Annotated in this window: 104 protein-coding genes and 2 pseudogenes (2 of these 106 only partly in view); 67 read left to right on the plus strand and 39 right to left on the minus strand. The window is 53.9% G+C overall.

Translation table 11 applies throughout. The features are described from left to right. The 8 genes from HV314_RS01290 to HV314_RS01325 form a co-directional block, all read left to right on the plus strand. Positions 1-1,048 carry the 3' portion of an FAD-binding oxidoreductase gene (locus HV314_RS01290; protein ID WP_181547153.1) on the plus strand. 512 nt of this gene lie to the left of the window's left edge, so the window shows 1,048 of its 1,560 coding nt (coding positions 513-1,560); its start codon lies off the left edge, out of view; its stop codon occupies positions 1,046-1,048. Then, positions 1,045-1,620, plus strand: a complete 576-nt coding sequence (locus HV314_RS01295) for a glycerol-3-phosphate responsive antiterminator (RefSeq protein WP_080859316.1) — start codon at positions 1,045-1,047, stop codon at positions 1,618-1,620. The genes HV314_RS01290 and HV314_RS01295 overlap by 4 nt, the downstream gene beginning before the upstream one ends. A gap of 17 nt (positions 1,621-1,637) precedes the next feature. Beyond that, positions 1,638-1,952 (plus strand): putative quinol monooxygenase, encoded by a 315-nt coding sequence (locus tag HV314_RS01300; protein ID WP_080859317.1) that lies wholly within the window; start codon positions 1,638-1,640, stop codon positions 1,950-1,952. A gap of 32 nt (positions 1,953-1,984) precedes the next feature. Beyond that, entirely contained in the window at positions 1,985-3,151 is a 1,167-nt protein-coding gene (locus HV314_RS01305) for an iron-containing alcohol dehydrogenase (RefSeq protein WP_103766965.1), read from the plus strand. Positions 3,152-3,302: 151 nt separating this feature from the next. Next, the gene (locus HV314_RS01310; RefSeq protein WP_181547155.1) at positions 3,303-3,443 is read left to right on the plus strand and encodes a hypothetical protein; all 141 of its coding nucleotides are present in this window, start codon (positions 3,303-3,305) and stop codon (positions 3,441-3,443) included. A 59-nt stretch (positions 3,444-3,502) separates the two neighbouring features. After that, positions 3,503-4,570 (plus strand): HlyD family secretion protein, encoded by a 1,068-nt coding sequence (locus tag HV314_RS01315; RefSeq protein ID WP_046274495.1) that lies wholly within the window; start codon positions 3,503-3,505, stop codon positions 4,568-4,570. Then, complete coding sequence (rbbA, locus tag HV314_RS01320; RefSeq protein WP_046274496.1) at positions 4,567-7,314, plus strand: ribosome-associated ATPase/putative transporter RbbA; 2,748 nt, start codon at positions 4,567-4,569, stop codon at positions 7,312-7,314. The genes HV314_RS01315 and rbbA overlap by 4 nt, the downstream gene beginning before the upstream one ends. Beyond that, positions 7,314-8,438, plus strand: coding sequence for an ABC transporter permease (locus HV314_RS01325; protein ID WP_181547157.1), 1,125 nt, complete (start codon positions 7,314-7,316; stop codon positions 8,436-8,438). The genes rbbA and HV314_RS01325 overlap by 1 nt, the downstream gene beginning before the upstream one ends. A gap of 79 nt (positions 8,439-8,517) precedes the next feature. Here the strand turns inward: HV314_RS01325 and nikR are convergent, their stop codons facing one another. Both nikR and HV314_RS01335 read right to left on the minus strand, forming a co-directional pair. Beyond that, positions 8,518-8,919: a nickel-responsive transcriptional regulator NikR gene (gene nikR, locus HV314_RS01330; RefSeq protein ID WP_005121550.1), complete on the minus strand. Its 402-nt coding sequence runs from the start codon at positions 8,917-8,919 to the stop codon at positions 8,518-8,520. A gap of 91 nt (positions 8,920-9,010) precedes the next feature. Then, positions 9,011-9,871 (minus strand): LysR family transcriptional regulator, encoded by an 861-nt coding sequence (locus HV314_RS01335; RefSeq protein WP_181547159.1) that lies wholly within the window; start codon positions 9,869-9,871, stop codon positions 9,011-9,013. A 99-nt stretch (positions 9,872-9,970) separates the two neighbouring features. Between HV314_RS01335 and HV314_RS01340 the strand changes: the two genes are divergently transcribed. Beyond that, positions 9,971-10,477, plus strand: coding sequence for a phenolic acid decarboxylase (locus tag HV314_RS01340; RefSeq protein ID WP_019078109.1), 507 nt, complete (start codon positions 9,971-9,973; stop codon positions 10,475-10,477). On the opposite strand, the gene acpT is transcribed toward HV314_RS01340, so the two are convergent. Both acpT and HV314_RS01350 read right to left on the minus strand, forming a co-directional pair. Further along, complete coding sequence (gene acpT / locus HV314_RS01345) at positions 10,469-11,059, minus strand: 4'-phosphopantetheinyl transferase AcpT (protein ID WP_047358186.1); 591 nt, start codon at positions 11,057-11,059, stop codon at positions 10,469-10,471. The genes HV314_RS01340 and acpT overlap by 9 nt on opposite strands. Before the next feature lie 62 nt (positions 11,060-11,121). Beyond that, on the minus strand, positions 11,122-12,171 hold the full coding sequence (locus HV314_RS01350) for an AI-2E family transporter (RefSeq protein ID WP_047358185.1): 1,050 nt from the start codon (positions 12,169-12,171) through the stop codon (positions 11,122-11,124). Positions 12,172-12,304: 133 nt separating this feature from the next. Between HV314_RS01350 and HV314_RS01355 the strand changes: the two genes are divergently transcribed. After that, positions 12,305-13,522 (plus strand): MFS transporter, encoded by a 1,218-nt coding sequence (locus tag HV314_RS01355; protein WP_047358184.1) that lies wholly within the window; start codon positions 12,305-12,307, stop codon positions 13,520-13,522. Positions 13,523-13,525: 3 nt separating this feature from the next. Here HV314_RS01355 and HV314_RS01360 read toward each other — a convergent pair whose 3' ends face one another. After that, positions 13,526-14,083 (minus strand): DcrB family lipoprotein, encoded by a 558-nt coding sequence (locus HV314_RS01360; protein WP_094761343.1) that lies wholly within the window; start codon positions 14,081-14,083, stop codon positions 13,526-13,528. Between the two features lie 72 nt (positions 14,084-14,155). Next, the gene (locus tag HV314_RS01365) at positions 14,156-14,821 is read right to left on the minus strand and encodes a 7-cyano-7-deazaguanine/7-aminomethyl-7-deazaguanine transporter (protein WP_019078120.1); all 666 of its coding nucleotides are present in this window, start codon (positions 14,819-14,821) and stop codon (positions 14,156-14,158) included. A 168-nt stretch (positions 14,822-14,989) separates the two neighbouring features. Here HV314_RS01365 and tusA point away from each other — a divergent pair, with 168 nt between their 5' ends. Next, the gene (tusA, locus tag HV314_RS01370) at positions 14,990-15,235 is read left to right on the plus strand and encodes a sulfurtransferase TusA (RefSeq protein ID WP_003827551.1); all 246 of its coding nucleotides are present in this window, start codon (positions 14,990-14,992) and stop codon (positions 15,233-15,235) included. A gap of 46 nt (positions 15,236-15,281) precedes the next feature. On the opposite strand, the gene zntA is transcribed toward tusA, so the two are convergent. Further along, the gene (zntA, locus tag HV314_RS01375; protein ID WP_181547161.1) at positions 15,282-17,480 is read right to left on the minus strand and encodes a Zn(II)/Cd(II)/Pb(II) translocating P-type ATPase ZntA; all 2,199 of its coding nucleotides are present in this window, start codon (positions 17,478-17,480) and stop codon (positions 15,282-15,284) included. A 74-nt stretch (positions 17,481-17,554) separates the two neighbouring features. After that, on the minus strand, positions 17,555-18,181 hold the full coding sequence (locus HV314_RS01380; RefSeq protein ID WP_016154844.1) for a lysoplasmalogenase: 627 nt from the start codon (positions 18,179-18,181) through the stop codon (positions 17,555-17,557). A 141-nt stretch (positions 18,182-18,322) separates the two neighbouring features. On the opposite strand from HV314_RS01380, the gene HV314_RS01385 reads away from it, so the two are divergent. Next, a complete protein-coding gene (locus tag HV314_RS01385; RefSeq protein WP_016154843.1) occupies positions 18,323-18,697 on the plus strand; it encodes a DUF2500 domain-containing protein in 375 nt (124 codons plus the stop codon). 84 nt (positions 18,698-18,781) lie between these two features. Here the strand turns inward: HV314_RS01385 and HV314_RS01390 are convergent, their stop codons facing one another. Further along, positions 18,782-19,057 (minus strand): DUF1145 family protein, encoded by a 276-nt coding sequence (locus HV314_RS01390; protein WP_016154842.1) that lies wholly within the window; start codon positions 19,055-19,057, stop codon positions 18,782-18,784. Next, positions 19,047-19,643 (minus strand): 16S rRNA (guanine(966)-N(2))-methyltransferase, encoded by a 597-nt coding sequence (rsmD, locus tag HV314_RS01395; RefSeq protein WP_016154841.1) that lies wholly within the window; start codon positions 19,641-19,643, stop codon positions 19,047-19,049. The genes HV314_RS01390 and rsmD overlap by 11 nt, the downstream gene beginning before the upstream one ends. A 276-nt stretch (positions 19,644-19,919) precedes the next feature. On the opposite strand from rsmD, the gene ftsY reads away from it, so the two are divergent. The 5 genes from ftsY (at position 19,920) to livJ (ending at position 25,649) form a co-directional block, all read left to right on the plus strand. Further along, positions 19,920-21,446 carry a signal recognition particle-docking protein FtsY gene (gene ftsY / locus HV314_RS01400; protein ID WP_181547163.1) on the plus strand — a complete coding sequence of 509 codons (1,527 nt, stop codon included), beginning with the start codon at positions 19,920-19,922 and terminating at the stop codon, positions 21,444-21,446. 2 nt (positions 21,447-21,448) lie between these two features. Next, positions 21,449-22,117 (plus strand): cell division ATP-binding protein FtsE, encoded by a 669-nt coding sequence (ftsE, locus tag HV314_RS01405; RefSeq protein WP_003023420.1) that lies wholly within the window; start codon positions 21,449-21,451, stop codon positions 22,115-22,117. Continuing rightward, positions 22,110-23,168 (plus strand): permease-like cell division protein FtsX, encoded by a 1,059-nt coding sequence (gene ftsX / locus HV314_RS01410; protein ID WP_016154839.1) that lies wholly within the window; start codon positions 22,110-22,112, stop codon positions 23,166-23,168. The genes ftsE and ftsX overlap by 8 nt, the downstream gene beginning before the upstream one ends. Positions 23,169-23,423: 255 nt before the next feature. Continuing rightward, positions 23,424-24,278, plus strand: a complete 855-nt coding sequence (rpoH, locus tag HV314_RS01415; RefSeq protein ID WP_005121585.1) for an RNA polymerase sigma factor RpoH — start codon at positions 23,424-23,426, stop codon at positions 24,276-24,278. A gap of 267 nt (positions 24,279-24,545) precedes the next feature. After that, a complete protein-coding gene (gene livJ, locus HV314_RS01420; protein WP_029139730.1) occupies positions 24,546-25,649 on the plus strand; it encodes a branched chain amino acid ABC transporter substrate-binding protein LivJ in 1,104 nt (367 codons plus the stop codon). Positions 25,650-25,806: 157 nt separating this feature from the next. Here the strand turns inward: livJ and panM are convergent, their stop codons facing one another. After that, a complete protein-coding gene (panM, locus tag HV314_RS01425) occupies positions 25,807-26,190 on the minus strand; it encodes an aspartate 1-decarboxylase autocleavage activator PanM (RefSeq protein ID WP_016154837.1) in 384 nt (127 codons plus the stop codon). A 424-nt stretch (positions 26,191-26,614) separates the two neighbouring features. On the opposite strand from panM, the gene livK reads away from it, so the two are divergent. From livK to ugpQ, 11 genes are all read left to right on the plus strand, one after another. After that, positions 26,615-27,724, plus strand: a complete 1,110-nt coding sequence (livK, locus tag HV314_RS01430) for a high-affinity branched-chain amino acid ABC transporter substrate-binding protein LivK (RefSeq protein ID WP_016154836.1) — start codon at positions 26,615-26,617, stop codon at positions 27,722-27,724. 61 nt (positions 27,725-27,785) lie between these two features. Further along, entirely contained in the window at positions 27,786-28,712 is a 927-nt protein-coding gene (gene livH / locus HV314_RS01435; RefSeq protein WP_003023435.1) for a high-affinity branched-chain amino acid ABC transporter permease LivH, read from the plus strand. Then, positions 28,709-29,986: a branched chain amino acid ABC transporter permease LivM gene (gene livM / locus HV314_RS01440; RefSeq protein ID WP_016154835.1), complete on the plus strand. Its 1,278-nt coding sequence runs from the start codon at positions 28,709-28,711 to the stop codon at positions 29,984-29,986. Before livH ends, livM begins: the two co-directional genes overlap by 4 nt. After that, positions 29,983-30,750: a high-affinity branched-chain amino acid ABC transporter ATP-binding protein LivG gene (gene livG / locus HV314_RS01445; protein WP_003023438.1), complete on the plus strand. Its 768-nt coding sequence runs from the start codon at positions 29,983-29,985 to the stop codon at positions 30,748-30,750. Before livM ends, livG begins: the two co-directional genes overlap by 4 nt. Before the next feature lie 17 nt (positions 30,751-30,767). Continuing rightward, positions 30,768-31,481 (plus strand): high-affinity branched-chain amino acid ABC transporter ATP-binding protein LivF, encoded by a 714-nt coding sequence (gene livF, locus HV314_RS01450; RefSeq protein ID WP_085951092.1) that lies wholly within the window; start codon positions 30,768-30,770, stop codon positions 31,479-31,481. A 101-nt stretch (positions 31,482-31,582) separates the two neighbouring features. Then, entirely contained in the window at positions 31,583-31,864 is a 282-nt protein-coding gene (locus HV314_RS01455; protein ID WP_046274511.1) for a hypothetical protein, read from the plus strand. A 248-nt stretch (positions 31,865-32,112) separates the two neighbouring features. Then, entirely contained in the window at positions 32,113-33,429 is a 1,317-nt protein-coding gene (gene ugpB, locus HV314_RS01460; protein ID WP_181547165.1) for a sn-glycerol-3-phosphate ABC transporter substrate-binding protein UgpB, read from the plus strand. Between the two features lie 112 nt (positions 33,430-33,541). After that, the gene (gene ugpA, locus HV314_RS01465; RefSeq protein WP_181547167.1) at positions 33,542-34,429 is read left to right on the plus strand and encodes a sn-glycerol-3-phosphate ABC transporter permease UgpA; all 888 of its coding nucleotides are present in this window, start codon (positions 33,542-33,544) and stop codon (positions 34,427-34,429) included. Continuing rightward, positions 34,426-35,271 (plus strand): sn-glycerol-3-phosphate ABC transporter permease UgpE, encoded by an 846-nt coding sequence (gene ugpE, locus HV314_RS01470; protein WP_181547169.1) that lies wholly within the window; start codon positions 34,426-34,428, stop codon positions 35,269-35,271. Before ugpA ends, ugpE begins: the two co-directional genes overlap by 4 nt. A gap of 2 nt (positions 35,272-35,273) precedes the next feature. Further along, a complete protein-coding gene (locus HV314_RS01475) occupies positions 35,274-36,344 on the plus strand; it encodes a sn-glycerol-3-phosphate import ATP-binding protein UgpC (protein ID WP_016154829.1) in 1,071 nt (356 codons plus the stop codon). After that, on the plus strand, positions 36,341-37,084 hold the full coding sequence (gene ugpQ, locus HV314_RS01480) for a glycerophosphodiester phosphodiesterase (protein ID WP_019078127.1): 744 nt from the start codon (positions 36,341-36,343) through the stop codon (positions 37,082-37,084). Before HV314_RS01475 ends, ugpQ begins: the two co-directional genes overlap by 4 nt. Here the strand turns inward: ugpQ and HV314_RS01485 are convergent. After that, positions 37,081-37,521: a DUF2756 family protein gene (locus HV314_RS01485; protein WP_181547171.1), complete on the minus strand. Its 441-nt coding sequence runs from the start codon at positions 37,519-37,521 to the stop codon at positions 37,081-37,083. The genes ugpQ and HV314_RS01485 overlap by 4 nt on opposite strands. A gap of 118 nt (positions 37,522-37,639) precedes the next feature. Between HV314_RS01485 and ggt the strand changes: the two genes are divergently transcribed. Beyond that, complete coding sequence (gene ggt / locus HV314_RS01490) at positions 37,640-39,385, plus strand: gamma-glutamyltransferase (RefSeq protein ID WP_181547173.1); 1,746 nt, start codon at positions 37,640-37,642, stop codon at positions 39,383-39,385. Between the two features lie 82 nt (positions 39,386-39,467). Here ggt and HV314_RS27235 read toward each other — a convergent pair. From HV314_RS27235 to yhhY, 3 genes and pseudogenes are all read right to left on the minus strand, one after another. Next, positions 39,468-39,579: pseudogene (locus HV314_RS27235) on the minus strand (hypothetical protein); the annotation flags it as partial. After that, positions 39,574-40,455: pseudogene (locus tag HV314_RS01495) on the minus strand (hypothetical protein); the annotation flags it as partial. The pseudogenes HV314_RS27235 and HV314_RS01495, both read right to left, overlap by 6 nt. Before the next feature lie 46 nt (positions 40,456-40,501). After that, the gene (gene yhhY / locus HV314_RS01500) at positions 40,502-40,990 is read right to left on the minus strand and encodes an N-acetyltransferase (RefSeq protein WP_101700390.1); all 489 of its coding nucleotides are present in this window, start codon (positions 40,988-40,990) and stop codon (positions 40,502-40,504) included. Between the two features lie 456 nt (positions 40,991-41,446). Between yhhY and HV314_RS01505 the strand changes: the two genes are divergently transcribed. The 5 genes from HV314_RS01505 (at position 41,447) to gntU (ending at position 46,533) form a co-directional block, all read left to right on the plus strand. Beyond that, positions 41,447-42,484: an oxidoreductase gene (locus tag HV314_RS01505; protein WP_181547177.1), complete on the plus strand. Its 1,038-nt coding sequence runs from the start codon at positions 41,447-41,449 to the stop codon at positions 42,482-42,484. A 123-nt stretch (positions 42,485-42,607) separates the two neighbouring features. Then, a complete protein-coding gene (yhhW, locus tag HV314_RS01510) occupies positions 42,608-43,303 on the plus strand; it encodes a quercetin 2,3-dioxygenase (RefSeq protein WP_016154822.1) in 696 nt (231 codons plus the stop codon). Between the two features lie 222 nt (positions 43,304-43,525). Beyond that, positions 43,526-44,521 carry a gluconate operon transcriptional repressor GntR gene (gene gntR / locus HV314_RS01515; protein ID WP_016154821.1) on the plus strand — a complete coding sequence of 332 codons (996 nt, stop codon included), beginning with the start codon at positions 43,526-43,528 and terminating at the stop codon, positions 44,519-44,521. 141 nt (positions 44,522-44,662) lie between these two features. Continuing rightward, positions 44,663-45,193: a gluconokinase gene (gene gntK, locus HV314_RS01520; RefSeq protein ID WP_003023475.1), complete on the plus strand. Its 531-nt coding sequence runs from the start codon at positions 44,663-44,665 to the stop codon at positions 45,191-45,193. Further along, the gene (gntU, locus tag HV314_RS01525; RefSeq protein WP_016154820.1) at positions 45,193-46,533 is read left to right on the plus strand and encodes a gluconate transporter; all 1,341 of its coding nucleotides are present in this window, start codon (positions 45,193-45,195) and stop codon (positions 46,531-46,533) included. Before gntK ends, gntU begins: the two co-directional genes overlap by 1 nt. A gap of 54 nt (positions 46,534-46,587) precedes the next feature. Here gntU and yhgN read toward each other — a convergent pair whose 3' ends face one another. After that, positions 46,588-47,181 carry an NAAT family transporter YhgN gene (yhgN, locus tag HV314_RS01530; RefSeq protein WP_003023480.1) on the minus strand — a complete coding sequence of 198 codons (594 nt, stop codon included), beginning with the start codon at positions 47,179-47,181 and terminating at the stop codon, positions 46,588-46,590. Positions 47,182-47,371: 190 nt separating this feature from the next. On the opposite strand from yhgN, the gene asd reads away from it, so the two are divergent. The 6 genes from asd (at position 47,372) to glgP (ending at position 58,211) form a co-directional block, all read left to right on the plus strand. Continuing rightward, positions 47,372-48,478: an aspartate-semialdehyde dehydrogenase gene (asd, locus tag HV314_RS01535; protein ID WP_016157652.1), complete on the plus strand. Its 1,107-nt coding sequence runs from the start codon at positions 47,372-47,374 to the stop codon at positions 48,476-48,478. A 364-nt stretch (positions 48,479-48,842) separates the two neighbouring features. Next, the gene (gene glgB / locus HV314_RS01540; protein WP_016154817.1) at positions 48,843-51,026 is read left to right on the plus strand and encodes a 1,4-alpha-glucan branching enzyme; all 2,184 of its coding nucleotides are present in this window, start codon (positions 48,843-48,845) and stop codon (positions 51,024-51,026) included. Continuing rightward, positions 51,026-53,002, plus strand: coding sequence for a glycogen debranching protein GlgX (gene glgX, locus HV314_RS01545; protein ID WP_019078135.1), 1,977 nt, complete (start codon positions 51,026-51,028; stop codon positions 53,000-53,002). The genes glgB and glgX overlap by 1 nt, the downstream gene beginning before the upstream one ends. Positions 53,003-53,015: 13 nt before the next feature. Then, a complete protein-coding gene (gene glgC, locus HV314_RS01550; RefSeq protein WP_016154815.1) occupies positions 53,016-54,311 on the plus strand; it encodes a glucose-1-phosphate adenylyltransferase in 1,296 nt (431 codons plus the stop codon). Then, positions 54,311-55,744: a glycogen synthase GlgA gene (glgA, locus tag HV314_RS01555; protein WP_016154814.1), complete on the plus strand. Its 1,434-nt coding sequence runs from the start codon at positions 54,311-54,313 to the stop codon at positions 55,742-55,744. Before glgC ends, glgA begins: the two co-directional genes overlap by 1 nt. A 19-nt stretch (positions 55,745-55,763) precedes the next feature. Continuing rightward, positions 55,764-58,211 (plus strand): glycogen phosphorylase, encoded by a 2,448-nt coding sequence (glgP, locus tag HV314_RS01560; RefSeq protein WP_016154813.1) that lies wholly within the window; start codon positions 55,764-55,766, stop codon positions 58,209-58,211. Positions 58,212-58,319: 108 nt separating this feature from the next. Here the strand turns inward: glgP and glpD are convergent, their stop codons facing one another. After that, the gene (gene glpD, locus HV314_RS01565) at positions 58,320-59,828 is read right to left on the minus strand and encodes a glycerol-3-phosphate dehydrogenase (RefSeq protein WP_115190091.1); all 1,509 of its coding nucleotides are present in this window, start codon (positions 59,826-59,828) and stop codon (positions 58,320-58,322) included. 198 nt (positions 59,829-60,026) lie between these two features. Here glpD and glpE point away from each other — a divergent pair, with 198 nt between their 5' ends. The 3 genes from glpE (at position 60,027) to HV314_RS01580 (ending at position 62,128) form a co-directional block, all read left to right on the plus strand. Next, positions 60,027-60,353 carry a thiosulfate sulfurtransferase GlpE gene (glpE, locus tag HV314_RS01570; protein ID WP_003023495.1) on the plus strand — a complete coding sequence of 109 codons (327 nt, stop codon included), beginning with the start codon at positions 60,027-60,029 and terminating at the stop codon, positions 60,351-60,353. Between the two features lie 170 nt (positions 60,354-60,523). After that, positions 60,524-61,354 (plus strand): rhomboid family intramembrane serine protease GlpG, encoded by an 831-nt coding sequence (gene glpG / locus HV314_RS01575; protein ID WP_016154811.1) that lies wholly within the window; start codon positions 60,524-60,526, stop codon positions 61,352-61,354. 15 nt (positions 61,355-61,369) lie between these two features. Continuing rightward, on the plus strand, positions 61,370-62,128 hold the full coding sequence (locus tag HV314_RS01580) for a DeoR/GlpR family transcriptional regulator (RefSeq protein ID WP_003023499.1): 759 nt from the start codon (positions 61,370-61,372) through the stop codon (positions 62,126-62,128). A gap of 41 nt (positions 62,129-62,169) precedes the next feature. On the opposite strand, the gene malT is transcribed toward HV314_RS01580, so the two are convergent. Then, the gene (malT, locus tag HV314_RS01585; RefSeq protein ID WP_181547179.1) at positions 62,170-64,875 is read right to left on the minus strand and encodes an HTH-type transcriptional regulator MalT; all 2,706 of its coding nucleotides are present in this window, start codon (positions 64,873-64,875) and stop codon (positions 62,170-62,172) included. A gap of 629 nt (positions 64,876-65,504) precedes the next feature. Here malT and malP point away from each other — a divergent pair. Together malP and malQ are read left to right on the plus strand one after the other, a co-directional pair. Continuing rightward, complete coding sequence (malP, locus tag HV314_RS01590; RefSeq protein ID WP_104652056.1) at positions 65,505-67,898, plus strand: maltodextrin phosphorylase; 2,394 nt, start codon at positions 65,505-65,507, stop codon at positions 67,896-67,898. A 9-nt stretch (positions 67,899-67,907) separates the two neighbouring features. Next, positions 67,908-69,995: a 4-alpha-glucanotransferase gene (gene malQ / locus HV314_RS01595; protein WP_181547181.1), complete on the plus strand. Its 2,088-nt coding sequence runs from the start codon at positions 67,908-67,910 to the stop codon at positions 69,993-69,995. A gap of 80 nt (positions 69,996-70,075) precedes the next feature. Here the strand turns inward: malQ and gntT are convergent, their stop codons facing one another. The 3 genes from gntT to gntX all read right to left on the minus strand — a co-directional run bounded on the left by gntT (position 70,076) and on the right by gntX (position 73,089). Beyond that, positions 70,076-71,392 carry a gluconate transporter gene (gene gntT, locus HV314_RS01600; RefSeq protein WP_003023507.1) on the minus strand — a complete coding sequence of 439 codons (1,317 nt, stop codon included), beginning with the start codon at positions 71,390-71,392 and terminating at the stop codon, positions 70,076-70,078. A gap of 379 nt (positions 71,393-71,771) precedes the next feature. After that, a complete protein-coding gene (nfuA, locus tag HV314_RS01605) occupies positions 71,772-72,347 on the minus strand; it encodes a Fe-S biogenesis protein NfuA (RefSeq protein ID WP_003023509.1) in 576 nt (191 codons plus the stop codon). A gap of 58 nt (positions 72,348-72,405) precedes the next feature. After that, on the minus strand, positions 72,406-73,089 hold the full coding sequence (gene gntX, locus HV314_RS01610) for a DNA utilization protein GntX (protein ID WP_149382082.1): 684 nt from the start codon (positions 73,087-73,089) through the stop codon (positions 72,406-72,408). Between the two features lie 37 nt (positions 73,090-73,126). Between gntX and bioH the strand changes: the two genes are divergently transcribed. Continuing rightward, entirely contained in the window at positions 73,127-73,897 is a 771-nt protein-coding gene (gene bioH / locus HV314_RS01615; RefSeq protein ID WP_016157646.1) for a pimeloyl-ACP methyl ester esterase BioH, read from the plus strand. Positions 73,898-73,941: 44 nt separating this feature from the next. On the opposite strand, the gene HV314_RS01620 is transcribed toward bioH, so the two are convergent. From HV314_RS01620 to greB, 6 genes are all read right to left on the minus strand, one after another. Beyond that, entirely contained in the window at positions 73,942-74,892 is a 951-nt protein-coding gene (locus HV314_RS01620) for an Rpn family recombination-promoting nuclease/putative transposase (protein ID WP_181547183.1), read from the minus strand. 236 nt (positions 74,893-75,128) lie between these two features. Continuing rightward, positions 75,129-75,365 (minus strand): [Fe-S]-dependent transcriptional repressor FeoC, encoded by a 237-nt coding sequence (gene feoC, locus HV314_RS01625; RefSeq protein WP_003023516.1) that lies wholly within the window; start codon positions 75,363-75,365, stop codon positions 75,129-75,131. 11 nt (positions 75,366-75,376) lie between these two features. Further along, positions 75,377-77,695, minus strand: a complete 2,319-nt coding sequence (feoB, locus tag HV314_RS01630; protein ID WP_016157644.1) for a Fe(2+) transporter permease subunit FeoB — start codon at positions 77,693-77,695, stop codon at positions 75,377-75,379. A gap of 18 nt (positions 77,696-77,713) precedes the next feature. Next, positions 77,714-77,941 carry a ferrous iron transporter A gene (gene feoA / locus HV314_RS01635; protein WP_003023519.1) on the minus strand — a complete coding sequence of 76 codons (228 nt, stop codon included), beginning with the start codon at positions 77,939-77,941 and terminating at the stop codon, positions 77,714-77,716. A gap of 430 nt (positions 77,942-78,371) precedes the next feature. Beyond that, the gene (locus tag HV314_RS01640; RefSeq protein WP_016154803.1) at positions 78,372-80,705 is read right to left on the minus strand and encodes a Tex family protein; all 2,334 of its coding nucleotides are present in this window, start codon (positions 80,703-80,705) and stop codon (positions 78,372-78,374) included. Between the two features lie 98 nt (positions 80,706-80,803). Then, complete coding sequence (greB, locus tag HV314_RS01645) at positions 80,804-81,277, minus strand: transcription elongation factor GreB (protein ID WP_016154802.1); 474 nt, start codon at positions 81,275-81,277, stop codon at positions 80,804-80,806. A 225-nt stretch (positions 81,278-81,502) separates the two neighbouring features. On the opposite strand from greB, the gene ompR reads away from it, so the two are divergent. Next, positions 81,503-82,222, plus strand: a complete 720-nt coding sequence (ompR, locus tag HV314_RS01650; RefSeq protein ID WP_001157751.1) for an osmolarity response regulator transcription factor OmpR — start codon at positions 81,503-81,505, stop codon at positions 82,220-82,222. Continuing rightward, positions 82,219-83,571 carry a two-component system sensor histidine kinase EnvZ gene (envZ, locus tag HV314_RS01655; protein WP_181547185.1) on the plus strand — a complete coding sequence of 451 codons (1,353 nt, stop codon included), beginning with the start codon at positions 82,219-82,221 and terminating at the stop codon, positions 83,569-83,571. Before ompR ends, envZ begins: the two co-directional genes overlap by 4 nt. A 74-nt stretch (positions 83,572-83,645) precedes the next feature. Here the strand turns inward: envZ and pckA are convergent, their stop codons facing one another. Continuing rightward, positions 83,646-85,268 carry a phosphoenolpyruvate carboxykinase (ATP) gene (gene pckA, locus HV314_RS01660; protein WP_016154801.1) on the minus strand — a complete coding sequence of 541 codons (1,623 nt, stop codon included), beginning with the start codon at positions 85,266-85,268 and terminating at the stop codon, positions 83,646-83,648. Between the two features lie 378 nt (positions 85,269-85,646). On the opposite strand from pckA, the gene HV314_RS01665 reads away from it, so the two are divergent. Continuing rightward, positions 85,647-87,365, plus strand: coding sequence for a DUF4153 domain-containing protein (locus tag HV314_RS01665; RefSeq protein WP_181547187.1), 1,719 nt, complete (start codon positions 85,647-85,649; stop codon positions 87,363-87,365). An 82-nt stretch (positions 87,366-87,447) separates the two neighbouring features. On the opposite strand, the gene hslO is transcribed toward HV314_RS01665, so the two are convergent. From hslO to igaA, 4 genes are all read right to left on the minus strand, one after another. Next, a complete protein-coding gene (gene hslO, locus HV314_RS01670) occupies positions 87,448-88,326 on the minus strand; it encodes an Hsp33 family molecular chaperone HslO (protein ID WP_016157640.1) in 879 nt (292 codons plus the stop codon). A 24-nt stretch (positions 88,327-88,350) separates the two neighbouring features. Beyond that, positions 88,351-88,752 carry a ribosome-associated heat shock protein Hsp15 gene (gene hslR, locus HV314_RS01675; protein WP_016157639.1) on the minus strand — a complete coding sequence of 134 codons (402 nt, stop codon included), beginning with the start codon at positions 88,750-88,752 and terminating at the stop codon, positions 88,351-88,353. A 10-nt stretch (positions 88,753-88,762) separates the two neighbouring features. Further along, a complete protein-coding gene (yrfG, locus tag HV314_RS01680) occupies positions 88,763-89,431 on the minus strand; it encodes a GMP/IMP nucleotidase (protein ID WP_016157638.1) in 669 nt (222 codons plus the stop codon). Positions 89,432-89,493: 62 nt separating this feature from the next. After that, a complete protein-coding gene (igaA, locus tag HV314_RS01685; protein ID WP_019078148.1) occupies positions 89,494-91,629 on the minus strand; it encodes an intracellular growth attenuator protein IgaA in 2,136 nt (711 codons plus the stop codon). A 322-nt stretch (positions 91,630-91,951) separates the two neighbouring features. On the opposite strand from igaA, the gene nudE reads away from it, so the two are divergent. Next, entirely contained in the window at positions 91,952-92,512 is a 561-nt protein-coding gene (nudE, locus tag HV314_RS01690; protein WP_016154795.1) for an ADP compounds hydrolase NudE, read from the plus strand. A gap of 58 nt (positions 92,513-92,570) precedes the next feature. Here the strand turns inward: nudE and mrcA are convergent, their stop codons facing one another. Continuing rightward, positions 92,571-95,123, minus strand: a complete 2,553-nt coding sequence (gene mrcA / locus HV314_RS01695) for a peptidoglycan glycosyltransferase/peptidoglycan DD-transpeptidase MrcA (protein ID WP_047415970.1) — start codon at positions 95,121-95,123, stop codon at positions 92,571-92,573. Between the two features lie 120 nt (positions 95,124-95,243). Here mrcA and HV314_RS01700 point away from each other — a divergent pair, with 120 nt between their 5' ends. The 12 genes from HV314_RS01700 to trpS all read left to right on the plus strand — a co-directional run bounded on the left by HV314_RS01700 (position 95,244) and on the right by trpS (position 105,406). Then, complete coding sequence (locus HV314_RS01700) at positions 95,244-96,023, plus strand: DNA utilization protein HofM (protein WP_080859339.1); 780 nt, start codon at positions 95,244-95,246, stop codon at positions 96,021-96,023. After that, positions 96,023-96,562 (plus strand): PilN domain-containing protein, encoded by a 540-nt coding sequence (locus HV314_RS01705; RefSeq protein ID WP_181548083.1) that lies wholly within the window; start codon positions 96,023-96,025, stop codon positions 96,560-96,562. The genes HV314_RS01700 and HV314_RS01705 overlap by 1 nt, the downstream gene beginning before the upstream one ends. Further along, positions 96,546-97,001 carry a HofO family protein gene (locus HV314_RS01710; RefSeq protein WP_181547189.1) on the plus strand — a complete coding sequence of 152 codons (456 nt, stop codon included), beginning with the start codon at positions 96,546-96,548 and terminating at the stop codon, positions 96,999-97,001. The genes HV314_RS01705 and HV314_RS01710 overlap by 17 nt, the downstream gene beginning before the upstream one ends. Further along, positions 96,991-97,404 (plus strand): HofP DNA utilization family protein, encoded by a 414-nt coding sequence (locus HV314_RS01715; RefSeq protein WP_016154790.1) that lies wholly within the window; start codon positions 96,991-96,993, stop codon positions 97,402-97,404. Before HV314_RS01710 ends, HV314_RS01715 begins: the two co-directional genes overlap by 11 nt. Beyond that, on the plus strand, positions 97,307-98,554 hold the full coding sequence (gene hofQ / locus HV314_RS01720; protein WP_016157631.1) for a DNA uptake porin HofQ: 1,248 nt from the start codon (positions 97,307-97,309) through the stop codon (positions 98,552-98,554). Before HV314_RS01715 ends, hofQ begins: the two co-directional genes overlap by 98 nt. A 404-nt stretch (positions 98,555-98,958) precedes the next feature. Beyond that, positions 98,959-99,480, plus strand: coding sequence for a shikimate kinase AroK (gene aroK, locus HV314_RS01725; RefSeq protein WP_003023552.1), 522 nt, complete (start codon positions 98,959-98,961; stop codon positions 99,478-99,480). Between the two features lie 57 nt (positions 99,481-99,537). Then, positions 99,538-100,626 carry a 3-dehydroquinate synthase gene (aroB, locus tag HV314_RS01730; RefSeq protein ID WP_016154788.1) on the plus strand — a complete coding sequence of 363 codons (1,089 nt, stop codon included), beginning with the start codon at positions 99,538-99,540 and terminating at the stop codon, positions 100,624-100,626. Between the two features lie 96 nt (positions 100,627-100,722). Continuing rightward, entirely contained in the window at positions 100,723-102,009 is a 1,287-nt protein-coding gene (damX, locus tag HV314_RS01735; protein ID WP_103766934.1) for a cell division protein DamX, read from the plus strand. 117 nt (positions 102,010-102,126) lie between these two features. Next, a complete protein-coding gene (gene dam, locus HV314_RS01740) occupies positions 102,127-102,963 on the plus strand; it encodes an adenine-specific DNA-methyltransferase (protein WP_016154786.1) in 837 nt (278 codons plus the stop codon). Positions 102,964-102,980: 17 nt separating this feature from the next. Beyond that, positions 102,981-103,658 carry a ribulose-phosphate 3-epimerase gene (gene rpe, locus HV314_RS01745; protein ID WP_003023561.1) on the plus strand — a complete coding sequence of 226 codons (678 nt, stop codon included), beginning with the start codon at positions 102,981-102,983 and terminating at the stop codon, positions 103,656-103,658. Continuing rightward, the gene (gph, locus tag HV314_RS01750) at positions 103,651-104,409 is read left to right on the plus strand and encodes a phosphoglycolate phosphatase (protein ID WP_016154785.1); all 759 of its coding nucleotides are present in this window, start codon (positions 103,651-103,653) and stop codon (positions 104,407-104,409) included. Before rpe ends, gph begins: the two co-directional genes overlap by 8 nt. Then, positions 104,402-105,406: a tryptophan--tRNA ligase gene (trpS, locus tag HV314_RS01755; RefSeq protein ID WP_016154784.1), complete on the plus strand. Its 1,005-nt coding sequence runs from the start codon at positions 104,402-104,404 to the stop codon at positions 105,404-105,406. Before gph ends, trpS begins: the two co-directional genes overlap by 8 nt. A gap of 312 nt (positions 105,407-105,718) precedes the next feature. Here the strand turns inward: trpS and HV314_RS01760 are convergent, their stop codons facing one another. The 6 genes from HV314_RS01760 to tsgA form a co-directional block, all read right to left on the minus strand. Next, positions 105,719-105,889 (minus strand): YhfL family protein, encoded by a 171-nt coding sequence (locus HV314_RS01760; RefSeq protein WP_181547191.1) that lies wholly within the window; start codon positions 105,887-105,889, stop codon positions 105,719-105,721. 311 nt (positions 105,890-106,200) lie between these two features. Beyond that, positions 106,201-107,574, minus strand: a complete 1,374-nt coding sequence (gene cysG, locus HV314_RS01765) for a siroheme synthase CysG (protein WP_181547193.1) — start codon at positions 107,572-107,574, stop codon at positions 106,201-106,203. A gap of 11 nt (positions 107,575-107,585) precedes the next feature. Continuing rightward, positions 107,586-108,395, minus strand: coding sequence for a nitrite transporter NirC (gene nirC / locus HV314_RS01770; RefSeq protein ID WP_047501468.1), 810 nt, complete (start codon positions 108,393-108,395; stop codon positions 107,586-107,588). 139 nt (positions 108,396-108,534) lie between these two features. Then, on the minus strand, positions 108,535-108,861 hold the full coding sequence (nirD, locus tag HV314_RS01775) for a nitrite reductase small subunit NirD (RefSeq protein WP_047501470.1): 327 nt from the start codon (positions 108,859-108,861) through the stop codon (positions 108,535-108,537). After that, on the minus strand, positions 108,858-111,401 hold the full coding sequence (gene nirB, locus HV314_RS01780) for an NADPH-nitrite reductase large subunit (protein ID WP_016154779.1): 2,544 nt from the start codon (positions 111,399-111,401) through the stop codon (positions 108,858-108,860). Before nirB ends, nirD begins: the two co-directional genes overlap by 4 nt. Positions 111,402-111,677: 276 nt before the next feature. After that, on the minus strand, positions 111,678-112,859 hold the full coding sequence (gene tsgA, locus HV314_RS01785) for an MFS transporter TsgA (protein WP_016154778.1): 1,182 nt from the start codon (positions 112,857-112,859) through the stop codon (positions 111,678-111,680). A gap of 264 nt (positions 112,860-113,123) precedes the next feature. Between tsgA and ppiA the strand changes: the two genes are divergently transcribed. The 5 genes from ppiA to argD form a co-directional block, all read left to right on the plus strand. Beyond that, on the plus strand, positions 113,124-113,696 hold the full coding sequence (ppiA, locus tag HV314_RS01790; RefSeq protein ID WP_003023595.1) for a peptidylprolyl isomerase A: 573 nt from the start codon (positions 113,124-113,126) through the stop codon (positions 113,694-113,696). Between the two features lie 106 nt (positions 113,697-113,802). Next, a complete protein-coding gene (locus HV314_RS01795; protein WP_016157626.1) occupies positions 113,803-113,970 on the plus strand; it encodes a YhfG family protein in 168 nt (55 codons plus the stop codon). After that, positions 113,960-114,562 carry a putative adenosine monophosphate-protein transferase Fic gene (locus HV314_RS01800; protein WP_019078159.1) on the plus strand — a complete coding sequence of 201 codons (603 nt, stop codon included), beginning with the start codon at positions 113,960-113,962 and terminating at the stop codon, positions 114,560-114,562. Before HV314_RS01795 ends, HV314_RS01800 begins: the two co-directional genes overlap by 11 nt. Before the next feature lie 31 nt (positions 114,563-114,593). Continuing rightward, a complete protein-coding gene (gene pabA / locus HV314_RS01805; protein WP_016154776.1) occupies positions 114,594-115,157 on the plus strand; it encodes an aminodeoxychorismate synthase component 2 in 564 nt (187 codons plus the stop codon). Between the two features lie 85 nt (positions 115,158-115,242). Continuing rightward, positions 115,243-115,343, plus strand: partial view of a bifunctional acetylornithine/succinyldiaminopimelate transaminase gene (gene argD / locus HV314_RS01810; protein WP_019078160.1) — the 5' end (the start) only. It continues 1,117 nt past the right edge of the window; 101 of the gene's 1,218 nt are visible here — the first part of the coding sequence; the start codon lies at positions 115,243-115,245; its stop codon lies off the right edge, out of view.

A 115,343-nucleotide genomic window follows, 5' to 3' on the forward strand; every position in this document is an offset into this window, starting at 1 on the left:
AATCATCCAAAAAGAGCACGGTATGACTATGGGCCACTGGCCGTCATCGTTTGGTATCAGTACCGTGGGCGGTTGGGTAGCCTGTCGTGGTGCGGGACAGCTTTCTACCCGCTACGGCAAAATTGAAGATATGGTTTTTGGAATGGATGTGGTGCTTGCCGATGGGCGCTTAATCACCGTTGGCGGTTATGCACGCAGTGCTATCGGGCCGGATTTACAGCAAATGTTTATTGGTTCGGAAGGCACGCTGGGCGTGATTGTGCGCGTGCGTTTGAAGCTTCATCGCCTGCCAGATTATGGCCGTGCCATCGCCTGGGGTTTTTCCAGTTTTGCCAGTGGGCTGGAGGCATGTCGCGAAATCTTACAACATGGTGCCAATCCGGCGGCACTTCGTTTGTACGATAACCTGGAAAGCGGGGTACAGTTTGGTTTGCCAGAGACCAATGTCCTGCTGATTGCGGACGAGGGAGAGCCAGAGATGGTAGACGCGGTGCTGGCTATCAGTAAGCGTGTTTGTCAGCGTAGTGGAAAGGAACTTGACGGTGAGGCGATTTTTGAGCGCTGGCTGGATACCCGGTATCTGACGGGTAAAAGCGCCGAAGGCTTTAAGAAAAGCCCCGGTCTGGTGGCGGACACGCTGGAAATGGTGGGGCGCTGGCGCGATCTCAGCGCGGTATATGATGACGTAGTGGCTGCGATTAACGCCGTGCCGGGGACGCTGGCCGGTTCAGCGCACCAGTCCCACGCCTATGTCGACGGCGCATGCCTTTACTTCTCGCTGCGTGGCGATGTGGCTGTTGAGCAACGTGGGGCGTGGTATCGTGCGGCATGGGACGCGGCAAATGCGGTGCTGATTAAACACAATACCTCCCTTAGCCATCACCATGGCGTCGGTCTGCTTCGTTCCCCCTATATGCAGGCTTCTTTAGGTGAATCGCTTTCGGTTCTGGCGGATATTAAAAAAGCGCTGGATCCGCAGAATATCCTTAACCCGGGAAAACTGGGTTTAAGCGCGGAGCTCCAATTACATCAGGCAGGTCAATCATGATAAAAAACCTTGGCGTGCTTCTGGCACGCCATCCCATCATCATGGCGATTTACGGCATTGAGCAACTGAAAACCGCGCTGTCCAGCAAAGCTGAAGTCTGCATTATTGCCAATATCGATCTGATCAAGCTCCAGCCGGTGATCGAACTGCTGTCGAAGGCGGGAAAGTACGTCATCGTGAATATCGACAGCTGTAACGGACTGTCTCAGGATAAAGGCGGCATCGATTATGTGGCTGAAACAGGGGCGATGGGGTTGCTCTCCACACGTTTGCAAACTGTACAGCGTGCGAAAAAATGCGGGCTGGTCACCATGCAGAAAATCTTCGTCACCGACCGTTCCACCTGGCTACGCAGCCTGAAAGCGGTGGAGCAAAGCGAACCTGATTATGTGCAACTGATGCCCGCGCAGATGCTGCCGTTGCTCTCGCAGGCCGATCGTAATGTGTTGCCACCGATTGTTGCGTCCGGGTTTGTCTGCAATGAGGAACATGCTCAGACGGCCCTGTTGCACGGCGCGATAGCCGTCTCAAGCAGCGACAGTGCGTTATGGGATGTGACTCTTCTACGTTAAACCACCGGGAGCCAAAAATGGAAAACACGCAGTTGTTTGTTGTTGCGCATTATTTTGCCCAACCGGCGATGGGCGACAAGGTCAACGATGCGCTTAGAATGCTGGCGGAGGCGACACGTAAAGAACCTGAAAATATCACCTATGAGTTTTTCCGTTCCACGGAAGACGGCAATCGTTTTGTGATTGTTGAGACTTATCGTTGTGCGGAAGGTCTTGAACTTCACCGACAAACGGAACATTTTCAACGTATTGGCGTTGGGATAATCACCCCGCTGCTGGAGCGTAAAGAGGTGAAAAGCTTTCACATTCCTCCTGATGAACCACATAGGTAAAAGCTGTCTTTCTTACCACAAGGAATACATCAATGAACCATGTTATGAAAGATTTTACGTTTACGACGGTAGCGGAAATCATCGTCGAATGGGCGGGAGCGGCGCGATTAGGAGAGATCCTTTCGCCGCGGTTTAGCGCGCGTCGCGTATTGCTGGTAACCGACTCCGGACTGGTCAAAGCAGGGGTTTTACCGCCCGTACTTCATAGCCTGCAAGACGCAGGGTTTAAGGTGACGGTTTATGATCGGGTGCAACCCGATCCGCATGAACGCCTCGTTCGCGAAGCCCTACAGGTAGCGCGTGACGGCAACTGCGACATGGTTATTGGCTTGGGCGGTGGCTCCTCGCTGGATGTCGCGAAGTTGGTGGCCGTATTAATCAACTCAGAACAAGACCTGCAGGAACTTTACGGGATTGGCAAGGTTATCGGTCAACGCTTGCCGCTGGTAAATATTCCCACCACGGCAGGTACGGGGTCTGAAGTTACCAATATTTCCATTTTAACGACTAATGATGACAGCAAAATGGGCATTGTCTCCCCGCAGCTGTATGGCGATTTGGTGCTACTGGATGCGCAACTGACGCTGGGGTTACCGACGGTACACACCGCTGCTGCCGGGATAGATGCGATGGTGCATGCGATAGAAGCCTATACCAGCAAACATAAAAAGAACCCGCTCTCGGATGCATTAGCACGCGAGGCGTTACGTTTAATCAGTTGCCATCTGGTGGCCGCATGTCGTGACGGGAACAACCGTGAAGCGCGAGAAAATGTTCTGCTGGGCGCGATGCTGGCAGGCCAGGCTTTCGCCAATTCCCCGGTGGCAGCAGTGCATGCGTTGGCTTATCCCCTGGGTGCACGGCATCATATTCCACATGGATTGTCGAATGCACTGATGTTGGTTCCGGTGCTGCAGTTTAACGCGTCAGCAGCGGCTCCACTTTATGGCGAACTGGCTGCCGTCATCGGGGCGCAGGTGACCGGCAACGTTGAAAACGATGCCCAGTCGTTTATTGCCGCGATGGTGAATATTATTGCGGCAACCGGCGCGCCAAACAGACTGCGTGACGTAGATGTTCCTGAAACGGGCCTGACGTTGTTGGCCCACGATGCTATGCAGCAGACTCGTTTGCTGGATAACAATCCCGTGACGCTTACTGAAGGCGATGCGTTGTGGCTTTACCAGCAGGCCTTTTAAGCACAATAGGTGTCCGGTGAATGGATTGCTGGGCACAATTTCTGGCAATCACATATCAACTACAACCGAATAGACATATTGAATCCAGGTGTTAGTATTCAATAGATAGCAGTTATGAGTATGCGTGTTTCATTTCCGGCCAGGAACGCTGATGATGACAACATTACTACCCGATTTCACAGCATTTTCGTCATTCACTTCCTGCGCGGCGCAGGTTGCCTTAACGCCTGTCCGCTCTCTGGCCATGGTTTCTTATTCCTTCTCATCCCGGATGGAATCTCCCGCTGAATAGCTATTCAGTGGGCTTTGTGACACGCATCGTTTGATAACAGGGATTACGGCGGGTCGAATATGGATAAGTTTAAGCGTCATGTGATGTGGTGGGGGGCGGGCACCCTGGTCGTGGTGGCCGCGATAGCATGGTGGATGCTCCGTCCTGCCGGAATACCGGAGGGGTTCGCAGCCAGCAACGGCAGAATTGAAGCCACCGAAGTGGATATTGCTACCAAGATTGCCGGGCGAATTGACACGATCCTTGTGTCGGAAGGGCAGTTCGTTCGTCAGGGCGAGGTGTTGGCGAAAATGGATACTCGCGTGCTGCAGGAGCAGCGGCTGGAAGCGATCGCGCAAATCAAAGAGGCCGAAAGCGCGGTGGCGGCGGCGCGAGCGCTGCTGGAACAGCGGCAAAGTGAAATGCGCGCCGCGCAGTCGGTAGTAAAACAGCGCGAGGCGGAGCTGCAGTCGGTTTCTAAACGCCACGTGCGTTCCCGTTCGCTATCCCAGCGTGGGGCCGTGTCTGAGCAACAACTGGATGACGATCGGGCCGCGGCAGAAAGCGCACGTGCGGCGCTGGAATCCGCAAAGGCGCAGGTCTCAGCGGCAAAAGCCGCAATTGAAGCCGCTCGCACCAGCATCATTCAGGCGCAAACCCGCGTAGAAGCCGCGCAGGCCACCGAACGTCGTATTGCGGCTGATATTGATGACAGTGAGCTGAAAGCCCCGCGCGATGGTCGCGTGCAGTACCGCGTTGCTGAGCCGGGTGAGGTGCTTTCTGCAGGTGGGCGCGTCCTGAATATGGTCGATCTCAGCGATGTCTACATGACGTTCTTCTTGCCTACCGAACAGGCTGGCTTACTGAAGATTGGCGGCGAAGCGCGCCTGGTGCTGGATGCCGCACCGGATCTGCGTGTTCCGGCGACCATCAGCTTTGTGGCAAGCGTCGCGCAGTTCACACCGAAAACGGTCGAAACCAGCGATGAGCGGCTGAAGCTGATGTTCCGCGTTAAAGCGCGGATCCCGCCAGAGCTGTTGCAGCAGCATCTCGAGTACGTGAAAACCGGTCTGCCGGGCATGGCGTGGGTGCGTATCGATGAAAATCGAGCCTGGCCTGACGACCTGATGGTGAGGTTGCCGCAATGACGCATCTGGCGCTGGTTCCCGTTCCTCCCGTGGCGCACCTTGACGGCGTGAGTCAGCATTACGGGAAAACGGTAGCGCTGAACAATATCACGCTGGATATCCCCGCCCGCTGTATGGTGGGGCTGATTGGCCCGGATGGCGTCGGAAAATCAAGCCTGCTGTCGCTCATCTCCGGCGCGCGAGTCATTGAACACGGTAACGTGATGGTGCTGGGCGGCGATATGCGCGACCCGAAACATCGCCGGGATGTCTGCCCGCGCATTGCCTGGATGCCGCAGGGGTTGGGGAAAAACCTGTACCACACGCTGTCGGTGTATGAGAACGTCGATTTCTTTGCCCGGCTGTTTGGCCATGACAAAGCGGAGCGCGAAGCGCGGATTACCGAGCTGCTGAACAGCACCGGACTGGCGCCGTTTCGCGATCGTCCGGCCGGGAAACTCTCGGGTGGGATGAAGCAAAAGCTGGGGCTGTGCTGCGCGTTAATCCATGACCCGGAACTGTTAATTCTCGATGAACCTACCACCGGGGTCGACCCGCTGTCCCGCGCCCAGTTCTGGGATCTGATTAACAGCATTCGCCAGCGGCAGACCAACATGAGCGTGCTGGTTGCGACCGCCTACATGGAAGAAGCCGAGCGCTTTGACTGGCTGGTGGCGATGAACGCCGGGGAGGTGCTGGCCACCGGGAGCGCGCAGCAGCTACGCGAAAAAACCAACTCCGACACGCTGGAGCAGGCGTTTATCGCGCTGTTACCCGAAGCCCAGCGCCAGGCGCATAAGCCAGTGGTGATCCCGCCGTATCACGCTGAGCAGGAAGAGATTGCCATCGAGGCGAAAGATCTGACCATGCGCTTCGGCAAGTTCGTGGCCGTTGACCACGTAAACTTTCGTATTCCGCGCGGGGAAATCTTCGGTTTTCTCGGCTCCAACGGCTGCGGTAAATCCACTACCATGAAAATGCTCACCGGGCTGCTACCCGCAAGTGAAGGTGAGGCGTGGCTGTTTGGGCAAGCGGTTGACCCGAAGAATATCGATACCCGTCGCCGGGTAGGCTATATGTCGCAGGCGTTTTCGCTCTACAGCGAGCTGACCGTACGGCAAAACCTCGAGCTACACGCGCGGTTGTTCCATATCCCCGAAGCAGAAATCCCGGGGCGGGTACAAGAAATGAGTGAGCGCTTTTCGCTGACCGATGTCGAAGACGCGTTGCCTGGCGCGCTGCCGTTGGGGATCCGTCAACGCCTGTCGCTGGCGGTGGCGGTGATCCATCGCCCGGAGATGCTCATTCTCGATGAACCAACCTCCGGGGTCGATCCGGTGGCGAGAGACATGTTCTGGCAACTGATGGTCGATCTGTCGCGTCAGGATAAAGTGACCATTTTTATCTCCACCCATTTTATGAACGAAGCGGAGCGCTGCGACCGCATGTCGCTGATGCACGCCGGAAAAGTCCTGGCCAGCGGTACGCCGCAGGAGCTGGTGAAACAGCGTGGTGCCGCCAGTCTGGAAGAAGCGTTTATCTCCTGGTTACAGGAAGCGGCAGGTCCGGCGCCGGAGGCTCAGTTACCGCCAGCCAATGTCCCGGCAGTGCATGAAAACAGTCAGCCGCCGCACCAGGGATTTAGCCTGCGGCGCTTGTTCAGCTACAGCCGCCGCGAAGCGCTGGAGCTGCGACGTGACCCGGTACGTTCAACGCTGGCGCTGATGGGCACGGTGATCCTGATGCTGATCATGGGCTACGGCATCAGCATGGATGTGGAAAACCTGCGTTTTTCGGTGCTCGATCGTGACCAGACAGTCAGCAGCCAGGCGTGGACGCTGAATCTGGCGGGATCGCGCTATTTTATCGAGCAGCCGCCGCTCACCAGTTATGACGAGCTGGACAAACGGATGCGCTCGGGCGAAGTCGCGGTAGCCATAGAGATCCCGCCAAATTTTGGCCGCGATATCGCGCGTGGAACGCCGGTGAAGATTGGCGTCTGGGTCGATGGCGCAATGCCGAGCCGTGCGGAAACGGTCAGAGGCTACGTGCAGGCGATGCATCAGACCTGGCTGCAGGATGTGATGGCGCGTCAGCCAAATACCAGCGGGCAAAACGGATTGATGACCATTGAAACTCGCTATCGTTACAACCCGGATGTGAAAAGCCTGCCAGCGATTGTTCCGGCGGTGATCCCGCTGCTGTTGATGATGATCCCCTCCATGCTCAGCGCTCTGAGCGTGGTGCGTGAGAAAGAGCTGGGGTCGATTATCAACCTGTACGTGACGCCCACTACCCGCAGCGAGTTTTTACTCGGCAAACAGTTGCCTTACATCGTGCTGGGCATGCTGAACTTCCTGCTGCTGTGCGCGCTGTCGGTGTTTGTATTCGGCGTCCCGCATAAGGGGAGTTTTTTGACCCTGACGCTGGCCGCGCTGCTGTACGTCACCATTGCCACCGGGCTGGGATTGTTAATTTCCACGTTTATGAAAAGTCAGATCGCCGCCATTTTTGGTACGGCGATTATTACGCTGATCCCGGCGACGCAGTTTTCCGGGATGATCGACCCGGTCGCCTCGCTGGAAGGGCCGGGACGGTGGATTGGCGAAATTTACCCGACCAGCCATTTTCTGACCATCGCGCGCGGGACGTTCTCTAAAGCGCTGGATCTGACCGATCTCTGGCCGCTGTTTATTCCGCTGGCGGTAGCCATTCCAGTGGTCATTGGTCTGAGCGTATTGCTGCTGAAAAAACAGGAGGGGTGATGCGCCGATTACGGAATATTTATAACCTCGGCATCAAAGAGTTACGCAGCCTGCTGGGTGACAAAGCGATGCTGACGCTGATCGTCTTCGCCTTCACGGTCTCGGTTTACTCTTCTGCGACCGTTCTGCCAGGGTCGCTGCACCTGGCGCCGATTGCCATTGCCGATATGGACCAGTCTCAGTTGTCGAATCGCATTGTGAACAGTTTTTATCGTCCGTGGTTTTTACCGCCGGAGATGATTACCGCCGATGAGATGGATGCCGGGCTGGATGCCGGGCGCTATACCTTCGCCGTGAACATTCCGCCTGATTTTCAGCGCGATGTACTGGCCGGGCGGCAGCCGGATATTCAGGTTAACGTCGATGCCACGCGGATGAGCCAGGCCTTTACCGGCAACAGCTATATCCAGAATATCATCAGTGGCGAGGTGAACAGCTTTGTGTCGCGTTACCGCGATAACAGCGAGCTGCCGGTGGCGCTGGAAATGCGTATGCGCTTTAACCCTAATCTGGAACCCGCCCGCTTTGGCGCGGTGATGGCGATTATCAACAACATCACCATGCTGGCGATTGTGCTTACCGGGTCGGCGCTGATTCGCGAGCGTGAGCACGGGACCATTGAGCACCTGCTGGTGATGCCGGTGACGCCATTTGAAATCATGATGGCAAAAATCTGGTCGATGGGGCTGGTGGTGCTGGTGGTTTCCGGTCTGTCGTTGATGCTGATGGTAAAAGGTGTGCTTGGCGTACCGATTGAAGGCTCGATACCGCTGTTTATGCTGGGAGTGGCGCTGAGCCTGTTCGCCACCACGTCAATCGGCATTTTTATGGGCACGCTGGCGCGCTCCATGCCACAACTGGGGTTGCTGATGATTCTGGTACTGCTGCCGTTACAGATGCTCTCCGGCGGCTCTACACCGCGTGAAAGCATGCCGCAGGCGGTGCAGGACATTATGCTGACGATGCCGACTACCCATTTTGTTAGCCTTGCGCAGGCGATTCTTTACCGCGGCGCAGGGTTTAACATTGTCTGGCCGCAGTTCCTGACGCTGCTGGCGATTGGCAGTTCGTTCTTCGTGATAGCGCTGCTGCGTTTCAGAAAGACGATTGGCACGATGGCGTAAATATTATTGCCGGGTGGCGGCTGCGCCTTATCCGGCCTACAAACGGGAATGAATGTAGGCCGGGCAACAAAACAAGCAATTACTCTTCTTTCGGCAGGCACTGCAGATGACCGTGGCGCACGCCGCGCTGGGAAATCACGTCATCGGCAAAATGCTGCACATCGCCCATGTCACCTTTTAGCACAGCGATTTCCAGACAGTCGTCATGGTTGATGTGCACGTGCAGCGTGGCGACTGATAAATCGTGGTGGTGATGTTGGGTGGAAACAATACGGCTCGCCAGGTCACGCTTCTCATGCTCATAAACATACGAGAGCACTGCGAATCCCTGAGTGCCGTGCTCCTGGGTGGTTTCCTGCGCCAGTGCGCCGCGCAGAATATCGCGGATCGCTTCGGAACGGTTGTTATAGCCACGGCGCTGGCTCAAGCTGTCGAGCGTTTCCAGTAAATCGTCATCGAGGGTAATGGTGACTCGTTGCATCTGCAATTAACCTTTCATGTGGCGCGTGGGCGCACAGGGAGTAAGGGGAATAGCGTATTTTGTAACACACGTCCGGCATCCGGGGAAAAGGTTAATGCTCTCGCAATAAACGCAGCAGGGTTGTTACCTGTTCATCCAGCGGCGCGAGCGTGTCTTTGACGATCAGATGCATCGGGGTGGCACGGCGAGCGCCATGGCTTAACGGCAGCGGTCGTAATAGCCCCTGCTCAAGCTGCTGCTGAATTCGCTCCTCAGGCAACCAGCCGTAACCGACCTGATACATCACCGCCTCAATCGCGGCATCAATGGTCGAGAAGGTCCAGGCATCGCGCACCGCTTGCTGCGGGTTGTCGCGATCGGCAATGCGAATCAGCGGCCACGCGCGTAACGCGTCTTCATCCAGCGGCGCATCCAGCATGCAGAGCGGGTGATCGCGGTGGGCAACGGCCACGAAGTCAATATTCATCAGCCATTCGCCGCGTCCGGTGATATCCTGGCGTCGGGTCAGGACCATCACGTCCGCATCGGCATGCGCTGCCAGTCGATCGTCAGCATTCTCCAGTACTTCGGTCAAACGTACCTGCGTCTGCGGCCACGCCTGCTGAAACTGCTTGAGGATCGCGAACAGGCGTTTGCGTGGGAAGATGCTATCTACCATGAAATCCAGCCGCGTTCGCGTGCCGTTTTGCAACGTTGCTGCCCGGGTTTCCACCCATAAAAAGGCCTTCAGTAACGGTTTGACCTGGCCCAGCAGTAGCTCCCCCGCAGGGGTTAATACCGCCCTGCGACCTTCCGGCGTCAGCAGCGTCACGCCAAGCCGCTCCTGCAGTAGCGCCAGATTGTAGCTCACCGAAGACTGGCTACGGTTGGCCTCTTCCGCAGCTTTCGCAAAGCTGCCCAGCTCCACGACTTTCTCCAGTAAGGCCCATTGCTCCAGCGTTGTCTTGTGCATAACTCATCTAAAAATTGAATGAATATGATGTAAACATAGCGTTATTCATCCAATTTTTGAAGCGGTAAGATCCTCGCATCAAGTAAGAGGAGAAAGAATATGAGCACTTTTGATAAACATGATTTGAGCGGCTTTGTCGGCAAACATCTGGTCTATACCTACGATAATGGCTGGAATTACGAGATCTACGTGAAAAACGACACCACTCTGGATTACCGTATTCACAGCGGCATTGTGGGGAATCGTTGGGTGAAGGATCAGCGGGCGTACATTGTGCGGGTTGGCGAGAGTGTTTATAAAATTTCATGGACCGAACCGACCGGGACCGACGTCAGCCTGATCGTAAATCTGGGCGACAAACTCTTTCACGGCACCATCTTTTTCCCACGCTGGGTGATTAACAATCCGCAAAAAACGGTCTGTTTCCAGAATGACCATATTCCGCTGATGATGTCATATCGCGATGCGGGGCCGGCATATCCAACTGAGGTGATTGACGAGTTTGCGACCATCACCTTCGTGCGTGACTGTGGGGCGAATAATGACAGCGTTATTGCCTGTGCGGCCAATGAATTGCCGGAAAACTTCCCGGAAAATTTACGCTAAGGCTTCCAGACGCTGCACGGCGTCGGCGGTCAGGGTAAACGGCGTGGGGGTACACACCGCCAGGCTCAGGGTATCGAGCTGGCACTGGCTGACTGAGAGTGAGGAGGTTAGCGCGGTGCTGTCGACACTGACAATTTGCCAGGCGCTGCCGCCACGCTGTTTCACGATAGCTTCTTTACGCGTCCAGATGCGCCAGAACGCCGCCAGCTGTTGCTCCGGGTGTTCGGCCTCAACTTCGGCATGTTCCCTGAGACTGAACACCGTATTTGCCAGCGTCTGCCAGTTATCGCGCGGGCGAACGACTTCAATATCACAGCCGACTTCCCCTTCGTCGCTGAGCAGCAGGGCAATATCATCACCGCTGTGGCTGAGATTGAACCACAGCGGTGTGTCGGCGGAAAAGGCCGGTTTTCCTTGCTCGCTGTAGATGATGTCCGGTAATGGCGAAAGAGTATGGGAAAGCAGCACGCGACCTGCCAGCCAGCGCGCACGACGAGCGCCTTGCGGGGCCTGCTCACGCAATGCGGCAGGCAGTGCGCCAGCGCTTAAAACAGAAACTTTCCCAAGAACGATCCGGTACATATCAGGGCTAACCTTTAGTAATAATGGGGTTGTTTACCATTCTATACATGCTGTTTGCAAGTTTATCCAGGTAATCGGGTTTTGGGCCTGCCGGGTCCCAGCAAAATTGCCAGTTTGCTACCGCCTGTGGTGGTTTCCATCCAGATTTTACACACGCTGGTTAACGGCACGGAGAGCAGCATACCTACCGGACCAAGCAGCCATCCCCACACCAACAGAGAGAGAAACACGATTAGCGTCGATAATCCCAGCCGGTGCCCCATCATGCGGGGCTCGAGGATGTTGCCAATTACCATATGCACCACCAGAAACAGCGCCCCAACCAGCACACATTCGTAAACGCCGTTGAACAGCAGCGCCTGGATCATGGGTGGAACGGCGGAAATGACCGAGCCAATGTTGGGCACGTAGTTTAGCAGGAATGCCAGCACACCCCACATCAGAGCAAACTGAATCCCCATTAGCGCCAGTCCGAGCCAGACAATGGCGCCGGTCCATAAGCTGAGCAATGTTTTCAGCGCCAGATAGTGAGATACACCTTTCAGCGCCCGATGGAGCCCCGCAATATGGATTTGGGGGTTGTTCAGCGCAAAGCGCAGCTTATAGGGGACATGACGCACCTCAAACAACATAAAGACCACCGTCATCACCAGCAGAACGACGCTGGCCATGGCACCGGAAAGACTTGTCATCAGCGTAGTTGTGAAGGTCATCAGCTTGTCGGAATCCATACGTTGCAGCATGCGCTCCGGGGACATATGCAGATTCAGAAAAGGCACCATCTCTTGCAGATACAGAACCTTGCGCGTCAGCTCCTTGTTGTATTTTGGCAGCATGGCCATGAATTCAGTAATGGATGACGCCAGAACACCGATTAACGCCGTAAGAACGATCAGCATCACCACCACGACTAACGTTATCGCGACCGGCCGACGTACACCCCGGCGAATAAACCAGGTGACCAGCGGATTCAATACAATGGCAAAAAAAAGGGCCAGCAGAAGCTGTACGATGATATCCGCCGCGGCATGAATACCCGCGAGGATCACCACCAGAGCGGCCAGTTTGAGCAGAATGTGCAAACCCGTTTTATCGGGCTGGGCGGTTGTCATGTCGTCTTCCTGTTTGCGTTTTTGCATTAAGTGTAGCGGCTGGCTTGCGACTGATATTCCTAAACTGACTACTGATTTCTGCCCGGCAACATGGTAGAAATGAAACACTGTTGTGAAAACGTGGTGATCCTCCATGCCCGAACCCGTCGCTGAACCGACGCTTAGCGGTTTACGCCTTAATCTGCGTATTGTCTCTGTGGTGATGTTTAACTTCGCCAGCTACCTGACCATTGGTCTGCCGCTCGCTGTATTGCCAGGCTATGTCCATGATGTGATGGGATTTAGCGCTTTTTGGGCAGGGCTGGTCATCAGCCTGCAATATTTCGCTACGCTGCTGAGCCGTCCACATGCCGGTCGCTATGCCGACCTGCTGGGGCCAAAGAAGATTGTGGTATTCGGACTGTGTGGCTGTTTTTTAAGTGGTCTGGGCTACTTCCTGGCGGGCTTCACGAATGGCTGGCCGCTGGCCAGCCTGCTGCTGTTATGCCTGGGGCGCGTGATTCTAGGGATCGGACAAAGCTTTGCCGGGACTGGCTCTACGCTGTGGGGGGTTGGGGTCGTTGGTTCAATGCACATCGGACGGGTGATTTCGTGGAACGGCATCGTGACCTATGGCGCGATGGCGATAGGCGCTCCGCTGGGCGTTCTGTTTTATGCCTGGGGTGGCTTACAGGGACTGGCGCTGACCGTGATGGGCGTGGCGCTGTTGGCAATACTGCTGGCGCTCCCTCGTCCGGCGGTGAAGGCCAGCAAAGGCAAACCGTTGCCGTTTCGCGCGGTGCTTGGGCGTGTCTGGTTGTACGGCATGGCGCTGGCCCTGGCCTCAGCCGGATTTGGCGTGATCGCCACTTTCATTACCCTGTTTTATGATGCCAAAGGCTGGGACGGTGCCGCTTTCGCGCTGACGCTTTTTAGCTGCACGTTTGTGGGGACCCGCTTGTTATTCCCAAATGGTATCAACCGTTTAGGTGGACTAAATGTGGCGATGATCTGCTTTAGCGTCGAGATTGTTGGGTTGCTGCTGGTGGGGATGGCTTCCATGCCGTGGATGGCGAAAAGCGGCGTCCTGCTGGCCGGTGCAGGGTTCTCGCTGGTGTTCCCGGCGCTGGGCGTGGTGGCGGTAAAAGCCGTCCCGCAGCAAAATCAGGGCGCTGCGCTGGCGACGTATACGGTGTTTATGGATTTATCACTGGGAGTTACGGGGCCGCTGGCCGGGCTGGTCATGACGTGGGCGGGCGTGCCGGTTATCTATCTGGCGGCGGCAGGGTTGGTGGCGGTGGCGTTATTGCTGACCTGGCGATTAAAAAAACGGCCTCAGGTGGTGTCACCGGAGGCCGAGTCATCGTCTTAACCGTTACTGGATAACCAGCGTGTTAATGATGTTTTCTGCGGTAGTCTGCGCTTTTTGCTGATCGTCAGCAGGCAGCGTGATTTGCAGAGTCAGCAGTTGGTTATCGACTTTACCCAACACCACGGAAGAGTAAGCGGTCTGGCCTTTGGCCGAGATGATGCTGTCTAACTGCTGCAGCGTGTGGCCTTTCAGCTCAATAGATTTATTGGTGACGACCTGCAACTGCGGGTCGCGGCTACGCTGCTGATCTTCCAGGCGTTTTGCCAGCACAGCCAGGTCTTCGTTGGTATTGTCGCCAACAATCACAATCACCGCTTTCTGGCCGGTTGCGTCAGAATAAACGTGCATATTGTTCGCCTGGGTGCCCAGTTTGCCGCTCTGATCGGTCATATCCGCTGGCAGGGAAAAACTGAGTTTACCGTCCAACAGGCTGACCGGTTGTCCGGTGGCGCTACTTTCTGCGGCAGGACCCTCTGCTGGCGCTTTTGTATCGCTATTATCACAGGCCGCAAGCCCCATAACCAGCAGGCCAATACCGACATATTTAACCAGATTGCGCATTGACTTCTTCCTTTCGATAAACGGCCATAACGGCTCATTCGTCCATCTTATCACAACTCGGAAAATGAACCTTTAACTCGTCTGCAATGCAGAGATTTCGGATTTATCTGCCAGCCTTTTCAGTAACATATTCAGCAGCACGCCGTACATCGGCAGGAAGAAAATAATGCTGATCAGCACTTTGAAGCAGTAGTCGACCAGCGCGATTTCCATCCAGTGCTCGGCCATAAAGGCATCTGGGCTGCGCCAGAAAGCGATAAAGAAGAAGGCTAACGTATCGCTGATGTTGCCAAACAGCGTCGAAGCCGTTGGCGCCAGCCACCAGCGACGGTTCTGACGTAGGCGGTTAAAGACATGCACATCCAGAATTTGACCCAACGCGTAAGCCATAAAGCTGGCGGCGGCGATACGGGCGACAAACAGATTAAAGTGCAGCAGTGCGCCGAATCCCTGCCACGATCCCATATAGAACAGTGATGAAACGACATAGGAGATCAGCAGCGCGGGGATCATTACCGCAAAGATGATACGTCGTGCCAACGGTGCGCCAAAAATACGCACGGTCAGATCGGTCGCGAGGAAAATAAACGGAAAGCTGAAAGCGCCCCATGTGGTATGGAAACCAAAAATGGAGATCGGTAGCTGCACCAGATAGTTGCTGGAGGTGATCACCAGCAGATGAAATAGCGATAGCCAAAACAACGCTTTTACGCGTTGAGATTGTGTAAACGGAGTCATATTGTGACCTTTTTGTTGGATGGGGTGAGGGAACCCAATAAAAAACCGTCGCATGATACTGCTTTAAGAGCACATTGCAATGGTTGTTTTTCACGCAATCGTTAACCTGATTGGCTTACGCCACAACAGAGCGTAAAATAACGCCGTTTTTGAATGAACGAGACTACGATGAGCGATCTGTTTACCTCTCCCGACCATACTCTTGATGCCCAAGGGCTGCGCTGCCCGGAACCCGTAATGATGGTGCGTAAAACCGTGCGCGGCATGCAGGCGGGTGAAACGCTGCTGATTGTCGCCGACGATCCGGCGACAACCCGTGACATTCCCGGCTTCTGTACCTTTATGGAGCATGAGCTGGTAGCAAAAGAGACCGACTCTCTGCCGTACCGCTATCTGGTGCGCAAAGGCCAGTAATCTCAGCCGGATGGCGCTAATGCAACTCCCGTCCGGCACAGACGCATTATCCTTTACGTAGTAACCGCAGCGCGTTAGCGGTCACCAGTACCGTCGCACCCGTATCTGCCAGCACCGCCAGCCACAGTCCGGTTATCCCGAGCAGCGTGGTGACGAGGAAAATCCCCTTCAGGCCTAGCGCAATCGCAATGTTCTGGCGAATATTGGCGTGGGTGGCGCGGGCTAACTGAATCATTTGCACCAGACCACGCAGGCGGTTGTGGGTCAGGGCGGCATCGGCGGTTTCCAGGGCGACATCGGTCCCGCTTCCCATCGCAATGCCAATGGTGGCTGCTTTCATTGCCGGAGCGTCGTTGATGCCGTCGCCGACCATCGCCAGCGGCGACTGTTGGTTAAGATGAGTAACGGCCTGTACTTTATCTTCCGGTAATAGACCCGCTTTGAATTCGAGACCCAATTCACTGGCAATAGCTGCCGCCGCTCGCGGGTTATCACCCGTCAGGATCACCCCTTTCACACCAATCTGATTAAGCTCGCTGATGGCGCTACGGGCGTCGTCGCGCAGCGTGTCCTGTAAGGCCAGCACGCCAAGAACGGCATCGCTACGCAGCACCAGCACCACCGTTTGACCCGCGCTTTCCAGCTCGCTTATCTGCCCGGCAAAAGCATCGGCAGGCTGCTTACCGGCGGCGCAAATCAGCACGCGTTCGCCGTTGACCAGTGCTTCAATGCCAGAGCCAACCAGCGCCCGCTGATTTTTTGCGACAGGGATAGTCAGTTCGCGCGTTTGGGCTTCCCGAACAATCGCCTGCGCCAGCGGGTGCGTCGCGCCTTGCTCTACTGCTGCCGCCAGCGCCAGCAGTTCTGCCTCGCCAATACCGCTTGCCGGGTGAATCGCCGTGACGCGCGGTTTACCGATGGTCAGGGTGCCGGTTTTATCAAACGCGACCTGCGTTACCCTACCCAACTGCTCCAGCGCGGCCCCGCCTTTGATTAACGCGCCACGACGCGCCGCGGCGGCAAGGCCAGAGGTAATGGCTGCGGGTGTGGAAATCACCAGCGCACATGGGCAGCCAATCAGCAGCAGCGTCAGCCCTTTATAAATCCACTCCTGCCAGGATGCGGCAAACAGCAGCGGTGGTACAAGGGTGACCAACAACGCAACCGCCATAATGGCTGGGGTGTAAATCCGGCTGAAACGGTCAATAAAGCGCTCAATGGGGGCGCGGCGTTCTTCCGCTTCTTCAATCAATTTCAGAATACGGTCAATGGCGCTGGCACCCGGTTCGGAGAGTACTTCCAGCGTTACCAGACGGTCCACGCTGGTGGCACCCGCCGGGACTTTCTCACCGGTGGCGCGCTCAACCGGTATCGATTCGCCGGTCAGGGCGCTTTCATCAAAGCTGGCAAACCCGGAGACCAGCTTGCCATCGGCAGGTAAACGCCCACCCGCGGCAACCTCGATAACATCGCCTGGCTGGAGAGTATTGATAGCAACCTCTTCGCGCTCGCCGTTACGCAGGCGCGTGGCGGTTTCCGGCTTGAGCGCCATCAGTGCGCTGACCCCTTTACGGGCGCGGCTGGCGGCCCATCCTTCCAGGCGTTCGCCAATTAAAAACAGCAGCAGCACCATGGCGGCTTCTGCCGTCGCGCCGATAAACAGTGCGCCAATGGCGGCCACGCTCATCAACGTTTCAATGGCAAAGTAGCTGCCGGTTTTCATCAGACGCAGGGCCTGACGGGCAATGGGATACAGACCTACCAGCGTGGTGGCGATAAATGCTATCTGGCCAAAGGGGTGATTGAACTGCTCCAGCCCCCAGCTAATCGCCATCATGATAATCAGCGAAATCAGCGGCAGGTTCTCTTTAAACCGCGACTCGGGGGCGGCGTCTGGCGCTTGCTCATCGCGCAGGGTATAGCCTGCCTTTTGCACTGCGCTTTCAACTTGCAGGCGGATATCGGAACCCGCGTCGACTACCAGTTTTTCGGTGGCGAACAGAACCTGGACCTGGTTGACGCCGTTGACCTGGCGGACCGCATTCTCCACTTTTCGGGCGCAGGCTGCACAGTCCATGCCTGCCACTTTCCAGGAGTAGCGGGTACCCATTACGGTACCGGATACGGGTGGTGGGGTGGAGCAACTTCCTTCGCAGCAGCAGTCGTCAGCCTTTTGTGGCGCAGGCGCTAGCTTGAAAGAAGAAAATTGTGGGGCTTTTTTGCCACTGGAATCGGGTGTCGACATGGCATCCTCCGGTTGATAATCATTTCATATTAACCGGAGGATACACTCTGGAGTCGACTCCAGAGTCAAGCGTTTTAAAGATACAACGAACGAACAATCAGGAAATGTCCGGCGAAGTAGCAGGCGGCAGCAATTGCGTTATCGGCGCGAAAGCGGCGACGGTAATGGCTACCCAGCCAGACAATGTTGCCGATGAACAGGAGTGATGCGCCCATAAAAGCCGACAGCGCCGGAGCGGTAGGGCGGAAGAACCACAGCTCACCAGCCATCCAGACCATCATCAGCGTGATACCAATAAAGGTACAGATAGCGATGCGTAGCTCTTCCAGACGTGTCCAGATCACGGCAATCAGCAACGCCCCCAGCACCACCAGCACCAACGGCAAAGGCCAGAAGAACGACAGCGTCATTTGGCTGGCGAAGTAAATGGTATACAGCAGATGCGACAGGAAGAATGCCCCCACGGCATACAAAAGGCGTTGGCGCGGTAACAGCGTCAGCGCATCGCCCAGCAGCGAGGCAAGCAGGCCAGCCAGCACCAGATAGCTGACAGCATTAAACATTGGCGCCTGCCATGCCAGCAGCGCCAGCAGGAGTAAGGTTAGGGGTTTAAAGACCCAGCGTTGCCAGGCGGGCCCACGATAGGAAGCATCCACGAACAACCATGCGGAAAGGCAGACAGCGATAAACGACCAAAGCATCTTAGTTCCTTGAATTCGTTATTTTTTCGTAAGCGGGGTGCTCACGGCTCTACTGTTCAGTGTAGAGGTCGACACTGCCAGATGACAACACCATAACAGGCAATGTATGCTTATTTCCGCATTTTCTGATGGGTTAATAATATGAGCAAACCACCACTTTTTTTCATTGTTATCATTGTCTTAATCGTTGTTGCTGCGTCGTTTCGCTTCGTTCAGCAGCGGCGTGAAAAAGCCGATAATGATACTGCGCCGTTAGTGCAAAAGCAGGTGGTGGTGAGTAACAAACGGGAAAAACCGCTTAACGATCGGCGATCCCGCCAGCAGGAAGTGAGCCCGGCGGGGACCAGCATGCGCTATGAAGTCAGTTTTAAGCCACAAAGTGGCGGCTTCGAGCAGACGTTTCGTCTGGATGCCCAGCAGTACCATGCGTTAACGGTCGGGGATAAGGGAACGCTGAGTTATAAAGGTTCGCGTTTTGTTGATTTTACAGTGAACGCTAAGGTTTCATCTGACTGATGCCGGATGGCGGCTTACGCTTTGTCCGGCCTGGAGATTTTGTCGCCCCGGCCTACTAAGCGCCGCCGGGCGAAAAGATCACAGTTACTTTTTCAACTGATCTTTAATCTTCTTCTGCCAAACCAGTAACTCAAAGACGCCGAACAGAAAAATACGGATTTTCTCTCCGCGGGTCATCTGCGGGCCATCTTTAGGCATGGTGCTTTTTAACAGCGCCAGTTGCATGCCATGCATCAGCACCATAAAAATCAGTGCGACGTTAACGAAGATGTTAAGCGGGCGTGGAAAGGGTTGGAAAATATTGAGTAGTAAAAATGCCCAGACGCACAACATCAGCAGGCGTCCCAGGTTAATCAGCATCGTGTTCTCCTCGTGCTTCACGTTGGTAAAGGCGATAGGCGACCTGTCCGGCGACTTTTTCGCGGTACAGCGACCAGTTCACCGGAACCGGCGGCAAACCGTTTTCTACTTCGCTTTCAACGTAAATATACGCTTCATTTGCCAGCCAGCCATGAGTTTCCAGAAGAGTTAATGTTTCTTCCAGTAATCCTTTGCGAAACGGCGGGTCAACAAACACCACGTTATGCGGCGTACCCGTCTGGGCCAAAAATGTCAGGGTATTGGTGTTGACGACCCGGGCATGGGGGGCTTTCAGCGTGGCGAGATTGTTTTGTAGCTGCTGTGATACCGCGCGATCCATTTCCAGAAGCGTCGCATTTGCCGCATAGCGAGAGAGGGCTTCCAGCCCCAGCGCGCCGCTGCCGGCGAAGCAGTCCAGGCAGTGAGCATCGACCATTACCGGGGCCAGCCAGTTAAATAAGGTTTCGCGTACGCGGTCGGTGGTTGGGCGCAGACCGGGACTATTCGGAACCGGGAGTTTACGGCCACGCCATTGACCGCCAATAATGCGGATCTGGCCGCTACCAGAGTGATTCGGTTTTTTCATTTCAATTATTGCTCAATCCGCTGCTGACGTGTCATTCCAGGCGGTGATGTGAGTTAAGTTAACCCGTCGCCTTTCAAGTTACCTCTTCGTTGGCTGCACTTACTCACCCGAATCACTTACTAAAAGTAAGCTCATCGGGATTCGTGCGCTTGCCGCCTTGACGTAACTCGAAATTCATTGGGTATAAGTGATAGACTATTTCATCATTTTTTTAGCTGCTATGTACATAGCGTTGACGCTGTGCCATGAAGCAACAGCGGGGGAGTGTAGTCGCAAATGGCGAAAGAGAAAAAACGTGGCTTTTTTTCCTGGCTGGGCTTTGGTCAAAAAGAGCAGGCACCGGAAAACGAGACAGAATTAAAAAGCGAAGAACAACAATCGGTTGCTGAAGAAACTACCGTCGTTGACGAACAGCCGCACGCCGAGGAAACCCGTAGCGAGGCGGAAACGGAAGCTTTTGCAGCTGAAGTTGTTGAAGTGACTGAACAGGTTGCGGAAATCGAAAAACTGCAGCCGGAAGCTGAACCTGTTGCCGAACAATCGCAGCCGGAGATTGAGCGGGTTGCTGAACCCGCTGCTGAACCCGTTGTGGAAACGCCAGCGGCGACGGTTATCGAACGCGAAGAATTGCCGCTGCCGGAAGAGGTGAAAACCGAAGAGGTTTCTGCCGAAGAGTGGCAGGCCGAAGCGGAAACCGTGGAAATCGTTGAGGCGGTTGAAGAAGAAGCCGAAAACGAACCGCACCTGACTGATGAAGAGCTGGAAGCGCAGGCGCTGGCTGCTGAGGCAGCTGAAGAAGCCGTGATGGTGGTGTCGGTAGAAGAACCTGCCGTAGAAGCACCGACAGAAGAAGAGGGAGTCCAGGAGCAGGAAAAACCAACGAAAGAAGGTTTCTTTGCGCGTCTGAAACGCAGCCTCCTGAAAACAAAAGAAAACCTTGGTTCCGGATTTATCAGTCTGTTCCGTGGTAAAAAGATCGACGATGATCTGTTTGAAGAGCTGGAAGAGCAACTGCTGATCGCCGACGTGGGCGTAGAAACGACCCGCAAGATTATTGCGAATCTGACGGAAGGTGCCAGCCGTAAGCAGCTCAAAGACGCGGAAGCGCTGTACGGCCTGCTGAAAGAAGAGATGGGCGAGATTCTGGCGAAGGTGGAAGAACCGCTGAATGTTGATGGCAAGACGCCGTTTGTTATCTTAATGGTTGGCGTCAACGGCGTGGGTAAAACCACCACTATCGGAAAGCTGGCGCGTCAGTTTGAGCAGCAGGGTAAATCGGTGATGCTGGCGGCGGGCGATACCTTCCGTGCGGCGGCGGTAGAGCAGCTGCAGGTCTGGGGTCAGCGTAACAACATCCCGGTGATTGCTCAGCATACCGGCGCGGATTCCGCGTCCGTCATCTTTGATGCTATCCAGGCGGCGAAGGCGCGTAATGTAGATGTGCTGATCGCTGATACCGCAGGGCGTTTGCAGAACAAATCGCACCTGATGGAAGAATTGAAAAAAATCGTTCGCGTCATGAAGAAGCTCGACGAAGATGCGCCGCATGAAGTTATGCTGACTATCGACGCCAGCACCGGGCAGAATGCGATAAGCCAGGCCAAACTGTTCCATGAAGCCGTGGGCTTAACCGGTATCACCCTGACTAAGCTGGACGGTACAGCGAAGGGCGGGGTCATCTTCTCGGTTGCCGATCAGTTTGGCATCCCTATCCGCTATATCGGTGTGGGCGAACGTATCGAGGATTTACGTCCGTTTAAAGCGGACGATTTTATAGAGGCACTTTTTGCCCGAGAGGATTAACAATGATTCGCTTTGAACATGTCAGCAAGGCCTATCTCGGTGGGAGACAAGCGCTGCAGGGAGTTACCTTCCATATGCAGCCTGGCGAGATGGCATTTCTGACCGGCCACTCTGGCGCGGGGAAAAGTACCCTGCTGAAGCTGATTTGTGGAATTGAACGGCCCAGCGCCGGGAAAATCTACTTCAGCGGGCATGACATCAGCCGTTTGAAAAACCGTGAAGTGCCGTTTCTGCGTCGTCAGATTGGCATGATTTTTCAGGATCACCACCTGTTGATGGACAGAACCGTGTTTGACAACGTGGCAATCCCGCTGATCATCGCGGGCGCCAGCGGGGACGATATTCGTCGTCGCGTGTCAGCGGCGCTGGATAAGGTCGGACTGTTGGACAAAGCGAAAAACTTCCCTATTCAGCTCTCCGGCGGTGAACAACAGCGCGTGGGCATCGCCCGTGCGGTAGTGAACAAACCTGCGGTATTGCTGGCGGATGAACCTACGGGGAACCTGGATGACGCGTTGTCGGAAGGGATCCTTCGCCTGTTTGAAGAGTTTAACCGCGTCGGGGTCACGGTATTAATGGCCACGCACGATATTGGCCTGATCTCCCGTCGCTCCTATCGCCAAATGGTTCTGAGCGATGGACATCTGCATGGAGGCCTGGCGCATGAATAGACGTGACGCTATTAATCAAATCAAACAGTTCGGTGGCCGACTGGATCGCTTCCGTAAATCGGGCGGCGCGCCGGGAGATGGCGGTCGTAACGCGCCAAAGCGGGCGAAAGCCGCGCCAAAGCCGAACTCGCGTAAAACCAATGTCTTTAACGAGCAGGTACGCTACGCGTTCCAGGGCGCGTTACAGGACCTGAAAAGCAAGCCACTGGCGACGTTCCTGACGGTGATGGTTATTGCCATCTCCCTGACGCTGCCAAGCGTATGCTACATGGTTTATAAGAACGTCGACCATGCGGCGAGCCAGTATTATCCTTCTCCGCAGATCACCGTTTACCTGCAAAAAACGCTGGATGATGATGCAGCGGCGCGGGTGGTTGGTCAGTTGCAGGCCGAGCAGGGCGTGGAGAAAGTGAATTACCTTTCCCGCGATGACGCGCTGGGCGAATTCCGTAACTGGTCCGGCTTTGGCGGCGCGCTGGATATGCTGGAAGAGAACCCGCTACCGGCCGTGGCGGTGGTTATCCCGAAACTGGACTTCCAGGGCACGGAGTCGCTGAACACGCTGCGCGACCGTATCGCACAAATCAACGGTATTGATGAAGTGCGCATGGATGACAGCTGGTTTGCCCGTCTGGCGGCTCTGACGGGCCTTGTCGGACGCGTCTCCGCGATGATTGGCGTGCTGATGGTAGCGGCGGTCTTCCTCGTCATCGGTAACAGTGTGCGGCTGAGTATTTTTGCGCGTCGCGATACCATTAACGTGCAGAAACTGATTGGCGCGACGGATGGGTTTATCCTGCGTCCGTTCCTCTACGGCGGTGCGCTGCTCGGTTTTTCCGGCGCATTTCTTTCACTGATTTTGTCAGAAATTTTGGTGATGCGCCTGTCGTCAGCGGTTACTGAGGTGGCGCAGGTTTTTGGAACTAAATTTGATATCAACGGCTTATCATTCGATGAATGCCTGTTATTGCTGCTGGTGTGCTCGATGATTGGCTGGGTGGCAGCCTGGCTTGCCACGGTTCAACATTTACGCCACTTTACCCCCGATTAAAAAATCTCTGGTATAATCTTTCCCTGCACTGAGTAGTTCGCTCTGCAGGGAAAGAGTCCCTGTTATCTCTTCCCAGCGTATTCATTGTGATGTCACATTTTGTGCGTAATCTATACACATTACGACATGGAACTTGTGGATAAAATCACTGTCTGATAAAAGATTGAATGATATTCTCGTTGCTCATAAGCTCTGGCATGGTTGTTGCTATTGGTTTTAGCCAACGCGTCAGATGAAAAGATTGAGAGGATTTGAATGACCAAAGAAATGCAAAATTTAGCTTTAGCCCCTGTTGGTAACCTGGAATCTTACATCCGGGCTGCGAACGCGTGGCCGATGTTGTCGGCTGACGAGGAGCGGCTACTTGCTGAAAAGCTGCATTACCAGGGCGATCTGGAAGCAGCTAAAACGCTGATCCTGTCTCACCTGCGCTTTGTTGTTCATGTTGCTCGTAATTATGCGGGCTATGGCCTGCCGCAGGCGGATCTGATTCAGGAAGGCAATATCGGCCTGATGAAAGCCGTGCGCCGTTTCAACCCGGAAGTGGGTGTGCGCCTGGTTTCTTTCGCCGTGCACTGGATCAAAGCAGAGATCCACGAATACGTTCTGCGTAACTGGCGTATCGTAAAAGTCGCGACCACCAAAGCGCAGCGTAAGCTGTTCTTTAACCTGCGTAAAACCAAGCAGCGTCTGGGTTGGTTCAATCAGGATGAAGTTGAAATGGTTGCTCGTGAGCTGGGTGTTTCCAGCAAAGACGTGCGCGAAATGGAATCCCGTATGGCGGCGCAGGACATGACGTTTGACATGTCTTCAGACGACGAGTCTGACAGCCAGCCGATGGCACCGGTTCTGTATCTGCAGGATAAATCATCTAACTTTGCCGACGGCATTGAAGAAGATAACTGGGAAGATCAGGCCGCGAACAAACTGACCCACGCAATGGAGGGTCTGGACGAGCGTAGCCAGGACATCATTCGCGCCCGTTGGCTGGACGAAGACAACAAGTCGACGTTGCAGGAACTGGCCGATCGCTACGGCGTCTCTGCTGAACGTGTTCGTCAGCTTGAAAAGAACGCCATGAAAAAACTGCGTGCGGCGATCGAAGCGTAATCTTCCGCCGACCTGGAAATGCTGATAAACCCTGGATGAAAATCCGGGGTTTTTTGTTTTTATCTCTCCCTCTCCTCTGACGTTTATGCTATTTGTCATCAGGTTGTTATCTGCATGTCAAATTTAGCTATTCCAAAATAATAAAAATCGGGTATGTTTTAGCAGAGTATGCTGCTAAAGCACGGGTGGCTATCCAATAATCGAAATAAAGTGCTGAACAACAACATCACAACACACGTAATAACCACAATAATGGGGATTGTCAGGATGAATATGAAGGGTAAAGCGTTATTGGCAGGATGTATCGCCCTGTCTTTGAGCAATATGGCGTTTGCTAAGGATATTAAAGTTGCCGTCGTCGGGGCGATGTCTGGCCCGGTAGCACAATATGGCGATCAGGAATTTACCGGCGCAGAGCAGGCAATTGCGGATATTAACGCCAAGGGCGGCGTGAAAGGTGACAAACTGGTCATGGTGAAATATGACGATGCCTGTGACCCGAAACAAGCGGTAGCGGTTGCGAACAAAGTGGTCAACGACGGGATTAAATACGTAATCGGTCACCTGTGCTCTTCTTCCACTCAGCCTGCTTCAGACATCTATGAAGACGAAGGCATTCTGATGATCACCCCAGCGGCAACGGCGCCGGAGCTGACCGCGCGCGGCTATAGCCTGGTAATGCGTACCACTGGTCTGGATTCCGATCAGGGCCCAACGGCCGCCAAATATATCGTTGAAAAAGTGAAGCCGCAGCGCATCGCGATTATTCATGATAAGCAGCAGTACGGTGAAGGCCTGGCCCGCGCGGTGCAAGATGGCCTGAAAAAGGGTAACGCCAACGTGGTGTTCTTTGACGGGATAACCGCCGGTGAAAAAGATTTCTCTACGCTGGTAGCGCGTTTGAAGAAAGAGAATATCGATTTCGTTTACTATGGCGGTTACCACCCGGAAATGGGGCAAATCCTGCGCCAGGCACGCGCCGCGGGTCTGAAAACCCAGTTTATGGGGCCAGAAGGTGTAGCGAACGTGTCGCTGTCTAACATCGCCGGTGAATCTGCAGAAGGCTTACTGGTAACGAAACCGAAGAACTACGACCAGGTTCCAGCGAACAAACCCATCGTAGATGCTATCAAAGCTAAGAAACAGGATCCGAGCGGCGCATTCGTATGGACCACCTACGCCGCGCTGCAATCTTTGCAGGCCGGTCTGAACCAGTCTGACGATCCCGCTGAAATTGCCAAATACCTGAAAGCAAACTCGGTGGAAACCGTGATGGGGCCGCTGTCCTGGGATGCTAAGGGCGACCTGAAAGGCTTCGAATTCGGCGTGTTTGACTGGCATGCTAACGGGACGGCGACAGACGCCAAGTGATTTTCCCGGCGCCTTTCGTGCCGCAGGTGTGTTGGCTGCGTTATTCAACCCCGGTCACTTACTTATGTAAGCTCCGGGGATTTTATAACTTGCCGCCTGCCTGCAACACAAAATTCTTGGGAAAATACTCGTAATACAATTGGTTGGGGGCGGTTTTCTACCGTTTCTCCCAGCCATTCTCCTGGGCCGTAAACCCTAACACCTGCATAAATGCGGCCATCACGCTGCGGTCTTCAACGCCAACGTCGGCCATCCACCACGAACTCACGTCAGGGTTTTCCCGGATCACTTCTTCGATCAAATACTGCCCGACGCCGCGACGGCGGGTGATATCGCGCACGCGCAATGAATCCAGTGCGCCTTGTGTGCCGCTCAGGGTTACCCGCACGGCACCTAACAGACGCTCGTTAAAGCGTGCGGCGTAGATCCGGTGCGTTTCATCTACGCTTAATGATGAGGCGGAATATTCCGGCCAGATTTTGCCCAGATCAATCAGGTCCTGGTCGCTAAAGTTATCTAAACGAACGATGGTCAGCTTCATTAACAGCATGTCCAAATCACAAAAGATGGAATCAGTGTACCGAAATAATTCGCCCGGATGCTTTCTCTTTTTAATGCGATTAACCAGGTTAATAGTTTTGTAACAACGACAATGACAGATTGAAACAGTAGAGATTGAAAAACAGGCAGGATAATACCCTGGAATGCAGCATTTTATTCCGCTCTTTGTGCCGTTATTTTATGCTGACAAATGCACTTTTTTTTGTTTATCTATAGTGAAAAGCAGAATATTATCTTTTCTTAATCGACTGAAAAATAGAGATTTTAGCCGTAATTTGCTTAAAAAACTGCGCTAAACCATTAACGAGACTGGTAAAAATAGTACAGTTCAAAAAAAGCACAGTCTGCTTTTTAACCACATAAATACAAAATATATACATCATCACGAATGGGGATTCAGGAAAATGAAACGGAATGCGAAAACAATCATCGCAGGGGTGATAGCTCTGGCAATGTCACACGCGGTCATGGCGGAGGATATCAAGGTCGCTGTTGTCGGGGCGATGTCAGGTCCGGTCGCGCAGTGGGGTGATATGGAATTTAATGGCGCACGTCAGGCCATTAAAGATATCAATGCCAAAGGCGGGGTCAAAGGCGACAAACTCGTTGCCGTCGAATATGACGACGCCTGCGATCCGAAACAGGCCGTTGCGGTAGCGAACAAAATCGTCAATGACGGCATTCAGTACGTTATTGGTCATCTGTGCTCATCTTCCACGCAGCCCGCATCAGATATCTATGAAGACGAAGGCATTCTGATGATTTCCCCGGGCGCGACCAACCCGGAACTGACCCAGCGCGGTTACGCACACATTATGCGTACAGCGGGCCTGGACTCCTCTCAGGGGCCGACCGCCGCGAAATACATTCTGGAGAAGGTGAAGCCGCAACGCATCGCCATCATTCACGATAAACAGCAATACGGTGAAGGCCTGGCGCGTTCAGTGCAGGAGAGCCTGAAAGCGGGCAAAGCCAATATCGTCTTCTTTGACGGGATCACTGCCGGGGAAAAAGATTTTTCTGCGCTGATCGCCCGCCTGAAAAAAGAAAATATCGATTTTGTTTATTACGGCGGCTACTACCCGGAAATGGGACAAATGCTGCGACAGGCTCGCTCCGTCGGGCTGAATACCCAGTTTATGGGACCTGAGGGTGTGGGCAATGCGTCGCTGTCTAACATTGCCGGTGATGCCGCTGAAGGCATGCTGGTGACCATGCCAAAACGCTATGACCAGGATCCGGCGAATAAAGCTATCGTCGATGCGCTCAAAGCTGACAAGAAAGATCCAACCGGACCGTACGTGTGGATCACTTATGCAGCCGTCCAGTCATTGGCGACAGCAATGGATCGCAGCGGTAGCAAAGAGCCGTTGGAGCTGGTGAAAGATCTGAAAGCACACGGGGCTGACACCGTGATTGGGCCGCTGAAATGGGACGAAAAAGGCGATTTGAAGGGATTTGAGTTTGGTGTCTTCCAGTGGCACGCGGACGGATCATCGACCGTCGCGAAGTAATAGCTGAAGACGAGTTATCCCACCGCCCGTGCAAAACGGGCGGGTTAAGAAAGGTTACCTTATGTCCGAGCAGTTCCTCTATTTCTTGCAGCAGATGTTTAACGGCGTCACGCTGGGAAGCACCTACGCGCTGATCGCCATCGGTTACACGATGGTGTACGGCATTATCGGCATGATCAACTTCGCCCACGGCGAGGTGTATATGATCGGCAGCTATGTCTCCTTTATGATCATCGCTGCGCTAATGATGATGGGTATTGATTCCAGCTGGCTACTGGTCGCGGCGGGCTTTGTCGGCGCGATTGTGATTGCCAGCGCCTACGGCTGGAGCATTGAACGCGTAGCGTATCGGCCCGTGCGCAGCTCTAAGCGCCTGATCGCGCTGATTTCCGCTATCGGGATGTCCATCTTCCTGCAAAACTACGTCAGCCTGACGGAAGGTTCGCGCGATGTGGCGCTGCCCAGCCTGTTTAACGGCCAGTGGACCGTCGGCAGTAGCGAAAACTTCTCTGCTTCCATCACCACTATGCAGTTGGTTATCTGGATTGTAACCTTCCTGGCGATGCTGGCGCTGACGCTGTTTATCCGTTACTCCCGTATGGGCCGTGCCTGCCGAGCCTGCGCGGAAGACCTGAAAATGGCCAGCCTGCTCGGCATAAATACCGATCGCGTGATTGCGCTGACCTTTGTGATTGGCGCGGCAATGGCGGCGGTAGCGGGCGTACTGCTCGGCCAGTTCTACGGCGTAATTAACCCCTATATCGGCTTTATGGCCGGGATGAAAGCCTTTACCGCGGCGGTACTGGGCGGCATCGGCAGCATTCCTGGGGCGATGATCGGCGGCCTGATTCTGGGGGTCGCGGAAGCGCTCTCCTCTGCTTATCTGAGTACCGAATACAAAGACGTGGTTTCATTCGCGCTGCTGATTCTGGTGCTGCTGGTGATGCCGACCGGTATTCTGGGTCGCCCGGAGGTAGAGAAAGTATGAAACCGATGCATTTTGCAATGGCGCTGCTCTCTGCCGCTATGTTCTTCATCCTGGCGGGCGTCTTTATGGGCGTCCAGTTGGAGCTTGACGGCACCAAACTGGTGGTGGATACCGCCGCGGATATCCGCTGGCAGTGGGTGTTTATCGGCACTGGCGTGGTCTTTCTCTTCCAACTGTTGCGTCCAGCTTTCCAGAAGGGCCTGAAGAGCGTCTCCGGACCGAAGTTTATTCTGCCGGCGATTGATGGCTCCACCGTTAAACAGAAGCTATTCCTGGTCGCGCTGTTGGTGATTGCCGTGGCGTGGCCGTTTATGGTGTCGCGCGGTACGGTTGATATTGCCACGCTGACGATGATTTATATCATCCTCGGCCTCGGCTTAAACGTGGTGGTGGGGCTTTCCGGTCTGCTGGTGCTGGGCTACGGCGGCTTCTATGCCATCGGTGCTTACACCTTCGCGCTGCTGAACCACTATTACGGACTCGGCTTCTGGACCTGTCTGCCGCTGGCGGGGTTGGTTTCCGCTGCTGCGGGCTTTATGCTCGGCTTCCCGGTACTGCGCCTGCGCGGTGACTATCTGGCGATTGTGACTTTAGGCTTCGGCGAAATCGTCCGTATCCTGCTGCTCAACAACACCGAAGTGACCGGTGGCCCGAACGGTATCAGCCAGATCCCGAAACCGACCTTTTTCGGTCTGGAGTTCAGCCGTACTGCCCGTGAAGGTGGCTGGGATACCTTCAGCAACTTCTTTAACGTGAAGTACGATCCCTCTGACCGCGTTATTTTCCTCTATCTGGTGGCGCTGCTGCTGGTGGTCTTCTCGCTGTTTGTCATCAACCGTCTGCTGCGTATGCCGTTGGGTCGTGCGTGGGAAGCGCTGCGCGAAGATGAAATTGCCTGTCGCTCGTTGGGCTTAAACCCTACGCGCATCAAGCTGACCGCTTTTACCATCAGCGCCGCGTTTGCCGGTTTTGCCGGTACGTTGTTTGCCGCGCGTCAGGGTTTTGTCAGCCCGGAATCCTTCACCTTTGCCGAGTCGGCCTTTGTGCTGGCGATTGTGGTACTGGGCGGAATGGGCTCACAGTTCGCAGTGATCCTCGCGGCCATCCTGCTGGTGGTGTCACGCGAGCTGATGCGTGATTTCAATGAATACAGCATGTTAATGCTGGGTGGTTTAATGGTACTGATGATGATCTGGCGTCCGCAGGGCTTGTTGCCGATGACCCGTCCGCAGTTGAAGCTGAAAAACGGGGAAGCAAAAGGAGAGCAGGCATGAGTCAGCCATTATTATCCGTCAACGGCCTGATGATGCGCTTCGGCGGTCTGCTGGCGGTAAACAACGTTGAACTGGAGCTGAGACCACAGGAGATCGTCTCGTTAATCGGGCCAAACGGTGCGGGAAAAACCACGGTCTTTAACTGCCTGACCGGTTTTTATAAGCCGACGGGTGGGACGATTAAGCTGCGCGACCAGCATCTGGAAGGGCTGCCGGGTCAGCAAATTGCGCGGATGGGTGTGGTGCGTACTTTCCAGCACGTGCGTCTGTTTCGCGAAATGACGGTGATTGAAAACCTGCTGGTGGCGCAACATCAGCAGCTGAAAACCGGCGTCTTCTCCGGCCTGTTGAAAACCCCGTCGTTCCGTCGCGCGCAGAGTGAAGCGTTGGATCGCGCCGCCACCTGGCTGGAGCGTATTGGTTTGCTGGAGCACGCCAACCGTCAGGCCAGTAACCTGGCCTACGGCGACCAGCGCCGTCTGGAGATTGCACGTTGCATGGTGACCCAGCCGGAAATCCTGATGCTCGACGAACCCGCCGCAGGCCTCAACCCGAAAGAGACCAAAGAGCTGGACGAGCTGATTGCTGAACTGCGTAACCATCACAACACCACTATTTTGTTGATTGAGCACGACATGAAGCTGGTGATGGGTATTTCCGACCGTATTTACGTGGTGAATCAGGGCACGCCGCTGGCGAACGGGACGCCGGAACAGATTCGTAACAACCCGGACGTGATCCGCGCCTATTTAGGTGAAGCATAATGGTGGTGACGCATAATATGGAAAAAGTCATGTTGTCCTTTGACAAAGTCAGCGCCCACTACGGCAAGATACAGGCGCTGCACGACGTCAGCTTGTATATCAATCAGGGTGAAATCGTGACGCTTATCGGCGCCAACGGCGCGGGAAAAACCACGCTGCTTGGTACGCTGTGCGGCGATCCGCGAGCGACAAGTGGGCGAATTGTCTTTGATGGTAAAGACATTACCGACTGGCAGACGGCGAAAATCATGCGCGAAGCGGTAGCGATTGTTCCGGAAGGGCGTCGCGTGTTTTCCCGCATGACGGTGGAAGAGAACCTGGCGATGGGCGGCTTCTTTGCCGAAAAGGACCAGTTTCAGGAACGCATCAAGTGGGTGTATGACCTGTTTCCCCGCCTGCATGAACGTCGAATTCAGCGTGCGGGCACGATGTCCGGCGGTGAACAGCAGATGCTGGCGATAGGCCGTGCGCTGATGAGTCAGCCGCGGCTGCTGCTGCTTGATGAGCCGTCGCTGGGTCTGGCGCCGATTATCATCCAGCAGATCTTCAACACCATCGAACAACTGCGCGAGCAGGGGATGACAATCTTCCTCGTCGAACAGAACGCTAACCAGGCGCTGAAGCTCGCCGATCGCGGCTACGTGCTGGAAAATGGTCATGTGGTGCTGGAAGACACCGGTGATGCGTTACTGGCTAACGAAGCAGTGCGCAGCGCGTATCTGGGCGGTTAACATTCTCTGAATGGACAAGGGGGCCTGATATGGCCCCTTTTTATTGCTCTATGTTATTATTGAGAATAGTTATCAATAATAAAAGTGAACATGGAGAAAGGATGATACGTTCCGGTATCTGCATGATGATTGGCGGTTTGTTTTGGACGCTTTCATCAAATACCCTGGCCTTAACACCGCCAGCGTTCGACCCGCGCGACCCTTCAATCTGGGAAGAGAAACCGGACAACTCGTTAGCCCAGTCCAGCTCGCCCTGTGAAGTGTTCACCACCTCTGTCTGCCCGGGCTGGGAAGATGAGAAATCGGATATTCAGCGCGAACGTGAGCGGCGGGAACAGCAGCGTTTACAGAATGAATATGAACGACGCTGGCGTAAAGATTAATGTTCCTTGTTGGCTGCAACAGATAACGTCATCCTGGCCGGGTAAGACATAGCGCTACCCGGCTTTGTTGTGCACCACCCCGCATTTTCCTGTCACTACGCTTTCACCGCCTTGCCATCTGTTTGTCGCCTTACTATCTTTTTTTTGTAATAAAAAAGTTATTTTTCTGTCATTCGAGCATGTCATGTTACCCCCGCGAGCATAAAACGCGTGATATCGCGCATCCGGCACAACAAGAGAGATAACCGATGATATCGTTACGACATACAGCTTTAGGACTGGCACTTAGCCTGGCGTTTGCAGGTCAGGCTCTGGCCGTCACCACTATCCCGTTCTGGCACTCAATGGAAGGTGAACTGGGTAAAGAAGTTGATTCACTGGCGCAACGTTTTAATGCCGCCAATCCCGACTATAAAATTGTTCCACAGTACAAAGGCAACTACGAGCAGAGCCTGAGCGCAGGTATTGCGGCTTTCCGTTCCGGAAACGCACCTGCGTTACTGCAGGTTTATGAAGTGGGCACGGCAACGATGATGGCCTCGAAAGCCATTAAACCGGTCTATGAAGTATTCAAAGAGGCTGGTATTAACTTCGATGAGTCTCAGTTCGTGCCGACGGTTTCCGGTTATTACACCGACTCTAAAAGCGGACACTTACTCTCCCAGCCGTTTAACAGCTCCACGCCGGTGCTGTACTACAACAAAGATGCCTTCAAAAAAGCCGGTTTAGACCCTGAGCAGCCGCCAAAAACCTGGCAGGATCTGGCGGAATACACCGCGAAGCTGAAAGCAGCAGGCATGAAGTGCGGCTACGCCAGCGGCTGGCAGGGATGGATTCAGATTGAAAACTTCAGCGCCTGGAATGGTCTGCCGGTGGCTACCAAAAACAACGGCTTTGACGGTACTGACGCGGTGCTGGAATTCAATAAACCGGAACAGGTGAAACATATTGCCCTGCTGGAAGAGTTGAACAAAAAAGGGGATTTCAGCTACTTCGGGCGTAAAGACGAGTCTACCGAGAAGTTCTATAACGGGGATTGTGCCATTACCACCGCCTCTTCCGGTTCTCTGGCTGACATCCGTCACTACGCCAAATTCAACTATGGCGTCGGCATGATGCCGTACGATGCCGATGTGAAGGGCGCGCCGCAGAACGCGATTATCGGGGGAGCCAGCCTGTGGGTGATGCAGGGTAAAGACAAAGCAACCTACGAAGGCGTGGCGCAGTTCCTCAACTTCCTGGCGAAACCTGAAATTGCTGCCGAATGGCACCAGAAGACCGGCTACCTGCCCATTACCACCGCCGCGTACGACTTGACCCGCGAGCAGGGCTTCTATGATAAGAACCCTGGGGCTGATATCGCCACCCGCCAGATGCTGAACAAGCCACCGTTGCCGTTCACCAAAGGGCTGCGTCTGGGCAACATGCCGCAGATCCGCACCATCGTAGATGAAGAACTGGAAAGCGTCTGGACCGGGAAGAAAACCCCGCAGCAGGCGCTGGATGCTGCCGTTGAGCGTGGCAATCAGTTACTGCGCCGCTTTGAGCAATCGACTAAATCGTAATGTGAAATGCCGGGTGGCGGCTGCGACTTACCCGGCCTACAAATGCGTGTAGTTTGTAGGCCGGATACGGTGTGTGCACCGCAATCTGGCACCTTCCAGGAAAAGAACCTACATGTCTTCATCCCGTCCGGTGTTCCGCTCGCGCTGGCTTCCCTATTTGCTGGTGGCCCCGCAGTTGGTTATCACCGTTATTTTCTTTATCTGGCCCGCCGGTGAAGCGCTGTGGTACTCACTACAATCCGTTGATCCGTTTGGTCTTTCTAGCCAGTTTGTCGGACTGGAAAACTTTATCGCGCTGTTTCATGACCCGTACTACCTTGATTCATTCTGGACCACCATTAAGTTCAGTACGTTAGTCACGGTAAGCGGTTTGCTGGTGTCGTTATTTTTTGCGGCGCTGGTGAATTACGTGGTACGCGGTAGCCGTTTTTACCAGACGCTGATGCTGTTGCCTTATGCCGTCGCGCCCGCCGTCGCCGCCGTATTGTGGATCTTCCTGTTTAACCCAGGGCGCGGGCTGATTACCCATTTTCTCGGTGAGTTTGGCTATGACTGGAACCATGCGCAAAACAGCGGTCAGGCGATGTTTCTGGTGGTGTTTGCGTCGGTCTGGAAGCAGATTAGTTACAACTTCCTGTTCTTCTTTGCCGCACTACAGTCTATTCCGCGGTCGCTGATTGAAGCCGCCGCGATTGATGGTGCGGGACCGGTTCGCCGCTTCTTTAAGCTGGCGCTGCCGCTGATTGCACCGGTCAGCTTCTTTCTGCTGGTGGTGAATCTGGTTTATACCTTCTTTGATACCTTCCCGGTGATCGATGCCGCCACGGCGGGTGGGCCGGTACAGGCGACCACTACGTTGATTTATAAGATCTATCGCGAAGGCTTTGTCGGGCTGGATCTCTCCGCCTCGGCCGCCCAATCGGTAGTGCTGATGTTCCTGGTCATTATTTTGACGGTGGTGCAGTTCCGCTATGTGGAAAGTAAGGTGCGTTACCAATGATTGAGAATCGTCGTGGGCTGACAATATTCAGCCATGCCATGTTGATTATGGGGATCATGGTGATCCTGTTTCCGCTGTACGTCGCGTTTGTCGCGGCGACGCTGGATAACAAAGCAGTCTTTGAAACGCCGATGACGCTGGTTCCCGGCACACAGCTGCTGGAAAACATGAAATACATCTGGGTCAACGGCGTGGGCGTCAACAGCGCGCCGTTCTGGCTGATGATGCTCAACAGTTTCATCATGGCGTTCAGTATTACAGTAGGGAAAATCACCGTCTCTATGCTCTCCGCATTCGCCATCGTCTGGTTCCGCTTTCCATTGCGTAACCTGTTCTTCTGGATGATTTTTATCACGCTGATGCTGCCGGTAGAGGTGCGTATTTTCCCGACGGTGGAAGTGATCGCCAACCTGAAAATGCTCGACAGCTATGCGGGTCTGACGCTGCCGTTAATGGCATCGGCGACTGCGACGTTCCTGTTCCGGCAGTTTTTTATGACCCTGCCGGATGAACTGGTTGAGGCGGCGCGTATTGACGGTGCGTCACCGATGCATTTTTTCCGCGATATTGTACTACCGCTGTCAAAAACCAATCTGGCGGCGCTGTTTGTGATCACCTTTATCTACGGCTGGAACCAGTATTTGTGGCCGTTGTTAATTATTACCGATGTCAATTTGGGCACTGCGGTGGCAGGTATCAAAGGCATGATTGCTACTGGTGAAGGCACCACGCAGTGGAATCAGGTAATGGCAGCCATGCTGCTGACGCTCATCCCTCCGGTAATCATCGTGTTAGCCATGCAGCGTGCCTTCGTACGTGGCCTGGTCGATAGTGAGAAATAAAAATGGCTGGTTTAAAACTACAGGCAGTAACCAAAAGCTGGGACGGCAAAACCCAGGTGATTAAACCGCTGACACTGGATGTCGCGGACGGAGAATTTATCGTGATGGTTGGCCCATCCGGCTGCGGTAAGTCAACGCTGCTACGGATGGTGGCCGGGCTTGAACGGGTGAGCGGCGGCGATATCTGGATTGATAATAAACGCGTCACCGAAATGGAGCCTAAGGATCGCGGCATTGCGATGGTCTTTCAGAACTACGCGCTCTACCCACATATGAGCGTGGAAGAAAATATGGCCTGGGGGCTGAAAATCCGCGGGATGGGCAAGGAGCATATTGCCGAACGGGTGAAAGAGGCGGCGCGTATTCTCGAGCTGGGTGAACTGCTCAAGCGTCGTCCGCGCGAGCTTTCCGGCGGTCAGCGCCAGCGTGTGGCGATGGGGCGGGCGATTGTCCGTGACCCAGCGGTATTCCTGTTTGATGAGCCGCTGTCTAACCTCGATGCCAAGCTGCGCGTACAGATGCGTCTGGAGTTACAACATCTGCATCGCCGACTGAAAACCACCTCACTGTATGTGACGCACGATCAGGTTGAAGCGATGACCCTCGCCCAGCGGGTGATGGTGATGAACAAAGGCATTGCCGAGCAGATCGGCACGCCGGTTGAGGTATATGAAAAGCCTGCCAGCCGCTTTGTGGCGAGTTTTATCGGCAGCCCGGCGATGAATCTGCTGGACGGGCGCATCAGCGCCTCGGGCACCCATTTTGAGCTGGATGACGGCATGACGTTGCCCCTCGGCAGAAGCGCGAGGGAGTCTGGTGGGCGCAACATGACGTTGGGTATCCGCCCGGAGCATATTGCGCTAAGCTCGCAGGCCGAAGGCGGCGTGCCGTTGGTCGTCGACACGCTGGAAATGCTGGGAGCGGATAACCTGGCACACGGACGTTGGGGTGAGCAAAAGCTGGTGGTGCGACTGGCGCATCAGCATCGCCCGACGGCAGGCAGCACGCTGTGGCTGCATCTGCCGGAAAATCATCTGCATCTTTTTGATGGCGAAACAGGACAACGCGTATGAGTAACTGGCCTTACCCCCATATCGTCGCCCATCGCGGCGGCGGTAAGCTGGCACCGGAAAACACCCTGGCGGCGATCGACATGGGGGCGCGATACGGGCATACCATGATTGAGTTTGACGCTAAATTGTCGAAAGACGGTGAGATCTTCTTGCTGCATGACGACAACCTGGAACGCACCAGCAATGGTTGGGGTGTGGCAGGCGAGCTGAACTGGCAGGATTTATTGCGCGTGGACGCCGGTGGCTGGTTTAGCGGTGAGTTTAAAGGCGAACCGCTACCGCTGCTCTCGCAAGTGGCCGAGCGCTGCCGTCAGCACGGTATGATGGCGAATATTGAAATTAAACCCACCACCGGCACCGGAACGTTAACCGGCAAAGCCGTAGCGCTGGCCGCTCGGGAACTGTGGGCGGGAATGACACCACCGCTGTTGTCATCCTTTGAAATTGACGCGCTTGCAGCGGCGCAGCAGGCGGCGCCTGAACTGCCGAGAGGCTTACTGCTTGATGAGTGGCGCGAGGACTGGCGTGAGCTGACAACGCGGCTTGGCTGCGTCTCTATTCACCTTAATCACAAGCTGCTGGATGAAGCGCGCGTGGATGCGCTGCGCGACGCAGGACTGCGTATTCTGGTGTATACCGTCAACCGACCCCAGCGCGCGGCGGAACTGCTACGCTGGGGAGTGGACTGCATCTGTACCGATGCCATTGATACGATTGGTCCGGATTTCCAGCCCTGTTAAGGCCCAATTGTTTTTAACGGAACGTTAGGCTGCGGCGTGCTGGAGGGCTTCAGCATGTCGCCGTTCTTTTTCTCCGACAGCATATGTTGCTTATTCAGCGAGCTGTCCGGGTTACGGGGTCCACTTAACATCCCACCGTTGCTGTTGGGCAGCATTTGCTGCTGGCTGGAATTAAACTCACCAGGCTGAGACTGAAGGACGCGCTGGGAGTTGGTATTGATTTGGTTTTCCATATGCTGTTGTTGCATACGCGTCTGCGTTTGCAACTGCTGATTGAGCATCCCTTTCTGCTGAATCTGCTGCGATTGCATTTGGGTTTGCATACGCTGCTGGCTCGGGATCTGATAACCGGGTTGATTCGGGTTATTCATGGTGTTGATGGGCTGCGCAAAGCCTGCAAACGGCAACAGCATGGCTAAAAGTAAGAGTCGTTTCATCGCTTTTCTCCTCTCGGGGATCTCTTAAGTTTACTCCTTTCTCGCCGTTACGATGATTATTTCAGAGTTATGCACCAGGCTTAGTGGGGGCTGACCCCCATACATCTGGAGAATAACGATGATAAAACCGACGTTTTTACGCCGGGTAGCCATTGCTGCTCTGCTCTCAGGAAGTTGTTTTAGCGTTGCGGCCGCTCCGGCTGCACCGCCGCCGGTATCATACGGTGTTGAGGAGGATGTGTTCCATCCCGTGCGTGCGCAGCAGGGGATGGTGGCCTCCGTGGATGCGCTTGCCACTCAGGTGGGGGTGGATATTCTTAAACAGGGTGGGAATGCCGTCGATGCCGCCGTGGCCGTTGGCTACGCGCTGGCGGTGACGCATCCCCAGGCGGGCAATCTGGGCGGTGGCGGTTTTATGCTGCTGCGTACCAAAGACGGTAACACCACGGCGATTGATTTTCGCGAAATGGCCCCTGCTGGCGCGACCCGCGACATGTTCCTTGATGAGCAGGGCAACGCCGATGCGAAAAAGTCGCTGACGTCGCATCTGGCATCCGGTACGCCGGGTACCGTCGCGGGTTTCTCGCTGGCGCTGGAGAAATACGGCACGATGCCGCTGAACAAAGTGGTACGTCCGGCGATGAAGTTGGCGGAAGAGGGCTTTGTGGTTAATGACGCACTGGCCGACGATCTGAAAACCTATGGCAGTGAAGTGCTCCCTAATCACGAGAACAGCAAAGCCATTTTCTGGAAAGACGGTGAGCCACTGAAAAAAGGCGATAAGCTGGTACAAAAGAACCTGGCGAAAAGCCTGGAAATGATTGCCGAAAGCGGCCCGGATGCGTTTTATAAAGGGGCTATTGCCGATCAGATCGCCGGGGAAATGCAGAAGAACGGCGGGCTGATGACCAAAGAGGACTTAGCCAGCTATAAAGCCGTGGAGCGTACGCCGATTAGCGGTGACTATCGCGGGTATCAGGTCTTCTCCATGCCGCCGCCGTCCTCTGGCGGTATTCACATCGTGCAGATCCTCAATATTCTTGAAAACTTTGATATGAAGAAATACGGATTTGGCAGCGCCGACGCCATGCAGGTCATGGCTGAAGCGGAGAAGTATGCCTACGCTGACCGCTCGGAGTATCTGGGCGATCCCGATTTTGTGAAAGTGCCATGGCAGGCACTGACCAACAAAGCCTATGCTAAAACGCTTGCCGATCAGATTGATATCAACAAGGCTAAGCCTTCCAGCCAGATAAAACCTGGCAAGCTCGACCCGTATGAAAGCAATCAGACCACTCACTTCTCGGTGGTGGATAAAGACGGCAATGCCGTGGCGGTGACCTATACCCTGAATACCACCTTCGGGACCGGTATTGTGGCGGGTAACACTGGCATTCTGCTCAATAATGAAATGGACGACTTCTCTGCCAAGCCGGGCGTACCGAACGTATACGGTCTGGTAGGCGGCGATGCCAACGCGGTCGGACCGAAGAAGCGTCCGCTGTCATCTATGTCGCCGACTATCGTGGTAAAAGATGGGAAAACCTGGCTGGTTACCGGCAGCCCAGGCGGGAGCCGAATTATCACTACTGTGCTGCAAATGGTGGTCAACAGCATTGATTTCGGGATGAACGTCGCCGAAGCGACCAATGCACCACGCTTCCATCATCAGTGGTTGCCGGATGAGCTTCGTATTGAGAAGGGCTTCAGCCCGGATACAATTAAGCTGCTGGAGCAAAAAGGACAGAAAGTGGCGCTGAAAGAAGCGATGGGCAGCACGCAGAGCATTATGGTTGGACCGGATGGCGCACTGTATGGAGCGTCCGACCCGCGTTCTGTGGATGATTTAACGGCGGGTTACTGAGGATAACGGCCCTCTTCGCTGGAAGAGGGCCGGTTTGGAAGGCCCAATGGCAGTTATTATAATTCATTGTCTCCAGGTAACCTTAGCTTCGTGTTGTTTTGCTCTCTTCGTAGTCTTGTAAATATTTCTCCAGCGGCCAGGCAGTGCCTAAACCAAAGATTTCGCCGCTATCTTTTATCGATGATGAATGGCGCATATCGCTGCAGCGATTCAGACCAGCGGAATATTTGGCTGCTTTTATCCTGCAGGTTTACTCGCTCTAAATAATAAAACTCGTGCGTTTTTGCCGAACGCATTTTGAGGATATATTTACTCTCGCTGATGTCGTGCTGTCTTGTACCGTCTTTATTCCACTCTCCGGCGATGTCCGTATATTGATAAACAAGGTCGGAATACACGTTGATTATCCTGTTGTCTTTGATCGCATAGAGCTCCAGCACTTCATAAAATGCGCCGCCGCCGGAATACGCCTCAGAGTATCCACCGCGCACCCCAAACGCCAGCGTATCGGGTGCGATCCGGTACGGTGCCAGATCTAGTTTTGTATAATAGGCCAGCGGTCTGACGGACTCATCATCGCTCTCTTTTTCGGCGGTTTTATTCCACTCAGAGAGTTGGTTTAATGGTTTTTCCGAGCGTGCAATCGGCGTTAGCTGTTGGTTCTGCCAGGAAAAAACGCCGAGATATAATTTATTGGCGCGCCCGTTGCTGTAGTTTTCCGGACAGTTGTTATCCGCGTATTTCTTTGCCTGCCCGGCGTCGGCCGGATTGTCGGCGAAACAGGCGACACCGATATATTTGCCGTCTTTGCCCCAGGCTTTGGCACCCGTGAGGATCAGGTTGTCAGGATCTTCATTCGGCGCAACCCAGGCAATCCACGCGTTCTCAGATAATCCCTGTGGAAGCTCGCCAAATCCTTTGGCTGGGGTTGCTCCCGCCATTTGCTCAGCAAAAATCTGTTTACCTTCCGGGTGTTGAATGGCGCTGGGCACGGAATCGAGATTTTGTACGGTAATGGCGAAAGCAGGGGAGAGTGCTGCCAGCAACACCAGGAGAAGGTACTTTTTCACTCTTGCGTCCTTTCAATAAGAAGGGCGATAAGACTCGCCCTTAATTTTATTTCACGCGCGCCATAAAGTAGGCATCCACGTATTCACCGTTGCGCAGGCCGTATTTCTTACCTGTGCCTTCGATTTCAAAGCCGTATTTCTTATACACCGCCACGGCCGGCTCATTATCAACAAATACCGTTAGCTCAATACGCTCGACGCGCAGCCAGTTGTCGCACATGTCGATCATTGTGCGAATCAACGCGCTGGCAACGCCGCGATTGTGCCACCGTGCATCCACGCAGATACCAAAATCGGCCACGTGGCTGCGCCGCGGACGCTGGGCAACGTCGATGCACAAATGACCAACGACAATTTCATCAATGCAGGCGACCAGCTGTTTTATACCGGGTCGATCGGCTAGCCGCTCCTGCCACATCTCCACGGAAGGATGAGGAACCTGTAGCGTGTTGTGGTACACCTCCGGCTGGGCGTGGATCTGACGAATTGCGTCGTAATCTTTCGGTTCAGCGTGGCGTATCACTATCTCACTCATTCCTTATCTCCAGCAGGGTTAATTGTGTATTTACACTCGCTGAGAAAGAAAATTCCGTCAACTGCATTTTTTTGCAAAAAGAAGTAGACAAGTGCGAATGAGAATGATTATTATTGCTCTGCGTTCAGGGGAACCCCTACGGAGAACCTGAAAGCACGACATTGCTCACATTGCTTCCAGTATTACTTTAGCCAGCTTTTGCTGGCTTTTTTTTTGAGGTTTTGTGTCTGCCTGGCTTACTTGCCATTTCGTCCCCGGGAAGTGCTCGTGCTCCTCACGTACATTTAGTACGCTCCGGGCCCTGCGCGCTTGCCGTGAACAAACTGCCTGCGACGCCGACGGCCGATCCTGTCGCCCTGTGGTGCAGTTCAAGCGCCATCCGGCAAAGAATCCAACATTCAGTCTCCAGCCGCTTTGCGCTATGGTGTAGACAATCACCTTCGAAAGGATCGTCTCATGACCTTACACTGCGCATTTATTGGTTTTGGTAAAAGCACCACTCGCTACCATTTGCCGTACGTCCTCAACCGCAAAAATAGCTGGCATGTCGCGCACATTTTTCGCCGCCACGCCAAGCCGGAAGAGCAGGCGCCACAATATTCACATATTCACTTCACCAGTGACCTTGACGAGATCTTAAACGATCCGCAGGTGAAGCTGGTGATCGTCTGTACCCATGCTGACAGCCATTTTGAATACGCCAAACGCGCGCTGGAAGCGGGTAAAAACGTGTTGGTTGAGAAACCCTTCACGCCGACGCTTGCGCAAGCAAAAGCACTGTTCGAACTGGCGCAAAGCAAAGGGCTGACCGTTACGCCATATCAGAACCGTCGTTTTGATTCCTGCTTCCTCACCGCTAAAAAAGCGATTGAGAGCGGCAAGCTCGGCGAAATTGTTGAGGTTGAAAGCCATTTCGATTACTACCGCCCCGAGGCGGAAACCAAGCCGGGACTGCCGCAGGACGGCGCATTCTATGGTCTGGGCGTACACACCATGGATCAGATTATCTCGCTGTTCGGTCGTCCCGATTGCGTGGCCTATGACATCCGCAGCCTGCGCAACAAAGCGAACCCGGACGATACCTTTGAAGCACAGCTGTTCTACGGCTCTCTGAAAGCCATTGTTAAAACCAGTCACTTGGTGAAAATCGACTATCCGAAGTTTATCGTTCACGGTACCAAAGGCTCGTTTGTGAAGTACGGCATCGACCAGCAGGAAACCAGCCTGAAGGCCAATATCATGCCAGGTGAGCAAGGTTTCGCTGCTGACGATTCCATTGGGATGCTGGAGTACGTTAACGATGACGGCCTGACGGTAAAAGAAGAGGTGCAGCCGGAAGTGGGGGATTATGGTCGCGTCTATGATGCGCTTTACCAGACGCTGACAGCCGGTACGCCTAATTACGTCAAGGAATCTGAAGTTCTTACCAACCTGGAACTCCTCGAACGCGCCTTTGAACAGGCTTCTCCGGCGACGATAACTCTCGCCAAATAGCTTGCGCAGACTCCTCTGGGCTTGTTCATTTTTTTTGAACAGAGGAGTCAATTTTCACCCTCTATGATCCTCGGCGGATTGAGTCCACACTTACTCCATCGAAAACATCTGGGGGTGAACACAATGATCTACTTACGCAAAGCTAATGACCGTGGCCACGCTAATCATGGCTGGCTCGATTCCTGGCATACTTTCTCTTTTGCCAACTACTATGATCCAAATTTTATGGGGTTCTCGGCACTGCGCGTGATTAACGATGACGTGATCGACGCAGGTCAGGGCTTTGGTACTCATCCCCATAAAGACATGGAAATCCTGACTTACGTGCTGGAAGGCGCGGTGGAACATCAGGACAGCATGGGGAACAAAGAGCAGGTTCCGGCCGGTGAGTTCCAGATAATGAGCGCCGGGACGGGGATCCGTCACTCGGAGTACAACCCGAGCAATACTGAGAAGCTGCATCTGTATCAGATTTGGATCATGCCGCAGGAAAACGGTATTACCCCACGCTATGAGCAGCGCCGTTTTGATGCCGCTCAGGGTAAACAACTGGTGCTGTCGCCGGATGCCCGTGATGGCTCGCTGAAAGTGTACCAGGATATGGAACTGTACCGTTGGGCACTGATCAAAGATGAGCAGTCGGTGCATCAGATTGCCGCTGAACGCCGCGTCTGGATCCAGGTAGTAAAAGGTAACGTGACAATTAACGGGACCAAAGCGACCACCAGCGATGGTCTGGCAATCTGGGATGAACAGGCCATTTCTATTCATGCCGACAGCGACAGCGAAGTGTTGTTGTTTGATCTGCCGCCAGTATAAAAATACACGGCATCCTTCAAGCTGCATCTGTGTTGGCTTTCCTCGCTCACCCGGTCGCGTACTTAATGTACGCTCCCGGGGATTTACTGCGTCGCCGCCTTGATGCAACTCGAATGATTTTGTGTATTTCTCACAATAAAAAACTCCTTTTTTTCTCTGCGAAGGTTCACGCACGTCCGTGGTAAACTGGGGGAATCTATCCCTTTTTAACGCTTCAGGACGATGAAAAAGAAAAGACCCGTACTTCAGGATGTAGCCGACCGCGTGGGCGTGACCAAAATGACGGTCAGCCGCTTTTTGCGTAACCCGGAGCAGGTCTCCGTGGCGCTGCGGGGCAAAATTGCCGCTGCACTTGATGAGCTGGGTTATATTCCCAATCGCGCTCCTGATATCCTTTCTAACGCCACCAGCCGCGCTATCGGCGTGCTGTTACCGTCTCTTACTAACCAGGTTTTTGCTGAAGTGCTACGCGGCATTGAGGCTGTCACTGACGCTCATGGTTATCAAACCATGCTGGCGCACTACGGCTATAAGCCTGAGATGGAACAAGAGCGTCTGGAATCGATGCTGTCGTGGAATATTGATGGCCTGATCCTCACCGAACGTAGCCATACGCCCCGTACGCTGAAAATGATTGAGGTTGCCGGTATCCCGGTGGTTGAGCTGATGGACAGCCAGTCCCCATGTCTTGATATTGCCGTGGGCTTCGACAACTTCGAAGCCGCGCGTCAGATGACAGCCGCTATCATCGCCCGCGGGCACCGTCATGTTGCCTATCTTGGCGCACGCCTTGATGAACGTACTATCATCAAACAGAGAGGCTACGAGCAGGCAATGCGCGATGCCGACCTGGTGCCGTACAGCGTGATGGTGGAGCAGTCTTCTTCCTACTCCTCCGGTATTGAACTTATCCGTCAGGCGCGGCGTGAATACCCGCAGCTCGATGGTGTCTTTTGTACCAACGATGACCTGGCGGTAGGGGCGGCCTTCGAATGCCAGCGTTTAGGGCTGAGAATCCCTGATGACATGGCGATTGCCGGATTCCACGGTCACGACATCGGGCAGGTGATGGAGCCGCGTCTGGCGAGCGTGCTCACGCCGCGTGAACGCATGGGCAGCATTGGCGCAGAACGTCTGCTGGCGCGCATCCGCGGTGAAGCCGTCACACCTAAAATGTTAGATTTAGGTTTCACCTTGTCACCGGGCGGATCTATTTAAGCCAACAAGTTTGAAGTAGCTCACACTTATACACTTCGAGCACGAATGGATATTGCTTCTCTATTTATCCGGCTGGACAATGTTACCGATAACAGTTACCCGTAACAATTTCCTGATTCTTGTACCAGTGGGGGCAACGCTTTGAGCACGACTAATCATGATCACCACGTTTACGTTCTGATGGGCGTATCGGGCAGCGGTAAATCTGCTGTCGCCAGCGAAGTGGCGCATCAACTGCAGGCCGCGTTTCTTGATGGCGATTTTCTCCATCCGCGCAGCAACATCATGAAAATGGCTTCTGGTGAGCCACTCAACGATGACGACCGCAAACCGTGGTTACAGGCGTTGAATGACGCCGCCTTTGCGATGCAGCGTACCAACAAGGTTTCGCTGATCGTCTGTTCCGCCCTGAAAAAAGTCTACCGCGACCAGCTACGCGACGGTAACCCGAACCTCTCTTTCATCTATCTGAAAGGGGATTTTGACGTTATCGAAAGCCGCCTGAAAGCGCGTAAAGGCCACTTCTTCAAAACGCAGATGCTGGTGACCCAGTTTGAAGCGCTGGAAGAACCGGGTGCGAATGAAAACGATGTACTGGTGGTCGATATCGATCAACCACTGGACGGTGTGGTCGCCAGCACCATTGAGGTTATTAACCAGGGCAGTAAGTAGTGAGTACATTAACGCTTGTTTTAACAGCAGTAGGGTCTGTTTTATTACTGCTGTTTTTAGTGATGAAGGCGCGTATGCACGCCTTCGTTGCTTTGATGGTGGTATCCATTGGTGCAGGTCTCTTTTCCGGTATGCCGCTCGATAAAATCGCGGCGACCATGGAAAAAGGGATGGGAGGCACGCTCGGTTTCCTGGCGATTGTTGTGGCGCTGGGGGCGATGTTCGGCAAGATTTTGCATGAGACCGGCGCTGTCGATCAGATTGCCGTCAAAATGCTGAAATCCTTCGGTCACAGCCGCGCACATTATGCGATTGGCCTGGCCGGTCTGATTTGTGCGCTGCCGCTATTCTTTGAGGTGGCGATTGTGCTGCTGATTAGCGTGGCATTCTCAATGGCGCGCCATACGGGGACAAACCTGGTTAAGCTTGTGATCCCGCTGTTTGCGGGCGTAGCGGCGGCTGCGGCATTCCTGCTGCCTGGGCCTGCGCCGATGCTGCTGGCCTCTCAGATGCACGCCGACTTTGGCTGGATGATCCTGATTGGCCTGTGTGCCGCGATTCCGGGCATGATTATCGCTGGGCCGCTGTGGGGGAATTTCATCAGCCGTTACGTCGAGCTGCACGTACCGGAAGATATTTCCGAGCCGCATTTGGGCGAAGGCAAAATGCCATCCTTTGGCTTCAGCTTATCGCTTATCCTGCTGCCGCTGGTTCTGGTGGGGCTGAAAACTATCGCCGCACGCTTTGTTCCGGTCGGTTCTACAACCTATGAATGGTTCGAGTTTATCGGTCACCCGTTTACCGCGATTCTGGTTGCCTGTCTGGTGGCGATTTACGGTCTGGCGGTACGCCAGGGCATGCCAAAAGACCGCGTGATGGAGATCTGTGGTCATGCGCTGCAGCCAGCGGGGATTATTCTGCTGGTGATTGGTGCGGGCGGTGTGTTCAAACAGGTTCTGGTTGATTCTGGCGTCGGTCCGGCGCTGGGCGAAGCGTTAACCGGTATGGGCCTGCCGATTGCCATCACCTGCTTCGTGCTGGCGGCGGCGGTGCGTATCATTCAGGGTTCCGCGACCGTGGCCTGCTTAACGGCGGTCGGTCTGGTGATGCCGGTGATTGAGCAACTGAACTACTCCGGTGCCCAGATGGCGGCACTGTCTATCTGTATCGCGGGCGGCTCTATCGTGGTCAGCCACGTTAACGACGCCGGTTTCTGGTTGTTCGGTAAATTTACCGGTGCGACCGAAGCGCAAACGCTGAAGACCTGGACGATGATGGAAACCATCCTCGGCACGGTCGGTGCGATTGTCGGTATGATTGCCTTTCAGCTGTTGAGCTGATGGCATTGCCCGGTGGCGCTTGCGCTTACCGGGCCTACAAAATCAAAAAAGCGATCACCCCTTCATCCACATCCTTACGCCGTCGAGGAACATCTGGGTAGCCATCATCACCAGAATCAGCCCCATCAGGCGCTCCAGTGCGTTCACCCCTTTTTCGCCCAGCAGACGCAAAAACAGCGAAGACTGCAGCAAAATCACAAAAGTACCACCCCAGGCGATCAGCAGCGCAATCACCAGATGCCCCATCTGATTAGGGTATTGATGCGACAACAGCATTAATGAAGCCAGGATTGTCGGACCGGCTACCAGCGGAATCGCCAGCGGCACGATAAACGGCTCTTCGCCTGCCGGAAGCCCGGTGCTATTCCCGGTGGCGCTGGGGAAAATCATCTTAATGGCGATCAGGAACAAAATGATGCCCCCTGAGATCGATACGGTTTCCGCGCGCAGGTTAAGAAATGCCAGTATTTTCTCGCCCGCAAACAGGAATATCAGCATCACCAACAGTGCAATAAACAGCTCGCGAATCATAATCGCGCGGCGGCGTTTGGGTTCGGTATGTTTCAATACGGACATGAAAATGGGCAGATTTCCGAGCGGATCCATAATAAGGATCAATAAAACTGCCGCTGAAATGATTTCATTCATAACTCAAATTCCCTGATAATTACTGCGGACTTTCTGCTTGCTTGCGCAGCGGGATAAGTCGCATTACTGATGGCTTCGCTATCATTGATTAATTTCACTTGCGACTTTGGCTGCTTTTTGTATGGTGAAGGATAGGCCAGTAGGATACTGGTTAGCATACACAGCACACATCTCTGCAGGAAAAAACGCTATGAAAAATGTTGGTTTTATCGGCTGGCGCGGTATGGTCGGCTCTGTTCTCATGCAACGCATGGTTGAGGAGCGTGACTTCGACGCCATTCGCCCTGTTTTCTTTTCTACTTCCCAGCTCGGGCAGGCGGCACCGACATTCGGTGGAACCGCGACCGGCACGCTTCAGGACGCTTTTGATCTGGATGCGCTGAAGGCGCTCGATATCATCGTGACCTGTCAGGGCGGCGATTATACCAACGAAATCTATCCAAAGCTTCGTGAAAGCGGTTGGCAGGGTTACTGGATTGACGCGGCCTCTTCGCTGCGTATGAAAGACGATGCCATCATCATTCTCGATCCGGTTAACCAGGATGTCATCACTGACGGGCTGAACAAAGGTATTAAGACCTTTGTCGGCGGTAACTGTACCGTTAGCCTGATGCTGATGTCCCTCGGTGGCCTGTTTGCCAATGACCTGGTTGACTGGGTTTCCGTGGCGACCTATCAGGCGGCCTCTGGCGGCGGCGCGCGCCATATGCGCGAACTGCTGTCCCAGATGGGCCATCTGTATGGCCATGTGGCCGATGAACTGGCAACCCCTTCCTCTGCTATTCTCGATATCGAACGTAAAGTGACGACCCTGTCCCGCAGCGGTGAACTGCCGGTTGATAACTTTGGCGTACCGCTGGCCGGTAGCCTGATTCCGTGGATCGACAAACAGCTTGATAACGGTCAGAGCCGCGAAGAGTGGAAGGGACAGGCTGAAACCAACAAAATTCTTAACACCTCTTCCGTGATCCCGGTTGATGGTCTGTGCGTGCGCGTCGGTGCGCTGCGCTGCCACAGCCAGGCGTTCACCATTAAACTGAAAAAAGATGTGTCTATTCCGACCGTGGAAGAACTGCTGGCAGCGCACAATCCGTGGGCCAAAGTCGTGCCAAACGATCGGGATATCACCATGCGTGAGTTAACCCCGGCGGCCGTTACCGGCACGCTGACCACGCCAGTAGGCCGTCTGCGTAAGCTGAATATGGGACCGGAGTTCCTGTCAGCCTTTACCGTGGGCGACCAGTTGCTGTGGGGTGCTGCAGAGCCATTGCGCCGTATGCTGCGTCAGTTGGCGTAATGTGGGACTGCCTGATGACGCCACGTTTATCAGGCCTACAAACGACGCGAACCACCTGGCCGGATCAGTCAATACGGCTCTCCGGCAGAGTGATTTCGTGTTTTAACAATGGGTGCTGAGTCACCCATTTTTTTGCGTAATACAGGAGTAAGCGCAGATGTTTCATTTTTTACCAGGAGTAAGATAAAGCATTGGCTATTCTTTAAGGGTGACTTAGTACCGGAGGTATTAAGTTGTTGCCTGAAGGTGGGACGACGCAGAGAGGATGCACAATTGTGCTGCGCCGTTCAGGTCAAAAAAAGTGTCACTACCTGATGTCGAAGATCAGTTGGAAGGCGTGACACCATAAAACAGGATGACAACCATGTCCGTTCGTATCGATAGAGACGTGATTAATGCGCTAATTGCAGGCCATTTTGCGGATCCTTTTTCCGTACTCGGAATGCACCAAACTGACGCTGGACTTGAAGTCCGCGCCCTATTACCTGACGCCACCGAAGTGTGGGTGATCGAACCCAAAACCGGACGCAAAGTCGGCAAGCTGGACTGCCTCGACTCTCGCGGTTTTTTCTGTGCTGTACTTCCCCGCCGTAAAAATTTCTTTCGCTATCAGTTAGCTGTTGTCTGGCATGGACAGGAGAATCTGATTGATGACCCTTATCGTTTTGGCCCGCTGATCCAGGATATGGATGCCTGGCTGTTATCTGAAGGTACGCACCTGCGACCTTACGAAACGCTGGGCGCGCATGCGGATACCATGGATGGCGTAACCGGTACGCGCTTCTCCGTCTGGGCGCCTAACGCTCAACGCGTGTCAGTGGTTGGGCAGTTCAACTACTGGGATGGCCGTCGCCACCCGATGCGCCTGCGCAAAGAAAGCGGTATCTGGGAGCTGTTTATCCCCGGCGCGCAGCATGGTCAACTGTATAAATACGAGATGATCGATGCGAACGGTAAGCTGCGAATCAAAGCGGACCCTTACGCCTTCGAAGCGCAAATGCGCCCGGAAACCGCGTCGCTTATCTGCGGTCTGCCGGAAAAAGTGGTGCAAAGCGAGGAGCGAAAAAAAGCCAACCAGTTTGATGCGCCGATCTCTATCTATGAAGTGCACCTGGGCTCATGGCGTCGTCATACCGATAACAACTTCTGGCTGAGCTACCGCGAACTGGCGGATCAACTGGTGCCTTACGTCAAGTGGATGGGCTTTACCCATCTCGAACTGTTGCCGATTAATGAGCATCCGTTCGACGGTAGCTGGGGCTACCAACCTACCGGTATGTATGCGCCGACCCGTCGTTTCGGGACGCGTGATGATTTCCGCTATTTTGTGAATGCCGCGCATCAGGCCGGACTGAACGTCATTCTCGACTGGGTGCCGGGCCATTTCCCGTCGGACGACTTTGGTCTGGCAGAGTTTGATGGCACCAATCTGTATGAGCACAGCGACCCGCGCGAAGGGTATCACCAGGACTGGAACACGCTGATCTACAACTACGGTCGCCGTGAAGTCAGTAACTATCTGGTGGGCAATGCCCTGTACTGGATTGAACGTTTTGGTATCGATGCGCTGCGCGTAGATGCCGTGGCGTCGATGATTTATCGCGACTACAGCCGTAAAGAAGGGGAGTGGGTCCCGAACGAATTTGGCGGTCGTGAAAACCTCGAAGCCATTGAGTTTTTACGCAATACCAACCGTATTCTTGGCGAGCAGGTGCCGGGGGCCGTGAGCATGGCGGAAGAGTCCACCGACTTTGCCGGCGTTTCAAGGCCGCAGGATATGGGCGGTTTAGGATTCTGGTATAAGTGGAACCTCGGCTGGATGCACGACACGCTGGACTACATGAAGTTGGATCCGGTTCATCGTCAGTTCCATCACGATAAGCTGACCTTCGGCATGCTGTACAACTACACCGAAAACTTTGTCCTGCCGCTGTCGCACGATGAAGTGGTACACGGTAAAAAATCAATTCTCGATCGCATGCCGGGGGACGCATGGCAGAAGTTTGCCAACCTGCGCGCCTACTACGGCTGGATGTGGGCCTTCCCGGGCAAGAAACTGCTGTTTATGGGCAACGAGTTTGCTCAGGGGCGTGAGTGGAACCATGACGCCAGCCTCGACTGGCATCTGCTGGAAGGCGGCGATAACTGGCACCACGGCGTACAGCGTTTGGTGCGCGATCTGAACCTTACTTATCGTCATCACAAAGCGCTGCACGAGCTTGATTTTGACGCCTATGGCTTCGAGTGGCTGGTGGTAGATGACAAAGAACGTTCGGTGCTGGCTTTCGTTCGTCGTGACAAAGTCGGTAATGAAATCATCGTTATCAGCAACTTTACGCCAGTACCTCGCCACGGCTATCGCTTCGGTATCAATCAGCCGGGCAAATGGCGCGAAATCCTCAATACCGACTCGATGCATTATCACGGTAGCAATACCGGTAACGGCGGCGCGGTGCACAGCGATGAAATCGCCAGTCATGGTCGTCAGCACTCACTGAGCCTGACGTTGCCACCGCTGGCAACGATCTGGCTGGTGCGGGAGGGATAATGACGCAACTGGCAACCGGCAACGCCACCCCCCATGGTGCAACGTATGACGGCCATGGCGTCAATTTCACCCTCTTTTCGGCCCACGCTGAACGCGTTGAATTATGCGTATTCGATGAGCAAGGCTGCGAACTCCGCTACGACCTGCCGGGGCGTAGCGGCGATGTCTGGCACGGCTATCTGGCCAACGCCCGTCCCGGTCTACGCTATGGCTATCGCGTCCATGGTCCGTGGCAACCGCAGCAGGGCCACCGGTTTAATCCGGCGAAACTGCTGCTTGACCCTTGCGCGCGTCGGGTGGATGGCGAGTTAAAAGATAACCCACTGCTGCACGGTGGGCTGAATGAACCGGATCATCATGATAATGCCGCCATCGCGCTGAAGGGCGTGGTGGTGTCCGACCATTATGACTGGGAGGATGATGCCCCGCCGCGCACGCCGTGGGGCAATACCGTAATTTACGAAGCGCATGTCAAAGGGCTGACGTATTTGCATCCTGACCTGCCGGAAGAAATTCGCGGGACCTACAAAGCGCTGGGTCATCCGGTGATGATCGACTATTTCAAGCGCCTCGGCATTACCGCGCTGGAGCTGTTACCGGTGGCGCATTTCGCCAGCGAACCGCGGCTTCAGCGACTGGGCCTGTCAAACTACTGGGGCTACAACCCGGTGGCGATGTACGCGCTGCATCCGGCCTATGCCAGCTCGCCGGAGAGTGCGCTTGATGAGTTTCGCGACGCGGTAAAAGCGCTGCATAAAGCGGGTATTGAGGTCATTCTCGACATCGTTTTAAACCACAGCGCCGAGCTGGATCTCGAAGGACCTGTCTTCTCGCTGCGCGGAATTGATAACCGTAGCTATTATTGGATCAGAGATGATGGCGATTACTACAACTGGACCGGTTGTGGGAACACCATCAATCTGAGCCATCCTGGCGTTGTGGAATACGCATGCGAGTGCCTGCGCTACTGGGTTGAAACCTGCCATGTGGATGGTTTTCGTTTTGATTTGGCTTCCGTCATGGGGCGTACGCCTGAGTTTCGTCAGGATGCTCCGCTGTTTACCGCGATCCAAAACTGTCCGCTGCTTTCACGCGCCAAGCTGATTGCGGAACCGTGGGATATTGGTGAAGGCGGGTATCAGGTGGGGAATTTCCCCCCGCCGTTTGCCGAGTGGAACGACCATTTCCGCGATGCGACGCGACGTTTTTGGCTCCAGCGTAATCTTTCGTTGGGCGAGTTTGCCGGACGTTTTGCCGCATCCAGCGACGTGTTTAAACGCCCGGGCCGCAATCCCAGCGCCACGGTCAATCTGGTGACCGCGCATGACGGTTTTACGCTACGCGACTGCGTTTGCTTCACAAATAAGCACAATGAAGCGAATGGTGAGGAAAATCGCGACGGCACTAGCAATAACTACAGTGACAATCATGGTAAAGAAGGATTAGGCGGCTCGCTGGACCTGATTGAGCGGCGGCGCGACAGCATTCATGCGCTGTTAACCACGCTGTTGCTCTCCCAGGGAACGCCGATGCTGCTGGCGGGTGATGAGCATGGTCATAGCCAGCACGGTAATAATAACGCTTACTGCCAGGATAACGCCTTAACCTGGCTGGACTGGCAGCAGGCAAACAGTGGGCTAACCACATTTACCGCCGCGTTGATTCATCTGCGCCGGCAAATACCTGCATTAACAGGCGATTGCTGGTGGGAAGAGGGCGATGGCAATGTTCGTTGGCTGAATAAGTACGCACAACCCTTAAGTGCGGATGAGTGGCATAACGGCCCGAGGCAGATGCAAATCCTGCTTTCAGATCGTTTCCTGATTGCAATAAACGCCACGCTTGAGGTGACAGATATCGTTTTACCTGAAGGGGAATGGCACGCCATTCCCCCATTTGCCGGAGAGGATAATCCGGTGCTTACGGCGGTCTGGCAGGGACCTGCGCACGGACTGTGTGTGTTCCAGAGAAGATAAAAAGGAGTTAGTCATGGTAAGTTTAGAGAAGAACGATCGTGTAATGTTGGCGCGCCAGCTGCCATTAAAATCTGTTGCCCTGATCCTGGCCGGTGGCCGCGGTACTCGCCTGAAAGATTTAACCAATAAGCGTGCCAAGCCTGCCGTGCACTTTGGCGGTAAGTTCCGCATTATCGATTTTGCCTTATCCAACTGTCTTAATTCCGGGATCCGCCGTATCGGCGTGATCACTCAGTACCAGTCACACACGCTGGTGCAGCATATTCAGCGCGGCTGGTCGTTCTTTAGCGAAGAGATGAACGAGTTCGTCGATCTGCTGCCTGCCCAGCAGAGGATGCAGGGTGAAAACTGGTATCGCGGTACGGCGGATGCGGTGACCCAAAACCTGGACATCATTCGACGCTATAAAGCGGAATATGTGGTGATCCTCGCGGGCGATCATATTTATAAGCAGGACTACTCACGCATGCTGATCGACCACGTTGAGAAAGGTGCGCGTTGCACGGTGGCCTGTATGCCAGTGCCTATTGAAGAGGCCAGCGCGTTTGGCGTAATGGACGTGGACGACACCGATAAAATTATCGAGTTCGTTGAAAAGCCCGCCAACCCGCCAGCGATGCCTAATGATCCGACCAAATCGCTTGCCAGTATGGGGATCTACATCTTCGACGCCGATTATCTGTATGAACTGCTGGCGGAAGATGATCTCGATGAAAAATCCAGTCACGATTTTGGCAAAGACATCATCCCGAAAATCACCGAAGCTGGCATGGCATATGCTCATCCATTCCCATTGTCCTGCGTACAGTCTGACCCGGAATCCGAGCCGTACTGGCGCGATGTGGGAACGCTGGAAGCCTACTGGAAAGCAAACCTCGATCTGGCTTCGGTGACGCCTGAACTGGATATGTACGACCAGGACTGGCCAATCCGTACACATATGGAATCACTGCCGCCGGCGAAATTTGTTCAGGACCGTTCCGGTAGCCACGGAATGACGCTGAACTCGCTGGTCTCTGGCGGCTGTATTATTTCTGGTTCGGTGGTAGTGCAGTCCGTTCTGTTCCCGCGAGTGCGGGTGAATTCATTCTGTAACATTGATTCGGCAGTGTTGTTACCTGAAGTGTGGGTGGGACGTTCGTGCCGCTTACGTCGTTGCATTATCGACCGCGCCTGCGTTATTCCTGAAGGCATGGTGATTGGTGAAAACGCGGAAGAAGATGCTCGTCGTTTCTACCGTTCAGAGGAAGGTATTGTACTGGTCACGCGTGAAATGCTGCGCAAACTGCAGATCAAACAGGAGCGATAATGCAGGTTTTACACGTTTGTTCAGAGATGTTCCCTTTGTTAAAAACCGGGGGACTGGCGGATGTTATTGGGGCGTTACCCGCAGCGCAAATCGCGGACGGTGTGGATGCCCGCGTGCTGCTCCCGGCGTTTCCTGATATCCGTCGCGGCATTCCCGATGCGCAGGTAGTGACGCGTCGCGATACCTTCGCCGGACGTATTACGCTGTTGTTCGGGCATTTCAACGGTGTGGGCATTTACCTGATTGACGCGCCGCATCTCTATGACCGTCCCGGTAGCCCGTATCACGACACTAACCTGTTTGCATATACCGATAACGTGCTGCGTTTTGCGCTGCTGGGTTGGGTCGGCAGTGAAATGGCCTGTGGCTTTGACCCATTCTGGCGCCCGGATGTGGTGCATGCGCACGACTGGCATGCCGGTCTGGCCCCGGCGTATCTGGCGGCGCGCGGCCATCCGGCGAAATCGGTGTTCACTGTGCACAACCTGGCGTATCAAGGCATGTTTTATGCAAAGCATATGGATGACATCCAATTGCCATGGTCGTTCTTTAACGTGCACGGACTGGAGTTTAACGGGCAGATTTCTTTCCTGAAGGCCGGGTTGTACTACGCCGACCACATTACGGCGGTCAGTCCGACCTACGCGCGGGAAATTACCGAGCCGCAGTTTGCCTACGGCATGGAAGGTCTGTTGCAGCAGCGTCATCGTGAAGGACGTCTTTCCGGTGTGCTGAACGGCGTTGATGAAAAAATCTGGAGCCCGGAAACCGATCTGCTGCTGGCGTCGCGGTATACGCGTGAAACGCTGGAAGAGAAGGCGGAGAACAAACGCCAGCTACAGATCGCGATGGGACTTAAGGTTAACGACAAAGTGCCGCTATTTGCCGTAGTCAGCCGCCTGACCAGTCAGAAAGGGCTGGATCTGGTGCTGGAAGCGCTACCGGGGTTGTTAGAGCAGGGTGGACAACTGGCATTGCTCGGCGCGGGCGATCCGGTTTTACAGGAAGGTTTCCTCGCCGCGGCGGCGGAACATCCGGGACAGGTGGGCGTACAGATTGGCTATCACGAAGCCTTCTCGCACCGCATCATGGGTGGGGCCGACGTTATATTGGTTCCCAGCCGTTTTGAGCCGTGTGGCTTAACGCAGTTGTATGGACTGAAGTACGGCACGCTGCCGCTGGTGCGGCGCACCGGTGGGCTGGCTGATACGGTCTCTGACAGTTCGCTGGAAAACCTGGCGGATGGTATCGCCAGTGGGTTTGTATTTGAAGATAGTAATGCCTGGTCGCTGCTACGCGCGATTCGGCGTGCTTTCGTATTGTGGTCCCGGCCTTCGCTGTGGCGGTTTGTACAACGTCAGGCCATGACCATGGATTTTAGCTGGCAAGTCGCGGCGAAGTCATACCGTGAGCTTTACTATCGTTTGAAATAGATATCCAGGAATCACCTATATGAATGCTCCATTTACTTATGCATCGCCCACACTCAGCGTAGAGGCACTTAAGCATTCTATCGCCTACAAGCTGATGTTCACGATTGGTAAAGACCCGGTCATTGCCAATAAACATGAGTGGCTGAACGCCACGTTGTTCGCGGTGCGCGATCGTCTCGTGGAGCGCTGGCTGCGTTCTAACCGTGCGCAATTATCCCAGGAAACTCGACAGGTTTATTATCTGTCAATGGAGTTTCTGATTGGCCGCACACTTTCCAATGCACTGTTATCGTTGGGTATTTATGACGATGTCAAAAATGCGCTGGAAGGTATGGGGTTGGATCTTGAAGATCTGATCGATGAAGAAAACGACCCTGGTCTTGGCAACGGTGGCCTCGGGCGCCTGGCGGCCTGCTTCCTGGACTCACTGGCAACGTTGGGTCTGCCGGGACGCGGCTACGGTATTCGTTATGACTACGGCATGTTCAAACAGAACATTGTTGATGGCCGACAGAAAGAGTCTCCGGACTACTGGCTGGAATACGGTAACCCGTGGGAATTCAAACGCCACAATACGCGCTACAAAGTGCGCTTTGGCGGGCGTATTCAGCAGGAAGGCAAGAAAACGCGCTGGATAGAAACTGAAGAGATCCTCGCGGTAGCCTACGACCAAATTATTCCCGGTTATGACACAGACGCCACCAATACGCTGCGCTTGTGGAATGCCCAGGCCAGTAGCGAAATCAACCTCGGTAAATTTAACCAGGGCGACTACTTTGCGGCGGTGGAAGATAAAAACCACTCCGAGAACGTCTCCCGCGTGCTGTATCCGGATGACTCCACCTATTCAGGACGCGAGCTGCGTTTGCGCCAGGAGTATTTCCTGGTCTCCTCCACGGTGCAGGACATCCTGAACCGTCATTATCAACTGCACAAAACCTACGACAACCTGGCGGATAAGATCGCCATTCACCTCAACGACACCCATCCGGTACTGTCGATTCCTGAGCTGATGCGTCTGCTGATCGATGAGCACAAATTCAGTTGGGATAATGCGTTTGAGGTCTGCTGCCAGGTCTTCTCGTATACCAACCACACCTTGATGAGCGAAGCGCTGGAGACCTGGCCTGTCGATATGCTGGGCAAAATTCTGCCGCGCCATCTGCAAATCATCTTTGAGATTAACGACTACTTCCTGAAGACGTTGCAGGAACAGTATCCGAACGATACCAGTCTGCTGGGACGGACGTCGATTATCGATGAATCCAATGGCCGCCGGGTGCGTATGGCATGGCTCGCAGTGGTGGTGAGCCACAAGGTTAACGGCGTTTCTGAGCTGCACTCCAACCTGATGGTGCAGTCGCTGTTTGCTGACTTTGCGAAGATTTTCCCGACTCGCTTCTGTAACGTCACCAACGGCGTGACGCCGCGCCGCTGGCTGGCGCTGGCTAACCCATCGCTCTCTGAGGTACTGGATGAGAACATTGGCCGCACCTGGCGAACCGATCTCAGCCAGCTAAGCGAGCTTGAACAGCACTGCGATTACCCGCTGGTAAATCAGGCGGTGCGCCGTGCGAAGCTGGAGAATAAAAAGCGTCTGGCAACGCTCATTGCCCAGCAGCTTAACGTGGTGGTGAACCCGAAATCGCTGTTTGATGTGCAGATCAAGCGTATTCACGAGTACAAACGCCAGTTGATGAACGTGCTGCATGTGATCACCCGCTACAACCGCATTAAGGCCGATCCTGATGCCGAGTGGGTGCCGCGCGTGAATATCTTCGCCGGTAAAGCGGCTTCGGCCTATTATATGGCGAAGCACATCATTCACCTGATCAACGACGTCGCGAAAGTGATCAACAACGATCCGCAAATTGGTGACAAGCTGAAAGTGGTGTTTATTCCTAACTACAGCGTCAGCCTGGCGCAGGTGATTATTCCTGCTGCCGACCTGTCTGAGCAGATTTCGCTGGCCGGGACCGAAGCCTCTGGTACCAGTAATATGAAGTTTGCCCTCAACGGTGCGCTGACCATTGGGACGCTGGACGGTGCCAACGTCGAGATGCTGGAGCATGTGGGCGCAGAAAATATCTTTATCTTTGGTAATACGGCGGAAGAGGTCGAAGCCTTACGCAGCCAGGGCTACAAGCCGCGTGAGTATTACGAGAAAGACGAAGAGCTGCACCAGGTGCTGACGCAGATTGGCAGCGGTGTATTCAGCCCTGAGGAGCCGGGGCGCTATCGTGACCTGGTTGACTCGCTGATCAACTTTGGCGACCACTATCAGGTTCTGGCGGATTATCGCAGCTACGTTGACTGCCAGGATAAGGTTGACGAACTGTATCGCCACCCGGAAGAGTGGACCACCAAGTCGATGATTAATATCGCCAACATGGGCTACTTCTCGTCGGACAGGACGATCAAAGAGTACGCCGAAAACATCTGGCATATCGACTCGGTGCGGTTGTAACAAGGGCAGGACGATCTGTAGGCCGGATGGATAAGGCGTTAGCCGCCATCCGGCAAAAGGCCCGGTAGCGCTGACGCTTACCGGGCCTACAGTTTTATATCGAGTGTCTTAAGACGCCAGCGACAGCTGCTGTTTCTCAATGTACTCTGCCAGCCACTGGCTCATGCGCGACTGCTGTTCAGCGTTCAGCCACATACCTTCTTTCGTGCGACGCCACAGCGCATCTTCCGCACGGCGCACCCATTCGTGATCGACCAGATATTTCAGCTCGGCCTCATAGAACTCATGGCCGAAGTCTTCACCTAACTCGGCAAGCGAGGTGGCTTCCCCGATAATCCATTCGGTGTTACTGCCGTAGGTGCGCGAATAATGGCGCGCCAGCGACTCGGTCAGGAACGGGTAGCGACGGCGCAGTTTGGCCGCGTAATCTTCACGATCGCCGCCGATGTCACCGCCTGGCAGAATGCACTCTTTTGTCCACGCCGGACCGATTCCCTGATAGTACGACGCCAGTTTTTCCATCGCGTGTTCGGCCAGCTTACGATAGGTCGTCAGCTTACCACCAAAGACCGACAGCAGCGGCGCTTTGCCGTTTTCGTCGTGGATATCCAACGTGTAATCACGGGTGATAGCCTGCGGCGAGTCGGACTCGTCATCGCACAGCGGACGTACGCCCGAGTAGGTCCAGACGATATCGTCACGGCCCAGCTGTTTCTTAAAGTGCGCGTTGTAGACCTTCAGCAGGTAATTGATTTCACTCTCATCAATTTTTACCGCTTTCGGGTCGCCTTTGTATTCGACGTCAGTCGTCCCGATGATCGAGAATTCGTCCATCCATGGGATGACAAACACAATACGTTTATCTTCGTTTTGCAGTATATAAGCTTGCTTCTGGGTATGGACGCGCGGCACTACGATGTGGCTGCCTTTAATCAGACGAATACCGTACGGCGATGGCAGATGCATGCCGTCGTCGAAGAACTCTTTCACCCATGGGCCGGTGGCATTGACCAGACCACGCGCCTGCCAGGTGTGCTTTTTACCGGTATCGATATCTTCAGCTTCAACAATCCACAAACCGTTTTCACGGCGAGCGGAGGTAGCGCGAGTGCGGGTTAATACCTCTCCGCCTTTGCGTACGACCATTTGGGCGTTTGCCAAAACCAGTCGCGCATCGTCTACCCAGCAGTCAGAATATTCGAAACCGCGCACAATCTCAGGTTTCATTACGGAATCTGCGCCAAAACGCAAACCGGTTGAACTCGGCAAACTGGTGCGTTTGCCCAGATGATCGTACATAAACAGACCAATGCGGATCATCCACGCTGGACGCAGGTGCGGGCGATGGGGCAGACGAAAGCGCATCGGGAAGGCGATATGCGGTGCCATTTTCAACAACACCTCACGTTCGGCCAGCGCTTCGCTCACCAGGCGAAATTCGTAGTGTTCCAGGTAGCGCAGGCCACCGTGGATGAGTTTGGAGCTAGCGGAAGAGGTGGCACAGGCTAAATCCTGCGCTTCCAGCATCAGCACGGATAAACCGCGTCCAGCGGCATCTGCCGCGATACCGGCACCGTTGATGCCTCCACCTATCACAATCAGATCTTTGGTTTCCATGCTGGCCTCTCGCACTTTCGTTATAGCTCATTAATGTTCGTTATCGAGCATAATAGCAAAGAATCGCGCCATTGGTAACATCGGATAAACAATTTACAGTGATACATATAACATTATGGCGTTTAACTGCCGTCGGGACGTACACTAAGAAGTAACATGTCTGAAAAGCGTCACCTGCAATATAAAGAAGAGAGAGCAATGGATCAGTTTGAATGTATTAATGTCGAAGAAGCGCATCAGAAGCTGCACCAGGGGGCCGCGGTGTTAGTGGATATCCGCGACCCGCAAAGCTATGCGATGGGTCACGCCCCGCAGGCGTTTCATCTGACGAACGACACGCTGGGGTCATTTATGCGCGAGCATGATTTCGACACCGCCGTGTTAGTCATGTGTTATCACGGCAACAGCAGTAAAGGCGCGGCGCAATATCTTCTTCAGCAGGGCTATGACGCGGTTTACAGTGTTGACGGCGGCTTCGACGCCTGGCATCGACATTTTCCGGCAGAAGTGGCATACGGTTCGTAAGACTATACCCAAATTAATTCGAGTTGCATCGCGACGGCGACGCAGCGAATCTCCGGGAGCGTACGAACAGTACGTGACCGGAGTGAGTGAGGAAAGCCAACAAAGATGCAGCTCGAAGTAAGAAGGGTATATATACTGTCCTCTTTTGTGTGGAATAAGCGACAGCAACCATGTTGATGATTACCTCTTTTGCTAACCCCCGCGTGGCGCAGGCATTTGTTGATTATATGGCGACACAGGGCGTTATCCTGACGATTCAACAACATCAGCAAACGGATGTCTGGCTGGCGGATGAGTCCCAGGCTGAGCGCGTGCATGCTGAGCTGGCACGGTTTCTGGAGAATCCAGGCGATCCGCGTTACCTCGCGGCAAGCTGGCAGTCGGGTCATACCGACAGCGGTCTGCGCTATCAGCGTTATCCGTTCCTGGCAACATTGCGCGAACGCGCAGGCCCGGTAACCTGGGTGGTGATGGCCGCGTGTGTGCTGGTGTTTATCGCGATGAACACGCTGGGCGACCAGACCGTGATGCTCTGGCTGGCATGGCCGTTTGACCCTTCGCTGAAATTTGAATTCTGGCGTTATTTCACCCACGCTTTTATGCACTTCTCGCTGATGCATATTCTGTTCAACCTGCTGTGGTGGTGGTATCTCGGTGGTGCGGTAGAAAAGCGTCTGGGCAGCGGAAAACTGATTGTAATTACCGTGATCAGCGCCCTGCTAAGCGGCTACGTTCAGCAGAAATTTAGCGGCCCGTGGTTTGGTGGGCTGTCTGGCGTGGTATATGCGCTGATGGGTTATGTGTGGTTGCGCGGTGAGCGCGATCCACAAAGTGGTATTTTCCTGCAGCGTGGTTTGATTATCTTTGCTTTGATCTGGATTGTTGCCGGCTGGTTTGATGTGTTCGGCATGTCGATGGCGAACGGCGCACATATCGCCGGGCTGGCCGTGGGTCTGGCAATGGCGTTTGCCGATACTATGAATGTACGAAAACGAACGTAATTTCAGGGAACAATAATGAAGCAAACACAACGACATGACGCGATCATCGAGCTGGTAAAGAAACAGGGATACGTCAGTACTGAGGAGCTGGTGGAGCATTTCTCCGTCAGCCCGCAGACGATTCGCCGCGATCTTAACGATCTGGCCGATCAGAACATGATTTTGCGCCATCACGGTGGCGCGGCGCTGCCCTCCAGCTCGGTCAACACCCCGTGGCATGACCGTAAAGCGACACAGACGGCGGAAAAAGAGCGCATTGCCCGCAAAGTTGCCACGCAGATCCCGAACGGTTCTACGTTGTTCATTGATATCGGCACCACGCCGGAAGCGGTGGCTCACGCGCTGCTCAATCACAGCAATTTACGCATTGTGACCAACAACCTCAATGTGGCGAATACGCTGATGGCGAAAGAGGATTTCCGCATCATACTCGCCGGTGGCGAACTGCGTAGCCGCGACGGCGGTATTATGGGCGAAGCGACCCTCGACTTTATTTCTCAGTTCCGCCTGGACTTCGGCATCTTAGGGATTAGCGGTATCGATAGCGATGGCTCCCTGCTGGAGTTTGATTATCACGAAGTTCGCACCAAGCGCGCGATTATTGAGAATTCACGGCATGTGATGCTGGTGGTGGATCACTCGAAGTTTGGGCGTAACGCGATGGTGAATATGGGCAGTATCAGCATGGTGGATGCGGTGTATACCGACACGTTGCCGCCAGCTGGCGTGATGCAGGTTATTGCGGACCATCATATTCAGTTAGAGCTGTGCTAAGTTAATTCCAGGCCTGATAAGCGTAGCGTATCAGGCATTAACTAAACCCCATACCCCATCATTTTCAGCAGTTTCTGCGCATGTTGCACCGCATCCTGGCGGTGTGCGACGCCGAGCTTTTGATACAAATTGCGGATGTGCGTCTTGATGGTCGTTGCCGCGACGGCCAATTCTCCGGCGATCTGCTCGTTGCTGTAGCCCGAATAAATCAGTCCCAGAACCTGCCATTCGCGCTGGGTCAGCGGGCTGGTGCGGATAAGCTCCGGTACTTCCGGGTGAGTAAGCAGACGCTCAACGAACCCCTCATCGAAGTGGGCGAATTTATGGCGGTGATGCTGGTTAATCTCACGCAAAATACGCTGGGCGCGGTGCTGATCGAGTTCCGGTAAGGTATTGAGCTGAATCAGCTGACGCAGTTGCTGCGCCATGGCCTCACCTTCAATGACAAAGTGACTGATAAATCCGGTGCGGTTCGCCAGCTGCAGCGCGTCGAGTAACACACGCTGTGCGTCATTTTTGCGCCCTGCCTGCCAGTAGAGCTGATTAAGCAGCAGCAGGTTACGGTTCAGATCGCTCATCAGGCGCAGATTGCGCGCATTTTCATTCAACTCTTCCAGCACAATCTCAGCCGGTTCAAACTCGCCCAGCAGGATCTGCGCGCGGGCGATGTTGCGCCACTGGCTTTGCAGGAAGTGGTTATTGGCGAATTCCGGTTTCGGCGTGTGGCGCAGCCAGTTGGCGGCCGAATTTTTGTCGCCCACCATTTGCCAGTAAATCACCCGTACTTTATCGGCGTTCGAGATCCAGTCACTGTGATAGTGGCCGTTACCCAGCAGGTTTTCCAGGCGGTTGAGCAGGCTACGCGCATTATCCAGATCCCCCCGGGCCAGCGAACATTGAATCAGCAGCGCCAGGCACTGTAGCTGTTGCTGCGGCTGGAATGTGGAAAGCAGTTCAATACCCGCGCGGGCAGACGCTTCCGATTCGTCCAGGCGCGCCCATGCCCACAGCAGCTGCGCGCGAATACGCACCAGGAACTCGTGCATCGGCAACTGTTCCAGATGCTGCTCTTTGATCAGCTGAAACGCTTTTTCCTGAGTCTCCCAGGCGGCCTGTAAAAAGCCCTGGGCAAACAAAATTTCGCTTTGCTGGATTAAACTCCACAGTGCGTAATGCCAGACGTCATGGTGGCGCGCCATTTGCTCGGTTTGCTGCATCAACGCCAGAGAACGCGTGAGATCGCCCTTACAGTGCAGGACTTCACCATGTACCGAGGTGGCGACGATACGGCTATAGAACCAGGCGATGGGTAACTCATCCAGCGCCAGCTTTGCCAGGCGCTCGGCTTCGTCAGGATTTCCGTCGTTAATCGCGACCTGCGCACGCAGGGCGTTAAATTCGGCGTGCAGCGTCGGTTCCATGTCGCCTTTCATTTCCTGCTCAGCGCGCGCCAGCAGGGTATTAACCTCGCCGTAGCGGTGCTGGCTTTGCATCAGCCAGGCTTGCAGCAGAACCAGACGCGGATTTTCCAGCAGACTTTCCCACGGCAGGGCTTTCAGCGACTCTTCCAGTAATGTCAATTCGCTGTGGTTAAACAGTCCCCACGCATGGTTAAGCAGGATATCGCGCAGCATATGGGCGTCGCCGGCCGCCAGCGCGTGGTGGATAGCTTCGCTGGGGAAGCCTTGCGCCATCCAGCTTTCAGCGGCGGCGCGGTGTATTTCGGGCAGTTCGCTTGCCAGTTCCCACTGACAGCGCTGGCGTAAAAAGCTGCCAAACAGCGGGTGGTAGCTGAACCACTCACCGACGTCATCCATCCGCTGCAAGAATAATCCCTGGCGCTCAATCTCCTCCAGCCGCATCTGGCCGTTTTCTTCCCCAGTGACCCGGACGATCAGCGCGTCGTTCATTGAGCGCAGAATGGCGCTTTTCAGCAGGAAGTGACGGGTGCCGAGGTCGACGCTGTCCAGCACTTCATCAACCAGATAATCGGACAGATGGCTGGCGTTGATCCCGGCGAGGCGGCGTGCGGACTGGTGTGCAGAGTGGTTGTTCTGGCGGGCGGAGAGGGCAATCAGCTGTAACGCCGTGGCCCAGCCAGCAACGTCATCGCACATCCGGCTGCTTTCTGCCGCTTCGATAGGCGAGGACAAACGTCGATCGAAAAATTGTTTGGCTTCCTGGTGGTTAAACGCCAGCTGTTGGCTGCCTATCTCCAGCAACTGATCGCGTACTCGCAGGTTGGCAATACCCAACTGCGGCAGGTTGCGCGACAGCACGACCAGCGTGAGGTTCTCAGGCTGATGACGCAGGAAGAAACGCATCGCTTCGTGAATTGCCGGATTGGAGATGAGATGATAATCATCCACTACCAGGTAGAGCGGGCGGTGCCACTCGGCCAGTTCAATAAATAGCTGCGCAAACAGTGACGTCAGGCTGGCGTATTGGCGCTTTTGCACCATCGCTTCGCTGGTGGTGCAGTGTCCACCGGTTGCCTGCTGGATAGCGGCGATCAGATAGCTGGCAAAGCGCTCTTGTTGATTATCGCCTTCATCCAGAGAGTACCAGCCTAAGTCGTTCTTCCCCGCTGCCCATTGTGAAACCAACATTGTTTTTCCATAACCAGCAGGACTTGTTATCAGGGCAAGCCTGAAATTGTTCGCGCCGGAAAGTTTAGCCAACAGGCGCTCACGAACCACCGTATGGTCGAGTCGAACCGGACGACTTAATTTAGACGGAATCAACATAAGTTAGTCACTTCACTGTGTGAAAATGGGGAAAAATGATTTTTTTTGCGCTTCGTAATTAATAGATATAAGGTCGGCCAGATTAGTGTTTTATGCAAGCTAAGAGGACTTTTTGTGTGTCTGATTTTGCACTATGTCACAAATCTAAACATCTATTATATTAATTGCTTTAAAGAGTCACAACAGGCGTGGCGACTGGATCCGTCGGTATTTTGGCTGAGCCGAAAAATACCTCCCTTTTTATAAGGTTACTCAGTTGCTTAATGTAAAGAGCCGAATTTTGTGGCCGACTTAAAAGTTTTATGTGAATTATCTTATCCACCTTGGATATTTCAGGTTAGAAACTATTTCTCTGTTTACAGATTGTTTCCCATCGTCACCCCTCTATTTGATATTGTCGATTTATCTCTTGTTATTAATGCGTCGTCCGTTGGGCATTACAGGGGCGTTATGCCGGACTTACGCGAATTTACGGGCGATAACACCCCCTTTAAGTGGCAGCGATCACACTTTTATGCTCATCCCCGCTCCTCCTCCCTGCCTAATCCGTGCCAGGATGAGGAAGGTCAACAACGAGCCTGGCAAACTAGCGATAACGTTGTTTTATTACCTAAGGATCTGGAACCCCTATGTCACAGCCTACTTTCAACAAAGATCAATTTCAGGCTGCCCTGACGCGTCAGTGGCAGCGCTTCGGTTTACTGTCGGCTCAAGAAATGACGTCGCGCCAGTGGTGGCAGGCAGTGAGTGGGGCGTTGGCTGAGTTACTCAGCGCCCAGCCTGCGGCGAAGCCGGCAAAAAATCAGCGCCATGTTAACTACATCTCGATGGAGTTTTTGATTGGCCGTCTGACCGGCAACAACTTACTCAATCTCGGCTGGTATCAGGCCGTGAGCGATGAGCTGAAAGCGCATGACGTTAACCTGACCGACCTGCTGGAAGAAGAGATCGACCCGGCGCTGGGTAACGGTGGATTGGGGCGCCTGGCGGCCTGCTTCCTTGATTCGATGGCGACAGTCGGTCAATCGGCGACGGGCTATGGTCTCAACTACCAGTACGGCCTGTTCCGTCAGTCGTTTGCCGATGGGCAGCAGATGGAAGCCCCGGATGACTGGCATCGCGGCAGCTATCCGTGGTTCCGTCACAACGAAGCACTGGATGTGCAAGTAGGGATTGGCGGCAAGGTCACCAAAGAAGGGCACTGGGAGCCGGGGTTTGTTATCACCGGCCAGGCCTGGGATCTACCGGTTCTCGGCTACCGTAACGGCGTGGCGCAACCGCTGCGTCTGTGGCAGGCCAGTCACGCGCATCCGTTTAACCTGACCAAATTTAATGACGGCGATTTCCTGCGCGCAGAGCAGCAGGGCATCGACGCTGAAAAACTCACCAAAGTGCTGTACCCGAACGACAACCACACCGCGGGTAAAAAGCTGCGCCTGATGCAGCAATACTTCCAGTGCGCTTGCTCCGTAGCTGACATTCTGCGCCGCCATCATCTGGCAGGGCGTAAACTGCATGAGCTGGCTGATTTTGAGGTGATTCAGCTCAACGATACTCACCCGACCATCGCCATCCCTGAGCTACTGCGTGTGCTGATTGATGAGCACCAGATGAGCTGGGACGATGCGTGGGCTATTACCAGTAAGACCTTTGCTTATACCAACCACACTTTGATGCCAGAGGCGCTGGAGTGCTGGGACGAGAAGCTGGTGAAAGCACTACTGCCGCGCCATATGCAAATCATCAAAGAGATTAACGACCGCTTTAAGAAGCTGGTCGATAAAACCTGGCCGGGTGACGCTGAAGTTTGGGCGAAGCTGGCGGTGGTGCACAACAAACAGGTGCGTATGGCCAACATGTGCGTGGTCAGCGGCTTTGCGGTTAACGGCGTGGCGGCGCTGCACTCCGATTTGGTGGTGAAGGATCTGTTCCCGGAATATCATCAGCTCTGGCCGAACAAATTCCATAACGTCACTAACGGGATTACTCCGCGTCGCTGGATTAAGCAGTGCAACCCGGCACTTGCCGCGCTGCTGGATAAATCGCTGAAAAAAGAGTGGGCCAACGACCTCGATCAGTTGATTAACCTGGAAAAATACGCCGACGACGCGAAGTTTCGTCAGCAGTATCGTGACATCAAGCTGGCGAACAAAGTGCGTCTGGTGAAGTTTATTAAAGCGCGTACCGGTATTGAGATAACGACTAACGCTCTCTTTGATATTCAGATTAAACGCCTGCATGAGTACAAGCGTCAGCACCTCAACTTGCTGCATATTCTGGCGTTATACAAAGAAATCCGTGAGAACCCGCAGGCCGATCGCGTGCCGCGCGTATTCCTGTTTGGCGCGAAAGCCGCTCCGGGTTACTACCTGGCGAAAAATATCATCTTCGCCATTAACAAGGTTGCAGAAACCATCAATAACGACCCGCAAGTGGGCGACAAGCTGAAGGTCGTATTCCTGCCGGATTATTGTGTCTCGGCGGCGGAAATGTTGATCCCAGCGGCGGATATCTCTGAGCAAATCTCCACCGCAGGGAAAGAGGCTTCCGGCACCGGTAACATGAAGCTGGCGCTGAACGGTGCGTTAACCGTCGGTACGCTGGATGGCGCAAACGTCGAAATCGCCGAGAAGGTAGGTGACGAGAATATCTTTATCTTTGGTCATACCGTGGAAGAGGTGAAGGCGCTCAAGGCCAAAGGTTACGACCCGGTGAAATGGCGTAAGAAAGATAAAGTGCTGGATGCTGTTCTGAAAGAGCTGGAAAGCGGGAAATACAGCGACGGTGATAAACATGCTTTCGACCAGATGCTGCACAGTATTGGCAAGCAGGGCGGTGACCCGTATCTGGTAATGGCGGACTTCGCGGCCTACGTTGAAGCCCAGAAGCAGGTTGACGTGTTGTATCGTGACCAGGAAGCCTGGACCCGGGCGGCGATTCTGAATACCGCGCGTTGCGGCATGTTCAGTTCGGATCGCTCCATCCGCGATTATCAGACTCGTATCTGGCAGGCGAAACGTTAAGGAACCGCGATGGAAAGCAAACGTCTGGATAATGCCGCGTTGGCGGCGGGGATCAGCCCCAATTACATTAATGCCCACGGTAAACCGCAGTCTATTGGCGTCGAAACCAAGCGGCGTTTGCTTGACGCTATGCATCGCTCCACCGCCACCGCTCAGGTGGCGGTGACCCCGGTGCCGAATGTCATGGTTTATACCGCTGGTAAGAAAATGCCGCTGGCAGTTGAGGGACGCGGAGAGTTTACCTGGCTGCTGACCACCGAAGAGGGCGTGCAGCACAAAGGACATGCCGTCGGCGGTAAATCGTTCAACCTTCCGGCGAAGCTGCCGGAAGGGTATCACACGCTTACCCTAACCCAGGGGGAGTTGCGTACCCATTGCCGCATCATCGTCGCGCCGAAACGCTGCTATGAGCCGCAGACGCTGTTAGCCGGGCAAAAGCTGTGGGGCGCATGCGTTCAGCTCTATACCCTGCGTTCAGAAAAAAACTGGGGGATTGGCGACTTTGGCGATCTCCGTGCCATGCTGGTGGAGGTGGCGCAACGCGGCGGCGCGTTTATCGGCCTGAATCCGATTCACGCGCTGTATCCGGCGAACCCGGAGAGTGCCAGTCCGTACAGCCCGTCGTCACGCCGCTGGTTGAACGTTATTTATATAGATGTGAACGCAGTAGACGATTTTCGCCTGAGTAAAGAGGCGCAGGCCTGGTGGCAGAAACCCGCGACTCAGCAAGCTCTGCAACGCGCGCGTGATACCGAGTGGGTTGATTATTCTGCCGTTACCGCATTGAAGATGACAGCGCTGCGTATGGCATGGAAAAGCTTCTCTGCACGTGACGATGAGCAGATGGCGGCATTTCGCCAGTTTGTGACTCAGGAAGGGGATAGCCTGTACTGGCAGGCGGCCTTTGACGCGCTGCATGCGCATCAGGTGAAAGAGGACGCACTGCGCTGGGGCTGGCCGGTGTGGCCGCAAGCTTTCCAGTCGGTGGATTCGCCAGAGGTAAAACGCTTTTGCGAAGAGCATCGTGATGAAGTGGATTTCTACCTGTGGTTGCAGTGGCTGGCGTATACCCAGTTTGCTGACTGCTGGAAAACCAGCCAGGGCTTTGCGATGCCGATTGGATTATATCGCGATCTGGCTGTCGGCGTGGCCGAAGGCGGGGCGGAAACCTGGTGCGACCGCGAGTTGTATTGCCTGAAAGCCTCGGTTGGCGCACCGCCGGATATTCTCGGTCCGCTCGGGCAAAACTGGGGATTGCCGCCGATGGATCCGCATATCATCACGGCACGCGCTTACGAACCGTTTATCGAACTGCTGCGTGCCAATATGCAGAACTGCGGTGCGTTGCGTATCGACCATGTTATGTCGATGCTGCGTCTGTGGTGGATCCCTTACGGTGAAACTGCCGATCACGGCGCCTACGTGCATTATCCGGTCGACGATCTGCTTTCAATTCTGGCGCTGGAAAGTAAACGTCATCACTGCATGGTAATTGGTGAAGATCTGGGGACTGTGCCGGTAGAGATCGTCAGCAAGCTGCGTGACAGCGGCGTGTACTCCTACAAAGTGCTTTATTTTGAGAATGACCATGAGAAAAATTTCCGCGCGCCGAAAGCGTACCCGGAACAATCAATGGCAGTCGCGGCGACGCATGACCTTCCTACGCTTAAAGGTTATTGGGATAGCGGCGATCTGACGCTGGGTAAGGCGCTGGGTCTGTACCCGGATGAAGTCGTGCTGCGTGGGTTGTATCAGGACAGAGAACTGGCGAAACAGGGGCTGCTGGACGCGCTGCACAAATACGGGTGCCTGCCAAAACGTGCTGGTCACAAGGCGTCACTGATGTCGATGACGCCGATTCTTAATCGCGGCATGCAACGCTACATCGCTGACAGCAACAGTGCGCTGTTGGGCCTGCAACCGGAAGACTGGCTGGATATGGCTGAGCCTGTCAATATTCCCGGGACCAGCGACCAGTACAAAAACTGGCGGCGTAAGCTCACCGCCACGCTGGAGCAGATGTTTGCCGATGACGGTGTGAACAAGCTGATTAAGGATTTGGATAAGCGCCGAAAAGCGGCCGCGAAGAAGAAGTAAAAAAGCCGGGGATTTCCCCGGTTTTTTTAGGGTGATAGCAGGTAGGCCGGGTAAGCGAAGCGCCACCCGGCACAGTTATATCAGACCACCATACCCAGCAGCAGACACCCTACCAGACCGCAGACGGAGATAATGGTTTCCAGCATTGACCATGACTTGATGGTTTCACCGATGGTCAAGTTGAAGTACTCCTTGAACAGCCAGAAGCCCGGATCGTTCACGTGGGAGAAAATGACGGAACCGGAACCAACCGCAATAACCATTAGCTCAGGGCTTACGCCGGTCGTTGCAATCAGCGGTGCCACAATCCCACCAGCGGTGATCGCCGCAACGGTTGCGGAGCCCAGTGCGATACGCAGTACCGCAGCGATAGACCATGCCATCAGCAGCGGAGAAACGTTTGAACCGTGCATCATTGACGCGATGTACTTGTCCACGCCGCTATCCACCAGGACCTGTTTGAATGCACCGCCACCACCGATGATCAATAGCATCATCGCGATGATTTTGATGGAGGACACCAGCGTGTCGTTGATCTGATCCATCGAACGTCCACGGTTCAGACCAAAAGTGAACATCGCAATTAGCACCGCGATAAGCGTTGCCATAACCGGGTCACCCAGGAATTCTGCCACCGTCAGGAAAGCGTGGCCTTTTGGCAGAATCATCTCCGCCACGGCGCGCATCGCCATCAGGATAACCGGTACCAGGGAGGTCCAGACGCTGACGCCAAAGCCAGGCATCTCTTCTTCAGTAAACGTTTTCGCGCTGTACAAACCTTCCGGGATTGGCTTATCGATGCCTTTCAGGAAGCGAGCGTACACCGGACCAGCGAGAATAACGGTCGGGATTGCCAGAATCGTACCAAACAGCAGGGTTTTACCCATATCTGCATGGAAAATGGTGGCAATAGCAGTCGGACCTGGGTGCGGTGGCAGGAAGCCGTGAGTTACGGACAGCGCAGCAGCCATCGGCACGCCAACATACAGCAGCGGGATGTTGGCAGCAGCGGCGATGGTGAACACCAGCGGCAGCATCAGCACGAAGCCGACTTCGTAGAACAGGGCAAAACCGACGGTGAAGCCGGTTAATACCACCGCCCACTGAATATGTTTTTTGCCGAATTTAGCAATCAGGGTGGTTGCGATGCGCTGTGCGCCGCCGCAGTCCGCCAGCATTTTGCCCAGCATGGCGCCAAAACCCATAATCAGGGCGAGGCTGCCAAGGGTTCCGCCGACACCGGCTTTAATCGAACCGATGACTTTATCCAGTGGCATCCCTTGCATCAATCCGACAGCAAGCGCCACCAGGACGAGAGCGATGAAACCGTTCATTTTGAAACGGATCATCAGGAGGAGTAACAAGATTACACCGATAGCAACGATGACTAATGGCATGATTTACCTGGCCTTTACTTTGTTATGGGTAACGTCAGTGTTTAGATGACAAATTCCGATTGTCCCGACCGGGAACAGAGCATTCTCAGCACCAATGCTGGTTGCCTTCAAAACTAATCAGTTTAGCTGGCTGTTATGTGTGTGTTAGGTGCTGATGCGAATGATACGGGTAACATACGGCGCTTGAAAATCACCTGGGCAGGCAAAATTTAAATTATGAGAGGCTGGTCAAATTATGAGGGGGATTGTTGCAGGAAATATGCGGATAAATGCAAGGTTGTAGGCCGGATAAAGCGATTACGCTGCCATCCGGCATCAAGGCCCGATGGCGGCGCGGATGCGTCTTAACGGGCCTACGGAAACTCTACAGGTTGGGGCGTTAGTAGTAAGAGTGCTCGCCGCGCTGGTGTTCGGTTAAATCGCGAACGCCTTTCAGTTCAGGGAATTCAGCCAGCAGCTGCTTCTCGATACCTTCTTTCAGCGTTACATCCACCATTGAACAGCCGTTACATCCGCCGCCAAACTGCAGAATAGCGTAGCCTTCATCGGTGATTTCCATCAGAGAGACGCGACCACCGTGACCTGCCAGCTGTGGGTTGATCTGCGATTGCAGCATGTACTCCACGCGTTCCATCAGCGGCGCATCATCGGCAACTTTACGCATTTTGGCGTTTGGTGCTTTCAGGGTCAGTTGGGAGCCTAACTGGTCGGTAACGAAATCGATTTCTGCATCTTCCAGATACGGTGCGCTCAGTTCATCAACATATGCGGTCAGCAGGTCAAATTTAATGGCGGTGTCGGTTGCTTCCACGGCGTCCGGCGGACAATAAGAAACGCCGCATTCAGCGTTAGGCGTGCCGGGATTAATCACAAATACGCGGATTTGTGTCCCTTCTTCCTGATTTGCCAGCAGTTTGGCAAAGTGCGCTTGTGCAGCATCGGAAATATGGATCATAGTAATGGCCTAATAGTTGACTATTTTACTTGGTTATAATACGCCCATCATCGAGGCTCTACAAGGTTCGACACAGGCACCATACCTGGACAGTCGCCGCGCCGTTGCGTAAAAGCAGCTGCGCGATTTCCGCGACGGTACTTCCGGTAGTGACGACATCATCCACAATGACCATATGGAGTCCCTGCACTGGCAATTCAAGGCGAAAGGCGTTTTTCAGGTTACGTTTACGTAATCGGGCGCTGAGATGGTGCTGTGTGGCGGTTGCCCGAACCCGCGTGATGGCCCGGCTGTCCCAGTCGCAGCCCAGCCAGCGTGCCAGGGGACGACACAGTAAGTCGCTCTGATTAAACCCTCTGCGCCAGTGCCGACGTTGCCAGAGCGGGACGCTGACGAGCCTGTCCGGCAGAGGAAGACCGCTGACGCGCCGGGCCTGTAATACCTCCAGCAACAGCAAGCGTGAAAGAGCGGGGGCCATTTCGCCACGTCGGGAAAACTTGAGCTGGTGGATAAGCCCGCTCAACGGCAGAGCATAGTCGCTGACGGTAACCAGTCGCTGCCACGGCGGTGGTTTTTGCAGACAGCGCCCGCAGGGAACGACGGTATGCGCGGCAGGGAGTCCACATTGAGGGCACCGGCTGACGTGCTGATGCGTTGCCCGTGTGCAGACTGAACAGATCCCCCAATGCCCTAACGTCAGGGGCATTCGGCATAGCCAGCACAATCCCGGTACTGTTAGCATAGAAGCATCCTTTCAGGCTAAAAGAGAACAATAACTGATGAATGACATCTGGTGGCAGACCCAGGGTTCGGGAAATTGCCATCTTGTGCTGCTGCACGGATGGGGACTGAATGCGCAAGTGTGGCATTGCATAAGCGAGGAATTGAGTTCGCATTTCACGCTGCATCTTGTCGACTTACCGGGATTTGGTCGCAGCCAGGGGTTCGGCGCAATGTCGCTGGAAGAGATGGCTGAGCGGGTAGTAAAACAGGCACCGGAGAAAGCCATCTGGCTCGGCTGGAGTCTGGGCGGGTTGGTCGCAAGCCAGGTGGCGTTAACCCATCCTGAACGTGTTCAGGCGCTGGTGACCGTGGCGTCTTCCCCTTGCTTTAGCGCGCGCGACGAGTGGCCGGGTATCAAGCCAGAAGTGCTGGCAGGTTTCCAGCAGCAGTTGAGCGAAGATTTCCAGCGTACGGTGGAACGTTTTCTGGCGTTGCAGACGATGGGCACGGACACCGCGCGTCAGGATGCGCGAGCACTGAAGAAAACAGTGCTGGCGTTACCCATGCCGAAGGTCGAGGTGCTCAATGGCGGACTGGAGATTCTGAAAACGGTCGATCTGCGTGAGCCTCTGTGCGCTGTGGACATGCCTTTTCTGCGGTTGTACGGCTATCTCGATGGACTGGTTCCGCGCAAAGTGGTCCCAATGCTCGATGCCCTGTGGCCGCATAGCGAGTCGTTGATATTTGCTAAAGCGGCGCATGCACCGTTTATCTCGCATCCTGCAGAGTTCTGCGCAGCGCTGGTGGCGTTAAAAAAACGCCTATAAATCTGTTGTGTTGCCCGGTAGAGCCGCGCTTACCGGGCTTGAGATTAATGGCTGCGCGTAGCCAGATCCTCAGCGGTCAGGCCGGTAATTCTGAAGATGGTCAGCGGATCGATACCATCAGCCTGCAGGGTTGATGCAATACGTAAAGCTTCCTCTCGTTTACCTTGTTGCAAGCCCGTTTGTAACCCCTCTTGTAACCCTTTCATATGACCTTCCTGAAGACCATTAAGATGCCCTTCTTGTCGTAATCTTTCGGCGATAGTCATCAACTTTTCCTTATGTTGGGGTAAACGTTCGGCGACCTCATGAAGAAACTCGGTAAAATGTGCGGTGTCCCCGACCTGCATTAGATAATTAAACAAGGCTTTCAACTGGCTGTCATTAGCGTGTCCTTTAATAATCAGGATGGCCAGTTTTTCTACCAGCCCCATCAAATCGCGTTTACGAATATGTTTTTGGATGAGTTCCAACAGCGCCATCCGGCGATGCTGCATGATCTCGTCATCGGGAACCACGGTGATATCGATCAGTGGAAACGCTGAGGTATAAAGTTGTCTGGCGGCCTTTGGGTCGTCAAATTCGTCCAGCCAGAAGAGTGAGTAGGGGTATGGACTAGCCGCGCCATGATAAAAAAGCATGGGTATCACCAGCGGGAGTTTCTTGTGACCTGCAGCCAAATGACGATGCATGACCGCAATAGCATAACGCATCAGCCGAAATGCCATATGGGCATCGGCGGTACTCTGATGCTCAATGATGGTGTAAATATAGCCATCGCCTTCGCGGGTTTTTAATGACCACAGCACATCGGAATAGTACGCGCGCAAATCGTCCTCAATAAAGCTGCCCGATTCCAGTTGTAGCGTGTTCAGATCGCACAGTTTTTGCAAAGAGGCTGGAAGATGGAGCCGAAGAAAGTCGCGTGCGGTAGCAGGGTGGTTTAAGAACGTTTTAAAAATCGCGTCATGCGGCGTAGCAGTCGTGTCAGTATTCATGGCGATCCGTCACCTGAGAAACAAGATGACGAGACTCTACTTCCCTGGTCGCCAGTAATCATTCACGAGTTGATAACGATGCGCGACAGGCTGGAGGATAGATCTGCTTTGCTGAAACAGAGACATCTTTGTGGAATCCATTACGCAAAAAGCCGGATATCAGCATAAACGCTTTATCCGGCCAGGGCGTTTGCAGTCATTTTTAGACCGGAAGCATAGCGCCATCCGGCATCGAACTAGCGCAAAGCCCACCACTCGCGCAGGCAGGCTTTACCTTCCGGACAACTCTTGCAGCTTCCGGAAAGACACCCGTCGGCATCTTCCTGAATCCGCACCGCTTTGCCCATCTTTTCTAACTGATTCAGCATGGCGTCAATCATGGGCTGCGGGGTGTGCAGCGTGTGGCTAATTTGAGTTGCCTCCATGCGTCCCCGCAAAGCCAATAAATCACGAACCTGAATAAGCGATGCCATTGTCGATAACCTTAGTGGCAGTCGCCAGTGGTGCTGGAACAACAGGAGCTTGCCGTCCTGTTGGTCGCCAGCAGTGCGAGATCCACGCGACTGCGAGCTCGACGCAGCAGGCCCAGCAACACAATGTTAAACAGGATGACAGCTAAAATGCACACCAGGCTGTAGGTCGGGTGCTCTTTGTAGCTGACCGCCTGATAAAACAGCGTCGACAGAGAGTAGGCGATGTTCAGGCCCCACAGAATCGAGAAGCTCATCCAGCCACGGCTGGATTCACGTGCAATAGCGCCCATTACCGAAATACACGGCACATACAGCAGCACGAAAATCAGGTAGCTGTAAGCGGCGGCAGCGCTGCCAAATTTTTCGCCCATCACGCCCATTGCACCCGTAGCCATTTCACCGTCGCCCTTGCTGGCTTCAATAGGGTTAGCCAGTACGCTCAGGCTGAAGGTGTCTTTCAGGCTTTGCCAGGTCTCATCTACCGCGCCGAGCAGCTCGTCACCGAGGTGGAAATCTGCCGGGTTGAACTCTTCTTCCTGAATGTTTTCTGCGGTATAGAGCGTGTTCAGCGTACCGACAACCACTTCTTTCGCCATCGCGCCGGTGAACAGACCTACGGTTGCCTGCCAGTTATCTTCGTGAACGCCAATCGGCTTGAAGACCGGCGTGATTACGCGGCTGACGGAAGCCAGAGCAGAGTCGTTGATGTTGTCGACGATTTTTCCACTCAGCGAGAAACTGTTAAACGCGCTGAGGAAAATGCTGACGATGATGATGACTTTACCCGCACGCAGAACGAAGCCTTTCAGGCGTTGCCAGGTCTGAATAATCAGACTCTTAATGTGCGGCACGTGGTACACCGGCAGCTCCATCACGAACGGCGTTGCTTCGCCACGCATGATGGTGTGTTTGAGCATCAGACCGGTCAATACCGCCATAACGATGCCCAGTACGTACAGTGAGAAGACCGCCAGCGCACCGTTCTGACCAAAGAACGCTGCGGCAAAGACGGCGAAAATCGCCAGGCGAGCGCCACAGGACATAAACGGTGCCATCATGATAGTCATCAGACGTTCACGCGGGGCGTCCAGCGTACGTGCGCCCATCACTGACGGTACGTTACAGCCAAAGCCGACGATCAGCGGGACAAACGATTTGCCCGGCAGTCCCAGCGCCTGCATCAGACGGTCCATTACAAACGCGGCGCGCGCCATGTAACCGGAGTCTTCAAGGAAGGAGAGGAACAGGTACATCATGCCGATTTGCGGTACCAGTGGCAGCACGGTGTTAATCCCGCCGCCAAGACCTTGCGCCAAAAAGATAGTGAGCCAGTCCGGGAAGTGCAGCGTGTAGCCAATCCACTGAATCCCATGGATAAAGAGCGCTACGGAGCCGACGTCAAACAACGGTTGCAGCGCGCCGCCAATGTTGATGGCGAGCAGGAACATCAGGTACATCACGAACAGGAAAATCGGCAGCCCGAGGAAGCGGTTGAGGACGATTTTATCTACTGCGGTGGTGAAGCGGCTCGGCTCTGCCGTCAGGGTGTTGCTGACGGTATCGCAGATAGCGGCAATGCACTGATAGCGCGCATCGGCGATATGCAGTGCCGGATCGTCCATTGTCTCGCTCAGACGTGCAATGGCGGCATCAAGGTTTTGCGCGGCATCACCCGCGTAGGCCCGGCTGTAGATATCGCCTTCCAGCATCTGCAGGCCCAGCCAGCGGCGCTGTTTTAACGGCATATCTTTGGCCATCGCATCGGCGAGGGAATCCGCTTCCTGCAGCAGCGGCTGGGCATAATGAACCAGCTCGACGGTGTCGTTTTCTTTGTAGCGATCGATAGCCAGCTTCAGCGCTTCAATGCCGCGGGCGCGGGTGGATACCAGCGGAACCACCGGGCAGCCAAGGCGAGCGGAGAGGGCATCGATATCGATACGGATTTGCTGCTTCTCGGCAATATCCAGCATATTCAACGCGACGATGCAGGGGATGCCCAGCTCAAGCAGTTGCAACGTCAGGTAGAGGTTGCGTTCAAGGTTTGAAGCATCGACCACGTTGATCAAGAGATCCGCGTCGCCGCTTAAAATATAGTGACAGGCGATCTGCTCATCGAGAGAAGTCTGGGATGAGATTGTCGTCAGAGAATAGGTGCCGGGTAAATCAACCAGCGTGACCTGGTGGTCCGTCGTTGCGAAATGACCTTCTTTACGCTCAACGGTAACGCCAGCCCAGTTGCCTACACGCTGGCGTGCGCCGGTAAGCTGGTTGAATAAAGTAGTCTTGCCGGAATTAGGATTGCCAATTAAACCAATGGTTAGTTTTTTCATTTTTATAGACTCACTGTATTAACAGGAAACCGCTTCCACTTCTAATAACGCCAGATCTTTCTTACGCAATACCAGACTTACGCGACGCGTTTCGATATGGATAGGATCGCCGAGTGGGGCGACGCGTACCACGTTGAAAGAGGAGCCGGGTAGCATGCCAAGTGACAACAGTTTCTGACGATAAGCCGGGCTGATTTCACGGGCAAAACCGGTAATTTTCCACGCACTGTCAGGAGTGAATTGCATAGGGACCTACTTATATCTCGCTAACTGGATGATTACCTCATGGGGCGGCAAGGCGGCATGAGGCCAGATGATTAGCCAACGTAAGGAAAGAGTAAATAATCAACAGATCAATGATAATGAGAATGGTTTCTATCATCAATAGAATAAATGTGACGGAATGTACAATTGGATAATAATTTGCGCCAATTTTGATATTCCTCAATATTTATTCTGGTTGGGAACGAATGATTAGCGGAAATAATTAGTGAGGATCTTAATGTTTAATTAAGGTTTCATCTGTTAATGAAGTGATAAATATATGGCGGTAGAAAGCGGGAAATAGACTAATATGCCGGATGGCGACGCTCACGCGTGTTATCCGGCTTACAAATTAATTGCGACAAGTCAGCCGGATAAGGAGGTTATCCCCCCATCCGGCAAAAAAGTCACACTAGCGTTTTTTACCCATTGCCGCCGCCAGCGCATCCATCATGGCGCTGTTACCCGCAGGCTGTGCGTCACGACCACGAGGTTTCGCGGCTTTTGGCGCCGGGCGATTGCTTTGAGTGCGATCGTTATTCCCGCCGCCGCGACGCGCATTGGTTTCACCCGGCTGCTCGTCCAGACGCATGGTCAGTGCGATACGCTTACGTTGCAGGTCAACTTCCAGCACTTTCACTTTCACAATGTCGCCCGCTTTCACCACGGTGTGTGGATCTTCGACGAACTTATTCGACAATGAAGAGATATGCACCAGACCATCCTGATGAACGCCAATATCAACAAACGCGCCGAAGTTCGTGACGTTAGTGACTGCCCCTTCCAGAATCATTCCCGGCAGCAGATCGTTCATGGTTTCTACGCCATCAGCAAACTGCGCGGTTTTAAATTCAGGACGCGGGTCGCGGCCCGGTTTTTCCAGCTCTTTGATGATGTCGGTGACGGTCGGCACCCCGAAGCGTTCGTCGGTAAAATCGGCTGCTTTCAAATTGCGCAGTTCGTTGCTGTTGCCCATCAGGTCACGCAGCGATTGCTCGGTTGCGGCCAGAATGCGTTCCACAATCGGATAAGCTTCCGGGTGAACAGTAGATGCATCCAGTGGGTTATCGCCATGGTTGATACGCAGGAAGCCCGCGCATTGTTCAAAGGCTTTTGGCCCCAAGCGGCTAACTTTTAGCAGTTGCTGACGGTTCTGAAATTGACCGTTCTCATCGCGCCAGGCGACGATGTTTTGCGCCATCATGCGCGTCAGGCCAGCAACGCGGGTCAGCAGCGGCACGGAAGCGGTATTCAGATCGACGCCGACGGCGTTCACGCAGTCTTCCACCACCGCATCCAGCTTGCGCGCCAGTTGCGTCTGGCTAACATCGTGCTGATACTGGCCCACGCCGATAGATTTTGGATCGATTTTCACCAGCTCCGCCAGCGGATCCTGCAAACGACGGGCGATAGACACCGCGCCACGCAGCGAAACGTCGAGATCCGGGAACTCCAGCGCCGCCAGCTCGGAAGCAGAGTAAACCGATGCCCCAGCTTCGCTGACAATCACTTTCTGCGCGGTCACTTTCGGGAATTGTTTCTGCACGTCGAGGAAGAAACGCTCGGTTTCGCGCGACGCCGTGCCGTTACCAATCGCGACCAGCTCAACGTTGTATTTTTCACACAACGCCGCCACGGCAACGGCGGCTTTGGCTGCCTGGCCGGTATGCGGATAAATAGTGTCGGTCGCGACCAGCTTGCCGGTACCGTCAACCACCGCCACTTTTACACCGGTACGCAGACCCGGATCGAGACCCATTGTGGCGCGCAGCCCGGCCGGGGCGGCCATCAGCAGGTCATGCAGGTTACGGGCAAAGACGTTGATCGCTTCATCTTCTGCACGTTCACGCACGGTACCCATCAGCTCAGTTTCAAGGTGCATCAGCACTTTGATGCGCCACGTCCAGCTAACAACGCCTTTACGCCAGCTGTCAGCGGGAGCGTTGTTCAGGCGCAGTCCCAGGTGATCCTGGATAATCTGCTCGCCGTGGCTCTCTTTTGGCGGCTCATCGAATTGCGGATCGGCATTTAGTGAAAGCTGCAACACGCCTTCATTACGACCACGGAACATGGCCAGCGCACGGTGGGATGGAACGGTAGAAATAGGTTCGTGGTGATCGAAGTAATCGCGGAACTTAGCGCCTTCCTCTTCTTTACCACTAACCACGGCGGCAACCAGGTGGGCGTTTTTCCACAAATAATCACGCACTTTTGCCAGCAGCGCAGCGTCTTCGGCGAAGCGCTCCATCAGAATGTAGCGTGCGCCATCGAGGGCGGCTTTGGTATCGGCCACGCCGTTTTCAGCGTTGAGATATTTTGCAGCTTCTGTTTCTGGGTCGTGGGATGGTTCGTTCCACAGCAGATCTGCCAGCGGCTCCAGTCCGGCCTCAATGGCTATCTGCCCACGGGTGCGGCGCTTAGGTTTGTACGGCAGATAGAGATCTTCGAGTTCGGTCTTACTTAACGTGCCGTTGATCGCGTTCGCCAAATCGTCGGTCAGTTTGCCTTGCTCGCCGATAGATTTCAGGATTGCCTGACGGCGGTCTTCCAGTTCACGCAGATATCCCAGACGGGTCTCCAGATTACGCAGTTGCGTATCGTCCAGACCGCCGGTGATTTCCTTACGATAACGTGCGATAAACGGCACGGTGTTCCCTTCGTCAAGCAGGCGAACGGCAGCTTCTACCTGTTCAGCACGAGCCTGAATTTCACCTGCGATAATGCGGCAGAAAGAATCATTCATCATGGATAGCTTCGTCTATAGGATAAAAAATCAGGGGATAGTTATACGGATTGACTGGCAAAAATGCCAGTCATCTACCGGGGCTTCGGATTGTTCCGGTCTCACTTAACGTATTCAATTTCGTTCACGTACCAGCTGGCTTCACCACCAGGGGTGTTGACTATCGCGAGATCGCCGACCTCTTTTTTCAGCAGCGCCCGCGCCATCGGTGAGTCGATAGAAATGTAATCTTTACGACCGAAGATCTCATCGTAGCCGACAATACGGAATTTACGGATGTCGCCATCGTCATTTTCAATCTCGACCCACGCGCCAAAGAAGACTTTGCCCTCTTGCTGCGGGGAGTAATCAACGATTTTCAAATTCTCCATGCACTTGGTCAAATAACGGACACGGCGGTCGATCTCACGCAGACGCTTTTTATTATACTGGTAGTCGGCATTTTCGCTGCGGTCACCCAGACTTGCGGCCCAGGTAACCTTTTTGGTGACTTCCGGGCGCTCTTCACGCCAGAGGTAATTCAGCTCTTGTTTGAGTTTTTCATACCCTTCGCGGGTTATCAGGGGCGTTTTCATCTTATTGTTTTACCTTCGACTCTGTGATGATGCGCACAATTAGTATTACGCGAGCATATCAACAGAATAAATAATGTATTGCGAGAAACATTGTATACTTAAGCTGCTGTTTAATATGCTTTGTAACAATTTAGCCTGGAATTCATACCAGAATTCGCTGGTGACTCACGTTAGCTTTCTTAAGAATATACACTTAATTGTTGCGAACCTTTGGGAGTAATAACAATGCAAGAGAACTATAAGATTCTGGTGGTCGATGACGACATGCGCTTGCGTGCGCTTCTGGAGCGTTATCTGACCGAGCAGGGCTTCCAGGTTCGAAGCGTCGCTAACGCTGAGCAGATGGATCGTCTGCTGACCCGTGAGTCCTTTCACCTGATGGTGCTGGATTTAATGCTGCCGGGAGAAGATGGCCTGTCTATTTGCCGTCGCCTGCGCAGTCAAAGCAACCCGATGCCGATCATTATGGTCACGGCGAAGGGTGAAGAAGTCGATCGTATCGTTGGACTGGAAATCGGCGCTGACGATTACATTCCGAAGCCGTTTAACCCGCGAGAACTGCTGGCGCGTATTCGCGCTGTACTGCGTCGTCAGGCGAACGAACTGCCGGGCGCGCCTTCTCAGGAAGAAGCGGTCATTGCTTTTGGTAAGTTTAAACTGAACCTCGGTACGCGTGAAATGTTCCGTGAAGATGAGCCAATGCCGCTCACCAGCGGGGAATTTGCGGTACTGAAAGCGCTGGTAAGCCACCCGCGCGAGCCGCTGTCCCGCGACAAGCTGATGAACCTGGCCCGTGGTCGTGAATATTCGGCGATGGAGCGTTCTATCGATGTCCAGATTTCTCGTCTGCGCCGTATGGTGGAAGAGGACCCGGCGCATCCGCGCTACATTCAGACCGTGTGGGGTCTCGGCTACGTCTTTGTTCCGGACGGTTCTAAAGCATGAGGCGAATGCGCTTCTCGCCACGAAGTTCGTTTGCCCGCACGTTATTGCTCATCGTCACCTTGCTGTTTGCCAGCCTGGTGACGACTTACCTGGTAGTGCTGAACTTCGCGATACTGCCGAGCCTCCAGCAGTTTAATAAGGTCCTGGCCTACGAAGTTCGTATGCTGATGACCGATAAACTGCAGCTGGAGGACGGTACGCAACTGGTGGTGCCGCCCGCATTCCGCCGGGAAATTTATCGTGAGCTGGGTATTTCCCTCTATTCCAACGAGGCCGCTGAAGAAGCTGGACTGCGTTGGGCGCAACACTATGAATTCTTAAGCCATCAGATGGCGCAGCAGCTGGGCGGTCCGACGGAAGTCCGCGTTGAGGTGAACAAAAGCTCGCCGGTCGTATGGCTGAAAACCTGGCTGTCGCCCAATATCTGGGTACGCGTGCCGCTGACGGAGATCCATCAGGGCGATTTCTCACCGCTGTTCCGCTACACGCTGGCGATTATGCTGTTGGCTATCGGTGGCGCGTGGCTGTTTATCCGTATCCAGAACCGACCGCTGGTGGATCTTGAACATGCGGCGCTGCAGGTGGGGAAAGGTATCATTCCGCCGCCGCTGCGTGAGTATGGCGCTTCAGAGGTGCGCTCCGTTACCCGAGCCTTTAACCATATGGCCGCGGGGGTGAAGCAACTGGCCGATGACCGTACGCTGTTAATGGCGGGCGTGAGCCACGATTTACGTACTCCGCTGACGCGTATTCGTCTGGCGACCGAAATGATGGGCGAAGAGGATGGTTATCTCGCGGAGTCCATCAATAAGGACATCGAAGAGTGTAATGCCATTATCGAGCAGTTTATCGATTATCTGCGTACTGGTCAGGAGATGCCGATGGAGATGGCGGATCTGAACTCGGTGTTAGGCGAAGTGGTCGCAGCGGAAAGCGGCTATGAACGTGAAATCGAAACTGCGCTGCTGCCGGGCAGCATTCAGGTGAAAATGCACCCGCTGTCGATCAAGCGTGCGGTTGCCAATATGGTGGTTAACGCCGCCCGTTACGGCAACGGCTGGATTAAGGTCAGCAGCGGTACGGTGACGCATCGCGCCTGGTTCCAGGTAGAAGATGATGGTCCGGGCATCAAGCCGGAGCAGCGTAAACACCTGTTCCAGCCGTTTGTCCGCGGCGACAGCGCGCGTAGTACCAGCGGCACGGGCCTGGGTCTGGCGATTGTGCAGCGTATTATCGATAACCATAACGGTATGCTGGAAATTGGCACCAGTGAACGAGGAGGGTTGTCGATCCGCGCCTGGCTTCCGGTTCCCTTCACTCGCGCGCAGGGCATCACGAAAGACGCATAAGAAAGGGAGGCGAAATGCCTCCCTTTTTGTTGCTGTAGGCCGGATAAGGCGAAACCGCCATCCGGCACTCTTCGTTACAGCTTCGGTCCGGCGCTAACCAGCGCTTCACCCGCAGGGGTATCGGTGTATTTCTCGAAGTTCTCGATAAACAGTTTCGCCAGTGCGTTGGCTTTTTCCTGCCACTGCTCCGGAGAAGCATAGGTATTACGCGGATCGAGAATGCGAGTATCCACGCCCGGCAGCTCGGTTGGGATAGCCAGGTCAAACATCGGCAGACGGAACGTTTCTGCGTCATCCAGCGAACCGTTCAGGATAGCGTCGATAATCGCGCGAGTATCTTTGATAGAGATACGCTTGCCGGTACCGTTCCAGCCGGTGTTAACCAGATATGCCTGCGCACCTGCCGCCTGCATACGTTTCACCAGTACTTCTGCGTACTGCGTTGGGTGCAGTGACAGAAATGCTGCGCCAAAGCAGGCTGAGAAGGTTGGGGTTGGTTCGGTGACGCCACGTTCGGTACCGGCCAGTTTGGCGGTGAAGCCAGACAGGAAGTGGTACTGGGTTTGGTCTGCCGTCAGACGAGAGACCGGCGGCAGCACGCCAAACGCGTCGGCGGTCAGGAAGATCACTTTGGTGGCGTGACCCGCTTTTGACACCGGCTTAACGATGTTATCGATGTGATAAATCGGGTAGGACACGCGGGTGTTTTCGGTTTTGGAACCGTCGTCGAAGTCGATGGAACCATCTGCGCGCACGGTGACGTTTTCCAGCAGCGCGTCACGACGGATTGCGTTGTAGATTTCCGGCTCGGCATCTTTAGACAGTTTGATGGTCTTCGCGTAGCAACCGCCTTCAAAGTTAAACACGCCGTCGTCATCCCAGCCGTGTTCGTCATCGCCAATCAGGCGGCGTTTCGGATCGGTGGACAGCGTTGTTTTTCCTGTGCCGGACAGGCCAAAGAAGACTGCCACATCACCTTTTTCCCCGACGTTTGCCGAGCAGTGCATGGAGGCAATGCCTTTCAGCGGCAGCAGGTAGTTCATTACGGAGAACATACCTTTCTTCATTTCGCCGCCGTACCAGGTGCCACCAATCAACTGGATACGCTCAGTCAGGTTGAAAGCCACGAAGTTTTCGGAGTTCAGACCCTGCTCTTTCCATTGCGGGTTAGTGCATTTAGCGCCATTCATCACGATGAAATCAGGTTTGAAATCAACCAGCTCTTCGTCGCTTGGGCGGATGAACATGTTTTTAACAAAATGCGCCTGCCAGGCTACTTCGGTAATGAAGCGTACGGAAAGGCGGGTATCGGCGTTAGCGCCGCAGAATGCATCAATGATAAACAGACGCTTGCCGGAAAGCTGCTGGGTGACTAATCCTTTCAGATGCTGCCAGGTTTCCGGGGAGAGCGGTTTGTTGTCGTTCTTACCTTTACCTTTGTCGGACCACCAGAGCGTGTCGCGCGTGGTGTCGTCACGGACAATATACTTATCCTTTGGCGAACGTCCGGTAAAGATACCGGTATCAACGGCAACGGCGCCCAGGTTTGTTAACACGCCACGCTCATAACCTTCCAGGTTTGGATCAAGTTCCTCCTGGAAAAGCGTGTCGTAGTCTGGATTGTAAACGATATCCTGAACGTCATTGATACCATAAGCCTTGAGATCTTGCGGGGTTAAACTGTTGTTCACACGCATTTCACTGCTCCTTAGCCAATATGTATTACCTGGAATAGTAAGGTTTTTTAGGGATTGCTAACCGCGACAAGGCTCATAGATTTACGCATCCGGGAAAATCACGGATAACCGAATGCGCTGCGACTCCTGTCACAAAGAGGCGGATATTATGGCAGGAAACCCTTTTTTGTTGTGGAAAATGTTCTTAAAACGTTAATGGAGAGTGTTTTTGGCGGGAAACTTGTGAGTGTAATCGCATTCACGTAAGAAAATTACGTAACTCATACATAAACAATATCGATTCACTTCCCGTCGCAGTGGTCCGGGATCGGCCTATCAATGCTCAAAATTGTGAAGTTGATGCGATAATTACCTTTTCTCTTCATTCTGGGTGACGACATGGATAGTGTTGAACTTTCACGTACTACTCGCTGGGGCATGATATCTATCGGCCTGTTACAGGGGATATTGTGCTACCTGCTGATGACATATCTGGTGCCGCATAATGACGGCTGGCTGTTCTATGGCATGCCCGCGACAATTGCTCTCTCTTCGGCGCTTTTACTCACCGTTGTCTCTTTCAAACAACGTGCGCTGTGGTACTGGATGGCGCTGATCTTTGTTGTCGTGCTGGCGATGAGCGTCTGGCTAAAGTGGCAAGTCGAGGGCAGCGATAAGTGGCGGCAAAATGATATTTTTATGTTGTACGGCTGGCGCTTACTGCTGATGGCGATGCTGGCATTGCCATGGATTCAGTACTCGCTCCACGCATCCCGCCAGCAGGCCCGCTATGCGCAGTTTTATACGAGTTTGTGGCTTAATGCGCTGACGTTACTGATTGTCTTTGTCGCCAACGGTCTGTTCTGGATGGTGCTCCTGCTATGGAGCGAGATGTTTAAGCTCGTTGGTATTACCTTCTTCGACACGCTTTTCTTTGATACCGACTGGTTTGGCTACGTGGCCTTTGGCCTGGTTACCGCACTGGCGGTGGTACTGACCCGCACGCAGTCGCGTCTGGTTGCGGCGGTCCAAAAGTTACTGACTTTGATCGCCACCGGTCTGTTACCCCTGGTCGCGCTGCTGGCGCTGATGTTTGTGCTGACCTTGCCCTTCACCGGCCTGGAGGCTATCTCGCAGCGGGTATCTGCGGCTGGGTTGATGTCAACGCTGGCGCTGCTCCTGCTGTTGTTGATGGCTATCGTTCGCGAGCCGCAGAAAGAGGCGCTTCCCTATCCAGCCGCGTTACGCTACCTGATCAAATGCGCCCTGGTTGTCGCGCCCATCTATATGCTGATTGCCGGTTGGTCACTGTGGGTGCGAATTCAACAGTACGGTTGGACGCCCGAGCGCTTATATGGCGTGCTGGTGGTCTGCGTGCTGCTGCTCTGGTCGTTTGGCTATCTGGCGAGTATTTTACGCCGTGGGCGCAATCCGCTTGAGCTTCAGGGGAAGGTGATTCTTTGCGTGTCGTTGCTGGCGTTGGGGCTGTTGATTTTGCTGTCGTCGCCGGTTATTGATGCCTGGCGCATCAGCGTCAACAGCCATATGGGGCGGTATCACAGTGGCAAAATTAAGCCGGATCAGGTCAGCCTGTATATGTTGAGTAAGAGCGGAAAACCGGGACGTGCGGCGTTGGAGGCATTACAAAAAGATGCGGCGTTTAACCAAGACAGTAAGCGCCGGCGCGACTTAAATTCTCTGCTGCAAGGACGTCGCGATCCCATTCAGAACCTGACTACTACTCAGCTAGCGCCGAAAGTGATGATCGCTCCGGGTAGCAGGCAACCCGATGAGACCTTCTGGGCGTTTGTCAAAGGGCAGAGCTACCGCATTACATCCTGCGTTGAGCAGGATGCATGCGTCCTGGTCGATCAGGACCTTAATGCGGATGGTAAGCCTGAGCAGGTGCTGTATGCTTTTGGCGATGGTGAGAGTCTGGTCTTTGCCAGGAAAGAGGATAAATGGGAACTCATCGCATCAGGTCAGCTACCTGCAGGATTCAATAAGGAGAAACTGCTGCAGGCGGTGGCGAATCATCAACTGAATTCAGCCCCCAGAGTTTGGCGTGATATCACCATTGATGGCACCCGATTGCCGATGAATTATTACAACGAGTGAGCGTGTTGCGGATAGCGTTTTGATGGATGGCGGTGCGAACGCCTATCCGGTCGACGATTGTGGGCCGGATAGGCAGTGGTGATTAATGTACCTGCGGGTCCGCCGGGGAAGCGTTGCTGCGGATCTCAGCAATGTCCATGGCGTTAAACAGATAGTGGCTCCCGCAGTAATCGCAGTGCATATCGATCTCGCCTTCTTCCGCCAGAATGCTGTCCACTTCTTCGTCCGGCAGCGTTTTCAGTGCGCCAGCGCAGCGTTCGCGTGAACAGGTGCATTTGAACTCAACGTCCTGCGGATCGTAGAGAGTAACCTCTTCTTCGTGGTACAAGCGCCACAGCACTTCGTTGGCCGGGAGCGTTAACAGCTCTTCAGTTTTGATGGTTTCGGTCAGGGCTGTCAGGTGATCGAAATCATCTGCCTGCGCGTTTTGCGCCGGCATTACCTGCAGAAGCATCCCGCCAGCAGCGGGTTTGCCATCGACGTCGCCAGTACGGATAAACAGACGTGTCGGCAGCTGTTCAGAACGCATGAAGTAATCTTCCAGACAGGCGGCCAGCGTGTCGCCTTCCAGACCAACCACACCCTGATAGCGCTCGCCTTCTTCTGGGGTAATGGTGATCACCAGGTAGCCGTTGCCTACCAGCGTTTTGAGATCAGCGCCTTCAGGGATATCGCCCTGCATACGGGCCACGCCGCGCATCTGCTGATTGTTGTTGCCGTTAATGACGGCCAGGCTCAGCGGACCATCGCCCTGCAGCTGTACGGTGATATCACCGGCAAACTTCAGCGTGGCGGTGAGCAGGCTGGTGGCGACCAGCAGTTCAGCCAGCACGTTCTTGACCGGCTGCGGGTAAGTATGATTTTCGAGGATCTGTTGCAGGGTTTCCGAAACGGTCACCAGCTCGCCGCGCACGGCAAAGTTTTCAAACAGATAACGATGTAATTGGTCATGTTGCGGCATAATCATCTCTCTTACAGGTGACAGTCACTCGCTGTCGCCATGTTTAAATCGTAACAGGTCGCGGCGCTCTTTCTTGTCCGGTCGCCTGTCCGGGTGCGGCATGGTTAACGCGTTAAGTTTACGCGCCAGCGCCACTTTTTCGCGTTTTTCTACGCTTTCCGCGGTTTCTTCATACAGCGTAACGGCTTCCGTGGCCGGGCGACGCTGCTCGGTAATAGCCTTGATAATGACCGTTCGCTCGTCATTTCCCTGGCGCAGGGTGAGGGTGGCGTTCAGCTCGACAATCTTGCTCGGTTTGCTGCGCTGGCCGTTGTAATGCACCTTACCGCCTTCAACCATTTCGCGGGCTAGCGCACGCGTTTTGTAAAAGCGCGCAGCCCACAGCCATTTATCCAGCCTGACTTCAGCAGAGGGCTTTTCTTTCATAGCGTCTCCTTCACATCAGTGAGGGGATCAGTCGGCGGTAGTCATTCAGTGACGGATGGCGCGCGTACTGTTTTTCCGCGATGCCTGAGTCGGGATTGGTCACGCCGAGGCAGTAACGAATACCGTACAGAGCAGCAGCGTCGAGAATGGGTTCGCTGTCGTCAATAAACAGCGTCTTCTCTGCACTCATTCCCGTTTCTTCAGCCACAGCGTGCCATAACCGCTGATCCTCTTTGGGATAACCAAATGTGTGGGTGGAAAGTAATAAATCAAGGTGTGAGGCCAGACCGGTATGCTCCAACTTCACCGCCAGGTTATGGGGATGCGCGTTGGTGAGCAAAATACGGCGCTTGCCGCTGGCTTTTAAGGCATCAAGAAACGGTACAGTATCTTCACGCAAAACGGCGCGCGGTCCCTGTTCCGTTGTCATGGCGCAAATATCAAGATCCAGGCATTCGCTCCAGTAATCCAGGCAGTACCAGTTTAGCGTATGCTGCACGGCATGATACTGCTGACGAATATAGTCCTGGGCTTCCTGGGGAGAGATACCCTGTTTCGCGCCATAGGTTTCCGGCACCAGTTTTTGCCAGAAATAGTTATCGAATGCCAGGTCGAGCAGCGTGCCGTCCATATCTAACAACACGGTATCGACATCCTGCCAGGCAATATTGATCTGCATGGAAACTCCCCAGAAGAAAACATGATGCGCGACAGGGTAGCATATCCTGTCGCGCGAGCGTGTTATCGAATCAGGCTTTCCGGGTTGTCAATCAGCGTTGGATTCAGGCAACTTTCGTAGTAGCTCTGAATTTCCGTGATGCGGGAGCGGTGACGCTGGTAGCGTCTGAAAGCCTGTATACTGTTGTAGACAGCGCATCCGAGCATGGAGAACATCAGCAGCGTCGTGCCAAGGTAACGCCATAATCCTGAACGATCCGGGATACGGTGCAGGCCAATGTGCTGAGTGCCATTGGCGTCGGTCGAAATATTGGTGACGATCCCCTCCGCGCGAAACGGCGTCTGCATCAGCATCTGCGCCAGGCGCTGGAAGGCGTTCCACTGTTCCTGTGGGGGATAGTCATATAGCGAGGTTGTCGGCCACGGCTGATCGACCAGATCGCTGCCTTCGTCGCTGATAATCAGGAAACCGCCAGGGGCTGGGCTATTCAGCGTCTGGGCCGCTCGCGCAGTCTCGCGTGAAATAAACGGCGCCGTAGAGGTATTCACCAGATTATCCAACGACTCCGCGCTTACCGGACGCAGCAGCACGTTCACACCATCCAGTTTGCCTGCGTTCGCCCGTTTCACCAGCGCCGTCCAGTCTTTACTGTTACCAAGGTTAACCAGTGCATTTTTTAAACGTACACATTCATCTTTGGCCGCGCACAGATCAGCCGTTTTCAGGACGATCTCGCCAAAATCGTCCAGTAACACCATTCCGGATTTTTGAATTGCCGAGCGTAACGATGCGCTGACGCGAGAGTCATCATCCGCTTTGGGGTGCAGTTGGCGGTTCACCGCCTGCGTGAGCGCGGTGGCTTTATTCACCAGGTCGGACTCAGGCAGCGGTAATGCGCGCGCGTCATTCCAGATAATTTGCGTGCAATCGAAAGGCATAAACGGCGCGGAAGGCTGCGCATTCCAGCTCCCTTGGGTATGAATGTTACACATACCCGTACCGCTCAGATGCAGCGTGTCACCCACGCGAACGCCCGCGTTTTCAAGCTGTTTAACGCTGGTGGCTTCGATAGTTTGTGCGCCCTTCATCCAGGAAAGCGTAAGCTTTATCGGCATATCCAGCGGGATCCAAAACAGCAGCATCAGTAGCACCAGCAACGAGCCGCCCGCGATGACGGCGTTGCGCAGCCAGTGCTGTAACGGGAAGTTTTTGACTTCGTCATGCAGCGATAAAAAGCGCCCCTGGCGTACAACGTGGCGATCGAGATAAATATCAATATCCGTTTGCTGGCCAAGATCTTGTGCGATGTAAGGCTGCCAGTGCGGTGGATAAATCAGATCAATAATACCTAGCGAGATATTATTAATTTGCTCCTGGTCGTTTTCGCCAAACAGCCCCCAGCGACGCGGCGTACCGCGCAGACAATGAATTTCCCGCAGGGCGGTTTTAGACGGTGGGGCAAACAGCCCCCACAGACCCGCAGCCAGTAGCAGCACCGCGCCACCAACTGTCCACGGAACAAACGTATCCGGGATTATCAAACAGAAAAAGAACAGCAGGAACGATGCGGCAATCAGTAACGCCTCGCGCAATCCCGATGGGCGGCTGAGCGCATATTCTTCATGGGTTTCCTGGCGAATATTCAGCAGTTCAATCTGCTCGCTTTCTTCACCGCGAATGGACGCCTGGGTAGAAGCGGTGTGCTGTAACGCATAGCCACGCGCTTCCTGCATATATTCCTGCAGCGTATGGCCGTTCAGGGAGATAACCAGCGGTATCGTATTGGTGTGGATTAGCTCAACGCTGTTTTCGTCATTGATGTATTGTTCCCAGAAAGGGGGAAGATGTACCTCAACGGAATCAAGATAGTAACGCCATTTGTTAGGATCGTCGGTAGTAATGCCGTAACGTGTAATCGCGTGCGTAAGTACGATGACGCTATTACTTTGGGCATTCAGCGTTAATGACACCGGCGCGGAGCTGGCGCCCGTTGGACCAGGTACCTGCTGAATTTGACTAAGGCTTTCGAGATAGTTTTCGACTGCACTGCGCTCTTCAGGCGTGAGTTTACGCTTCGAGGCGTCTGAGAAGACGTTGCTCAAGGGTAAATTTTTCCGTCTGGATTTCGTTCTGAGTAGCCATCCTGCAAGCAATGAGCAGGCCAGCAAAGCAGCTAAAAAAATCAGAATGGTGCTCATGCTTTCCCCATCTTACTTAGTCTGTCAGGCGTGGTCAGTCGCACCCTGTTCAATATTCGTGATTCTGTGGTTGGCTATCGGCAAGTGTGGAGTCGAACTTGAGCATCTTTAAGTACAGCCCAGTAAATGCGAATCATAGCAAAATCACTAAAAATGGAATATCAGCAAATTCCTGGAGTTATTTCAACCTATTGACTTTTAATTTGAAATAGGGATTAACTTTTAGTACGTTACATAAATGTAAATAAACGGCAATTCACATTGCCGAAACCGTGCGGTATATCGCACAATAACCCCAGATTTCACAGCAAAGATCCTCACAATGAGCAAATCATTACAGAAACCCACGATTTTGAAAGTGGAAACCGTCGCCCAATCCCGGCTGTTTAAAGTCGAAAGCGTGGACCTTGAGTTCAGCAATGGCGTACGCCGCGTTTATGAACGTATGCGCCCGTCCACGCGTGAAGCGGTAATGATTGTGCCGATTGTGGACGACCACCTGATCCTCATCCGCGAATACGCGGTCGGGACCGAATCTTACGAACTGGGTTTTTCTAAGGGGTTAATCGATCCTGGCGAAAGCGTGTATGAAGCGGCGAATCGGGAGCTGAAAGAAGAGGTGGGGTTTGGCGCAAAAGATCTGACGTTTTTAAAGAAACTCAGCATGGCGCCGTCCTATTTCTCCAGCAAAATGAACATCGTGGTGGCGGAGGACTTATATCCTGAATCGCTGGAAGGTGATGAGCCTGAACCATTACCGCAGGTGCGCTGGCCGCTGGCGCATTTGATGGACCTGCTGGAAGATCCTGATTTTCACGAAGCGCGTAATGTGAGTGCGCTGTTCCTCGTGCGCGAATGGCTGAAAGGACAAGGGCGGCTTTAATTTCTCTTCACGAATAATAAAAAAGGCGCTGAAGCGCCTTTTTTTGATCGGTCAGGGATCAGAACAGTTCGTGCGTCTCACCATTATCAATAATGGTCGTCCCCACCTCATGCACCGCCTGTTGCGTCGGCTGAGTGCCTTCAATGAAGTATTCTGCGCGGCTGTTGCCACCGCTTGCCAGTTGACCGGTGCTGCGATCGATATTGACCGTCACAATACCCGGCGGCGGCGTCAGCGGCTGCTCAGGCACGCCTTCCAGCACGGACTTCATATAGGCATCCCAGGCAGGCTGTGCGCTCTTTGCGCCGCCTTCGTAGCCGGAGATCTGGTCTTTGATCGCCCCAGAAGCCGTCGTGTGCCCGAGATTGCGGCGATGGTCATCAAACCCGATCCATACCGACGTCACCACGCCTGGCCCGTAGCCGGAGAACCATGCATCTTTAGAGCTGTTGGTGGTCCCGGTTTTCCCTCCGATATCATGGCGCTGTAAATCGCGACCTGCACGCCAACCGGTTCCCATCCAGCCCGGCTCACCAAATATATTGGTGTTCAGGGCGCTTTTAATCAGGAAGGCCAGCGGCGTGTTGATCACGTGTGGAGCGTACTCCTGCGTTCCGCTTTGCGCGACCAGCGCCTGGTTTGCCTGCTCAAGCTGAGGCATAGGCACGGCGGCATTCTGCTGTTCCTGCGAGACGGCGACATCTTCGACGTTACTGTTTTCCAGCACGTTAGATTTCTGGGTATCACCATAAATCACCGGAATATCGCATTCCGGACAGGCAATTTTCGGCTTCGCCTCGAAGATAACGCCGCCCATATCGCTTTCGATTTTACTGATGAAATACGGATCGACCAGGAAGCCGCCGTTCGACATCACTGCATAACCGCGCGCCACCTGCAACGGCGTGAATGAGGCAGAACCCAGCGCCAGCGACTCGGTGTGCACAATGTTCTGTGCCGGGAAGCCGAAACGTTGCAGATACTCTGCCGCGTAATCCACGCCCATCGCGCGCATGGCGCGTACCATCACCACGTTTTTCGACTGACCCAGCCCCTGACGTAAGCGGATAGGACCGGCGTATTGCGGCGGTGAGTTCTTCGGCTGCCAGTCGGAACCCGCGCCGGCATCCCAGCGGGAGATCGGCACGTCGTTAAGCATGCTTGCCAGCGTCAGACCTTTATCCATCGCGGCGGTATACAGGAATGGTTTGATGTTGGAACCCACCTGGCGTAACGCCTGGGTTGCACGGTTAAACTTGCTCTGGTTGAAGTCAAAACCACCGACCAGCGCCAGCACCGCGCCGTTTTGCGGATTGATGGAGACCAGTGCGGAGTTGACGTCCGGTACTTGCGCCAGCCACCAGGAATCGCCAACCTGGCGTACCCAGATTTGCTGCCCGGTTTGCACCACATCAGTCACTTTGCGCGGCGTCGGGCCTTGCTGGGTATCCGAGCGGTAAGGACGCGCCCAGCGCATGCCATCCATCCGTAATGACACTGACGTACCATCCGCCAGCGCGGCAATGGCTTCCTGCGGATTGGCGCTGGTAACAACCGCCGGTAGCAGGGGACCATAAGTCGGTAGCGCTTTCAGCGTATCGGTGATTTTCTTGCTGTCCCAACTGCTTTCGCCCACTTTCCACAGCACGTTCGACGGGCCGCGGTAACCGTGGCGCATGTCGTAATCCATTACGTTGTTACGTACTGCCTGCTGAGCAGCCTGCTGTACTTTGCGCGTAATGGTGGTGGTGATGCGATACCCGTCCTCATAGGCTTTCTCGCCATAACGGTTATACATCTCCTGGCGCACCATCTCAGAGAGATACGGCGCGGAGAAGGCGATTTCCGGCGCGTGGTAGTTGGCGTCAATGGCTTCGCCGCGCGCCTGATCGTACTGAGCCTGCGTGATGTAGTTTTCGCTCAACATACGCGACAGTACGACGTTACGTCGCGCGGTTGCCCTTTCCATCGAATAGAGGGGGTTGAAGGTTGACGGCGCTTTTGGCAGACCGGCAATCACCGCAATTTCACTTAAGCTGAGCTGATCAACCGTCTTACCGAAATAGACCTGCGCGGCGGCACCTACGCCATAAGCGCGATACCCCAGGTAAATCTTGTTCAGATACAGTTCGAGGATCTCATCTTTACTCAGCAGTTGTTCAATGCGGATCGCCAAGAACACTTCTTTGATCTTACGCATCAGCGTACGTTCCGGGCTCAGGAAGAAGTTTCTCGCCAACTGTTGGGTGATGGTGCTGGCCCCTTGTGATGCATGGCCGGAGAACAGCGCGACGCTGGCAGCACGGAAGATCCCCACCGGGTCTACCCCGTGGTGCTCATAAAAACGACTGTCTTCGGTAGCGATAAAGGCTTTAACCATTACCGGCGGCATCTGATCCAGGGTGACCGGGATTCGACGTTTCTCGCCATATTGCGCGATCAGCTCGCCATCAGCGCTGTAAACCTGCATCGGGATCTGTAAACGCACATCTTTGAGCGTCGCGACGTCAGGTAATTGCGGCTCAATATAGCGATAGAGGCCATAAATCGAGCCTGCTCCCAGCAGGATGCAACATACTGCAAGGATTAATAAATACTTTACGAACTTCACTGGAGATTTCCCATTTAGTGGCATTTGGGCAGTTTATAAACAAACGCGCGGTAGTATAAAGGCAAGCCAGACGCATTGATATACCCGTTAAAGCAACGGGTGATAAGGAGATCATCAGCAATGGCTTTCAATATCTGGAAAATTGGTCTGCATATTCAGCAACATGAAGCGCTGGCTGTCGCCGTAGTTCACGACGCATCCGGTTGGTTTCTCCAGCGCTGGTGGCGTATACCGCTGACGCCTCAGGTTATCGTCGATGGCCACATTCGCGAGCCTGAACAGCTTGTCGCAGCGCTACTGCCGTGGAGCCGGGAGCTTCCTCGCCGACACCATATTCATCTCTCTTTTCCTGCCAACAGGACGTTACAAAAAAAGTACCCTCGTCCGGAAATGATGCTGCGCGAGCCGGAGCAAGCCGCATGGTTATCCGGTTCGATGGCGCGTGAGCTGGATATGGCGCCGGATGCGCTGCATTTTGATTATAGCGAAGACACGTTAAGCCCGGCGTTTAACGTCACTGCCGCGCAAAGCAAAGAGATTTCAGCGCTTCTGACGCTTATCCAAACGTTGAAGGTACAGGTTACGGCGATTACGCCGGATGCCAGCGCGTTACAGCGATTTATACCCTACCTGCCAGAACGTCATCAGTGTCTGGTATGGCATGATGATACCCAGTGGCTATGGGCGACCCGTTCGGCATGGGGGCGTAAATCAACGGGCGATATTGGCTGTATCGACGAGCTTGCCGCGACATTATCGCTTTCCACGACAGCCATTGCGCTATGCGATCCCAGCGGCTTCGATCCTTTAAGCGTGGTGTCTGTACGCCAGCCGCCAATTCCAACGCAAAGCCATCGCTTCACCATTGCACTGGGACTCGCTATGGGAGGCACATGTTGATGATAGCGACCATCAATCTTCTGCCCTGGCGCCAGACGCGACGTCGCGCCTGCCTACGCTTCTGGAGTGTTTTATTTGGCGCTTCGCTACTGCTTAGTATTGGCGTGTTGTTGCGCTATTACAGCGTTTTGAGCGTAGAAAACCAGGTCGAATTGTTGTTAGCGGATGCCGAAAAGACGCGGGCCGAGGCTTTAATGGCGCTAAAGCCGCGTGTGCAGCTGCGCCAGCAACGATGGCAACAGGTTCAAGCGCGGAACAAACAGCGGGAGCAGACCCGAAGCTGGCAGCGGGTTTTACAAAGGCTGGCGGAATTACTGCCAGAGCAGGCGTGGTTAACAAAAATAACCTGGCAGCAGGAGACACTGGAACTGACGGGAAACACGCTGAGCTTTGCCGCGCTGAAGGCGCTGGAAGCGCAATTACGCCAGCTGCCGCTATTTAAATTGGGTAGCCCTGGCGAAACGCAGCAGGATGCGCAGGGACGCTGGCAATTCCACTATCGACTGATGCGGAGCGGTGCGCATGAAAACGCTTTGTGATAGCTGGTTAGCGCAGTCGCCGCGCTTTCGGCTCATCTGCAGCTGCGGCTGGATGCTGGGACTGCTCATCGTCGTCATGTTATGCCTCAGCTCCACCGCGCAGAAACGGGTTATGCAACAAGAGGCGCTAAACCAGCAACGAGCGGCCATTCAGGCACAATGGCGAAATTTATATCTGCTGGCGGCATCGCCAGAAGAGCTTGAAGAGACGCTGATTCCGTTCTCCCCGCTGCTGTTTCAGACTCCTGTTGCACATCTTATCCACTGGCAACCCTCCGCACAGGGCGGAGAAATGACGCTGAAGCCAGGCTGGGATGTCATCCCGCCGATGTTTGACCAATTGGCGGAGCAAGGGATGAACGTCAGCCGGTTTTCTCTTTACGCAGAAGGTGCAGAGCTGCTGTTAACACTACAACTGGAGCGCCTGAATGATGGTTGAACGCTGGCTGTTGGCGTGCGTAAGCGTACTGATACTCACCGGTATGCGTAATCCCTTCCTGCCGCCGGAGGACCGTTGCCAAATTGCTGAGCTGTCGGCATGGCGCTATCAGGGAATATTGAGCCAGGGCGCGCGACCCATTGGCATTGTTCAGGATAGCCAGAAAAAATGGCAGCGGGTTGAGCGAAATGATGTCCTGAAAAACGGTTGGACGGTTACGCAGATAACGGCCCAGAGCGTAACCCTCGACACAGGGAAAAACTGCGAGCCGTCGCAGTGGCAGTGGCAACGACAAGGAGCGATAAATGAAGCGATGGATGGCATGGATAGTACTCGTACTGGTGGTCGGGATTCAGAGCGTACTGGCGGCGAAATCACAAAACGTGACGCTGGTGGTCGATGATGTGCCGGTTGTGCAGGTATTGCAGGCGCTGGCCGAACAGGAAAAGAAAAACCTGGTAGTTTCACCGGATGTCAGCGGTGTGCTGTCACTGCATTTGACGGATGTGCCCTGGAAGCAGGCATTGCAAACGGTGGTGAAAAGCGCCGGGCTGGTATTACGCCAGGAAGGCAACATTCTGCATGTGCATTCTGTTCAATGGCAGAGTGAAAATGCGGCTCGTCAGGACAATGAGCAGGCACGGCTTCAGGCCAGCCTGCCGTTGGAACATCGCAGTATCATTTTGCAATATGCTGATGCCTCCGAGCTGGCAAAAGCCGGAGAAAAGCTGCTCAGCGCCAAAGGAAGCATGACGGTGGATAAACGCACCAACCGCTTACTGCTGCGTGATAATAGCGTTGCGCTTAACGCACTGGAAACGTGGGTGGCGCAAATGGATCTGCCGGTTGCACAAGTCGAACTGGCGGCGCATATCGTGACGATTAATGAAAAAAGCTTGCGTGAGCTGGGGGTGAAGTGGTCGCTGGCTGACGCACAGCAATCGGGGGCTGTGGGGAACGTCACAACGCTTGCCAGCGATCTTTCTGTATCCACAGCCACATCCCGTGTGGGATTTAACATTGGCCGTATTAACGGTCGTTTACTCGAGCTGGAGCTGTCTGCGCTGGAGCAAAAACAGCAGTTGGACATCATCGCCAGTCCACGCTTACTGGCTTCTCACCTGCAACCTGCCAGTATTAAGCAGGGTAGTGAGATCCCTTATCAGGTCTCCAGCGGTGAAAGCGGCGCGACATCCGTCGAGTTCAAGGAAGCTGTATTAGGGATGGAAGTCACGCCCACCGTATTGCAGAAAGGACGAATCAGACTGAAACTGCATATCAGCCAGAATGTTCCCGGGCAGGTGCTACAGCAGGCGGATGGCGAAGTTCTGGCTATTGATAAGCAGGAGATTGAAACTCAGGTCGAGGTAAAAAGCGGCGAGACGATTGCGCTGGGCGGGATTTTTTCACATAAGAATAAATCCGCAGCCGACAGCGTGCCGCTGTTGGGGGACATCCCCTGGCTTGGCTCTCTCTTTCGTCATGATGGTAAAGAAGACGAACGGCGTGAATTAGTGGTTTTTATTACGCCCAGACTGGTTTCAACGCAATAACTTATGCATGAAAAGCCGTTGTTTTTGCACTGAACACGTTTCAGAGATTTGACGTGCGGGTGTATTTAGCATACAAGGAGTACCGATTTGAGTGTCGGTACTTTTCTTTACTTATGCGGCAGTAAATACGCTTTGCCTTTCTGGTGGTGTGTCATAGGCTTATTTGGTGTCATTTGGCTGCGCGATACGTCGCCAGGTCTGATGTTTGCAGGGTAGCATGCCTGCCACGACCAGAAATGCGTAAGGTTTGGTGATTTATTCAGTTGCCAAACCCGCTTGAGTATTGAGATAATTTTCAGTCTGACTCTCGCAATATCTTATGAGGTTTCAGTTCATGTCCTGCTGCGCTGAGTGTCTGCGAAGCGGGTTTACCATTAACGAATAGTCTTAGTAGTACCGAAAAAATGGCAGAGAAACGCAATATCTTTCTGGTTGGGCCTATGGGTGCCGGAAAAAGCACTATTGGGCGCCAGTTAGCTCAACAACTCAATATGGAATTTTACGATTCTGATCAAGAGATTGAGAAACGAACCGGAGCTGATGTGGGCTGGGTCTTCGATGTAGAAGGTGAAGACGGCTTCCGTGATCGCGAAGAAAAAGTCATCAACGAGTTGACGGAAAAACAGGGTATTGTGCTGGCAACTGGCGGTGGCTCTGTTAAATCACGTGAAACACGTAACCGTCTTTCCGCGCGTGGCGTCGTGGTCTATCTTGAAACGACAATTGAAAAACAACTTGCGCGAACTCAACGTGACAAGAAACGCCCGCTGCTGCAGGTAGAATCGCCGCCTCGTGAAGTTCTGGAAGCGTTGGCTGACGAACGCAATCCTCTATACGAAGAGATTGCTGACGTGACCATTCGCACCGACGATCAGAGCGCAAAAGTCGTAGCAAACCAGATTATTCATATGTTGGAAAGCAACTAATTCTGGCTGAATACACACTCGTCTGCGGGTACAAGTAACTAAGGTGGATGTCGCGTAATGGAGAGGATCACAGTCACTCTCGGGGAACGTAGTTACCCTATCACCATCGCGGCTGGTTTGTTTAATGAGCCAGCTTCATTCTTACCGCTGAAATCGGGCGATCAGGTTATGTTGGTGACCAACGAAACCCTGGCTCCCCTTTATCTCGATAAGGTTCGCGGCGTACTTGAACAGGCGGGTGTAAACGTTGATAGCGTTATCCTTCCCGATGGCGAGCAGTATAAAAGCCTGACGGTTCTGGATACGGTTTTCACTGCGTTACTGCAAAAACCGCACGGTCGTGATACCACGTTAGTCGCACTTGGCGGCGGCGTGATAGGCGATCTGACCGGTTTTGCGGCAGCCAGCTATCAGCGTGGTGTTCGTTTTATTCAAGTCCCGACAACCCTGTTGTCGCAGGTCGACTCCTCCGTTGGCGGCAAAACCGCCGTAAACCATCCCCTCGGTAAAAACATGATTGGCGCGTTTTACCAACCGGCGTCCGTGGTGGTGGATCTCGATTGTCTGAAAACGCTTCCTGCGCGTGAGCTGGCATCGGGGCTGGCGGAAGTGATCAAATACGGCATCATCCTTGACGGTGAATTTTTCAGTTGGCTGGAAGAAAATCTGGATGCGTTATTGCGTCTGGATGGTCCGGCGATGGCGTACTGTATTCGTCGTTGTTGTGAGCTGAAAGCAGAAGTTGTCGCAGCGGACGAGCGTGAAATGGGCTTACGTGCTTTACTGAATCTGGGACACACGTTTGGCCATGCGATCGAAGCTGAAATGGGTTATGGCAATTGGTTACATGGTGAAGCCGTTGCAGCAGGTATGGTAATGGCTGCTCGTACGTCAGAACGTCTTGGACAGTTTACCTCCGCTGATACGCAGCGCATCATTACGCTGCTCCAGCGAGCGGGCTTGCCGGTCAATGGACCGCGTGAAATGTCCAGCGAGGCTTATCTGCCGCACATGCTGCGAGATAAAAAAGTGTTAGCGGGAGAGATTCGTTTAGTGCTTCCACTGGCATTAGGGAAGAGTGAAGTGCGCGGCGGAGTGTCGCACGAGGTGGTTCTTAACGCTATTGCTGATTGCCAGCCGGCGTAACAACAAGAAAGGTCTGGCTTGCGTTGCGAAACGTAGGTCTTTTAGCTTCAGGTTATGTGCAAAGTCGTAAGCATTAACCTTTGAGTGGGGTGTTAAATGGATGAATTCAAACCAGAAGACGAGCTGAAACCCGATCCCAGCGATCGTCGTACTGGTCGTTCTCGTCAATCGTCTGAACGCGATAATGAGCCGCAAATCAATTTTGATGATGTTGATCTGGATGCTGACGATCGCCGTCCTGCGCGCGCACGTAAAGAGCGTGAAGAAGAACGGGACATTGAAGAAGAGTATGAATCTGATGACGATGACGTGGATGAAGAGCGTGTAGAACGTCGTCCGCGCAAGCGTAAGAAACCCGCCAGCAAGCCTGCCTCTCGTCAGTATATGATGATGGGTGTCGGTGTCCTGGTGCTGTTGCTGCTGATCATCGGTATCGGTTCTGCGCTGAAAGCCCCCTCATCATCTCCCAGTGAGCAGGCTGGATCGGGCGAGAAGAGCATTGATCTTTCTGGCAACAACGCGACGGATCAGGCGAGCACGACTACGCCTGCAGCAGGCGCTGAGCAGACCGCTGGTAATACCCAGCAGGATGTTTCCCTACCGCCGATTTCCTCTACCCCAACTCAAGGTCAGACACCTGCGGCAACTGAAGGCCAGCAGCGTGTTGAAGTGCAGGGCGATCTGAACAACGCTCTGACGCAACCGCAAGGCCAGGAGCAGGTTAACAATGTAGTGGTTAACTCTACGCTGCCGACCGAACCTGCGACCGTTGCGCCAGTTCGTAATGGTAATGCTGTGCGCCAGACTGCGAAAACGGAAACGGCTGAACGCCCTGCTGCGACACACCAGGAACGTAAACAGGCTGTTATTGAGCCGAAGAGCAAACCGCAAACTACGGTGAAAGCGACGCAGACAGAGCCGAAACCTGTTGCTCAGGCAAAACCAACTGCAACTGCGCCGACGACTACAACCAAAGCACCTGTGGTTACCGCTACGCCGAAGGCGACCGTTGAGCCGAAAGCAACCGCGACTACAACGCCTGCGCCAACTGCGACGGCAACAACGTCAACACCTGTTGCTGGTGGAGCGAAAAGTGCTGGAAATGTCGGAGCGTTAAAATCTGCGCCGTCCAGCCATTACACGCTGCAGCTCAGCAGTTCTTCTAACTACGACAACCTTAACGGTTGGGCGAAGAAAGAAAACCTGAAGAACTACGTGGTGTATCAGACGACGCGTAACGGTCAACCGTGGTATGTTCTGGTAACAGGCGTGTATGCGTCTAAAGAAGATGCGAAACGTGCAGTGTCTACGCTACCCGCCGATATTCAGGCGAAAAATCCGTGGGCAAAACCGCTGCACCAGGTTCAGGCCGATTTGAAGTAAGATAGGATATGTTCTGCAATGGTTTGCTGTTTCGCCCAATTGCGGGACAAAGACTAAAGCGCAGGATGCTGTCGGAGCTTTCTCCACAGCCGGAGAAGGTGTAATTAGTTAGTCAGCATGAAAAAAAATCGCGCTTTTTTGAAATGGGCAGGGGGAAAATACCCCCTGCTTGATGATATCAAACGGCATTTACCTCAGGGTGAATGCCTGATTGAACCTTTCGTGGGTGCCGGGTCGGTGTTTCTCAACACCGACTTTTCTCGTTATATTCTTGCCGATATTAACAGCGACCTCATCAGTCTCTATAACATCGTGAAGACACGTACCGATGAGTATGTGCAGGCTTCGCGTGAGCTGTTTATGCCTGAAACCAATCAGGCTGAGGTGTACTATCGGTTCAGAGAAGAATTTAATGCCAGTCAGGATCCGTTCCGCCGCGCAGTGCTGTTCTTGTATCTGAACCGCTTTGGTTACAACGGATTGTGCCGTTATAACCTGCGCGGCGAGTTTAATGTACCGTTTGGTCGTTATAAAAAACCTTACTTCCCGGAAGCCGAGTTGTACCATTTTGCTGAAAAAGCGCAGAATGCGGAGTTCCATTGTCTCTCCTATGAAGAGTGCATGGACCGTGCGGATAGCAACTCTGTGGTCTATTGTGACCCGCCTTATGCACCGCTTTCGGCGACGGCAAATTTCACCGCGTATCATACCAACAGCTTTAGCCCAAAAGAGCAGGCACATCTGGCCGAGATGGCAGAAAAGCTGGTCAGTAAGCAGATCCCGGTGTTAATTTCGAACCATGACACGCCCGATACCCGCGAATGGTACCGATCGGCGAAACATTTTCAGGTCAAAGTGCGGCGCAGCATTAGCAGCAATGGCGGCACGCGTAAAAAGGTGAACGAACTGCTGGCACTGTATAAACCAGGAGTTGTAACGCCTGCGAAGAAATAATTCTCAAGGAGAAGCGGATGAAACAGTATTTGATCGCCCCCTCAATTCTGTCGGCTGATTTTGCCCGCCTGGGTGAGGACACCGCGAGAGCGCTGACTGCCGGTGCCGATGTCGTACACTTCGATGTCATGGACAATCACTACGTACCGAACCTGACCATCGGCCCGATGGTACTGAAATCGCTGCGTAAATATGGCATTACTGCCCCGATTGACGTTCATCTGATGGTGAAACCGGTCGATCGTATTGTCCCGGACTTCGCCGCCGCCGGCGCGAGCATCATTACTTTTCACCCGGAAGCCTCCGAGCACGTCGATCGCACTTTACAGCTGATCAAAGAGCATGGCTGTAAAGCGGGCCTGGTGTTTAACCCGGCAACACCGCTGAGCTATCTGGACTACGTCATGGATAAGCTCGATGTGATCCTGCTGATGTCCGTTAACCCAGGTTTTGGCGGGCAGTCCTTCATCCCACAAACGCTGGATAAGCTGCGCGAAGTGCGTCGTCGTATTGATGAATCTGGCTACGATATCCGCCTCGAAGTGGACGGCGGCGTCAAGGTGAACAACATTGGTGAAATCGCGGCGGCGGGTGCAGATATGTTTGTCGCAGGCTCTGCTATTTTCGACCAACCAGACTACAAAAAAGTCATTGATGAAATGCGCAATGAACTGGCGAAGGTAAGTCATGGATAAGTTTCAGGATATTCGGGGCGTTGCATTTGACCTCGACGGTACGCTGGTCGACAGCGCGCCGGGATTAACCGCAGCGGTGGATATGGCGCTGTATGCGCTGGAACTGCCGATTGCTGGTGAAGAACGCGTTATCACCTGGATTGGCAACGGTGCAGATGTATTGATGGAGCGCGCGTTGGCGTGGTCGCGTCAGGAGCGCGCCACACTACGTAAGACAATGGGTAAACCGCCCGTTGATGATGATATCCCCGCCGAAGAACAGGTGCGTATTTTGCGTAAGCTGTTCGACAGATACTACGGCGATGTCGCAGAAGAGGGGACATTCCTGTTCCCTGATGTTGCCGACACGCTGGGCGCGATGCATGCGAAAGGATTGCCGCTGGGTCTGGTGACCAACAAACCGACCCCGTTTGTCGCGCCATTGCTTGAGGCGTTAGATATCGCCAAATACTTTAGCGTGGTCATCGGTGGTGACGACGTGCAGAATAAAAAACCGCATCCGGATCCGCTACTGCTGGTAGCAAGCAAGCTTGGCATCAAGCCTGAGCAATTGCTCTTCGTAGGGGATTCACGTAATGATATTCAGGCGGCAAAAGCTGCTGGCTGTCCGTCCGTTGGTCTGACTTATGGCTACAACTACGGCGAGTCGATCGCGCTGAGCCAACCCGACGTTATTTACGACCGTATTAATGAACTACTGCCCGTTCTCGGGCTTCCGCATAGCGAAAATCAGGAATCAAAAAATGACTAAGCCCATCGTTTTTAGTGGCGCACAGCCCTCAGGTGAATTGACCATTGGCAACTATATGGGTGCGCTGCGTCAGTGGGTGAGCATGCAGGATGACTACCATTGCATCTACTGCATCGTTGACCAACATGCCATCACCGTTCGTCAGGATGCTCAGCAGCTGCGTAAAGCAACGCTCGATACGCTGGCGCTGTATCTGGCATGCGGTATCGATCCTGAAAAAAGCACCATTTTCGTCCAGTCTCATGTACCGGAACACGCACAATTAGGTTGGGCGCTGAACTGCTACACCTATTTCGGCGAGCTGAGCCGTATGACCCAGTTCAAAGATAAATCCGCACGCTATGCGGAGAACATCAACGCCGGTCTGTTTGATTATCCGGTGCTGATGGCGGCAGACATCCTGCTGTATCAGACCAACCAGGTACCGGTTGGCGAAGATCAGAAACAGCATCTGGAACTAAGCCGCGATATCGCCCAGCGCTTCAACGCCCTGTATGGCGACATCTTCAAAGTGCCTGAGCCGTTCATTCCTAAATCCGGTGCGCGCGTGATGTCGCTGCTGGAGCCGACGAAGAAAATGTCCAAGTCGGATGACAACCGCAACAATGTGATCGGCCTGCTGGAAGATCCGAAATCCGTGGTTAAGAAAATCAAACGTGCGATGACCGACTCCGAAGAGCCTCCTGTTGTACGCTACGACGTGCAGAATAAAGCGGGTGTTTCCAACCTGCTGGATATCCTCTCTGCCGTTACCGGCCAGAGCATTCCGGAGCTGGAACAACACTTTGAAGGCAAGATGTATGGTCATCTGAAAGGTGAAGTCGCAGAGGCTGTTTCCGGCATGCTGACCGAGCTTCAGGAGCGTTATCACCGTTTCCGTAACGATGAAGCTTTCCTGCAGCAGGTGATGAAAGATGGCGCGGAAAAAGCCAGCGCACGCGCGTCTGTTACGCTGAAAGCGGTTTACGAAGCGATTGGTTTTGTCGCCAAGCCGTAATGCGCTCTGCGTTGCTGAAGAAACCGGGTTCTACCCGGTTTTTTTTCGCCTGTTCGCTGGTGAATCTCAAAAAATATGAAGCGCCTCGCCGTTTGCATATTTCCTTATATCAATCAATTTAATGAAGATATAAATATTCAATTTACTGAAGATATAAAATGCGTCGGATATTTATCAAGAAAGAGGGGGACTGACAACCCTGGCACGCTACCTGCTCGGCGAGAAGTGCGGTAGCGTGTGAATGAGCATTTAACCTATAAATATAAAAACCGGGGATTTCCCGGTTTTTTTGTATCTGCGCAATCGCTTCTGTTACAGATCTGCAGCCGGGCCACAGCCACCAATAATTTTAGAAATAGAAATTACCGGATGCAGGAAGTAATCGTAGGTGCAGTTATCTTTTTTGTTATCGACATGACCAGTACACGCGGTCAGCGTAGCCAGAACACCAGCAACGATAGTGATTTTTGCAAATTTCAGCATGTTAAAATCCTTGTAAGATATCTATTTTTAAATGGATGAAATCCATTTCTCGGCGGTTAAGATATCAACTAAAATAAACTTAAAGTAGTCCGGATTAGGACATAACAAGTTTTATATAAAATATGATTTCAATGAATTTAAATGTTTTAAAAATACATTTAATTAATGATTGACGGTTGGGCTACTGAGGCGGGTATATAGCGAGTATCGGTTTTTGATTTATTTCTATCGGAAGATAAATAAATGCCCTGAATATGAACTGTCCAACTTTATGGTGTCAGTCCAATATCAGAGCATTTTTCAGCATTCAATTAATGGTTCGAGAACCAGTTCAGCTTATCGCGTAGTCCAACCACGCGGCCGACGATAATCAGCGCCGGGCTTTCAACCTGCTGCGCCAGTTCGCCGAGTTGCGAAAGCACCCCGTTAACAACGCGTTGCTTCACGGAGGTACCGTTTTCTACCAGCGCGACAGACATATCGGGTTGCATGCCAAATTCGATCAGTTTTTCCTGGATAGTCGCCGCCTGATTGAGGCCCATGTAGAACACCAGCGTCTGTTTCTCTGCCGCCAGGTTTTCCCAGTCCAGCTCGCCGCCGGTTTTCAGGTGCCCGGTGACCAGACGTACACTCTGGGCGTAATCACGATGGGTCAATGGAATGCCGGAATAGGCGGAACAACCGGATGCTGCGGTAATACCTGGCACAACGGAGAATGGAATACCGGCATGGCACAGGGTTTCCAGCTCTTCGCCACCACGGCCAAAGATGAACGGGTCGCCACCTTTCAGGCGCACGACGCGTTTGCCCTGTTGCGCTTCACGCAGCAGGATCTGGTTAATTTCTTCCTGCGGTACGCAGTGGTAGCCCGCGCGTTTACCGACGAACACCCGGTCGGCATCGCGGCGAACAAGGTTCATGATGTCGTCGGATACCAGACGGTCATAAACCACGACATCCGCTTGCTGGATCTGCTGTAGACCTTTCAGCGTCAGCAGCCCGGCATCGCCAGGACCGGCGCCAACCAACACCACTTCGCCTCGATGGTCCAACGGTTCGCTGAGCAACTGCTCGGTGGTTTCCTCGACGGCTTTCTGGTCACTGTTCGCCAGCGACTGCGCCAGGCGGTCATTCACGAACAATTTTTCCCAGAAGCGGCGACGTTCACTCATGCTGGAAAACTGTTCTTTCACTCGGGCGCGTAACTTGCCTGCATATTGCGCGACCTGGCCCAGATGCTGAGGCAGCACAGATTCAAGTCTTTCACGTAGCAGACGGGCAAGCACCGGCGATGTACCGCCGGAGGAGACCGCCACCATCAGCGGCGAGCGGTCGATAATGGAGGGCATGATAAAACTGGCTGCTTTTGGCGCATCGACCACGTTGCAGAAAATACGACGTGATTCTGCGGCGGTGCTGACGCTTTGGTTGACGGCATCGTCATCGGTGGCGGCAATAGCCAGCCAGCAGGTGTCGAGCAGGGACTCGTTGAACGGTCCCTCAACCAGCGTCAGCATGCCTTCATCTGCCCATACGGTGAACTGCGGAATAAAAGCCAGCGCATTAACCGTTATACGGGCGCCCGCTTCCAGCAGTAACCGCGCTTTGCGTTCTGCGACATCACCACCGCCGACGATCAAGCAGTCGCGGTCACGTAGTTGACAAAATATAGGCAAATGATCCACGACATTACCCCTTAATTATTGGCAGTAGCCTCTGGCTGGTTGATTTTTGCCGGAGCAGGACGCTCCGATTTTGGCGTAGCATACCAATAACCCAATCCCATGAATACGACACCGGACAAAGTATTACCGAGTGTCACCCACAACAGGTTATGACCAATTCCTGACAGGGTATAGGCTTCGCTGTGGTGGCCGAACCAGGAGAGGGCAAACAGCGTCATGTTGGCAACCGAGTGCTCGTAACCGGAAGCGATAAACGCCAGTAGACACCACCAGATGGCGAGGAATTTTGCTGCGCCCTCGGTACGAATTGCCATCCAGATTGCCAGACAAACCAACCAGTTACACAGTGCGCCTTTAAAGAACAGCACCGTTGCTGGCGCGGTAGTTTTCGCCAACGCCACCGAATGGACGATGCTGGTATCGACCGGCAGCAGGCTACCGCCGCCCCAACTATAAAGCAGAGCGACAAACACGGATCCGACCAGATTACCCAGCCAGGTTTGCGGCAGAATAGCCCACATCTGACCGTGACTGATGGTGCCCGCTTTGACGCCGAGCGTCAGGAACATGGTGTGACCGGTAAACAGTTCCGAACCGGCAATAATGACCAGCGTTAAAGCGATACCAAAGGTTGCACCCATTACCAGAGGACGAACGGACGGGTCGAGCAGATTACCGAGGGTGAAAATAAGAATGATGCCGAGACCGACGTAGGCCCCTGCCATTGCCGAACTGACCCAGAATCCGAGCGGGTTATTAGCCGAGAGGCGTGCGATGCGCGCAGCGTTAGCCGCACACTTATTAATAGTGTCTGTGAACATGTGTTGATTATCCTTGAAGTACAAACAATAAAAAGAAATCGTAACCGTAGGCCTGATGGCGCTACGCTTATCAGGTCTACAAATAAAAGACCTACAAATACGTCAAAAAAGGGGAGGCGTTGCGCCTCCCAAAAAGTTATTAACCGCGCAATTGCACCATGCCGTCTTTCACTCGGGCTTCGTAATGTTTCACGGAGAACTGTTCGTCTTCCATGCACAGACCGTCGCTTAAGCGAAAGCGCTGTTTTTTCAGCGGGCTGGCGACCCACAATTCGCCCTGATGTTCAGCAATCAGCCCACGAGAAAGCACGCTGGACTCAAAGAACGGGTCGATGTTGCTGATCGCAAACACCTGGTCGCTGTGATACGGGCGGAAAATCGCAACTTGCTCGCTACCTAACAGGGCGCAGACGCCTGTTGCAGGCAGAATGTCATCGATTTTGCAGATGTTTTTCCACTGGCTCATGCGTTTTCCTCCACCAGAGTCACCGGGATACGCTCATAGGGCGTGGCCGGACGATGTTGTTCACGTTCAGGCACAACCTGGACATTCGGATCGCGTTGATCGCTGTTGATAAAGTGTTTGAAGCGAACCTGTGCGGATGGGGTGTTAACCGTCTCTGTCCACTCGCAGACCACCGCTTCACGCAGACGGGCCATCTCTTCTTCCAGGTGCTGGTTCAGCCCCAGTTTGTCGTCGATGATGACCGATTTCAGATATTCGATACCGCCTTCCAGGTTGTCTAACCATGGTGCGGTTCGGGTCAGTTTGTCAGCGGTACGGATGTAGAACATCATGAAACGATCAAGGTATTTGAGCAGCGTTTCGCGGTCGATATCCGCTGCCAGCAGGTCTGCATGACGAGGTTTCATCCCGCCGTTACCGCAAACGTACAAGTTCCAGCCTTTCTCAGTGGCGATGATACCCACGTCTTTGCCCTGAGCTTCCGCACATTCACGGGTACAGCCGGAGACGCCGAATTTCATTTTGTGCGGGGTACGAATGCCCTTGTAGCGGTTTTCCAGCTCCACGCCGAATCCGACGCTATCGCCGACGCCATAACGGCACCAGGTACTGCCTACGCAGGTTTTCGCCATACGCAGCGCTTTGGCGTATGCGTGACCGGTTTCAAAGCCCGCTTCAATCAGCTGACGCCAGATTTCCGGCAGGTCATCTTTTTGCGCGCCGAACAGGCCGATACGCTGAGAACCGGTGATTTTGGTATACAGGTTAAATTCACGCGCGATACGGCCCACGGCCACCAGGCCTTCAGGAGTTATTTCTCCGCCCGCGGAGCGCGGGATCACGGAGTAGGTACCGTCTTTCTGGATGTTCGCCAGGAAGTTGTCGTTAGTGTCCTGCAGCGGCGTGTGCTGTGGTTTGAGGATGTACTCATTCCAGCAGGAGGCCAGCAGGGAACCTACGGTTGGTTTACACACTTCACAGCCGTAGCCTTTCCCGTGTTTTGCCAGCAGCTCTTCGAAGGTTTTAATCCCTTCTACACGGATCAGATGGAACAGTTCCTGACGCGAGTACGGGAAGTGTTCACACAGGTTGTTGTTAACTTCGATCCCCTGTTTCGCCAGTTCTGCGTTCAGGACCTGCGTTACCAACGGGATACACCCGCCGCAGCCGGTACCAGCTTTGGTTTCAGCTTTCAGCGCCGCAACGGTGTGGCAGCCTTTGTTGATAGCGGCGATCAGCATGCCTTTGGTGACGTCGAAGCAGGAGCAAATCTGCGCGCTGTCCGGCAGTTTATCGACACCGATAGACGGCTTACCGCTGCCCGCGTGAGCTGGCAGAATCAGTGAGTCTGGGTTTTCCGGCAGTTCGATGGCGTTCAGCACCAGCTGCAGCAGGTTGCCGTAATCGCTGGTGTCACCGACTAAAACCGCCCCGAGCAGGGTTTTGTTATCTTCGCTAACGATGAGGCGTTTGTAGACTTCTTTGCTTTCGTCGAGATAGACGTAGCTACGGGCGCCCGGCGTGCGCGCATGCGCGTCGCCAATCCCGCCGACGTCAACACCAAGTAGCTTCAGCTTGGCGCTCAGATCCGCGCCTTCAAAGGCGTTTTCGGTTTCGAGAATATGGTCAACGGCAACCTGCGCCATTTTGTAGCCTGGAGCGACCAGACCATACACGCGGTTGTTCCAGCTGGCGCATTCGCCGATGGCATAGATGTCCGGATCAGAAGTCTGGCAGGTATCGTTAATCACAATACCACCGCGCGGCGCAACGTCGAGACCGCATTGGGTGGCCAGTTTGTCGCGTGGGCGAATACCGGTAGAAAAGACGATGAAATCGACTTCCAGTTCGCTACCGTCGGCAAAACGCATGGTTTTGCGCGCTTCGGTGCCTTCCTGGACGATCTCTTTAGTGTTTTTGCTGGTGTGGACACGCACGCCCATGCTTTCAATTTTGCGACGTAACTGCTCGCCACCCATGTGATCCAGCTGTTCGGCCATCAGCATCGGGGCAAATTCAATCACGTGGGTTTCAACGCCGAGGCTTTTCAGCGCACCGGCGGCTTCCAGGCCCAGCAGGCCACCGCCGACGACGGCACCACGTTTGCTACGGCGCGCGCAAGACTCAATGGCGTTGAGGTCTTCGATGGTGCGGTAAACGAAGCAGTCTTGGGTTTCCGAACCTTTAATCGGTGGGATCCACGGATAAGAGCCTGTCGCCATGATCAGCTTATCGTAATAGACCGTACGACCCGCGCTGGAGTGGATCACCTTCTCCTGGCGGTTGATGGTGATTGCGCGCTCGCCCACTAACACTTTAACGCCATGCTTCTCGTAGAATCCTTCACGCACCAGAGAAAGTTCTTCGGCGGTGTGGTGGGAGAAGTAGGACGACAGGTGGACACGGTCGTACGCTTTGCGGGGTTCTTCACAGAAGACGGTAATATCAAAATTGGCAGCGTCGGATTTATCAAGAAGATCCTCAATAAAGCGATGGCCGACCATACCATTACCGATAATAGCGAGTCTGACTTTGCTCATTTTTGCCTCGATTTCTTTTCTATTACTGCCTACCTTAACGATTCAGCAACCCCGCTTATTGATGCAAATCAAATTCGCCTTTATATACTCCTTAAGAGGTATATAGCTGATTTAACTGCATTTTTATAAGTTACGGAATTAACAGGCTTTTCGTGTTTGTATAAATAGCGTACAAATTAAGGGGTTTTTGTAAGAATTGGCCTACAGCACCAGAAAAGAAGAGGGCGCGGGAATAGGCCGGATAAGATGCGTTAGCATCGCCATCCGGCACTCAGATTAATGCGTTGCGGGTGCGTTATGCTGGCGATGACGCGTGACGAACCCAAGAATAAAGCACATCACGAATACGACCGCATACAAGCCGTTAGCCGTCTGCAATGCCGCCAGCGGACCGCTGTGCGCCACGATAGGGCCAGTGACCACGAAAGTGAGCATAGTACCGATGGTGCCACAGGTTAGAACGAAGTTAACCAGTTTAGGTGATGCGACCTTCGTCTGCTGGGAGCCGAGGGTAATGATGGTGGTATAAATCGCGCTGGAGAAGAAGCCCAACGTCAGAATGAACCACGGCATATGCTCCGGCGTACCGGTGATAAACAGATACATCAGGACGGTAGCCACACCCGCCAGTACGGTCAGGATGCGCTGCAAATCGAAGAAACGCAGGATAAAGCTAAATGCCCACATGCCAACCATGTAAGACATCCAGAAGTCGCTGACCAGTTTACCTGCGTCGTTCAGGCTCATGCCCAGACTTTTGGCGTATTCCGGCACCCAAGAGATAAAGCCCAACTGACCGAGGATGTAGCACAGCGCGGCGATCGCCAGGAACAGCACGCCAATGCCCCATTTTTCTTTTACCACTGGTGCGTCCGGTTGCTGCGCGTGTTTACCCAGCGCCGGGAATTCGCAGCCGAAGGTCAGCAGGAAAATGGCGACGTATACCAGGCCGATGCAGGCATAAACCCAATACCATTCGATGCTGCGCGCTAACAGGAATGCTGCCACCATCGGGAAAATCATGCCGGCCATGCTGAAGAAGGAATCAGTAAACAGCAGGCGGGAACCGCGCTGGCGACCTTCGTACATCTGAGTCACCAGGAATGTACCAATCGACATGGTGATACCGCTCACCAGACCCAGTACAAACATGGCGGCTGAGAACAAGGCCAGGCTATGGCTGAGCATCAGTCCGGCGACCGCCAGAACCATCAGGATAAAGCCAAAGCGCAACTGGGTTTTCAGTGGCACAATTTCCATCAGCCATGCATTCAGAAAAATAGAGATCAGAATGCCGGCATTCAGAAAGGTGAAGGTGTTACTCATACTGGAAACGGGCAAATGGAAGTAATCTGCGATGTTTCCCATCACCATCCCGGTGACAATTACCAACGCGCCTGTCAGGGCGTAGGAGAGAAAGCTAATCCATGTGAGCTTGATGCGATTGCTGTTAGTCATGACTGGCCTGTATAGAAGTGTTAGGCGCATTGACTGCGCCGTGAGCGGGCAGATTTTAGGCGCTTTAGTGATGCATTTAAATGTTTATTGGTAATTACTTGCTACGTTACATTTTTTTATGTGATCTAGATCGCATTGAATCTTGAGGCTATAAGGTTACATTTGTTTCAAGTACGTAAAATTAAGTAAAGGGATGGCCTTGTTCTTGAAGGCTCTTTAGAATCAATTCACTTGCTTCATTTCTGCTCTTGTTAAGGAATTCTCATGCTCAAATCGACTCTGGCGGCTGTTGCAGCTGTTCTCGCTCTTTCTGCTCTTTCTCCCGCAGCACTGGCAGCAAAAGGTGACCCGCATGTCCTGCTGACAACCTCTGCCGGTAACATTGAGCTGGAGCTGAACAGTCAGAAAGCCCCGGTTTCAGTGCAAAACTTTGTCGATTATGTCAACAGCGGTTTCTATAACAACACCACGTTCCACCGCGTGATCCCTGGCTTCATGGTGCAGGGCGGCGGTTTTACCGAGCAGATGCAGCAGAAGAAACCTAACCCGCCAATCAAGAATGAAGCTGATAACGGACTGCGTAATACCCGCGGCACGATTGCCATGGCGCGTACAGCAGATAAAGACAGCGCGACCAGCCAGTTCTTTATCAACATTGCAGACAATGCGTTCCTCGATCACGGCCAGCGCGACTTTGGGTACGCGGTCTTCGGTAAAGTTGTGAAAGGTATGGATGTCGCGGATAAGATCTCTCAGGTGCAGACCCATGATGTTGGTCCTTACCAGAATGTCCCGTCAAAACCGATTGTTATCCTGTCTGCCAAAGTCCTGCCGTAAACGTATTTTGCGCGGGCAGTTCCTGTCCGCGTTCTTTCCCTTCTCTGCGTAACCTGAAATTGCCGCTTATACTTGTGGCAAGTGTCGGCTCATTCAGGGAGGTCACGTGAAAAAACTCACCGATAAACAAAAGTCCAGACTCTGGGAACAACGGCGAAATGCCAATTTCCAGGCCAGTCGGCGGCTGGAGGGCGTGGATATTCCACGGGTGACTCTGAGCACGGAAGACGCCCTGGCGCGTCTTGAAGAGTTGAGGGGGCACTATGAGCGATAAATTCGGTGATGGACGCGATCCCTATTTGTATCCGGGCCTGAATGTCATGCGTAACCGTCTGGGGATTCATCAGGCGCAGCGCCTGGCGCAGGCGGCGTATGAACTGACGGCGCTGCGTGCGGCCACTATCGAATTAGGCCCGCTTAAACGGGGCTTGCCGCATCTGTGCGCCATTCATCGCCAACTGTATCGGGATATTTTTGACTGGGCGGGACATCTGCGAGAAGTGGATATTTACCAGGGCGATACCCGCTTTTGCCATTTCGCTTATATCGAGAAAGAGGGCAATGCGCTGATGCAGGACCTGGAAGACGAGTCCTGGTTGGTGGGGTTACCGGAAGATAAGTTTGTGGATCGTCTTGCGCACTATTATTGCGAAATCAACATGCTGCATCCGTTTCGTATTGGCAGCGGTCTGGCACAGCGAATTTTTTTCGAACAGTTAGCGATTCATGCCGGGTATATATTGAGCTGGGATGACATTCCGGTTGAGGAGTGGAACCTGGCTAATCAGAGTGGGGCGATGGGTGACCTGTCTGCGCTTCGGGCGATATTTCGTAAAGTGGTAAGCGAAGCCCCGGAAACTGAGTAGAATAGCGCGGTTCTTATGTACCGGAGCCGCCATGATCCTGCTTATCGATAACTATGATTCTTTTACCTGGAACCTGTACCAATACTTCTGCGAACTGGGCGCTGATGTCCTTGTCAGGCGCAACGACGAACTGACGCTGGCGCAAATCGACGCGCTAAGCCCGCAAAAAATCGTAATATCCCCAGGCCCCTGCACGCCGGATGACGCTGGGATCTCATTGGATGTTATTCGTCATTTCGCGGGCAAGACGCCCCTGCTGGGTGTTTGTCTGGGACATCAGGCTATGGCGCAGGCCTTTGGCGCGACAGTGGTTCGGGCAGCTAAAGTGATGCACGGTAAAACCTCGCCAATTACGCATAACGGGCAGGGTGTTTTTCAGGGGCTCGCAAACCCATTAACGGTGACGCGCTACCATTCTCTGGTGGTTGCCCCCGCGACGCTTCCTGACTGCTTTGAGGTGACGGCCTGGAGTGAAACGCAGGAGATTATGGGCATTCGTCACCGCGAGTGGGATATGGAAGGGGTGCAGTTTCACCCGGAGAGTATTCTCAGCGAGCAGGGGCATCAACTGCTGGCTAATTTCCTCAACCGGTGATTTGTGGTTGCTATTCAGTGATTTTTTATTCATATTTTGTGATTATAATTTCACTAGCATTTCTGCTTAACAGGGTGGCAATGACATGGCAACTGAACAAACTGCAATTACGCGCGCGACATTCGATGAAGTGATTCTGCCGATTTATGCACCGGCTGAGTTTATCCCGGTAAAAGGAAAAGGGAG

It is taken from the genome of Citrobacter sp. RHBSTW-00887 (genome assembly GCF_013728095.1).
Classification (GTDB): domain Bacteria; phylum Pseudomonadota; class Gammaproteobacteria; order Enterobacterales; family Enterobacteriaceae; genus Citrobacter; species Citrobacter braakii.

What these genes read in the sequence shown, in the direction of transcription:
- HV314_RS01295 (WP_080859316.1), top strand. Translation starts at nt 1,045, where the DNA reads ATGATAAAAAACCTTGGCGTGCTTCTGGCACGCCATCCCATCATCATG.
- HV314_RS01300 (WP_080859317.1), top strand. Translation starts at nt 1,638, where the DNA reads ATGGAAAACACGCAGTTGTTTGTTGTTGCGCATTATTTTGCCCAACCG.
- HV314_RS01305 (WP_103766965.1), top strand. Translation starts at nt 1,985, where the DNA reads ATGAACCATGTTATGAAAGATTTTACGTTTACGACGGTAGCGGAAATC.
- HV314_RS01310 (WP_181547155.1), top strand. Translation starts at nt 3,303, where the DNA reads ATGATGACAACATTACTACCCGATTTCACAGCATTTTCGTCATTCACT.
- HV314_RS01315 (WP_046274495.1), top strand. Translation starts at nt 3,503, where the DNA reads ATGGATAAGTTTAAGCGTCATGTGATGTGGTGGGGGGCGGGCACCCTG.
- rbbA (WP_046274496.1), top strand. Translation starts at nt 4,567, where the DNA reads ATGACGCATCTGGCGCTGGTTCCCGTTCCTCCCGTGGCGCACCTTGAC.
- HV314_RS01325 (WP_181547157.1), top strand. Translation starts at nt 7,314, where the DNA reads ATGCGCCGATTACGGAATATTTATAACCTCGGCATCAAAGAGTTACGC.
- nikR (WP_005121550.1), bottom strand. Translation starts at nt 8,919, where the DNA reads ATGCAACGAGTCACCATTACCCTCGATGACGATTTACTGGAAACGCTC.
- HV314_RS01335 (WP_181547159.1), bottom strand. Translation starts at nt 9,871, where the DNA reads ATGCACAAGACAACGCTGGAGCAATGGGCCTTACTGGAGAAAGTCGTG.
- HV314_RS01340 (WP_019078109.1), top strand. Translation starts at nt 9,971, where the DNA reads ATGAGCACTTTTGATAAACATGATTTGAGCGGCTTTGTCGGCAAACAT.
- acpT (WP_047358186.1), bottom strand. Translation starts at nt 11,059, where the DNA reads ATGTACCGGATCGTTCTTGGGAAAGTTTCTGTTTTAAGCGCTGGCGCA.
- HV314_RS01350 (WP_047358185.1), bottom strand. Translation starts at nt 12,171, where the DNA reads ATGACAACCGCCCAGCCCGATAAAACGGGTTTGCACATTCTGCTCAAA.
- HV314_RS01355 (WP_047358184.1), top strand. Translation starts at nt 12,305, where the DNA reads ATGCCCGAACCCGTCGCTGAACCGACGCTTAGCGGTTTACGCCTTAAT.
- HV314_RS01360 (WP_094761343.1), bottom strand. Translation starts at nt 14,083, where the DNA reads ATGCGCAATCTGGTTAAATATGTCGGTATTGGCCTGCTGGTTATGGGG.
- HV314_RS01365 (WP_019078120.1), bottom strand. Translation starts at nt 14,821, where the DNA reads ATGACTCCGTTTACACAATCTCAACGCGTAAAAGCGTTGTTTTGGCTA.
- tusA (WP_003827551.1), top strand. Translation starts at nt 14,990, where the DNA reads ATGAGCGATCTGTTTACCTCTCCCGACCATACTCTTGATGCCCAAGGG.
- zntA (WP_181547161.1), bottom strand. Translation starts at nt 17,480, where the DNA reads ATGTCGACACCCGATTCCAGTGGCAAAAAAGCCCCACAATTTTCTTCT.
- HV314_RS01380 (WP_016154844.1), bottom strand. Translation starts at nt 18,181, where the DNA reads ATGCTTTGGTCGTTTATCGCTGTCTGCCTTTCCGCATGGTTGTTCGTG.
- HV314_RS01385 (WP_016154843.1), top strand. Translation starts at nt 18,323, where the DNA reads ATGAGCAAACCACCACTTTTTTTCATTGTTATCATTGTCTTAATCGTT.
- HV314_RS01390 (WP_016154842.1), bottom strand. Translation starts at nt 19,057, where the DNA reads ATGCTGATTAACCTGGGACGCCTGCTGATGTTGTGCGTCTGGGCATTT.
- rsmD (WP_016154841.1), bottom strand. Translation starts at nt 19,643, where the DNA reads ATGAAAAAACCGAATCACTCTGGTAGCGGCCAGATCCGCATTATTGGC.
- ftsY (WP_181547163.1), top strand. Translation starts at nt 19,920, where the DNA reads ATGGCGAAAGAGAAAAAACGTGGCTTTTTTTCCTGGCTGGGCTTTGGT.
- ftsE (WP_003023420.1), top strand. Translation starts at nt 21,449, where the DNA reads ATGATTCGCTTTGAACATGTCAGCAAGGCCTATCTCGGTGGGAGACAA.
- ftsX (WP_016154839.1), top strand. Translation starts at nt 22,110, where the DNA reads ATGAATAGACGTGACGCTATTAATCAAATCAAACAGTTCGGTGGCCGA.
- rpoH (WP_005121585.1), top strand. Translation starts at nt 23,424, where the DNA reads ATGACCAAAGAAATGCAAAATTTAGCTTTAGCCCCTGTTGGTAACCTG.
- livJ (WP_029139730.1), top strand. Translation starts at nt 24,546, where the DNA reads ATGAATATGAAGGGTAAAGCGTTATTGGCAGGATGTATCGCCCTGTCT.
- panM (WP_016154837.1), bottom strand. Translation starts at nt 26,190, where the DNA reads ATGAAGCTGACCATCGTTCGTTTAGATAACTTTAGCGACCAGGACCTG.
- livK (WP_016154836.1), top strand. Translation starts at nt 26,615, where the DNA reads ATGAAACGGAATGCGAAAACAATCATCGCAGGGGTGATAGCTCTGGCA.
- livH (WP_003023435.1), top strand. Translation starts at nt 27,786, where the DNA reads ATGTCCGAGCAGTTCCTCTATTTCTTGCAGCAGATGTTTAACGGCGTC.
- livM (WP_016154835.1), top strand. Translation starts at nt 28,709, where the DNA reads ATGAAACCGATGCATTTTGCAATGGCGCTGCTCTCTGCCGCTATGTTC.
- livG (WP_003023438.1), top strand. Translation starts at nt 29,983, where the DNA reads ATGAGTCAGCCATTATTATCCGTCAACGGCCTGATGATGCGCTTCGGC.
- livF (WP_085951092.1), top strand. Translation starts at nt 30,768, where the DNA reads ATGGAAAAAGTCATGTTGTCCTTTGACAAAGTCAGCGCCCACTACGGC.
- HV314_RS01455 (WP_046274511.1), top strand. Translation starts at nt 31,583, where the DNA reads ATGATACGTTCCGGTATCTGCATGATGATTGGCGGTTTGTTTTGGACG.
- ugpB (WP_181547165.1), top strand. Translation starts at nt 32,113, where the DNA reads ATGATATCGTTACGACATACAGCTTTAGGACTGGCACTTAGCCTGGCG.
- ugpA (WP_181547167.1), top strand. Translation starts at nt 33,542, where the DNA reads ATGTCTTCATCCCGTCCGGTGTTCCGCTCGCGCTGGCTTCCCTATTTG.
- ugpE (WP_181547169.1), top strand. Translation starts at nt 34,426, where the DNA reads ATGATTGAGAATCGTCGTGGGCTGACAATATTCAGCCATGCCATGTTG.
- HV314_RS01475 (WP_016154829.1), top strand. Translation starts at nt 35,274, where the DNA reads ATGGCTGGTTTAAAACTACAGGCAGTAACCAAAAGCTGGGACGGCAAA.
- ugpQ (WP_019078127.1), top strand. Translation starts at nt 36,341, where the DNA reads ATGAGTAACTGGCCTTACCCCCATATCGTCGCCCATCGCGGCGGCGGT.
- HV314_RS01485 (WP_181547171.1), bottom strand. Translation starts at nt 37,521, where the DNA reads ATGAAACGACTCTTACTTTTAGCCATGCTGTTGCCGTTTGCAGGCTTT.
- ggt (WP_181547173.1), top strand. Translation starts at nt 37,640, where the DNA reads ATGATAAAACCGACGTTTTTACGCCGGGTAGCCATTGCTGCTCTGCTC.
- yhhY (WP_101700390.1), bottom strand. Translation starts at nt 40,990, where the DNA reads ATGAGTGAGATAGTGATACGCCACGCTGAACCGAAAGATTACGACGCA.
- HV314_RS01505 (WP_181547177.1), top strand. Translation starts at nt 41,447, where the DNA reads ATGACCTTACACTGCGCATTTATTGGTTTTGGTAAAAGCACCACTCGC.
- yhhW (WP_016154822.1), top strand. Translation starts at nt 42,608, where the DNA reads ATGATCTACTTACGCAAAGCTAATGACCGTGGCCACGCTAATCATGGC.
- gntR (WP_016154821.1), top strand. Translation starts at nt 43,526, where the DNA reads ATGAAAAAGAAAAGACCCGTACTTCAGGATGTAGCCGACCGCGTGGGC.
- yhgN (WP_003023480.1), bottom strand. Translation starts at nt 47,181, where the DNA reads ATGAATGAAATCATTTCAGCGGCAGTTTTATTGATCCTTATTATGGAT.
- asd (WP_016157652.1), top strand. Translation starts at nt 47,372, where the DNA reads ATGAAAAATGTTGGTTTTATCGGCTGGCGCGGTATGGTCGGCTCTGTT.
- glgB (WP_016154817.1), top strand. Translation starts at nt 48,843, where the DNA reads ATGTCCGTTCGTATCGATAGAGACGTGATTAATGCGCTAATTGCAGGC.
- glgX (WP_019078135.1), top strand. Translation starts at nt 51,026, where the DNA reads ATGACGCAACTGGCAACCGGCAACGCCACCCCCCATGGTGCAACGTAT.
- glgC (WP_016154815.1), top strand. Translation starts at nt 53,016, where the DNA reads ATGGTAAGTTTAGAGAAGAACGATCGTGTAATGTTGGCGCGCCAGCTG.
- glgA (WP_016154814.1), top strand. Translation starts at nt 54,311, where the DNA reads ATGCAGGTTTTACACGTTTGTTCAGAGATGTTCCCTTTGTTAAAAACC.
- glgP (WP_016154813.1), top strand. Translation starts at nt 55,764, where the DNA reads ATGAATGCTCCATTTACTTATGCATCGCCCACACTCAGCGTAGAGGCA.
- glpD (WP_115190091.1), bottom strand. Translation starts at nt 59,828, where the DNA reads ATGGAAACCAAAGATCTGATTGTGATAGGTGGAGGCATCAACGGTGCC.
- glpE (WP_003023495.1), top strand. Translation starts at nt 60,027, where the DNA reads ATGGATCAGTTTGAATGTATTAATGTCGAAGAAGCGCATCAGAAGCTG.
- glpG (WP_016154811.1), top strand. Translation starts at nt 60,524, where the DNA reads ATGTTGATGATTACCTCTTTTGCTAACCCCCGCGTGGCGCAGGCATTT.
- HV314_RS01580 (WP_003023499.1), top strand. Translation starts at nt 61,370, where the DNA reads ATGAAGCAAACACAACGACATGACGCGATCATCGAGCTGGTAAAGAAA.
- malT (WP_181547179.1), bottom strand. Translation starts at nt 64,875, where the DNA reads ATGTTGATTCCGTCTAAATTAAGTCGTCCGGTTCGACTCGACCATACG.
- malP (WP_104652056.1), top strand. Translation starts at nt 65,505, where the DNA reads ATGTCACAGCCTACTTTCAACAAAGATCAATTTCAGGCTGCCCTGACG.
- malQ (WP_181547181.1), top strand. Translation starts at nt 67,908, where the DNA reads ATGGAAAGCAAACGTCTGGATAATGCCGCGTTGGCGGCGGGGATCAGC.
- gntT (WP_003023507.1), bottom strand. Translation starts at nt 71,392, where the DNA reads ATGCCATTAGTCATCGTTGCTATCGGTGTAATCTTGTTACTCCTCCTG.
- nfuA (WP_003023509.1), bottom strand. Translation starts at nt 72,347, where the DNA reads ATGATCCATATTTCCGATGCTGCACAAGCGCACTTTGCCAAACTGCTG.
- gntX (WP_149382082.1), bottom strand. Translation starts at nt 73,089, where the DNA reads ATGCTAACAGTACCGGGATTGTGCTGGCTATGCCGAATGCCCCTGACG.
- bioH (WP_016157646.1), top strand. Translation starts at nt 73,127, where the DNA reads ATGAATGACATCTGGTGGCAGACCCAGGGTTCGGGAAATTGCCATCTT.
- HV314_RS01620 (WP_181547183.1), bottom strand. Translation starts at nt 74,892, where the DNA reads ATGAATACTGACACGACTGCTACGCCGCATGACGCGATTTTTAAAACG.
- feoC (WP_003023516.1), bottom strand. Translation starts at nt 75,365, where the DNA reads ATGGCATCGCTTATTCAGGTTCGTGATTTATTGGCTTTGCGGGGACGC.
- feoB (WP_016157644.1), bottom strand. Translation starts at nt 77,695, where the DNA reads ATGAAAAAACTAACCATTGGTTTAATTGGCAATCCTAATTCCGGCAAG.
- feoA (WP_003023519.1), bottom strand. Translation starts at nt 77,941, where the DNA reads ATGCAATTCACTCCTGACAGTGCGTGGAAAATTACCGGTTTTGCCCGT.
- HV314_RS01640 (WP_016154803.1), bottom strand. Translation starts at nt 80,705, where the DNA reads ATGATGAATGATTCTTTCTGCCGCATTATCGCAGGTGAAATTCAGGCT.
- greB (WP_016154802.1), bottom strand. Translation starts at nt 81,277, where the DNA reads ATGAAAACGCCCCTGATAACCCGCGAAGGGTATGAAAAACTCAAACAA.
- ompR (WP_001157751.1), top strand. Translation starts at nt 81,503, where the DNA reads ATGCAAGAGAACTATAAGATTCTGGTGGTCGATGACGACATGCGCTTG.
- envZ (WP_181547185.1), top strand. Translation starts at nt 82,219, where the DNA reads ATGAGGCGAATGCGCTTCTCGCCACGAAGTTCGTTTGCCCGCACGTTA.
- pckA (WP_016154801.1), bottom strand. Translation starts at nt 85,268, where the DNA reads ATGCGTGTGAACAACAGTTTAACCCCGCAAGATCTCAAGGCTTATGGT.
- HV314_RS01665 (WP_181547187.1), top strand. Translation starts at nt 85,647, where the DNA reads ATGGATAGTGTTGAACTTTCACGTACTACTCGCTGGGGCATGATATCT.
- hslO (WP_016157640.1), bottom strand. Translation starts at nt 88,326, where the DNA reads ATGCCGCAACATGACCAATTACATCGTTATCTGTTTGAAAACTTTGCC.
- hslR (WP_016157639.1), bottom strand. Translation starts at nt 88,752, where the DNA reads ATGAAAGAAAAGCCCTCTGCTGAAGTCAGGCTGGATAAATGGCTGTGG.
- yrfG (WP_016157638.1), bottom strand. Translation starts at nt 89,431, where the DNA reads ATGCAGATCAATATTGCCTGGCAGGATGTCGATACCGTGTTGTTAGAT.
- igaA (WP_019078148.1), bottom strand. Translation starts at nt 91,629, where the DNA reads ATGAGCACCATTCTGATTTTTTTAGCTGCTTTGCTGGCCTGCTCATTG.
- nudE (WP_016154795.1), top strand. Translation starts at nt 91,952, where the DNA reads ATGAGCAAATCATTACAGAAACCCACGATTTTGAAAGTGGAAACCGTC.
- HV314_RS01700 (WP_080859339.1), top strand. Translation starts at nt 95,244, where the DNA reads ATGGCTTTCAATATCTGGAAAATTGGTCTGCATATTCAGCAACATGAA.
- HV314_RS01705 (WP_181548083.1), top strand. Translation starts at nt 96,023, where the DNA reads ATGATAGCGACCATCAATCTTCTGCCCTGGCGCCAGACGCGACGTCGC.
- HV314_RS01710 (WP_181547189.1), top strand. Translation starts at nt 96,546, where the DNA reads ATGAAAACGCTTTGTGATAGCTGGTTAGCGCAGTCGCCGCGCTTTCGG.
- HV314_RS01715 (WP_016154790.1), top strand. Translation starts at nt 96,991, where the DNA reads ATGATGGTTGAACGCTGGCTGTTGGCGTGCGTAAGCGTACTGATACTC.
- hofQ (WP_016157631.1), top strand. Translation starts at nt 97,307, where the DNA reads ATGAAGCGATGGATGGCATGGATAGTACTCGTACTGGTGGTCGGGATT.
- aroK (WP_003023552.1), top strand. Translation starts at nt 98,959, where the DNA reads ATGGCAGAGAAACGCAATATCTTTCTGGTTGGGCCTATGGGTGCCGGA.
- aroB (WP_016154788.1), top strand. Translation starts at nt 99,538, where the DNA reads ATGGAGAGGATCACAGTCACTCTCGGGGAACGTAGTTACCCTATCACC.
- damX (WP_103766934.1), top strand. Translation starts at nt 100,723, where the DNA reads ATGGATGAATTCAAACCAGAAGACGAGCTGAAACCCGATCCCAGCGAT.
- dam (WP_016154786.1), top strand. Translation starts at nt 102,127, where the DNA reads ATGAAAAAAAATCGCGCTTTTTTGAAATGGGCAGGGGGAAAATACCCC.
- rpe (WP_003023561.1), top strand. Translation starts at nt 102,981, where the DNA reads ATGAAACAGTATTTGATCGCCCCCTCAATTCTGTCGGCTGATTTTGCC.
- gph (WP_016154785.1), top strand. Translation starts at nt 103,651, where the DNA reads ATGGATAAGTTTCAGGATATTCGGGGCGTTGCATTTGACCTCGACGGT.
- trpS (WP_016154784.1), top strand. Translation starts at nt 104,402, where the DNA reads ATGACTAAGCCCATCGTTTTTAGTGGCGCACAGCCCTCAGGTGAATTG.
- HV314_RS01760 (WP_181547191.1), bottom strand. Translation starts at nt 105,889, where the DNA reads ATGCTGAAATTTGCAAAAATCACTATCGTTGCTGGTGTTCTGGCTACG.
- nirC (WP_047501468.1), bottom strand. Translation starts at nt 108,395, where the DNA reads ATGTTCACAGACACTATTAATAAGTGTGCGGCTAACGCTGCGCGCATC.
- nirD (WP_047501470.1), bottom strand. Translation starts at nt 108,861, where the DNA reads ATGAGCCAGTGGAAAAACATCTGCAAAATCGATGACATTCTGCCTGCA.
- nirB (WP_016154779.1), bottom strand. Translation starts at nt 111,401, where the DNA reads ATGAGCAAAGTCAGACTCGCTATTATCGGTAATGGTATGGTCGGCCAT.
- tsgA (WP_016154778.1), bottom strand. Translation starts at nt 112,859, where the DNA reads ATGACTAACAGCAATCGCATCAAGCTCACATGGATTAGCTTTCTCTCC.
- ppiA (WP_003023595.1), top strand. Translation starts at nt 113,124, where the DNA reads ATGCTCAAATCGACTCTGGCGGCTGTTGCAGCTGTTCTCGCTCTTTCT.
- HV314_RS01800 (WP_019078159.1), top strand. Translation starts at nt 113,960, where the DNA reads ATGAGCGATAAATTCGGTGATGGACGCGATCCCTATTTGTATCCGGGC.
- pabA (WP_016154776.1), top strand. Translation starts at nt 114,594, where the DNA reads ATGATCCTGCTTATCGATAACTATGATTCTTTTACCTGGAACCTGTAC.